Raw genomic sequence first — 115,343 nt, 5'->3', positions numbered from 1 at the left:
ACCACCGCATTGGCGGCCGGCCTGATGGCATTGCTCATCAGCATTGCGGACCTGCTCGTCAGAGCGTCCGAGCTCACCGACGTACTCGGTGGGGACTGGGGCCGGCTCTGGATCGTTCACACGGCCGCGTTGGTGGTGCTGTGCGTCCTGGTAGTGATTCTGCGCGGGCCGGGTCGTCGGCGATGGCAGCTCGAGATCGCCGTCGTGGCGCTGCTCGCCCTGCTCATGTGGGTCGAGGCTCTCGGCAGTCATGCGGCGGCGCTGCCTTCGGGCCGGCCTGCCGCTCTTGCCGCCGGCGCGGTTCATGCCTTCACGGGGTTGCTCTGGCTCGGCGCCGTGCCCGCACTGCTGGTTGTTCTCTGGCCACGAGGCCGTTCCCGATCAGACCTCGCCCTGCTCGTCAGGAGCTGTCGTGGACCGTTCTCAGTTCTTGCCGGGGGCAGCGTTCTGCTCCTGCTGGTGACGGGTCTCTATAGTGCCGGCCTCCAGGTCGCCACCACGAGCAGCCTGATCGCCTCGTCGTACGGGCGGCTGCTGTTGCTCAAGACAGGTCTGCTGGCGGCGATGGGTGTCCTGGGACTGATCAACGCCCGACGGCTGCGGCAGCGGCCGCGACCGGCTCGCACGATCGCGGTGGAGACCGGTGTAGGTCTGGTACTGCTGGTCGCCGTCGCCGCGCTTGTCAACCAGCCGCCGCCGCTGGGCGCCGCAGCAAGCGTCTCCGATGCTTCGCCGGGCTTCTCCAGCGCCGACGGGCCGGCTGACCGCACCGCCCTGACCCGGAGTGGATCCGTCGCCGACCTCGTGGTGACGGTCTCGGCGACGCCGAACCAGCCGGGGGCGAACTGGTTCACGGTCCTCGCGGAGAGCAGCCGGCGGCCTTCACCGGCGCCTATCGATCAGATCGACCTGCAGTTCGGCGTGGCACCAGGTGATCAGACGGTGGCCCTCGAACGGCTGACCAGCACTCGTTACTTCGCCACCTATCAGGCCGAGGCCGCCGGCGCGCTGCGACTCATCGCAGTCGTGCATCGCGCCGGCCAGGAGTACGCAGTACCGCTCGACTGGAGGGTGTCTCCTGTGGAGGCGCCGGTTGCGTCGGGCCGCCCACTGGCGCCGTACGTCGATGTCGCCGCCCTGCTGTTGCTCGAAGGGGCGCTGGTGGCCTTCACCTGGTGGTTCCTTCGCAGGTCCAGAGGAGGTTCAGGATGATGGTGCGCTGCCGGCCGCTGGTGATCGCGATGGTCACCGCTCTCGGCCTCTCGGGAACCGCTTGGGCCGCTCCCCAGCCTGACCCCTTCGTCGACGTCATCGTGGTGATGAAGTCCCAGGTCGTGCCTGGCCCGGTGGTCTCGCCGGATCGCCGCGAGCGACTCCGGTCGCTGGAGAAGACGTTGCGGGACCACGCGACCAGGACTCAGCCCGGCGTGCGGGACCTGCTCGCCGTACGCCGGGGTCAGGGGCGGGTGACCTCCGTCGTACCGCTGTGGATCACCAACGCGATCGGGGCCCGGGTCCGCGCGAGCGTGGCGGCGGAACTTGCCCGCCGGCCGGAGGTCGGTGCGGTCCGTCCGGACTCGACGATCCAGGCGCCGACGGTCACCACCGCCTCGGCCGCCGAGCCGAACGTCGCCCAGGTGAACGCGCCGGCGCTGTGGGACCTGGGCTACCGCGGCCACGGGATGGTGGTCGCCTCGATGGACACCGGTGTCGATCTCAGCCATCCGGAGTTGGCCGTTCGCTGGCGTGGTGGTGCCAACAGTTGGTACGACCCGAACGGGCAGCACCCGTCAACGCCGACCGACGTGTTCGGTCACGGAACCCAGACGATGGGCGTGATGGTCGGCGGCGACGGCGGCGGCACGTCGGTCGGCGTCGCGCCGGACGCCCGGTGGATCGCGGTCAAGATCTTCAACGACCGCGGCCAGGCGACCTCGACGGGGATCCATCTCGGGTACCAGTGGCTGCTGGATCCCGACGGCAACCCGGCCACCGCCGACGCCCCGAACGTGGTGAACAACTCCTGGACCATGGCGGCGGGAACCTGCAGCCTCGACTTCCAGCCCGATCTGCGCAACCTCCGGGCGGCCGGCATCGTGCCGGTCTTTGCCGCGGGCAACTATGGTCCGACCGCCGGTACGTCGGCCAGTCCCGCCAACAACCCGGAGGCGCTCGCGGTCGGCTCGGTCGACGACACCGACACGATCGCCCCGTTCAGCAGCCGTGGACCGTCCGCCTGCGGTCAGGCGGGCTACCCGCAACTGGTGGCCCCTGGCACCGATATCCGCACTACGGACCTGTACGGCGGCTACCTCGACGCGTCGGGAACCTCGTTGGCCGCACCGCACGTCGCGGGTGCGCTTGCCCTGCTGCTGCAGACAATGCCCGGGTTGACCGCCGACCGGCAGGTCTCTGCGCTGCAGCAGGGTGCGGTCGACCTCGGACCCGCCGGCGCCGACGACAGTTACGGTTCCGGACGACTCGACGTACTGGCGTCGTACAACTGGCTGCGGAGCACGCCGGACTTCGCCGTGGCAGTAGCACCCGCGTCTGCGACCACGCAGCCCGGCGGCAGCGCGCAGTACACAGTGACAGTCAGTGGAAGCGGCGGATTCTCGGATGATGTCGGGCTCTCGCTGACCGGGCTGCCGGCTGGTGGAACCGCGACCTTCGATCCGCCGGTCGTCACCGGCGGCAGCGGCACCTCCCGCCTGACTGTGGTGGCCCCGGCCACGACAGGTTCCAGTGCGCTGACCATCACCGGAACCAGCGGCACCACCACTCGCTCGGTCCCGGCCTCACTCACCGTTGTGCCACCACCGGACTACACCGTGGCGGCCACGCCGTCCAGCCAGACCGTCTCCGCCGGTGCCGTGGCGACGTACGGCATCGGCGTGTCTGCTCTCAATGGGTTCACCGGTGACGTCACCTTGACGGCCGACGGCCTGCCGGCGGCCGTGGGCACTGCGACCTTCAGTCCTGCGGTCGTTCATGGTGAGGGGACGGCGCAGCTCAGCATCACGACGCAGGCTGCGGCCGCGAGCGGCAGCTATCTGGTCACCGTGAACGCGAGCAGCGGAGCGCTCAGTCATGCGGTCACTGTGACTCTGGTCGTGAATCCGCGCGACTTCGCGGTCACGATGAGCCCGGCCTCGATCAGCGTCACGCGGACGCAAACTGCGACGTACACAGTCGCGGTGTCGTCGATCGGGGGCTTCAACGGCTCGGTCTCGTTGAAGATCACGGGCCTGCCGGTCAACTCGTCGGCGACCTGGACCGGCAATCCCGTCGTCGCTCCAGGATCGGCGACGTTGAAGGTCAAGACGACCTGGGCCACGGCACGCGGCACCTTCACCCTCAAAGTGACCGGTAACAACACATCGCTGAGCCACCAGGTGACGGCGACCCTGGTGGTCCGTTAGAGCGTTCGAGGGGCTTGATAATAGTTAACGAGTAGTGCAACTATTGCGGGCATGGTGAACGACCAGGTTGACCGGTTCTTCGAGGTGCTGGCGGATCCGACTCGTAGGCGGGTGGTGCAGTTGCTGGGCGAGGGGCCGCGGCGGGCCGGGCACCTCGCGGAGGCGACCGGTTCGTCGTCGCCGGCCATGAGCCGCCACCTGCGGATCCTGTTGGCCGCCGGCCTGATCACCGACGAGCGAGTGCCGGACGACGCCAGGGTTCGGATCTTCCGCTTGCGCCCTGAGCCCGTTGTCGCCGTCCAGGCCTGGCTCGACCAGGTCCAGGCGCACTGGCAGGAACAGTTGGGCGCGTTCAAGAAGCACGTCGAGCAGAGGGAGTCATCGTGACCGAGCAGTCCGCGTCGGCGTCCGTCGAGGTCGCCGCAGATCCCGCGACCGCGTTCCGGATCTTCACCGACGAGATCGACCTGTGGTGGGTCCGGGGACCGATCAACTTCTTCGACGCCGCTCGGGCGGTGGGGATGCAGATCGAGCCAGGAGTGGGCGGCCGGATCCTGGAGGTCTACCGGCCGGCGAGCGAAACGTCCGACGAGGATGTGCTCGAGCTGGGTCGGATCACCGCCTGGGAGCCTGGATCACGGCTGGCCTACCGCAGTTCGGTGGACGACTCTACGACAGAGGTCCGCTTCGACCCCATCGACAGTGGAACACGGGTCAGCGTGGAGCAGGCCCTGGTCCCGGGCGGCGAGAAGGCCTTCTACTTCTGGCCGAACGTGATCCCGTGGCTCGCTGCCTGGGCTACCCAGCGAGACGCGGCGCCCACACAACCGCGGGAGCTCGATCGGTTGAATATCGCCTTGTACTACGAGGATCCGGCCGCGGCGGCCCGTTGGCTGCACACGGTGTTCGGCCTGGAGTCGCGGGATCGGATTCCGGCAGACGGCGAGCGGCCCACCTGGCTCGAGCTTCATGTCGGCGCTTCGGCGATCCTGCTCTTCGAGCTGAAGGAGCGAGCCTCCGGTGCGAAGCCGGTCGACCACGCCGTCTGGGTGTACGTCGACGATCTCGACGCGCACTTCGCCCGCAGTTCGGAGAACGGCGCCAAGATCGTCTCCGAGATCCGTCAGCACGGGTATCGCCTTTATGAGGCCGAGGATCTCGAAGGCCACCGCTGGACCTTCGCCCAGGCCCGGCCGACGATGACCTGAACGCACCTGGACCGGCCAGTGGTCTAGAGCCGGCCGGCCTTCTTCAGGGCCAGGTAGGTGTCGGCGAGGGCTGGGGCGATCTGGTCTGGGGCTTCGTCAACTACCGTCACGCCGGCTCGCGTGAGTACCGCTGTCACTCGCTCCCGGTCCAGCCGGGTTCGCGCGGCTGAGGCGGCGCCGTACACCTCGATCAGGTCCGAGCGCTCCAGTTCCATCTCCGCGAGTCTTGGGTCGGCCACTGACGCCAGTACGACGACGTGGCGGCGCAGGAGCGGGCCGATCACCGGCAGCAGGGACTCCTCGATCACTGCAGGGTCCAACCCGGTCAGCAGTACTACGAGCGACCGCTGGCCGAGGCGTTCGAGCACCTGCGACACCACGACCCGGAAGTCTGTCTGGACCAGCTCGGCATCAACGTTCGCCAGCGCGTTCACGAACGACGGCAGCACATCCTCGGGCGCCGGTCGCCGGACATCAGCGCGGACCTCGGAATCGCAAGCCAGCAAGGAAACCCGGTCCCCGGCACGAGTGGCCAGCGCGGCGAGCAGCAAGGCGGCGTCCATCGCGTGGTCCAGCCGTGGCGCGTCGCCGACCCGGCCCGCGGACATCCGGCCCGAGTCGATGACGATGGCGACCTGCCGGTCCCGCTCGGGTCGCCAGGTCCGCAGTACTACGTTGCCGCGGCGGGCGGTGGCTCGCCAGTCGATGCTGCGGACGTCGTCGCCCGGCACGTAGTCCCGCAGCGAGTCGAACTCGGTGCCCTGACCCCTTACCAGCAAGGCGGTCCGGCCATCGAGCTCGCGGAGCCGCGCCAGCCGCGAGGGCAGGTGCTTGCGGCTGTTGAAGGGCGGCAGCGCTCGCACGGTCCACGGCACCTGGTGCGATCCCTGCCGGCCTGCGAAGCCGAGGGGTCCGATCGACCGGATGGTGACCCGATAGGCGTGCCGATCTCCACGGCGAGTGGGGATCAGGTGAGTCACGAATCGTCGCCGGTCGCCGTTGGGCAAGTCGACCTTGTGCGGCGGGTCCTGTACCCCAGCAGAAGGCGGCCAGGCGTCCCGGAGCAGCCCCTTGACCCTCCGGCCCGGGTTGGCCACGAGCATCGTCACCACAGCCCGTTCACCAAGCCGTACGGCGGTGTCGCCCTCCCGGCTGAGCTGCAACCGTCGCGGCGAGCCCGCCAGCAACAGGTCCACCACACAGACCAGCAGCACGGCGGCGACGACCAGGCCGACGCCACCCCAGCTCGGCATCAGCACCGCGACGAAGACGACGCCGAGCGCGGCAAGGAGGCCCGCCCGGCCGGTGACGACCATCAGCGTGGTACCGGCACCGTGGCCAGCACGCTCTCCAGTACTGCGTCCGCGGTGACGCCTTCCAGCTCGGCCTCCGGGCGGATCTGGATCCGGTGCCGAAGGCAAGGACGTGCCATCGCCTTCACGTCGTCGGGGATCACGTAGTCCCGCCCGGACAACCAGGCCCACGCACGTGCCACCGCGAGCAACGCGGTCGCGCCACGCGGCGACACCCCGAGCTGCAGCGACGGGGACTGCCGAGTCGCCCTGCACAGGTCCACCACATACGCCAGAACGTCTTCCCGTACTGCGACCCGGCGTACCGCGGCTTGTCCGGCCAGCAGGTCCTCCGGGCCGGCCACCGGGCGCAGGCCGGCCGCCTCCAGGTCGCGCGGGTCGAACCCCTGCGCATGCCTGGCGAGCACGGCGATCTCTGCGTCGCGCGGCGGCATGTCCAGGGTGACCTTGAGCAGGAACCGATCCAGCTGGGCCTCGGGCAACGGGTAGGTGCCCTCGTACTCGATCGGGTTCTGCGTGGCGGCGACCACGAACGGCACCGGCAGCTTGCGGGGCTTGCCGTCGACGGTGACCTGGCGTTCCTCCATCGCCTCGAGCAGCGCGGCCTGGGTCTTCGGCGGCGTCCGGTTGATCTCGTCCGCGAGCAGGATGTTGGTGAACACCGGACCCGGGCGGAACTCGAACTCGCTGGTCTTCGCGTCGTACACCAGCGACCCGGTGACGTCGCCCGGCATCAGGTCCGGGGTGAACTGGACCCGCTTGGTCTCCAGCCGCATCGCCATCGACAGCGCCCGCACCATCAGCGTCTTCGCCGTACCGGGGACGCCCTCCAGCAGCACGTGGCCGCGGCAGAGCAGAGCGAGGACCAGCGCGGTGACAGCGGTCTCCTGGCCGACCACCGCCTTGCCGATCTCGTTCCGCAGCTCGACCAGGGCCTGCCGGGCGCGCTCGGGAGTGACCTCGATAGCGGTCGTCACGGGTGTCGTACCTCCAGCGTCAGTACGTCTAGCTCATGGGACAGGAACATCAGGGCTGCGTCGTCGACCGGTGGTTGACCGTAGAGCAGTTCGTACAGCATGGCCGGGTCCCGGCCGGTACGGGCCGCCACCGTCGACACCACGGCGGCCGGCTCGGCCCGGCGGGGGATCCCGTGGGCCTTGTGGAGCTTGCCGAGCGCGGACTCCCGCAGTGCGGCCGCGGCCCGGTCCCGGGCGCGGGAGCGACGGTAGAGCCGTGCACGGCCTTCCGTGGTCTCGGCCGCGTGCACGATGACCGGCAGCGGCTCGGGGACCACCGGGCCGAGGCGGCGGCCACGCCACAGCGCCACGACGAACGCGGCGAAGGCCAGCGCCCAGGCGATGTACCGGACCTCTGGGGGAACCAGTGGCGGGCCGTCGTTCTCCTCGTCGTCGTAGCCGGACGTCTCGTACTGCGGCAGATACCAGACCAGCTCGGAGTGCGTGCCGAGCAGGTTCAGCGCGAGCGCCGCGTTGCCGTCCAGGGCGAGTTCGGCGTTGGTGAAGGAGCGGCTGGTCCCGACCACGTCGACTATCCGGCCGTCCACCTCGGTCCGGACGAGCGTGTTGTTGATGCCGTCGCCGTAACAGGTGTGCGCCGCGTCGGGTGCGGAGTACGACGTGCCGCCGACAGTCGCAGTACCGGCCTTCACAGCGGCGGGCAGCTCGCAGCCGGGGTCACGGCTGTCCTCGGGCAGGGACTCGGTGGCGTCCAGTACGCCGGGTGCCAGCGTCTCCAGCGCCCGGAGGCTCGGCCGGATCAGTACTACGTGGCTCCACTGGGCTTCCGAGATCCGCTGCCAGTCGCTCCTACTCAGCGAGCCGGTGGGCGCGACCAGCAGAGTCTTGCCGGCTCCTGACTCGGTGGCCTCACCCAGGAAGTCCGTGCCGGTGACATCGACGCCGTGGTCCTCCAGCAGCCGCGCGAGCGCCATCGCCCCGGTCGGCTTGGCGGAGTCCGGGCTGAACGGTCCAGACGTCCGGGCGGCGCCGGCGATGAGGATGACGATGGCGCCCAGGACGACGAGACCCGTGACCAGCAAGGGAGTCCGCAGCGCGCGCCAGCTCTCGGCGCCGGTCCGCCCGACCGCAGTAGTCGTGCTCATCCCAGCACCAGCGCCCGGGTCGACACGTGGCGAGCCGCCTGGTCGGCAGCCACCACGACGTTGTAGCGCTCCGCGGTACCGGGACGGTTGCCGTAGACAACCTCAGTGAAGACGAGAGCCGCAGGCTGCAACGGATCCCGCAGAGCCGGTACTACGCGTCCCGCGTCCGCCACCGCCTCGTACGCCGTTCGCCCGGCGCGTTCGTCCAGCACGGTGCGTTCGGTGAGCTCGGCGACGCAGGCGCGGAAGCGGCTCCGCACAGCAGCCGCGTAGTCGCCACTGGAGGCCTCGGCCTCCGCCTGCTCGCGGTACTCGGCCGCAGTGCGGGGTCTGGCGCTGTCGAAGACCGCGGCGGACTTGGTGCCGCGGGTGGTCCGCAGTACGCCGGCTCGCCAGAGCACCACGATCACGACCAGGGCGAGCAGGCCGACCAGCATGATCAGCCCGAGGTGGCCGTCGGGGGACTGGCCGGTCAGGTCGCCCAGCAGTTCGCCGATCCAGTCCACCACCTTGTTGATCGCCCGGGTCACCAGCGAGTCCCCGGCCTGGCCGTAGACCGGCTTCGACAACTCCTTGGCGGCTTCCTTCGCGGCGTCGTCACGGCTGATGTCGACGGGCGGTTCCAGTTGCATGATGGGCCTCACCAGGCCGGTCCTGTCGGGTACTGAGGTTGCTGGGGCTGCTGCGGCTGATGAGGTTGCTGCGCTTGCTGGAGTGGCGGCTGTTGCGCGAGGTGCGGCGGTTGCGCGACGGCCGGCCGGAGCACCGGACGCAACCAGAGATCGAGTCCCTCGCGCCGGACCCGGAGATCGAGGTAGAGCAGGGCCTGGACGGCGGACATGAACGCCAGACTGGCGATCAGCGTCAGCACTGTGGCGATCCCGGCCGAGACACCCACGGCGATCGCGACCACGGTCGCTCCGCTGCTGTCGCTGTCACTGGCCCACGCGCCGAGGGTGATCACCAGCGTGCTGATCCCGAACTGGAGTACATAGCTGACGATGTTCACCACGACCCCGGCGAACAGCAGGATCCCGAACACCCGCCAGAACTTGCCCCGGACCAGCTGCCAGGAGCGCTTCAGCGAGCCCCAGATCCCCACCCGGGCGGGGATGTACAGCCCGATGTCGGGCGCGTGCTTCCCCTCCATCAGGACGACGGTCCCGGCCAGGACGAGGCGGATCCCGAAGATCAGCACGAGCACGCCGCCGCCCAGGATCATCACCAGGGCGACCGCGCCGGCCGCCTCCGGGGAGATCGCCGCGTCCGAACCGGCCCCGGCGCCGAACACGGCCAGCGCCCACCCGACGATCACCAGCACGAAGGACAGCGACTGGACGATACCGACCGCCGCCAGCGCGGGCAGGGACGGGCGGACCAGCCGGAGCAGCTCCCGCGGCCCCACCCGGTGAGCGAGCTGGCTCCGCACCGCGGCCAGCGCGATGATCCCGGCGAGCAGGCTCGACACCACCGTGAAGAGGATCAGCTGTACGCCGTACATCAAGAGGACCGCGGCGCCCGCCTGCTCGAACGGGTCGTCCGCGCCGAAGAAGCCGCCGATCCCGCCGGGCACGGTCAGCTGGGTCAACCCGGCCTCGACGGCGGCCAGCGCGATCCCGGCGAGCACCGGCAGGCCCAGCATGATCGTCTTGTTCTCGGAGATGGTCCGGGCGGCGTTGTCCAGCAGGTCGGCGGGCAGCCAGGGGCGTAGCGGCTCGGAGTACGCCGCGCTCTCCCGAACGCCGATGTCGTCCCGCATCCCCGTGCCTCCCCTCTGTGACCACCCCACCGGGCTTGTCTCCGGCCCGGGCCGTGCACCATGATCACAGCCCGGACGGTCCATACCGTCATCACCAGACCCTCGCACGGCGATCCGGCGTGTGCGCTACCTGGGGAATGGGACACTATCCGTAGTGCGTACGACCAGCGGCCGCTGGGCGCGCTGAGACCGGACCGGCGAGGAGTAGGCGTGGCAGAAGGTAACCGGACGATGCGGGGTCGAGTCCTCATCGTCGATGACGACACTGCGTTGTCCGAGATGCTCAGCATTGTGCTGCGCAACGAGGGCTACGACACCTATCTCGTCGCGACCGGCGACAAGGCGGTGCCGGCCTTCCGCGAGTTCAAACCCGACCTGCTGCTGCTCGACCTGATGCTGCCCGGGATGGACGGCATCGACGTCTGCCGGGCGATCCGGGCCGAGTCCGGCGTGCCGATCGTGATGCTGACCGCGAAGAGCGACACCGTGGACGTGGTGCTGGGCCTGGAGTCCGGCGCCGACGACTACGTGGTGAAGCCGTTCAAGCCCAAGGAGCTGGTGGCCCGGATCAGGGCCCGGCTGCGCCGGATGGACGAGCCCGGACCGGAGTCGCTGACCATCGGCGACCTGACCATCGACGTGGCCGGTCACTCGGTGAAGCGCAGCGGCGAGACGATCCAGCTCACCCCGCTGGAGTTCGACCTGCTCGTCTGCCTGGCCTCCAAGCCCTGGCAGGTGTTCACCCGTGAGGTGCTGCTGGAGCAGGTCTGGGGCTACCGGCACGCGGCCGACACCCGGCTGGTCAACGTGCACGTGCAGCGGCTGCGGTCCAAGATAGAGAAGGATCCCGAGCACCCCGAGATCGTCGTGACGGTCCGCGGTGTCGGCTACAAGGCTGGTGCGGACTGATCGAGTACGGACGCGACCGCGAGTCGCAGGCGGACAAACCGGACACCGAACCGGAACCCCGCGGTGCCGAGATCGAGCTCACCGCCGCCGGGGTGGACTGGCACGCCATGCCGGAGCCCCTGTGGCGGACCCACCCGCGGTACTGGCCCGACTTCTGGCGTCGCTCGATCCAGGCCCGGATCGTCACCGGCACGCTGCTGATGTCGACCGTCGTGCTGATCCTGGTCGGCTGGGTGATGATGAGCCAGGTCACCGACGGGGTGCTGGAGTCGCGCCGGACCAGCGCGCAGCAGGAGGCGGTCGCGCAGCTGAAGTCGCTGTCGAGCTCGATCAACGCGGCCGACCCGACGATGCTGAACCAGAACCTGTCCCAGCTGGTGCTGGGCTCGAACCGGTCCGGCCTGTATGAGACGGTGCTGATCCCCACCGACGACGCGGAGTCGACCCTGATCCGGACCACCGGGCTGGTCGAGAGCGACTCGGTGCCGCGCGAGCTGAAGTCCTCGGTCTCCACCGACGACACGAAGCTGTGGGACACCTACACCAAGATCAACTACACCGGCGGCAAGAGTGAGCCGGGCCTGGCGATCGGCTCACAGGTCCGGGTGAACTCCACCGGCCGGCGCTACGAGGTCTACTTCCTCTTCCCGCTGACCGCGCAGAGGGAGACCCTGGACGTCGTCCAGCGCGCTCTGGTGACGGCCGGTCTGCTGCTCGTCGTCCTGCTTGGGGCCGTCGCCTGGCTGGTCACCCGTCAGGTGGTCACCCCGGTGCGGATGGCCCGGCGGATCGCCGAGCGGCTCGCGGCCGGCCGGCTGGAGGAGCGGATGCAGGTCCGCGGTACCGACGACCTGGCCAGGCTCGCGGTCTCCTTCAACAAGATGGCCAGCAACCTGCAGCAGCAGATCCGCCGGCTGGAGGAGCTGTCCCGGTTGCAGCGCCGCTTCGTCTCCGACGTCTCGCACGAGCTGCGCACGCCGCTCACCACGGTCCGGATGGCGGCCGACCTGCTGCACGAGACGCGCGACGAGTTCGACCCGATCACCCGGCGCTCGGTCGAGCTGCTGCAGAACGAGCTCAACCGGTTCGAGGAACTGCTCGCCGACCTGCTGGAGATCAGTCGGTTCGACGCGGGCGCCGCCGCGCTCGACCTGGAGGACGTCGACCTGCGCGACATCGTCGCCCGGGTGCTGGAGAACCACGAGACCCTGCTGCTGCGCAAGGGCTGCGACGTCCAGCTGGACATGCCGGAGCCCTGCCGCGCGCAGGTGGACTCGCGCCGGATCGAGCGGATCCTGCGCAACCTCATCGGCAACGCGATCGAGCACAGCGAGGGCCAGCCGATCCGGATCAGCACCGCGTACGACGAGGACGCCGCGGCGGTGGCCGTCCGTGACCACGGCGTGGGTTTCCGCGCGGAAGAGGCGGAAATGGTGTTCAGCCGCTTCTGGCGGGCGGATCCGGCCCGGGCCAGGACCACCGGTGGTACCGGGCTGGGACTGTCGATCGCGCTGGAGGACGCCCGGCTGCACGGCGGCCGCCTGGACGCCTGGGGATCGCCGGGCGAGGGCGCGTACTTCCGCCTGACCCTGCCGCGCCGCCCGGACGTGGCGCTCACCGGATCACCGCTTCCCGCCCGGCCCACGGACGCCTCCCGCGTGGTGAGCGAGTCACTGGTCGACGTCGGCGCGCCGTACCAGAAGCTGACCGGTGGTGAGTCGTGAGGACCAAGCTGCTCGCGGCCGCGCTGGCCTCTGCCGTGCTGCTGACCGGCTGTGCGACGGTGCCCACCAAGGGACCGATCAGGAGTGGTAGCCAGGAGGGTCTGACGCCCGTCCGGGGCGGCCTCGGGATCGAGGCCCAGCACCCGCGGGACAACGCCAAGCCGCTGCCACTGGTCAACGGATTCCTCGAGGCGATGTCGGACTCGCGGGCCTTCGACGTCGCCCGCGAGTACATGACGCCCGACGCGGCGGCCGCCTGGAAGCCCGAGTCGAAGATCTCGGTGTACGACCAGTCCTCGTCCCAGGCGGTGTCGCAGCGCACCGACGGCAAGGTCCAGCTGAGCGCGCCGCTGATCGGCACCATCGACGAGCGGGGCTCCTGGACGCCGGCCAAGCCTGGCCAGCAGGTGAACTTCACCTTCGTGCTGGCCGAGACCTCCGGCCAGTTCCGGGTCGCGAACGTCCCCGCGGGCGTCTTCCTCGGCAGCAACCAGCTGGAGCCTCGGCTCGCACCCCGCGCCCTGTACTTCTTCAACCCGGCCAAGACGATGCTCGTGCCGGACCCGATCTACGTGCCGAACACCCTGCCGGCCGGTCAGTCGGCCACCCAGCTCATCCAGGAACTGCTGAAGGGCCCGACCAGCCGGCTCGGGAACGGCGCGATCTCCATCGCGCCGGAGGGGACGAGCCTGGCCGTCTCGGTGCCGGTGGACTCGGGCGTGGCGACAGTCGCCCTCAGCGACGAGGCCGCCGCCCTCAGCGAGTCGGACCGGCGGTTGCTCGCGGCACAGATCGCCTGGACCCTGCGGCTGATCACGAACCGGGTCCGGATCACCGTGTCCGGCGCATCGCTGCTGCCCGACTCGGACGTGTTGTCGTTCTCCGACTTCGGCGCGTACGACCCGTCCGGCCAGGACGGCCGGCTGAAGGACCTGTACGGCGTCCAGAAGGGCAAGATCCAGCGGATCCGGGGGCAGGACGGCGCGGAGGACATCGGGACCACCCCGCTGGACAACAGCGTGCTGTACAGCTCCTCTGCGCAGTCGTTCGCGGTGAACCTGCGGGGTGACACCGGCGCGATCGTGACCACCACCAAGGACGGCCTGCCAGCGGTCTTGTCCGGCGCCCTGGACTCGGACAAGAAGGCAGCCGACGTGAAGACCACCCGGACCGATGGCAAGGTGCTCCGGCCCAGCTACGACAACGAGAACAACCTCTGGTACGTCGATCGCGCGGACAGCGCCGCGCCCCGGCTGCGGATGCGCACCCCGGACGGCAAGGTGACCGAAATCCGGGCGAACTTCGGTGGTGCCCACCCGCTCGCGCTGCGGATGGCGCCGGACGGTGTGCGGGCGCTGCTGGTGATGCGGAGCAAGACCGGCGCGACCTCCGTGCAGACGGCGACGGTCGGGACGAACGACGCGAAGCAGTTGGTACTGAGTCAGTTCCGGCCGCTCGAGTTGCCGCTCACCGACATCACCGACGCGTCCTGGAACCAGCTGGGCATTCTGGTGGCCGGCAAGTCCGCCAAGGGTCAGCCCGGGCGGCCCTGGCAGGTCAATGTCGACGGTTCCCAGCCCCGGCTGATCCCCGGCGTCAGCACCCAGTTCGACGCGGTCAAGCTCGCCTCCAATCTGAGCGTCGACACCCTCCCGGTGGTCCAGGACAGCACGGGCGAACTGCACTGGCAGCGCAAGGACCTCGGCTGGGTCAACATGAACGACGGCGACAAGGGCACCCCGATCGACCCCGTCTACCCAGGCTGATCTCCCCGAGGTTTTCCACAGGCGGCGCGGACCTGGTTGCCCCGGCCGGCCGGTATCGCGCATCGTGGTTCCGGTGTCGCTCCGGGGCGCGTTCGTGGATCTCGTGCTCGGCGGCACCTGTGCGGGGTGCGAGCATCCCGGCCTGTCCCTGTGCGCCACCTGCCGGGCTCTGCTGACAACCGCGACGCCGTACCGCGCGTGGCCCGACCCGGTCCCGGCCGGACTCCCGCCACCGATGGCGACAGCGGAGTACGGCGGGGCGGTGCGCGGGCTGATCCTGGCTCACAAGGAGCACGCCCGGTACTCCTTGGCCGGGCCGTTGGGGGAGGCGCTGGCACTGGCCGTGCGGGCGACTCTCGGCACTCGCCGGGCCGCGTGGCTCTGCCCGGTGCCGTCCTCGCCGTCCACCGTCCGGGAGCGCGGCCATGACCCGCTGCGCCGGGTCACCTCGGCCGCGGCGAAGCACCTGCGACGGCAGGGATTCGACGTCCGCCCGGCCGACGCGCTGGCCGTCGTACGGCGGCCCGAGGACCAGTCCGGACTGTCCGCTCAGCGGCGTGCGGCCAACCTGGCAGGGGCTTTCGCGGCGCGTTCGCGCTGGGCTGAAAGGCTGACGAATCAGCCGGTCATCCTCGTCGACGACGTGCTGACGACCGGTTCCACGCTCACCGAGGCGGGCCGCGCGCTGTCCGCCCGCGGAATTCCGGTACTGGGGTGTGCGGTGGTCGCCGCGACCCGGCTCCGGGCGTCATCCGGTTCATGAGAACTTCCCTACCGGTTTTCGCCGAAGCCGACTAGCGTTGGCCTATGACACCCGCTTGGGCTTGTCGGACAGGGATGTGGGGGAGGACCGGATCAGCCGGAATCCTCACCACGGAGTCCGACGGGCCGGACAGCGGGTGTTGTCGTTTCGGGCATCCGGCCGAGTGGTACGGGGGTCCGAAGACGTAACAGAGTCGCCGATCGATGGAGGTTTCCGTGGACGTCGTTGTCAAGGGTCATCACTGCGAGGTCAGTGACCGCTTCCGGCAGTACGTCGAGGAAAAACTCGAGCGGATCGAGAAGGTCGATCACCGGGTACTGCGATGCGAGGTAGAAGTCAGCCAGGAGAAGAACCCGCGACAGCACGATCGGGCGATGCGCGTCGAACTCACCATGTACACCAAGGGTCCGGTGGTCCGGGCCGAAGCCTGTGGTGAGACCAAGCAGGCCGCGTTCGACGTGAGTCTCGACCGGTTGCGGGCCCAGGTCCGCAAGGCCGCCGACCGGCGCCGGGTTCACAAGGGTGGCGAGGCACTGGAAGGCCTGCGGCATGTCGCCGCCAAGCAGTCGACCAACGGCAACGTACCAGTAGTGGAGGAGACAGTCGCCGAGGACGAGGTGGCGACGCGGACGTTCGGCTCGGTGACGGTGACCGGTGACGGTCCGCTGGTGATGCGCGAGAAGACCCACACCGCCAAGCCGATGTCACTGGACCAGGCGCTCTACGAGCTGGAACTGGTCGGGCACGACTTCTACCTGTTCGTCGACGCCGACGAGAACCAGCCGAGCGTGGTCTACCGCCGGCGTGGCTACGACTACGGCGTGATCCGGCTGGCCGTCTAAGCACGGCAGAACCGAGTTTCGGGAGGAGCAGAGGAAGGGGCCCGGGCGATCAGCCCGGCCCCCTTCCCCTGTCGCTGCCAGCCGATCTGTGCTTGGAGTTCCGAGGCGTAGGTGGCGACCACGTCCTGTAGCGCACCTCTCACTTGTGGTAACACCGGAGTTCTGACCGCCCGGCCAGGTCCCCTGTCCCGGCCAGGCGGCCGGCATCAGAGGCCCATCGTCCTGCCGTCGAGGATCTGGCTCTTGGCGGGCGCCTTCGGGGCAGGCACCTTGCCGTAGTCGCTGAAGCGGAACTGGTTCTTGCCGTCGGTCATCCGGACCAGCCGGGCGGTGGTGGCGTCGATCCACATCGACGCGCCGTCCTCGGTCAGGCCGACGCAGCGGACGCCGTCGACCATCCGCGCGGCGGCCTTGCGGGGTGCGGCGGCGGTGTCGGTGTCGTCCTCACCGAAGACCGTCTTGAAGAACCGGCCGGGAGTGACCAGATCCACCATCTCCTGGATGTCCTTGTCGACCTTGGACACCTTGATCCACTTGTTCTTCAGCAGCCTGAGCATCTGCGCGGTCTCGGCCGCGCTGCTCTTCTCGGTTTTCGCCTGGGCCCGGATCGCGGCCTCGGAAAGCTGGAAGTACACGGTCCTGCCGATCGCGCGGACGGAGTACGACGCTCCGGCGACGGTGAAGTCGCCCTGGCCGCCGCCCTTGGCCAAGGTGATGTCGAAGGTCATCGGGCCGCCGGGGTCGTCGATGGTGCCGCGCATCCGCACACTGCTCGCGGCCAGCGACGCCAGCCGGGTCTTCTTCATGATGGTCCGGACCGGCTGGCTCTCGAGGCCGGCGGGTTTCACGGGAGTGCTGGCGGGGGCCTTCGTGGAGGTGGTGGGTGCTGTGTTCTCGACCGCGGTGTCGGCGCTGCTGTCGCAGCCGGTCGCGATGAGTGCCACCAGGGCGGCGGCCGCGGCGGTACGGATCCAGGGGAAGGACATTGCTCGGACTCACTTTCGGTACGCCGGCGCTCTGGCCGGCGACGACTCGAACCTGACCCACCGACCCTGAAGCCCCGCACTGCCACCCCGCTGCGGTCCCACTGCCGCCTCACTGCGCCCTGCTCGGCGGATAGACTGCCGCCTCACTGCCGTCGGCCGTGGGGAAGCTCGAATGGTGCGGATCGGGAGGGTGCTGACCAGTGCAGGGGGCGGTTGACGACTCTGTCCGGTTCGACCTGCTCGGACCGCTGCGGGCCTTTCGCGGGCAGCGCGAGCTGGACCTCGGCCCGGCCAAGCAGCGTGCGGTCCTGGCGATCCTGCTGCTGGCCGCCAACCGGCCGGTCCCGACGAGCCGGATCATCGAAGCGGTCTGGGGCGACGAACCGCCTGAGAACGGCACCAACGTCGTCCAGAAGTACGTCGCTGGGCTGCGCCGGGTGCTGGAGCCGGAGCGAGCGCCCAGAGCCGCCGGCCTCCTGCTGACCCTGACCGAAGCCGGGTACCGGCTCTCCGTTGCCCCCGGCAACACCGACCTGGACCTGTTCACCAGCCACGTCCGCGAGGCACGCCAACTGCGCGGTGCGGGTCGACGGGCGGAGGCAGCTGCCGAGCTCCAGACGGCCCTGTCGCTCTGGCGTGCCGAGCCGCTGGCCGGCCTGACCGGCTCGTACTTCGACGCCACCCGCGCCCGCCTCGCCGATGACCGCGCCGCGGCCGTGGAGGACTGGGCAGAGCTGGAACTCGAGCAAGGCCACCAGCAGAACCTGCTGCCCGAGTTGTCGCGCCTGGTCGCGGAGTTCCCGCTGCGCGAACGGCTGCGCGGCGTACAGATGCTCGCCCTGTACCGCGCCGGCCGCCAAGCCGAAGCCCTGGCCACGTACCGCGAGGCCCGCACGCTCCTAGTGACCGCCCATGGCGTTGAACCCGGCAATGCCCTCCAACACCTCCACCAGCAGATCCTTCAGAACGACCCCACCCTCACCACCCCACAAAGCAGCCCAGCCCCCACCTCTGCCGCAGGGGCCGCACCTGCCGTCTTCGGGTGGGCCGCGCCGCCGCCACCCCAGCCGGTGCCGCAGTACTCGCCGCCGGAGGCCCTGGTACAGGCTGGTGAGCCGGAGTCGTTGCGATGGCAGGACTGGGTGGTGAAGTTCGCCGCGGCCGCGGTCCCGATCATCTCCGTCGGGATGCTGTCGGGTCCGCTGGTGGGCGTCCTCGCGATCCGGCGGCGCAGTGTCCGGCTGGGTGCGGCGGCGGTGGGCTACCTGGCCGTCACGTTCGGCGGTGCGCTCCTGATGGATACCTCCAGCGACGAGATCACGAGTGACTCCGACGAGCTCGGGGTGGCCCTGGTGATCGCCTCGGCGCTGGTCTGTGCGATCCACGTGGCAGTGATCGTGCCCCGGCGGAGGCGGACTCCCGGGCTCGACCCGCGTCGGCAGTACGCGCGTCAGCTCGCCGCGGAGCACCCGCAGATCGCCCGGCAGCTCGGCATCGGCCGCCCCGACCTGCCGAACCAGTTCGAGGACGGCGGGCTGATCGACATCAACGACGCCCCCGAGGCTGTACTGCGGACGCTGCCGGGCGTCTCCGCCGAACAGGCCGCGCTGATCGTCGCCGACCGGACCCACCGGGGCCCGTTCCGCTCCCTGGAGGATCTCTCCGGGCGCGGCCTGTTCCCGTCGCCGATTCCGCCCCAGGTGGCTGAGGTGCTGCTGATCATCCGGGTCCAGGACACCGTCGACGACGACCGCCGCTGAGCGAAGCGAATCGAGGCCGCGATTTTCTGTCGGTGGCCGGCGGCAGAATCGGCTTCGTGGATTCTCAAGTGTTGTCGGTGGCCCAGGCCCGGCGGATCGGACTGGCCGCGCAGGGGTTCAGCGATCCGCGGCCGAAGGGTGTGCCGGACATGCGGGCGCTCAGCCGGGTGCTCAGCCGGATCGGGCTGATCCAGATCGACTCGGTGAACGTGCTGAGCCGTACGCAGTATCTGCCGCTCTACTCACGCCTCGGGCCTTATCCGCGCGATCTGCTGGATCGCGCCGCCGGGAAGGCGCCGCGCCGCCTGGTGGAGTACTGGGCGCACGAGGCCTCGCTCATCCCGGTGGAGACGCATCCGCTGATGCGATGGCGGATGGCCCGGGCGGCCAGCGAGGCGTGGGGCGGCCCGCGGTCGATCGCGACCCAGCGCCCCGACCTGGTCAAGCAGGTGCTCGGCGACGTTCGCGACCACGGTCCGCTGACCGCCCGGCAGATCGACGACGACGTCGAACGCGAGCGGAACAACTGGGGCTGGAACTGGTCCGACGTGAAGCAGGCGCTGGAGTTCCTGTTCTTCGCCGGCGAGATCACCGTCGCCCGGCGCAACCAGCAGTTCGAGCGCTTGTACGACATCCCGGAGCGAGTGCTGCCCAGCGCAGTACTGGCGACGCCGACGCCGACCCTCGAGGAGGCACACCGCGGCCTCGTCTCGATCGCGGCCAGGGCGCACGGGGTCGCCACCGCGCAGTGCCTGAAGGACTACTTCCGTACCGCGCCCGCTCCGACGGCGCAGGCGATCCGCGAACTGGTCGAGGAGGGGGAGCTCCTCCCGGTCACGATCAATGGCTGGAAGCGGACGGCCTACCTGCACCGGGACGCCAGGCTGCCGCGCCGGGTGAACGCCCGCGCCCTGGTCAGCCCGTTCGACTCGCTGGTGTTCGAGCGGACCCGGACCGAGGTGCTGTTCGACTTCCACTACCGGATCGAGATCTACGTCCCCGCCGAGAAGCGCATCCACGGGTACTACGTGCTGCCGTTCCTGCTGGGGGACCGCCTGGTGGGACGAGTGGACCTCAAGGCGGACCGGACGGCGGGTGTCCTGCTGGTCCAGGCTGCGCACTCCGAGCCTGGTGCGCCGCCGGAGACCGTGGAAGAGTTGGCGGCCGAGCTGGTCCAACTGGCCGGCTGGCTGGGCCTGGATCAGGTCCGGGTGGCCGGTGGCGGTGACCTTTCGCCTGCTTTGAGTGACGCCCTGCGCGGATTCTGAGGAACTTTCCGGGCCGCTCACTCGTGGTGCGGGCAAGGGTGCGACTTTACTCCGGGCGGTGGGTTGACGCGCTCGGCCCAGTACCATGGGTGGCGCCCGCCAGGCGGGCAGGCCGTGCTGCGTCCGTCACCGGGTACGCACGGTCAGGCACCCGCCGCATTGAAGGCTGCACAGTCAAGGAGTGGACCCCCCACGATGAAGGCGTTCGACAAATTACTGCGGATCGGCGAGGGCAAGATCGTCCGCCGGCTCGAAGGCATCGCGAAGCTGGTCAACTCGATCGAGGACGACTTCGTGACGATGACCGACGAGGAGCTGCGCGGCCAGACGGCCGAGTTCAAGCAGCGGGTCGAGAACGGGGAATCCCTGGACGCGCTGCTGCCGGAGGCCTTCGCGGTGGTCCGGGAGGCCGCCAAGCGCACCCTGCACCAGCGTCACTACGACGTGCAGATCATGGGTGGCGCGGCGCTGCACCTGGGCAACATCGCCGAGATGAAGACCGGTGAGGGCAAGACCCTGGTCGGCACCCTGCCGACCTACCTGAACGCGCTGTCCGGCAAGGGCGTGCACGTGGTCACCGTGAACGACTACCTGGCCAGGTTCCAGGCCGAGTGGATGGGCCGGGTGTATCACTTCCTCGGCCTCGACTACGGCGTGATCCTGCCGGAGATGACCCCGGCCGAGCGCCGGGTGGCCTACTCCAAGGACATCACCTACGGCACCAACAACGAGTTCGGCTTCGACTACCTGCGCGACAACATGGCCAACTCGATCGAGGACCTGGTCCAGCGCGAGCACAACTACGCGATCGTGGACGAGGTGGACTCGATCCTGGTCGACGAGGCCCGGACCCCGCTGATCATCTCCGGCCCGGCCGAGGACTCCCAGCGCTGGTACGTCGAGATGGCGAACCTGGCGGCCCAGCTGAAGCCGCGGATGGCCGACGACAAGATCGCCGAGGACCAGCGCCCGATCGCCGACTACGAGGTGGACGAGAAGAAGCGCACCGTCGCCATCCTCGAGCGCGGGATCGAGAAGGTCGAGGACCGGCTCGGGATCGACAACCTGTACGAGTCGGCGAACACCCCGCTGATCAGCTACCTGAACAACGCGCTGAAGGCGAAGGACCTGTTCCGCCGCGACAAGGACTACGTGGTCGTCGAGGGCGAGGTGCTGATCGTCGACGAGCACACCGGCCGGACGCTGCACGGCCGCCGCTACAACGAGGGCCTGCACCAGGCGATCGAGGCCAAGGAGAAGGTCGAGATCAAGGAGGAGTACCAGACCCTCGCGACGATCACCCTGCAGAACTACTTCCGGCTCTACGACAAGCTGGCCGGCATGACCGGTACGGCGATGACGGAGGCGGCCGAGTTCTCCAAGATCTACGGCCTCGGCGTCGTCCCGATCCCGACCAACAAGCCGATGGTGCGCGCGGACCAGCGCGACCTGATCTACCGCACCGAGGAAGCCAAGTTCGACGCCGTGGTGGAAGACATCGCCACCCGGCACGAGACCGGGCAGCCGATCCTGGTCGGCACCACCAGCGTGGAGAAGTCCGAGCGGCTGTCCGCCCAGCTCCGCAAGCGCAACATCGCGCACGAGGTGCTGAACGCGAAGCAGCACGCGCGGGAGGCCGCGATCGTCGCCGAGGCCGGCCGCAAGGGCGCGGTCACGGTGGCCACCAACATGGCCGGCCGTGGTACCGACATCATCCTGGGCGGCAACCCCGAGCACCTGGCCGACAAGGACCTGCGGGCCCGCGGTATCGACCCGGTGGAGTCCGCCGAGCAGTACGAGGCGGAGTACCCGAAGGTGCTCGAGCAGTTCGAGCAGCAGGTGAAGGACGAGCAGCACGAGGTCACCGAGGCGGGTGGGCTGTACGTGCTCGGCACCGAGCGGCACGAGTCCCGCCGGATCGACAACCAGCTGCGCGGTCGTTCCGGCCGTCAGGGTGACCCGGGGGAGTCCCGCTTCTACCTGTCCCTCGAGGACGACCTGATGCGGCTGTTCAAGCGCGAGATGGTCGACTGGGCGATGTCGCGCAACGACGACGACACCGTGCCGCTGGAGAACAAGGTCGTCACCAAGGCGATCGCGTCGGCACAGTCCCAGGTCGAGGCGCAGAACTTCGAGACCCGGAAGAACATCCTCAAGTACGACGACGTGATGAACCGCCAGCGGCACGTCGTGTACGACGAGCGCCGCCGGGTGCTCGCGGGCGCGGACCTGCACGACCAGGTGCAGGACATGCTCGACGAGACCATCACCGGGTACGTCCAGGGCGCGACCGCCGACGGGTTCGCCGAGGACTGGGACCTGGACCAGCTGTTCACCGCGCTGCGGACGCTGTACCAGACCGAGCTGACCGAGGACGAGCTGATCGAGGAGGCCGGCGGCGACCGCTCCGGGCTCACCCAGGACTTCCTGGTCGAGCGGCTGGTCACCGACGCCCGCGAGGCGTACGCGCGCCGCGAGGAACTGCTCGGCAGCGACGCGATGCGCGAGCTGGAGCGGCGGGTGCTGCTCAGCGTGCTGGACCGCAAGTGGCGCGAGCACCTGTACGAGATGGACTACCTGCGCGAGGGCATCGGCCTGCGCGCGATGGCGCAGCGCGACCCGCTGGTCGAGTACCAGCGCGAGGGCTACGACATGTTCGCCACCATGATGGAGTCCATCAAGGAGGAGTCGGTCGCCTTCATCTTCAACGTCGAGGTCGACATCGAGGCGATGCAGGCCGACCTGGCCGCGCAGGCCGAGCTCGCCGAGCTGGAGGAGACCGAGGCCGAGGACATCCTGGTGCCGGGCGCCCCGGTGGCGGAGTTCCCGGGCCGGCATGTGGTCGAGGACGAGCGTCCGCAGGACACCCCACGGCCGCAGGACAGCCCGAAGCTGCGGGCGAAGGGCCTGAGCACCGAGAGCCGTCCGCAGCGGCTGTCGTACTCGGCGCCGACGATCGACGGTGACGAGGAGATCGCGGTCCACAGCGAGGGTGCCGAGGCCGGCGCCCTGGAGTACGCCGGCACCCCGCGCAACGCGGCCTGCCCGTGCGGCTCCGGCAAGAAGTACAAGCGCTGCCACGGCGACCCCCAGTCGGACGTCTACAAGCACTGAGTACTGCGAACAGAGGCCGCCCCGGGTGAACCCCGGGGCGGCCTTCGCTGTGTCCGGGGCTACAGCTCACACCGGAGGGCAGGATCCAGGTAGTTGCTGTGGGGCCGTCGCCGTCGTCCAGGACCTCTGCAAACGAATGCGCACAAATCCCGGCTGGGCCGCGTTACTGCGCAGTTCGCGGTGAGGTCTTGACTCGGAGCGTTTAGACCGGTTTAGTGACCATCTAAACCGGTTTAAACACTCAGATCAAGGATGGCGATGAGCAAAGCGCGGCCGACGATCGCCGATGTGGCCACCCGGGCCGGGGTGTCGAAGGGTGCTGTCTCGCTCGCGCTGAACGGTCGTCCCGGCCTGGCGCAGGCGACCGTCGAGCGGATCATCGCGGCCGCGGACGAGCTCCGCTGGCGGCCCAGCAACCGGGCCCGCTCGCTGTCGGTGTCCAAGGCGTTCGCGCTCGGGCTCGTGATCACCCGGGATCCGGGTGTGCTGTCATCGGACCCGTTCTTCCCGGCGTTCATCGCCGGGGTCGAGAGCGTGCTCGGACCGAACGGGCAGGCGCTCGTTCTGCAGGTCGTCACGGCCGGCGAGGACGAGGAGGCCGGGTACCAGCGGCTCGCCCAGGCCGGCCGGGTGGACGGGGTCTTCCTCTCCGACCTGCGGCACGACGATCCCCGGATCGAGCTGCTCGCCTCACTCGGCATGCCGGCCGTCACCCTGAACCGGCCGGAGGGTTCCTCGCCGTTCCCAGCGGTACTGCTCGACGACCGCCCCGGCACGGTCGAGGTGGTACAGCACCTGCTCGACCTCGGCCACCGGCGGATCGCCCACGTGGCCGGACCACCCGCCTTCGTCCACGCGACCGCGCGGTCGGAGGCGTTCACCTCGGCGCTCGCCGCCGCCGGCCTGGAGCCGGTCGGGATCGAGGGCAGCGACTTCACCGCGGCCGGCGGGATCGAGGCGACCAGACGCCTGCTCGCGCTGCCGGAGCCGCCGACCGCGATCGTCTACGCCAACGACCGGATGGCGATCGCCGGTATCGGGGCCGTCCAGCGGGCCGGGCTCACGGTGCCCGATGACCTGAGCATCGCCGGCTTCGACGACAGCGAACTCGCCGAGTTCGTCCATCCCGGCCTGACCACCGTCCGCGCGGACCCCTTCGGCTTCGGCGAGGCCGCCGCGCGCACCCTCAACCAGCTGATCGACGGCGACGGCGAGGTCGCCGACGTCGAACTGCCCCCCGCTCGCCTTGTCATCCGGCGGTCCACCGCCGCCCCTGCTTCGCACGGAATGTTGGAGGAGTCATGAAGTTTCGCTCGAGAAACCTGATCGCGGCACTGCTGGCCGTCGGCCTGGCCGGTACCGCGGCCGCCTGTGGCGGCAGCGACAGCGGCGGTGACGCGGACGCTGCCACGCAAGCCAGGGGTGAGATCACCGTCTGGCTCTCGAACAACAAGGAAGAAGTCGCCTGGGGCAAGCAGATGGTCGCGGCCTGGAACAGCGCGCACGCCGACCAGAAGGTGACCGCCCAGGAGATCCCGACCGGCAAGAGCTCCGAGGAGGTCATCGGTGCGGCGATCACCGCGGGCAACGCGCCCTGCCTGATCTTCAACACCTCCCCGGCGTCGGTCCCGCAGTTCCAGAAGCAGGGTGGCCTGGTGGCGCTCGACAGCTTCAGCGACGGCAAGCAGTACATCGAGGACCGCAGCGGCAAGGTCGCCGAGCAGTACAAGTCGACTGACGGCAAGTACTACCAGCTGCCGTGGAAGGCCAACCCGGTGATGATCTTCTACAACAAGAAGGCCTTCGCCAAGGCGGGGATCGACACCGCCAAGCCACCGCTGGCGACGTACGACGAGTTCCTCGCCACCTCGCGCAAGCTGGTCGCCGCCAAGGCCGCGAACTTCGCCATCTGGCCGGCGCCGAGCAACGAGTTCTACCAGTCCTGGTTCGACTTCTACCCGTTGTTCGCGGCCGAGACCGGCGGCAAGCAGCTCGTCGAGGGCGGCAAGGCGCAGTTCGCGTCCGACGAGGGCAAGAAGGTCGCCAACTTCTGGCGAACGGTGTACGCCGAGAAGCTCGCCTCGCAGGAGAAGTACACCGCCGACGCGTTCGCCGACGGCAAGGCGGCGATGGCGATCGTCGGCCCGTGGGCCATCGCGGTCTACAAGGGCAAGGTTGAGTGGGGCGCCGTGCCGGTGCCGACCTCGGCCGCCAAGCCCGCGTCCGACATCCACACCTTCAGCGATGCGAAGAACGTCGCGATGTACTCGGCCTGCAAGAACCGCGGGACCGCGTGGGACGTGCTGAAGTTCGCCACCAGCAAGGAGCAGGACGGCAAGCTGCTCGAGGTCTCCGGTCAGATGCCGATACGCAACGACGTGGCCGGCGCCTACCCGGAGTACTTCACGAAGAACCCGGACTACAAGTCGTTCGCCGACCAGGCCGCCCGGACCGTCGAGGTGCCGAATGTGGCGAACTCGATCGAGATCTGGCAGACCTTCCGCGACGCGTACTCCAAGTCCGTGATCTTCGGTCAGCAGGATCCGGGCGCGGCCCTCGACGGCGCTGCCCAGAAGGTCGACCAGCTCGCTGCGCAGTCATGAGCAGTCGGCTCGCCACAGCCCCCTCGCCGACCGGCAGCGCCCGGCCGGCGGGGCGGCGTGGGCTGCTGAACACCGTGCTGGGCAAGCAACCGATCGGTTCCGCGTTCGTCACGCCCTACCTGGTGTTCCTGGCCGCGATCTTCGCCTACCCGCTGGGGTTCGCGGTCTACATGTCCTTCCACGACTACTTCTTCACCGCACCCGGTACGGTCGTGGACCGGCCGTTCGTGGGGTTCGACAACTACGTGACGGTGCTGACGGACCCCGCGGTGCGCCGGTCGTTCGTGAACGTCGGCATCTTCCTGCTGATCAACGTCCCTTTGACCGTGGTGCTGTCGCTCGGACTGGCGAACGCGCTGAACGCCGCCATCCGGTGGCGGACGTTCTTCCGGGTCAGCTACTACGTGCCGTACGTCGCGGCGAGCGTCGCCGTGGTCGGGGTCTGGCTGTTCCTGTTCAACGAGAACGGGCTGGTCAACACGATCCTCGGGCCGCTCGCGCCGAGCCCGTCCTGGCTGGTGAACTCGAGCCTGGCGATGCCGACAATCGCGATCTACGTGACCTGGAAGCAGCTCGGCTTCTTCATCCTGCTCTACCTGGCCGCGTTGCAGAACGTGTCCAAGGATCTCTACGAAGCCGCGTCGATGGACGGCGCCGGCCGGCTCAAGTCCTTCTGGAACGTGACCGTGCCCGGCGTGCGGCCGGCCACCACGCTCGTCGTACTGGTGGCCACGGTGACCGGGGCCAACCTGTTCACCGAGCCCTACCTGCTCACCGGTGGCGGTGGCCCAAACGGGGCTTCGGCCTCGCCCGTGCTGGTGATGTACCAGAAGGGCATCGAGCAGGGCAACCCTGACATCGGGTCGGCGATCGGAGTCCTGCTCGTGATCGGTGTGCTGCTGATCGCCCTGATCGAACGTCGCTTCGTCTCGAGGGAGGACTGATGAGGATTCCTTGGCGCTTCCTGACTCTGCTGGTCGGGGCGTTCGTCTTCCTGTTCCCCTTCTACTACATGCTGATCGGCAGCCTGCAGACCGAGCCGGACCCGACAGTCAGGGGAGCCTTCCCCGAGCCGGGGAACCTGACCGGCCAGAACTACGTGGAGATCAACAACGCGATCAGCCTCGGGCAGTCGTTGCTGAACTCCGGGATCTTCACCGGCGGCGTCATCCTCGGCACGATGGTCTTCGGGGTGCTGGCCGGCTACGCGCTGGCCCGGTTGCAGTTCCGCGGCCGGGGTGCGGTGTTCGGCCTGATGTTGCTGGTCCAGGTGGTGCCGTTCCAGTTGCTCACCATCCCGCTGTACGTGATGGTCGTCCGCAGCTACGGGCTGGCCGACTCCTATCTCGGCATGATCGCGCCGTTCGCGATCAACTCGGTGGCGGTGTTCATCTTCCGGCAGTACTTCCTGCAACTGCCGCAGGAGTTGTTCGACGCCGCCCGGATCGACGGCGCGAGCGAGCTGAGCACCCTCTGGCGGGTGGCCCTCCCGTTGGTGCGGCCCGCGCTGCTGACTGGCTTACTGGTGACCTTCATCGGGCCGTGGAACGAGTTCCTGTGGCCGTTCCTGATCACCAAGCAGCAGGATCTGCAGCCGTTGGCTGTGTCCCTGTCGAACTACCTCACCACCGTCTCGGCGCGAGCGGCGAACCCGTTCGGTGCGGTACTGGCCGGCGCCTGTGTGCTGGCCGCTCCCGCGGTGGCTCTGTTCATCGTCTTCCAGCGCCAATTCATCTCCTCGAGCCTCGAGTCAGGGGTCAAGGGCTGATTCCGCCTCGAACCCCTTCGTTTTCTGTTGTGAAAGGTCTTTCGCTGTGACTGTTCCCTATAGCCTGACGCGCCTCGGTGTCGTGATGACGCCGGAGCCGGGCAACGACCTCGAGTCCGAGGGCGTGCTGAACCCGGCCTCCGGCCACACCCCCGACGGCACTCTGTACCTGCTGCCGCGACTGGTTGCTCCTGGCAACGTATCCCGCGTCGGCCTGGCCGCCGTCGAGCTCACCGACGGCGTACCGACCGGCGTGACCCGCGAGGGCATCGTGCTCGCCCCCGACGAGGGGTGGGAGCGTGGCCTGAACAACGCCGGTGTCGAGGATCCCCGGGTGACCTGGATCCCGTCGCTGGGCAAGCATGTGATGACGTACGTCGCCTACGGGCCGCTCGGGCCGAAGCCCGCGCTCGCCGTGTCGGACGACCTGCGGAACTGGACCCGGCTGGGCCCGCTGCACTTCGAGTACCAGCCGGACCTGGACACCGATCTGAACCTGTTCCCGAACAAGGACACCGTGTTCTTCCCCGAGCCGGTCCCCGGGCCGGACGGCGAACCGGCGTACGCGATGCTGCACCGGCCGATGTGGGATCTGGGCTGGTTCCGCGAGGGCGAGGGCGTGCACCTGCCGGCCGGGATCAAGGACGACCGCCCGGGGATCTGGGTGTCGTTCGTGCCGGTCTCCGAGGTCGAGCGAGGCATCGAGAACCTGGTGCACCTGCGCCACCACCGGCTGGTGGCGATGTCGGAGCACCCGTTCGAGGAACTCAAGATCGGGGCCGGTCCGGCGCCGCTGCGGGTTCCCGAGGGGTGGCTGGTGATCCACCACGGTGTGACGGGTGACCAGCCCAAGGGCTTCGACCCGACGACCCAGAAGGTCAGCTACGCGGCCGGTGCGCTGCTGCTCGACTTCAACGATGTGACGAAGGTGCTGGATCGGACCGCTGAGCCGATTCTCGTGCCGGAGACCGAAGAGGAACGAATCGGGACCGTCGGGAACGTCGTGTTCCCGACAGCTATCGAGGAGGTCGACGGCGTGCACTACGTCTTCTACGGAATGGCCGACGCCAAGATCGGCGTCGCTCGCCTGGACCGGCTGCAATGATCGCCTCTCGCAGGACCGTCCTCGGTGGCGCGCTGGCTGTCGCCGCCTCGACTGGTGTCACACTGCCTGCTTCAGCTTCTGCTTCGGCTTTGGCTTCTGCGGGTGCTGCTTCGGCTTTGACGAATCTGGCGCACATCGACTTTCTGGGTGCCGAGGTCTCGCCGCCTGCCCAGGCAGGGCACGCGACGTACGGGTCGGGTCCGATCGGTGTGTTGTGGACGTACGCCGACCGCCGGGCTGACGGGTCCTACGCCCGGGTCGGTGGTGGTGCGTACGACCCGGCCACGAACACCTGGGGTCAGGGTGCCTTCAACGCGGACGACATCTCCCGGGCTGCTGTGGTCTACCTGCGGCACTACAAGCTCCGCGGCGACCGGCACAGCCGGGACACGGCTTACGGGTTGCTGCGTGGGTTGACGTATCTGCAGACGGCCACAGGTCAGTTCGCCGGCAACGTGGTGCTCTGGATGCAGCCGGACGGCACGTTGAACCCCAGCGCCGAGCCGGTCGAGCTACCGGACCCGTCGGACTCCGGACCGGCGTACTGGCTGGCTCGGACGGTCTGGGCGCTCGGCGAGGGCTATGCGGTCTTCCGGACGGTTGACCCGGGGTTTGCCGCCTTCCTGCGTGCTCGGCTCGAGTTGGCCATTGCTGCGCTGGAGCGGCAGGTCCTGGTTCGCTACGGCGACTGGAACGTGGTCGACGGTCGCCGCGTGCCGGCTTGGCTCATCGTGAACGGTGCAGACGCCACCTCCGAGGCTGTGCTGGGTCTGGCGGCCTACGTGCGAGCAGGTGGGTCTGCCCGCGCTCGACGGGCCTTGACGCAGTTCGCCGAAGGGGTGGCTGCCATGGGCGCGGGAGACAGCGATACGTGGCCGTTCCGTGCGCTGCTTCCTTGGGGCGAGTCGATCTCGGTCTGGCACGCCTGGGGCGCCCAGATGCCCTCCGCCCTCGCCGCCGCATCCTCCGTACTGCGCTCGTCGCGGCTGCTGGAGCCTGCCATCGGGGACACCGCCGGCTTCACCCCACTGCTCATGACTGCGGGTGGTCCCGACAACGGCTGGCTCCCGGCACCGATCGACCGCACCCAGATCGCGTACGGCGTGGACGCCCGGTTGCAGGGTCTCCTGGCCGTCGCAGGTGCAGGGGAACGTCCCGGTCTGCGGCAGGTGGCTGCCTTCGTCGCAGCCTGGTACTTCGGCGCCAACCGAGCAGGGGAGGCCACCTACGATCCGGCGACTGGTCGTACCTTCGACGGCATCTCCGGCGACGGCACGATCAACCGCAACTCCGGCGCCGAGTCCACCATCCACGGGCTTCTCTCGATGCTGGCCCTCGACCGCTCGCCGGAGTTGGCCGGACTGGCTCAGACGCTTGGTGCTGGCTCTCGGGCAACTTCCGGTCTCCAGGTGGTCGAAGCCGAGTCCGCCACCCTCTCCGGTGGTGCTGCGGTGGTCACGCCGCCGTCCGCCTGGACTGGCGAATCTCAATGGAGCAACGGGTCCTACGTCTCGCTGCCGGCCGGCGGACGCCTCTCGCTGACGGTTGCGGCTTCCGACCAGGCTCGGTTGGTCGCTCCAATTGTCGATCTGGTCGCTGATCGTGAGGCCGGCCGCACGCAGTGGTCCTCGGCCCGGTCCTTGGGCTCGATCGACCACGGTGCCGGTGGTCCGCAGGGCATCTCGGCCGCTCCGGGTGCTCTGCTGCCCGTCACGCTGTCGGGGTCACTCCCCAGCGGTGCCACGCAACTCAACGCTGTGTCGAGCAGTGGGCCTAACCGTGTCGATGCAGTGCTTCTGCTTCCGCTGATCTCCACGCTGCGTCTGGCCACGGCAACTCTGCTGGCCAGCGTCGATTCCCATCCTCGAACGCACCAGGTCGAGGTGGGCACCACCAACCGCCACGTCGTTTCCAGCTACGACCGCAGCGGCAAGCTCCGCTTCCGCACCACGACGCACGCTTCAACCGTCATGGCTCCTGTCCTACCCGGCGGCTTCACGGTCATCATCTAGCGCTTGTCACGCTGACGGCGACCGGACACTCACCCGGTCGCCGTCGGCCTTCTCACTGGGCTCAGCTCGAGGTACTGAGGGCTTCGGCGGTCCAGGTGGCGAGGAAGGAGAGTGCCTGGCCGCGTTGGTGGAAGAGGTACTGGGAGTCGGCTTGTTGGTGGTAGGCGTTATGGCTGGGTTCTGAGGCTCGGCCGAGGAGTCCGGGGAGGAGCCACGCGTACTTGACTCCGGATGCCATCACGGCCAGGCGAGCCACATCGGGATCGCCTCGCCAGCCACCTTCGCGGAGACCTTCGAGGTAGTTGTCTGTGCAGGTCTCGGCCAGTTCAGCGATCCGCTCGGCCGGCCAGAAGAGGTCGAAGACGGCGTCCGGGATGTGGTTGCCGATGTCCTCGCCGAGGGCGCCGTCGCCGGTGAACGCCCAGTCCAGCAAGGCGATCTCACCAGTGGACCTGCGGATCGCGTTGCAGACCCACAGATCGAGGTGACACCGCGCCCGCGGCAGGCCCTCGACCAGCGTGAGCAATTCATTGCGATGGGCAACCAGCTCGACCCAGCCGGATCTGAGCCCGGCAGGCCAGTTCTCGGCGATCAACGGCTGCTTCCAGGCCGCGTCGTCATCGAGCAAGGTCCACGGCACGTCCCGAGTCGTGGAGTAGTCGCGGAGAAATCCGACCGAGGTCCACGCCACCTCATCCGCGGGCCTCGCCTGCCACCGCCCACACGCTCGCGACAGTGCCGAGTGATCGTCCAGAGCGAACTCCGTGCCAGGCAGACCTTCGATGTCCTCCAGGTAGAGAACCGCGCCGCCGGGGTGTTCTTCGACTTCGACGTCGGGCAGTACGAGACCCGTGCCGGCGAGCTGCTCGCGCAGTCGGTCGTCCCGGTAGACCTCCAACTCGCGCCGCCAGTAGTTCCAGTGCCGCGGATCCACGGATGTCTTCCAGGGACCTTCCGTGCCGGTCGGTTCCTGCAGTTCCTTGCGGATCAGCGTGTGTCCCTCCGCGTCCGTGATCCGTTCGACCGTCGCGGTGACCGCGTTCAACGGGTTGTGCCGCAGGGCCGTGGCGGTCGTGGCTCCGGCTGCGCGTTGGGAGAAGCTCATGCCTGATTGTCAGGCGAGGAGGGTTCTCGGTGGGACTCCGGCCAACGCCTTGACGTCGCGGGTGAAGTGAGCCTGGTCCGCGTACCCGGTGCGGGCGGCAACCTCGGCGAGCGAGAGCCCTGTGCGCGCCCGGTCGAGTGCCAGGTTCATCCGGAGGACCCGGTCGAGCATCTTCGGCCCGTAGCCGAAGGCGTCCAGGCACCGGCGATGCAACTGCCGCTCACTAAGCCCGACATCCCCCGCCAGAGCAGGTACTGCAACGCCGCGGCGGATGCCACGCAGTACATGGCTCACCAGGCGGTCCGGTTCGTTGAAGAGGTCGGCGACGGCATCCTCGAGTGTCGTCGTGGGATCGGGTGACCTTCCGATCCGATCCGCCAACCGACGGCTGAGCCCCGGCGACCAAAGGTCCGACAAAGCAACTCGCCGGTCGAGGATCTCCTTGGCGGGCACTCCAAGGAAGCCCGGTGCGGTCCCCGGCGCGAACCGGATGGCGGCGTAGCGGGTGCCCGGCTCGGCGGTCCCGAGGTAGGCCCGCGTATCGGGCCCGGCGACCACCAGCTTTCCCTCGACCCAGAGCAAGTCCATGCACCCGTCCGGCAGGATCCGGTACGGCCCGCCGTCCGTCGTACGCGTCCACACCACGGCCCCCGGCATCCGGGCGACCCGCTCGCGATACGGCTGCACCACTTGACTCACTCCACCAGTCTGAGTGCGCCCACCGACAATTTCGTCGCTGGGGAGGTCAGCCGAGTTCGAGGGCGGTGCAGATCCAGCGGCCGCGGTGTACCTCGAGGCGGAGGGCCATCGCACGGGAGCGGTCGCCGTACCGGACGTGGGCGGCGACTTCGGCGATCTCGGTGGCCGGCGTGAACACGTGGACCGAGCGGACTGCGCTGCGCTCCTTGGCGCCGCGGGCGGTGGCGGTGGTGGTCAGGCCGAGCACGCGGACCCGGCGGCTCACGTCGGCGAACACCACCGTGTCGGTGAACCGCACCAACTGACCGATCGGCCGGTCACCCGCGAGCACCTCGGCCAGCGCCTGAACCAGCCGAGGAGCCCACGCCTGGGCGTCGGGCAACGACGGCCCACTAGGTACCAGCCGCAGCACAGGCCGAGCCGGCGCGACCTGCACCTCCGGAACATCCTGATACCGCAGAGCCAGCGCCCCATCCGTCACCGGCCCACGCTGAGCCTCGCCCTTCGCCCCCCTAACAGGAAGCCGAGTCGGCGCCGCCGGCTGACTCGGGTTGGCGTCGGACCTAGGCAGTGTGGCGACGGGCTGGTCTGGGGTGTCGGGAAGTCGGACCTCCGTCTGCGCTTCGGCCTCAGGCGGCTGGGGTGCTGTGACGGGGGTGGAGGTCAGGGGGACGGCGACGAGGTGGGGGGACTGACTCATGTCACTTCTCCTGATGGGTAGGCGGCACGGGCTGGACGGGCGTGGGTGCCGGCGTGCGGAGCACCTGGCCGGGGTGGATGAGGTCGGGGTCGGGGCCGATCAGTTGGCGGTTCACCGCGTACCACTGCGGCCAGCGGGTCGCGATCGCCTCGTCCGTCGCCGCCGGGCCGAGCTCTGCGGCAGCGATGGACCACAGCGACTCTCCGGGCTGGACCACGTGCGAAGCCGGCTGGACCTGCTGCCCCGTCTTGAGGTCGGTGTACCGCGTGGCGGCTCCCGAGGTAGGCCGATCCGGCACAGCCACCTGATCCGGCCCCGACGTCCGCGCCGAGCCGCGATCGGCCGGTACTGCGGGCAGCGTGGCGCTGCGGCCTGTCGGGTTCGCCGAGTCGCCGGTGAGGCTCAGCCCTGATGGCACCTCGGGTACTGAGGTGCGGCCGGTCAGGCCTTCGCCGGGGGCTGCGGAGTGCGGGTGTGCTGAAGGGGACTGCTGGGCGGGGCGGATGGTGGTCAGGCGGAGGGTGGATGGGGGTTCGGTGGCTCGCCAGTCGGTGGGGGCGCCGGTGAGTTGGATGGTGGAGCCGGGTTCGACTGAGGTCCAGGGGCGTTGGTGGTTGCCGTCGCCGGGAGTGGCATGAGCGACGCCGATCGTCAGCGGGGTGACGGCGGCGACGCCCAGGGCTGAGCGGAGCAGCGCTCGGGAGCTCTGCGAGGTGATCCGGGTGGCGACGATCGAGGCGGAGCGGCCAACGACGCCCGGCACCTGCTCCAGCACCGTGGCCAGTACGGCGATCAGCAGCCAGCCACAGGCGACCCACGCGACCGATCCGACGGCCAGGGATGCCATCGAGGTCAGGTCCTGCGTGGTGGCGGCGCCGATGGAGTCGGCGGTGACCCACCGCAGCAGCAGGCCGATCCCGCCCAGTGCGCCGAGCGCGAGAAGCCCTTTCAGACCCCGGATCATTGCGTTCACCTCGTTTCGCCCTCGATCTATGTGTTTGCGTGAGTTTGCCTGGGCTTGATCAATATAGACCGGCCTAGCCCGCCTTTGGCAAGTCGAAATCAGACGAAAGTGTCACGGATGGTGAGTCCGCCGCACGGAAAGTGGCGATGACCGCTCGACCGAGTAGGTTCGCGGCATGCGTCTGGAAGCCCTGTTCGAGGATCTGGAGTCCCAGTTCGAGGCGATGCAGGACGGCGATCTGTACGGCGAGGTGGCCGACCGGATCCGCGCCGAGGTCGGCAAGATCACCGTGCTCGACCGGCTGCGCGGCGCGGTCGGCACCGTCGTACGGGTCGAGCTCACCCTCGCCGATCCGGTCCAGGGCAAGCTCAGCCGGGTCGGCAAGGACTGCCTGTTGCTCGAGGCCGAGCGCTACGAGGAGTGGTTGATCCCGGACACCGCTCTCACGGCGGTCCACCAGTTGGGTCCGTGGGCGGAGCCTGCCGAGGGTGCCGTCGCCGCGAAGCTAGGTCTGGCGCACCTGCTGCGGGGGATCGCCCGGGACCGTTCTCCCGTGACGTTGTTCTGTGGTGGAACCCCGGTCACCGGCACGATCGACCGGGTCGGCGCCGACTTCCTGGAGCTCGCGGAGCACCCGCTGGACGCACCGCGCCGGCGTACCGAGGTCTACAACACCCGACTCGTCCCCACCCGCGCCCTGGACGCAGTACGCCGTCGTTAGCTGCGGACGTCCTCGGAGCCGGAGACCTCGGCCTCTTCGCCGAAGGGGTGGGTGTCGATGAACTGCTTGGTCTCGGTGTAGAGCCGTTCGATGTACTTCTCCAGCTCGGACGACTCCACCCGCCACTGGCCCCGGCCGCCGATCTTGACCGCCGGGATGTCGCCGCGACGGACCAGCGCATACACCTGGTTGGCCGAGATGTTCAGCACCTCGGCGACGTCGGACAGCTGGAGGAAGCGCGGAGCCGGCATGCGTGCTGTTCCCCTTCGAGTCGGTGACGGGCTGATTGCTTCAGTTTGCCACGGTTGGCATCCGGATCAGCCAGTTTGTCCCCAGGCGCCCTCTTCCTGTGGATGGCGGTCAACGGCCGGACCGCGGACACGGCAGAATGTCGTCGCCAAGAGCGATCAGGCGGTAACCGAGAATTTCTGGGGAGTTCGAGTGGCCGACAGTCCAGTGGTGCGGAGCGGGTTCGCTGCGCCGTCCACACCGACCCTGCGCAACCGGCGGGCCCGATGGAAGGACGGTCGCCTGCTGCTCGGTGTGCTGCTCGTCGCCATCACCGCGCTCGGTGGCGCCAAACTGCTGTCGGCCGCGGACGACACCACCGCCATCTGGGCCGCGGAGCGGGATCTGCCGGCCGGCACCAAGCTGACCAGCCGGGACCTCACCACGGTCCGCGTCCGCTTCACCAGCGACGCGGCCGCCGGCCAGTACGTCGCCGCTGACGCTGATCTCAAGGGCCTGGTCGTCACCCGGGCGGTCAGCAAGGGCGAGTTCGTCCCGAGGCAGGCCGCGGTCACCCAGGCGGACAGCGTGCGCACCGAACTACCACTGTCGATCGCGACCGGCCGTCTCCCCGCGGACACAGCGGCCGGGGACCACGTCGACATCTGGGTGGTGCCGAAGGCAGCCGACCAGCCGGCCAAGCAACTCTGGGCCGAGGTCCGCGTGATCCAGGTGGACACCGCGAAGGGCGTGGCCGGCGGATCCTCCCGACGGCAGGTCCTGGTCGGCCTCGAGCCGAGAGAGCTGACGAGACTCCCCGCAGCGCTGGCCATGATGAGTACTGGTGAGCCAGTGCTGATCCGGCGGGGCCGCTGATGTCGGTACCAGTCCTCCTCGCGGTGACTGGCGCGCCGTGGGAGGCCGACGTCGTACGCCGGGCCGAAAGAGCGCAGGGGATCCGTGTAGTCCGTAGGTGCGTGGACATCGCCGACGTGATGGCCGCGGCGGCTAGTGGACAGGCCAGGGCGGTCCTGCTCGCAGAAGACCTTCCCAGGTTGACGTCTGACGCAGTAGCCGCTCTGCACGCGAGACACATCGCCGTGCTCGCACTGGTCGATCCGTCTGACAACGGTGAGCCCACCGGCGCCGAGGACAGGCTGAGCCGGATGGGGATCGAGCGGATCCTCCCGGCGGACGTCAGCGCCGAGGACCTCGGCCGGGCGATCACCGACGCGGTGGAGTCCGGACCGCCGGCCACCGTGTCGCACTTCGCCGGCGGGTTCGTTCCCCTCTCGAGCGAGACCGTGGCCAATCCCGAACGAAACGGCTACGAGCCGTACGGTCAGGGAGCCGGCCGAGTCATCGCCGTCTGGGGTCCCACCGGCGCACCGGGCCGCAGTACGGTCGCGGTCGGATTGGCCACCGAGTTGGCAGCGCGCGGGGTCTCCACGCTGCTTGCCGACGCCGACGTGTACGGCGGGACGGTGGCTCAGCTGCTGGGCATGCTCGACGAGACCTCCGGGCTCGCCGCGGCGGCGCGGTCGGCCAGCGGCGGTTCGCTCGACGTGGCGGTGCTCGCCCGGCAGGCGAGGCAGGTCGGGCCGCACCTGCTCGTGCTGACAGGCTTGAGCCGCGCCGACCGGTGGACCGAGCTCCGCCCGACGGCGATCGAGTCGGTCTGGTCCACGGCCAGGAATCTCGCGCCCTGCACGGTGGTCGACGCGGGCTTCTGCATCGAGAGCGACGAGGAGATCTCGTTCGACACTCTCGCGCCCCGGCGCAACGGGGCGACCCTGGCCACCCTGGAGGAGGCCGACGAGGTGATCGTGGTCGGGACCGCCGACCCGGTCGGTCTCACCCGGCTGATCCGTGCGCTGCACGAGCTCCGAGCGGTGGTCCCGTCGGCGAACACCCGGGTCGTGGTGAACAGGGTTCGCTCAGGGTCGCTGGGGAGTTCCCCTGCCGATGCCGTGGCGGAGGCGCTCAGCCGGTACGCCGGAGTACAGGCGGCGGCGTTGCTGCCGTTCGACCAGGCGGCGTGTGACGCTGCGCTGTCGCACGGGCGAAGCCTGATCGACGCGGCGAAGTCGAGCAAGCTCCGCAAGGGGATGCAGCAGCTGGCGGCGGGGGTTCTCAGGGATCTCCTCAGTTGATTTAGGGGGGAAAACCCCACCGACAACGGACAGGGGATATGCCAGGGTTGACGAAGCGGTCACCGGCCGTGGGAGCAGCAGAGCGGTAGAGCAGCAGCGCCAGGGGAGAGTCATGTCCGAGGTCCAGGGCCGTCCGGCCAGCACGATGAGTACCGAGCGCAGATACGGCATCGCGATCTCGGTCGCCCTGATCCTCGGCGGTCTCTACTGGGCCCTCACCGGCCTGACCGAGGGCACCAAGAACAGCCAGGACACCTACCCCGTGCAGGGCACTTCCCTGTCGATCGAGACCAGCTCGACCGATCTCGAGGTGCGGTCCGGCGATGTCAGTGAGATCACCGTGGACCGGCGGTTCGAGCGCAACGTGTTCGGCTCGGACCCGAAGGACAAGTACAAGGACGGCAAGCTGGAGATCCGTGACACCGGCTGCGGATTCCTGTCCTTCGGCTGCGACACGGAGTACGTGGTGACCGTGCCGAAGGATCTGAAGGTGAGCGTCGACAGCAGCAGCGGCGACCTGAAGGTGACCGGGCTGGCGGGCGGCGCCGACCTGAAGTCGAACTCGGGCAACATCGAGGCGCAACAGATCGGCGGGATGCTGACGCTGGAGTCCTCCTCGGGAGATCTCGAGGCCTACGACCTGACCGCGTCGTCGGTGAAGAGCGACAGCAGTTCGGGCGATGTCGACCTGGCCTTCACCGAGGCGCCGTCGTCGGTGGATGCGAAGACCAGTTCCGGCGACGTGACGGTCCTCCTGCCCAGCGGTGACGAGGCGTACAAGGTCGACACCGACACGTCGTCGGGTGACGAGTCCGCCAACGTGAAGATCGACCCCTCCGCGCTCCGGACGATCAAGGCGGAGACGTCCTCTGGTGACGTCACGGTGGAGTACTACCGCTGAGTGACCGCCGGGGACCGCCCGTATGTCCCCGGGGGACCGGCCGTATGTCCTGAGTAGTCTTGCGCGCATGCCTGACGACAAGCCCGACCTGCGCGGCCTGCTGGTGGACTGGGGCGGCGTGCTCACCGACGGTCTCGACGTGGCGCTGGGCCGGTGGGCTGAGCTGGACGACCTCGACTTCGACGCCTACTACCAGGCGATCGTCGACTGGCTGGCCACGACGCCGGCCGAGGCCGAGCTGAACCCGATCCACGCGCTCGAGCGCGGTCAGATCGCGGTCCCCGACTTCGAGCGCAAACTCGCCGCCGTGCTGATCCGGCGCGACGGCACCCCGGTCCCGGCCGAGGGCCTGATCGAGCGGATGTTCGCGCACTTCGAGCACCAGCCGCAGATGTCCGCGCTGATCCGGCGGGCCAAGTCGCACGGCATCAGGACCGCGCTGCTGTCCAACTCGTGGGGCAACACCTACCCGCGCGACACCTGGGACGGCATGTTCGACGACATCGTCATCTCCGGCGAGGTCGGACTGCGCAAACCGGAGCCGGAGATCTTCCAGCTCGCGGCCGAGCGGATCGGCCTGCGCCCCGCGCAGTGCGTCTTCATCGACGACCTCGAGCTCAACGTCGACGGCGCCCGCACGCTCGGCATGACCGCCATCCACCACACCTCGTACGACGAGACGCGGCGCGAGCTGGAGTCCTTGTTCGGAGTCGACCTGACGTGACCATGACCTCCAGCTCGCGAACCACCGACCGGCGCTGGATCGTCGCCGCCATCCTGGGCTGCGCGATCTTCGTCACTCTCGGCGCCTGGGCCTATGGGCTCTTCGACGGCATGATCGACCTGCAGGTCTACCGGATGGGCGGCTCGGTCCTGCTCGACCGCGAGTCCCTGTACGACGCGGAACTGCCGGGCTCGGGTCTTCCGTTCACCTATCCACCGTTCGCGGCGATCGCGATGGTGCCGCTGGCGGCGGTTCCCTGGGGTGTCGCCCTGGTGGTCTGGACGACGATCTCGGTGCTGTCCATCGGGCTGATCTGGCGCGCCAGCCTCCCGGCGACGGCCTGGTCCCTGCTGCCCGGGCAGTGGCGCGAGCGGCGGATCGTAGTGCTGGCGGCGTTGACGGGTTTGTCGTTGCTGCTCGAGCCGGTCTGGCAGACGATCCAGTTCGGCCAGATCAACCTGTTGCTCACCGCAATGATCCTGCTGGACCTGGTCCGGCCGGCGAACGCGAAGTGGCGTGGGTTCTGGGTCGGGGTCACGATCGGGGTGAAGCTGACGCCGCTGCCATTCCTGGCGTTCCTGCTGATCACCAAGCAGTGGCGGGCCTTCCGGAACGCGGTGCTCGGACTGCTCGCGACGATGGCGATCGGCTTCGCGGTGGTGCCGAACCAGTCCTGGGAGTACTGGACGGTCGTCATCCGCAACGCCAACCGCGTCGGCGGTCTGGCCTACACGGCGAACCAGTCGTTCATGGGATTCCTCAGCCGGCTCGGCGACGAGGCGTCCTGGGTCGAGCCGACCTGGTTCCTGCTGTCGGCGCTCTTCGGCCTGGCCGTGCTCTGGCTGGCGCGTCGTTTCTGGCTTGCCGACGAACGGGTCACCGCGATCTCGGTGATGGCCCTGGCCGTGCTGTACGCGTCACCGGTCTCGTGGAGCCACCACTGGGTCTGGATCATCCCGCTCGGCGTCAGCCTGATCCGCGCGGTCAACCGCCAGTGGGGCTACCGACCGGCCGTCGTCACGGGCATCCTTTGGTACGGCCTGTTCGTGCTCAGGTCGATCTGGTGGGTCCCGTACCGCGACGACCGCGAGCTGAGCTGGTCGTTCTGGCAGTCGATCCCCGGCAACTCCCATCTGATCCTCGGCATGATCGCCTTCCTCGTCCTGGCCTACACCAGCCGTTCGCTGCCTAAACCAGCGCCCGCAAAGGCAAAGTCAACCGTCTAGCCAGGTCCTGGTCGACGTAGGCGATCTCGGTCAGCAGTACTGCGACCGCGGCGCGGAAGGCGCGGGTGAGCTCGTCCTGGTCGAGTGAGCGGACCAAGGTTGCCGTGATGGGGCCGGTGGTAGCCGCAGGCAACAGGTGGAGACCGCGCCCCTGCGATGAGGTGACGCCGTGCCGAAGGCAGGCCAGCGCTAGCACCTGGTCGCGAACACCACTGATCATGTACTCCGCCTGCCACACCTTGCCGCGAGCGATACTCGACCGAGCGTGCAGGGCATACAGCCACCCCATCGAGGCCAGGTCGACCGCCGCCGGCTCCTGCGCCTGCTCCTGCGCGACCGCCTCCCCGAACAACAGCCGGAAGGTCGGCGCGTAGGCGCCGAACTCCTCCGCGGGCGCGAAGGCGATGTCCACCTGCAAGGTGTTCTCCAGCAGGAACACCCGATAGTTCGTCCCCCGCCGACCCATGTCCATGTGGTGCACACACCCGTACTCCCGATACATGCGGGCAGTCCAGTCGGCGATCACCTCCCCCTGATCCGCCCCTTCGACCAGTCCGAAGGCCAGGTCGATGTCAGACCACTCGTCCTCAGCGCCAACAGCCCCGGACCCGGTCAGAGCGGCGCCACTGATCCTGCTGTCCGCCTTGGCCGCCGCAACGAGTTCGTCCCGCAGCTGCTCGCGATCCCGCACACTGAACATCCCGCCAACCTAACCCCGAGCCCGACGGCCGACGTATTTGGCCGGGCGGGGTTGGGCAGGCCTTGGTGGACGGACAGCTGTCGAAGGCTCGGGTCACTCATCGTGGGCGGGGTGCGGCACGCACGGCCACTCGGCCGGATGTCCCGCGCCCAGGCGGCGCGGGACGTAGTACTAGGCGGAGAACAGGAGAAGCAATCCGCCGACTGTGTAGCCGACCATGACGATCAGCAGGGGGATTTGGCCGGCTAGGGCTTTGTTGCGGGGGAAGAGGGCTACTGCTCGGTCGTGGGCTGAGACGACGCCCATCAGGTGGCCGCCTACTACTGCTAGGACCTGGATGACGGCGATCGTGGTGCTGTGGTTGGTGATACCGGTGTTGAGGCCGAGCAGGCCGGTGCCGAAGATGTTGGCGCCGTTGCTCAGCGGATCGCTGAGGTAGATCAGCGTCCGTTGGCCTTCCAAGATCAGCAGGGTCAGGTAGTGCGCGACGACGTACCCGAAGGCGATCGGTATGACGGAGTGGGCGAACAGCCTCGGCAGCGTTCGACGAGAGCTGTCGGACAGCCGACCGGCAAGCAGGGTCGCACTCGTGAACGTCACCAACACGAACAGGATGAACGCGAGCAGTGCCAAGGTGCCCAGCGTGGTCATCGAGTAGTCGGTGTTCTGTGCCCAACCGATCCACGCGGTCGAGTTCGAGAACCCGTCGTACGCCGTTGAGCCGAGCAGGGCGGCCACCATGCCGACGAGGCCGGGTTGTGGCTTCAGGCCGTCGAGATTCTCCAGTGGGCGGCGGATCACCAGGGCACCGTCCGTGCGGCGGCCCCAGGGGGACAGCCGGGACATCAGCGTGGCGTAGACCTCGAACGGGTCGGCCGTGGAGAACCAGCGGTCGCCGAAGAGGATCGCGCCGAACAGCATGATCACGACGTACAGGGCGAGCCAGGCCTGGAGTACTGGCAGGGTGGCCCGGTCGGGGGCGACCAGTTCCAGCCAGGTGAAGACGAAGATGCCGACTGCCGCCGGCCAGAGTCCGAGCCCCGCGGGCAGCTCGAACAGACCCTTGGAAGGTGATTGCCGCAGCAGTTTGCTGATCAGCAGGTGGATCGTCCGGAGCGGGTTCAGGGTCCGCCAGACCGGGCCGAGCAGGATCGAGATCGGGACCAGGCCGACCCAGACCAGGATGTAGACGAAGCCGAAGATCGGGTTCGTCAGCCGGTCCACGCCGAACAGCAGCGCGACCATCGCGTAGAGGAAGATCGCCAGCCCGACCAGGCGGACGAACCAGCGGAAGCCGGACGAGTCGACCGTCCGGGTGATTGCGGCAGGCAACGGCTTGCCGGAGGCGTTGCCGCGGTACCTCGGGTTCCGCCAGGCCACGGCGAGGATCGCGAACGACAGCGCGATCGCGACCGCGGCGCCACCGACTGCCAGGCCGAACGGCATCGGCAGGTCCTGCCGGCCGCCGATCCCGTGCAGCGGGAGCAGCAGCGGCGTCACCAGTTGCGCGGGGAGAAGCAGCAGGGCGGTCACGAGACGACGAGCTTGGCGACCAGCTTGCCGCTCTCGTGGGTCTCGACCTCGAAGGTGCCCTTCATGTCCGCGGTGAACTTCACCGAGGCGGGCTTGCCCGGGGCCAGTTCGAGCTCCTTGTCGTAGCCGTGGATGTGCAGCTCGTCCGCGGTGTCGCTGACGGCGGTGACCAGCACGGTCTGGCCGGCCTTCACCTTGATGCTCGCACCGCTCGGGTTGACCTTGCCGTTGGCAACGGTGACGTTGACCGTGACATCGGCCTGCTCGCCGGACGGGTCCGCGGTGTTCGACGGCGTGTTCGACTTCGGTCCGCTCGGCGTGCTCGGGGTGCCACTCGGCGACTCGGTCGGGGACGCGGTGGGCGCGACCGACGGGCTGGGGCTCGAGCCGGCTCCCGAGTCGTCGCCTCCGCCGCAGCCGGCCAGAACCAGCATGCCGAGGGCGGGCAGGAGCGCGAGCGCGGTACCGCGGGAGAGCGTCGAACGCATGAGACGAGGGGCCTTTCAGCGGGTCGGTTCCAGTACGCGGGCGCGTGACGCACCCTCTTGCCTGACGAACGCGCCCGGTCCAGTGTTCCCGGTATGCACCATCGGTCGTGTCACGATCGCTGTGGGCCACGTCCGCCTCGCCCAGCCAGTGTCGCAGGCCACTGTCCGTGGACACCGTTAGGGTGACTGCACACGAACCTGAGGAGTAAGGAGGGCTGGATGCCGGACCGGTTGACGTCGCTGGACCTGACCTTCCTGAAGGCCGAGAGTCCGGCCACGCCGATGCACGTCGGCACCGTGGACATCTTCGAGCCGCCGGTGCACGGCGACGACGGGTTCGACTACGAGCGCCTGGTCGCGCTGATCCGTGACCGGATCGCCTTCGTGCCGCGGTACCGGCAGCGCGTCCAGAACGTGCCGGGCCGTTTCGCCGGGCCCGTCTGGGTCGACGACGAAGACTTCGACATCACCTTCCACGTACGGCGCTCCGCCCTGCCCCGGCCGGGGACGCACGCCCAGCTGCTCGAGCTGGTCGCCCGGATCATGTCGCGGCGGCTCGACCGGGCCAGGCCGCTGTGGGAGATGTACCTGGTCGAGGGGCTGCAGGGGGACCGGTTCGCGATCATCTCCAAGTCCCACCAGGCGCTTGTCGACGGCACCAGCACGGTCGACATCGGCCAGGTGGTGCTCGACTCGACCGCCCACCCGCGGGACACGCCGACCGACACCTGGCAGCCCGCGCACCCGCCGTCCGCGCTGGAGTTGCTCGCCGGGGTGTTCGCCGACGCCACCCGGCACCCGACCGCGGTGCTGGAGCTGGCGCGGGCCGAGATGGCCAGCCTGACCGGGTCCACCTCGGTCCGTGAGGTGCTCGGTGACGTGGTCGGCTCGGTGGTCGCGCAGCGGCACGTCCAGGAGAGCTCGCTGCACGTGAAGACGTCCGGTCAGCGCCGGTTCACCACCGTCCAGACGGATCTCGAGGACTACCGGACGGTCCGCGCGATGCACGGAGGCACGGTGAACGACGTGGTCCTGGCGGTCGTCGCGGGCGCGTTGCGCGCCTGGATGATGACCCGGGGTGAGAGCGTCAGCCCGACCCGTGGCGTCCGCGCGGTCGTGCCGGTCAGCATCCGCGACGACGATGACGAGGAGCCGACGTCGCTCGGCTCCCAGGTGATCTCGTCGACGGTGAACCTGCCGGTCGGGGAGAACTCGCCGGTGATGCGGCTGCACCAGATCTCGTACCAGACGAAGGTGCACAAGGACACCGGCCGGGCCGTGAGCGCCCGCTCGCTGGTCGGCATCGCAGGCTTCGCGCCGACCACCCTGCACGCGCTCGCCGCCCGGGTGGCCACCGCGACCGTGCGGCCGATCGACGACGTGGTGATCACGAACGTGCCCGGCCCGCAGTTCCCGCTGTACGCACAGGGCGCGCCCATGCTCGCGTCGTACCCGGTGGTCCCGCTGATGCCCGGGCAGGGCCTGTCGGTGGGCGTCACGTCGTACGACGGGAAGGTGTCCTTCGGGCTGAACGCGGACCGGACGGCGATGCCGGATCTGGCCGTGTTCGCCCAGTGCGTCACCGACGCGCTCGACGAGTTGCTCGACACCACCAAGGGGAGCCGGAACCGTGCCTCGCGCGGCCGGAAGAATCCTCGCAGCACGAAGAAGGCGGACTCATGATGAGGATCTACGTCCCATCGACCATTCCCCTGCTCGACGCCGCCTGTCATGCCGGGGAGATCGGCCCGGCGCCGCTGACGGCGTACGCCGTGACGCCTGCGCTGCGCGAGTGGTACTCCGGCGGCGACGACGAGGAGCTCGAGTACGCCGCGATGGCGCAGGCAGCGCGAGCCTCGGTCGGGCTGCTCGCGGCCGACCCGAGCGCGGTGCGTCGACGAGTGGTCATCGCCTGCGAGGTCGGCGCGGTCCCGCCGGCCGACGGCACGGTGGAGCTGGGTGACGCCCGGTTGGAGATGCACGTGGTGATCCCGTGGACGAAGGTGGCCGCAGTACACGTGGACGCGGTGGCAGCCGCCGGGGTCGTCGGCAAGGCAGCTGACACTTGGGACGCCGCTCAGAATGGTGATGAGGACGCGGTTTTCGCCCTCGACTCGTGCGAGGGTGAAGATCTGTTGTGGTACGCGACCCAGGAGATCCCGGATCTCCTCGCCGCGGAAGGCCCGCGCGGCGGGCTCCGAGCCTGACCGGTTGAGCTGACAGGGAGCTGATGGCGATGCAGGCGATCTGGAAGGGTGCCATCTCGTTCGGGATGGTGACGATCCCGATCAAGGTGTTCTCGGCGACGGAGGAGAAGGACATCTCCTTCCGGCAGGTCCACGTCGCGGACGGCGGCCGGATCCGGTACAAGCGCGTCTGCCAGGAGTGCGGCGAGGAAGTCCCGTACTCCGACATCGGCAAGGGCTACGAGATGGCCGACGGCCGGATGGTGGTGCTCGAGCCGGAGGACTTCGCCGACCTGCCGTTGTCCAGCAAGAAGGTCATCGACGTGCTGGAGTTCGTGCCGTCCGACCAGGTCGATCCGCTCTACCTGGGCAAGTCGTACTACCTGGCGGCCGACGGCGGTCCCGGCGCGAAGCCGTACGTGCTGCTCCGGGACGCGCTGGAGGGCTCCGAGCTGTACGCGCTGGTGAAGGTGGCGTTGCGCTCGCGGGAGAGCCTCGGGTTGCTGCGCACCCACGACAACGTGCTCGTCCTGCAGGTGATGCTCTGGCCGGACGAGGTCCGCGACTCCTCCTTCGCGGCGCCGTCCGAGGACGTGGAGATCCGCAAGCAGGAGAAGGCGATGGCCGAGTCGTACATCGACACCCTGCGCGGGGAGTTCGACCCGGACCAGTACCACGACGAGTACCGGCAGGCGCTCGAGCAGGTCGTCGACGCGAAGGCCGCCGGCGTACCGATCCCGGAGGCCGAGGAAGAGGAGACCGAGGGAGCCGAGGTCGTCGACCTGGTGGCCGCGCTCCGTGCCTCGGTGGAGGCAGCCAAGGCACGTCGCGCGGGTGGCGGCTCGGGCGGTGGCGGCAAGGGCGACGCGGAGGAGAAGCCTGCCGCCAAGAAGTCCGCCCCCGCAGCGAGGAAGGCTCCGGCCAAGAAGGCCGCCGCCAAGAAGGCCCCGGCCAAGAAGACCGCGGCCAAGAAGGCAGCGAAGAAGTCCGCCTGACGACTCCGGGTGGCCGGAGGATCTCAGCCGGTGAATTTCCGGGAGATCCTCCGGAAACACCTGCCCGATCACACGGTGCTGTGGGATCTTTGGCGGACTGTTCCTGAGGCGAGAGGCCCGTCATGAGCGAGAACCCGATCGAGAACCCGACGGCGGCGGTCGAGGCGGGTGTCTACCTGCTCGAACTCGTGCCGGTCCCCGTCACCGACATCGACCGGGCCAAGGCGTTCTACTCCGAGAAGGCCGGCTTCAAGGTCGACGTCGACGTCACCCCGGCGGACGGGGTACGGATCGTCCAGTTGACGCCGCCTGGTTCGTACTGCTCGATCACCCTGAGCTCGGGTCTCCCCACCCTCGACATGCCGGCCGGCTCGATCCGGGGCCTTCACCTGGTGGTCGCGGATATCGAAGCGTCCCGCGCTGAACTGATCGGCCGCGGCGTCGACGTCGCGCCGGTGGAGGACATGGGCGGCGTGTTCTACGCGTCGTTCGCCGATCCGGATGGCAATACCTGGACCCTCCAGCACATGCCCTGGCGTCCCTGAGAGGACACGCCTGATCCAGCTCTCGTCAGGGCATCGTGGTGCCCTGCGTGATCTTGCTCGCACGCAGCTGTGGTGCCGTCTCAGCATCCTTGCTGTGCCGGGTGTTCGGCTGAAACGCATGCTACAAATGGTGCCGCGGGGTGTGACGGGTTCAGGAGCGGACCAGTCGGGTTCGTGGTAAGGCGTCGGACGTGGCAGCATGAAGACGCGAACCTGTCGCGGCAGGCCCCGATCGGGCCCCGCGAGGGAGCCGCAGTCGACAGACCCAGCCGGGCCGAGAACCAGCCGAGCCGATCTAGGAGCACCGCACACCATGGATGCCGTCACCGCCGTCCCCACGCCTGTCAACGAGACCGTCCGCGGGTATGCGCCCGGCTCGCCCGAGCGCGGCAGCCTGGAGGCGAAGCTCAAGGAGTTCAACGCGGCCGGCGCGATCGACCTGACCTGCACGATCGGCGGCGAGCAGAGGCTCGGCGGCGGCGCGCAGGTCCAGGTGGTCCAGCCGCACAAGCACGCGCACGTGCTCGGCACGCTCGGCAACGCGACCGAGGCGGACGGCAAGGCGGCCGTGGACGCCGCGCTCGCGGCCGCTCCGGCCTGGCGCTCGCTGTCCTTCGACGACCGCGCGGCGGTGTTCCTCAAGGCGGCCGACCTGCTGGCGGGGCCGTGGCGCGACACCCTGAACGCGGCGACCATGCTCGGCCAGTCCAAGACGATCCAGCAGGCCGAGATCGACGCCGCCTGCGAGTTGATCGACTTCCTCCGCTTCAACGTCGCCTTCGCGCGCAACATCATCAACGACCAGCCGATCTCCTCGCCGGGGATCTGGAACCGGGTCGACTACCGCCCGCTCGAGGGCTTCGTCTACGCGATCACCCCGTTCAACTTCACCGCGATCGCCGGCAACCTGCCGACCGCGCCCGCGCTGATGGGCAACACCGTGGTCTGGAAGCCGTCGCCGACGCAGCAGTTCGCGGCGCACTGGACGATGCGGCTGTTCGAGGCCGCCGGGCTCCCGGCCGGCGTGATCAACCTGGTCACCGGTGACGGCATCGACGTCAGCAAGGCCGCGCTGACCCACCCGGACCTGGCCGGCATCCACTTCACCGGTTCGACCAAGACCTTCCAGAGCCTGTGGGGGACGGTCGGGCAGAACATCGCCGGCTACAAGACCTACCCGCGGCTGGTCGGCGAGACCGGCGGCAAGGACTTCATCCTGGCGCACCCGTCGGCCGACCCCGCTGTACTGAAGACCGCGATGGTCCGCGGCGCCTTCGAGTACCAGGGCCAGAAGTGCTCCGCCGCCAGCCGCTCGTACGTCGCCCGCTCGGTCTGGAACAAGATCCGCGACGACATCGCCGCCGAGGCCGACTCCCTCACGATGGGTGACGTCAGCGACCTGTCGAACTTCATCGGCGCCGTGATCGACGACCGTGCCTTCGCCAAGCACAAGGCGGCGCTGGACCGGGCCCGGCAGTCCGACGCGATCGAGGTCCTTGCCGGTGGCACCTATGACGACTCCGACGGGTACTTCGTCCGCCCGACGCTGCTGGTCTCCGACGACCCGACCGACGAGATCTTCACCACCGAGTACTTCGGCCCGATCCTCGGCGTGCACGTGTACGAGGACGGCGACTACGCCAAGGTGATGCAGCAGATGGAGAGCGCGGCACCGTACGGCCTGACCGGTGCGGTGATCGCCCAGGACCGGGCCGCCGTCGCCGAGGCGAGCGAGTACCTGCGCTTCGCGGCCGGCAACTTCTACGTGAACGACAAGCCGACCGGCGCGGTCGTCGGCCAGCAGCCGTTCGGTGGAGCCCGCGCGAGCGGCACGAACGACAAGGCCGGCTCGATGTGGAACCTGATCCGCTGGGCCAGCCCGCGCTCGATGAAGGAGACCTTCGCCCCGCCGACCGACTACCGCTACCCGCACCAGGGCTGAGCTCAACCAGGCAGCTTAGAGACGACCGGCCGGCGCACCTGCTTCGGCCGGTCGTTTCTTGTTCGGGCTGTCCGGCATCGCGCCGCAGGACGGGCAGCCGACCTGCTGCAGACGGCGGTGATCTTGCAGGACGTTCGCCGCGCCGGGCGAGACCCGGTTCAGCAGGCGCAGGATCCGCCCGTGGGCGATCGGCTGCGTCCCGGCGTGCCACCACGGCACCTGCCCACTTGCCCGGGTCGCTCGACGATGAAGGAAATGAGTGCGGAGCAAGAGAAATTGGCGGCGGAAGCGGTGCCGCTCGAACAGCACCAGACCGGCCAGCACTGCGACGATGAACACGCGGGTGAGAGTCGGGGACGGGCCGTCGGGGACCTCATACCCGCCCTCGGTCAGCCCAGCTGCTCGCTCGAAGTGGTTGTAGGCCCCCGGCGCGATCAACTCGTCGGCGCTGTACGCGACCGGGAAAGCGAGCGGCCCGCCAAGGAGAGTGCCCGCCGCCCACTGGGTGGTGTGCCGCGTCTCATGCCGCTTGATCGACCGCAGTTCGCGGTACGAGTAGTCATCGTGGGCATAGGTCAGGAACACGTGGCCGTACATCGTGCCCCCGCGGGCGAATCCCGACTCCATCCGCGCGACGAGATTGCCGTTCGGCGCGAACCTGCAGACGTTCGCGCCCCGCGTCTTCGCGTAGGTCAGTGCCAGCCCGGTCTGGCCGGCCGTCATCACCTGGCGGGCGAACACTGCCGGACTGGCGCCGCTGCGGGTGTAGCTCGCCGCCTGGTTCACGGTCAGTTTCGCCGGAGCCTGGCAGGTGGGTGCGCCCAGACCGAAGGCCGCCAGTCCCAGCAGGCCGACGATCTGCAGGCTGACGAGCACCGCGAGCAGGCGCAACAGGCGACGGTGTCGCTTCCGGCATCCGCCGCACTTCTCCTGCCGGTCCTCCCGCCGTCGGCATGCGGCCGGCCGCATGTGCCAGAGTCCCAGTCCACCGGTCCCGAAAGTCCGCAGCACGCCCTCGCCCCAGGTCGACCGAACGCCCCGGACCAACCTCGCAAGCACGGATCATCGCCTCCCACCCCTAAGGATGAGGCCGGGCCCGCCGCCGCGGTATCAGTCAGATGACCGCGATCGGAATGCCTACCGGGACAGGCCGCGGCGGACGGTGGTGTAGAAGGGGGTGCGGCATTGGTTCTGGCGGTGCGGTGGTGGTTCAGGCGGTGCGGTGCAGCGGCTGTGCGGCCGGTCCGATCAACAGCGCGAAACCGCACATCACGCAGCTCCACTCGGCCGCTGGGTCGTCCTCGGGGTGATCCCCGGTCTCTACCCGTTCGAAGAGCACCACGGCGTCGCAGAGGACGCAGTACTGCGTGTCGTCGGTTGCCGGCCTGCGGCGTTGGGTACGCATGAAAACCCACCTCCGAGTGTCCTTTTCAGACTGCCACCGGAGGTGGGTTCACCAGGTCAGCGACACGGTTCAGCAGGCGTGCCGTTGGGCCGAGAGTTAGTTGGTGCCGTTGTGCCAGTCGCGGCCGAGGTCGTGCTCCTTCTGCAGGCCGGAGCGGATCGCGTCGACGACGAACGGCTCCATCTTCCTGCCGATCAGCGGGACGGCGACCTTGACGTCGAGGTCGATCGACTGGACGGTCTCACTGCCGTTCGAGGCGATCCGCGCGGTGCCCTTGAGCGTGACCGGGGTGTTGGCGATCTCGCCCCTGACATCGGCGTCGCGCGAGCCGTCGGCGTTGGCCGGATGCCAGGTCTCGGTCTGCACGACGGTCAGCGTCTGGCCGACGAACTTCCGGGCGATGTCCGGCACGTCGTCGGACGGCATCTCGCGCTGCACCCGGACGATCGTGTCGCCGCCGGACTGGCTCACCTTGACGTCGTACGACAGCGCCTTCGTCTTCTCGCAGGCCTGCTCGCGGAAGGTGGCGTCGCTGACGATCGCGAAGACTTCCTCAGGGGTGGCGTCGTACGACGCCGACATCTTCAGCTCCATGCCGCACATCATGGCACTACTGATCGGTCACCGAGGTCGTGATGCGGCCGTGCCGCGACTGTGACGGAGTGTTACGGGAAAGTGATCGCCGTGCGTACCGGGCCTCTCGTTCGCCGATTTGATTGACGTGTCATCATTGTCATATCAATCGGATGTGGGACGACAGAGCGAGGCAGGCGGGATCGTGGGGAACGGCAGGACGGCCGCGGTGGACCGGCGGCGGATGACGGTGGAGGAGCTGACGGTCTGGCGGTCGCTGGTCGACACGACCGCCGAGCTCCGGCGGCTGCTGAGCGTTCAACTGGCCGAGGAGTCGGGGCTGTCCCCGGCGGACTACCAGGTGCTGCTCGCGTTGAGCGAGGCCGAAGGCAAGCGGAGCAGGTCGTCGCGGTTGGCCGCGGAGATGGAGTGGGAGCGCAGCCGGCTCTCCCACCACCTGGGGCGGATGGAGAAGCGCGGGCTGATCCGGCGGGAGGACTGTGCGACCGACAACCGCGGTGCCGAGGTCGTGCTGACCGACGAGGGAGCCGCCGCGTTCCGGCGAGCGACCGCACCGCACGCGAAGGCGATCAAGAAGTACTTCGCGGATGCGCTGACGCCCGAGCAGTTCGACGCGATTGCCGACGTGATGCAGACCCTGCAGAAGCACCTGGCGGCGCGATGACCCGGATCGCAGTACTGGGTGCCGGGCATGTCGGGCCGGTGATCGCGCGCGTCGCGATCGAGGCCGGGTACGACGTGTCGATCTCAGCCTCGGGTGATCCGGCGGAGATCGAGTTGATCACCCAGGTGCTCGTGCCGGGCGCCGAAGCGCGATGGGCCTCCGATGCCGTCGCAGACGCCGACCTGGTGGTGCTGTCGATCCCGCTGCACAAGTTCGCGACCTTCGACCCGGACCTGGTGGCGGGCAAGCTCGTCGTGGACACGATGAACTACTGGCCACCGGTCGACGGCGTCCAGGAACTCTTCGACGACGACCGCTTCGGCAGCAGCGAGATCGTCCAGCGACGGCTCGCCCGGTCGACCGTGGTCAAGACCCTCAACCACCTCGGCTACCACGAACTCGCCGACGACCGCCGGCTCGTTGGTTCTCCGGAACGACGGGCACTCGGCGTCGCCGGAGGCCGTACTGCGGTCGACCTGGTTGCGGGTGTCATCGAAGACATCGGCTACGACACGGTCCGGCTGGACAGTCTGCGTGCGGGCCGCCTGCTCGAACCGGGCGGTCCCGTCTTCGGAGTGGCGCTGAGCCGCGCGGAGTTCGAGTCGACCGTCAGCGCCGAAGCCGCCTGAATCCCCCTCTGTTCCAACGACTTTCACAACTTCAGAGAGAGAACGAATCATGACCACAGCAGTACCAGAGGCCGGCGGGGGATTCCCGCTGGTCCTCGGCCTCGACACCTTCGGCGACCTCACCTCCGACGAGCAGGGCCGCCCGCTCTCGCATGCCCAGACGATCAGGGACCTGGTGGAACAAGGGGTTCTGGCCGATCAGGTCGGGCTGGACTTCTTCGGGATCGGCGAGCACCACACCGACGACTTCCCGCTCTCGGCCGCGGACGTCGTGCTCGGCGCGATCGCGGCCCGGACCGAGCGCATCCACGTCGGCTCGGCCGTCACCGTGCTCAGCTCGGACGACCCGGTCCGGGTATTCCAGCGGTACTCGACCTTGAACGCCATCTCTGGTGGCCGTGCCGAGGTCATCCTCGGGCGCGGCTCCAGCATCGACTCGTTCCCGCTGTTCGGGTACGACCTGGCCGACTACGAGGACCTCTTCGAGGAGAAGACGAACCTCTTCGCCGAACTCCTCAAGGGCAGCCCGGTCAACTGGGAGGGCAAGACCCGCGCGTCCCTGCACGACCAGGACGTCGTACCGCATCTCGAGAACGGCACGTTGCCGACGTGGATCGGTGTCGGCGGTAGTCCGCAGTCGGTGATCCGGGCCGCGCACTACGGGTTCTCGTTGATGCTCGCGATCATCGGCGGCAGCCCGTCGCGCTTCGCGCCCTTCTCCCAGCTCTTCCACAAGGCGCTGGACAGCTTCGGCCGCGACCCGCTGCCGGTCGGGGTGCACTCGCCCGGCCACGTGGCGGCGACCGATGAGCAGGCCCGCGAGGAGTTCTGGCCGCGGTACCTGGAGGTCATCACTCATGTGAGCAAGACCCGCGGCTTCGCGATCCCGACCAAGCAGTCCTTCCTGGCCGAGGTCGGTCCGCACGGCGCCCTCTTCGTCGGCTCGCCGGAAACGGTCGCCCAGAAGATCGCGGCGAACCTCAAGACCCTCGGCGCGAACCGCTTCGACCTGAAGTACGGCATGGGCGGCCTGTCCCACGCGGCCCTGATGACCAACATCGAACTCTTCGGCACCCAGGTCGCCCCCCGAGTCCGCGAACTGATGGCTAGCTGAGCAGGGACTCCGAGAGCTCCCAGAGGCGGGCGGCGTTGGCGGGGTCGATGGCGTAGGCCGCGACCCCGTCGAAGCCGCCCGGTACTGCGAGGGCGGCCGGCTGGCAGTCTTCGAAGTAGGTGCCGGTGATGCCTTGTACCAAAGGCGAGGCGGCCAGGAGGACTGAGGTGGCGGCGCCCTGTTCAGTGGTCTTCCAGCTGATGGACGGGTCCACGGCGCCGAAAGAGGTCGGGGCGTTGGCAGTGGTCTCGTCGCCGATGTGGCGCATCAGGTTGGTGCGGATGCGGCCCGGGGCCAAGGCGTTCACGGTGATCCCGGCGGTGGCCCAGCGGCGCGCGGCCTCGACCGCGAAGAGCACGTTGGCCGTCTTCGACTGGCTGTACGCCGCCCAGCGGTCGTACGGGTGGTGCTCGAAGTTCACGTCGTCGAACAGTACTTCGCCCTGCAGGTGACCCCGCGAGCTCACCACCACGACCCGCGCGTCACCCGCGGCGGTGAATGCGTCGTACAGGCCGGTGGTGACTGCGAAATGACCGAGGTGGTTGGTGGCGAACTGCAGCTCCCAGCCTTCGGCGGTACGGGTCTCGGGGGTCGCCATCACGCCGGCGTTGTCGACGAGGATGTGCAGCGGGCCCGCCCAGTTCGCGACGAAGGCGGCGATCGACTTGCGGTCCGAGAGGTCCAGAGCGGCGACGAGGACGGCCTTGTTGCCGGTGTCGGCGATCAGGTCATCGGCGACCTGCCGGCCGACCTCGACGTTGCGGATGGCGAGCGTCACCTCGGCGCCTGCCGAGGCCAGGGCTCGGGCGGTCTCCAGGCCGATGCCCGAGTTGCCGCCGGTGACGATCGCGCGGCGGCCGGTCAGGTCGACGCCGGCGATCACCTCCGCCGCGGTGGAGGACGGCCCGAAGGGTTTGGTGGTGGTCATGTGAGTGCTCCTATAGACTGATAAGCGGAGCCGAATCCGGTTAATCATCACTGTAACCGGACGCGGCTCCACTTATCAAGGGAGAGACTCATGCGAGCCGACGCGCAGCAGAACCACGACAAGCTGCTGGACGCCGCCGCCCGGGCGTTCGCCACGCAGGGCACCGAGGCGTCGCTCAAGGACATCGCCAAGGACGCGGGCGTCGGGATCGGCACGCTGTACCGGCGGTTCCCGAACCGTGAGGTGCTGGTCGAGGCGGTCTACCGGAACGAGACCGCCCGGCTCGGGGCCGCCGCGACCGAGTTGCTCGAGAAGTTGCCGCCGCTGGAGGCAGTGCGGGTCTGGATGGATCGGTTCGTCGATTACATCGACACCAAGCACGGCATGGGCGACGCGCTCCCCGTGGTGCTCAGCAGTTCGGGTGAGCTGCGGATGGGGTCACGCCAGTTGTTGGCCGACGCCCTCGCAGTACTGCTCGAGGCGGGCGCCGCCGACGGCGCCATCCGCGCCGACGCGGCCCCCGCGGATGTCCTGATGGCCCTTGGCGGGATCACGTTGATCGCCGCCAAGGAACCACCAGGACTGGCCGACCGCCTCCTCGACCTCTTGGTCGACGGTCTCCGCTTCAGTGCCTGACGTTCAGGGCCTGAGCACTACTCCAGACCGAAGGCCCGGACCACCGTCTGCGTGACGCTGTTGCCCTTGGTGTCCTTGGCTGTTGCACGCACGGTCGCGAACTTGCTCGTCGAAGGTGCGTCCAGCTTGGTCAGCCACTCGTTGCCCGAGCGTCGGAGCTCGGCTGTCCGCCAGGTCGCGCCGTCGTCGTACGAGATCTCCAAGGTGACCGCGCTGATCTTGCCTGCCTCGGCAGCGCCCGGCAGCTGCGACGGCGTCACCGCCAGGTCGGTACGCCGGTGGGCGCGTCCGGCCAGGTCGGTGGACACGCCGTAGTCGAGCTGGATCAGCGGCAAGGGCTCCAGCGCCGTGTAGTCGGCCTGGTCAGAGACGAAACCCCACTCCGTGTGAGTGCGAGGCGAGTACGGCCGCTCGGGAAGGTCGCGGGTGGCGTCCACGACGAGCCGGTACGGGAGCTCGTCCGGGGTCACCTCGGCGGACAGCATGTCGCTGCCCTGGGCAAGCAGGTTGTCGCCCTGATAGAGCGAGCTCTCCAGCGTGAAGCCGCCCCAGATGATGCCCTGGTGGCGACCCGAGTCGCCCCAGCTGGGCATCCCGAACACGCTGATGATGTCACCGACCCGCGAGGGAGCTGTGGAGACCGCGCTGTCGCTCAGCAGTCGTGGTCGCTGGATTCCGGCGAACCAGGTCTCCTTGGTGGTGCTGCGCGCCTGGTAAGAAAGGGACGAGCCCAACTGGGTGAGGTCCGGCACAGCAGCCTGGCTGAGCCACTTGTACTGCGAGCCGGCGGTGACCCAGGCGGTATAGTTGCCCTGGGCAGCGACCGGCGTCCCTGCCGCACTCACTGCCCAGGTGAAGTCGGTGGACAGGTCGTAGCGGATGTCGAGAGCCTCGCCCTGCTTGGTGTCGCGGAACGACTCGTCGATCTTCGCCAGCTCGTTCGCTCCCGGCCGGTAGGCGGGATCGCGCGGGATGGCGCCGTCATGGTGCTGGACCAGGTCGTACAGGTACTGCGGGTACGGGTGGGAGGTGAGCTTCAGCGACTCGGTGCCGTGCTGGATCCGGTCGATGAGTTGCTTGCCGTGGTCGGTGCTCAGCGAGGCCGCCGGCAGGGGAGATGCCTCCTCCTGTGGGAGATCGGCCCACGCGTCCAGCGGTCCGAAGCCGTCGTTCACGAGCAGCAGTAGCTTGGCGCCGGCCTTCTGGGCGGCGGCTGCCTGGGCAGTGGGGATGGTCGCGTCGTTCCGGCGGACCAGCGCGATCTTGCCGCGGACGTTGATCTTCGCGAACTCCGCGGCCGATCCGCTGCCGACGTCGACGACGGAGTACGAGCCCGTGCCTTGCGGGAGCTTCGGGGAGAAGCTCTGGATGATGCTGTCGTAGGACTGGTTGCCAGCGGCAACAGTCAGCGGAGATTGCACCTGACGCCAGCGCGTGGCGAAGGTGTACGAGCCCTGCGTCACCTTGCGGGTGGGGGTGGCCCAGAGGCTGTCGTAGATCCAGGGCTCGAGCTGATAGGTGTCGACGAACCGGTGCAGGTCGCCGTAGCTCCGGTACTGGTCGACTCGCACGTAGCTGTTGGTGGTCGGCTGCGGCGTGGTCGCGCTGACCTTGCGCAGGGTGGAGGCGTCGAAGGTCAGCGTCCGGTCCTTGGCGACCACCACCTCCGGCTCACTGAGTACTGCGCGCCCGAGCGAGTGCGGGCCGTCGAGCCCGGTGACATCGGCGTACAGCCAAGCCGCATAGGTGCTCGGCTGGATGCTCAGGTCGAGGCTGCCGCTCTCGTCGACCAGGTAGACCTTCGGCACGGTGTCCCGCGCGATGTCCTTCATGACGAGCATGCCGGGCAGTGCGGAGCCGCGTCGGTCCTTGGCCGAGACCGACAGCTTGACCCGCTGGCTCTGCTTGTTGAGGCCGACGGGCGTGTGGGTACGCAGTACTCCGTCCTGGCTGGTCGCCGTGAGAACTGCGCTGTAGCCGGCGTCCTCGACAGCCGCCTCCAGATGACCCACCACTCCGGCTGTGGCGGTGCCGTGTGCGGGCACGACCACCTGCGAGGTCGTCAGCGTGAACAGGCCGGCGGGAATCCCCTGAACCTTGAGAGCCAGGTCCAGCGTGATCGGCTCAGAGCCGGTGTTCGTGTAGGTGACGTCCTTCTGCACGGTCTGGCTCGGCGGGTACGGTCACTTGGCTGACAAGGACGCAGACCCGGTGGCGAACAGCGTGCTCTTCACCGCGGCGGCGACGTCGAGACGACCGCTGCCGGCCGAGAACGGGCTGTACTGGACGGTGGTCTTGGTGGTGCTGACCAAGGCGTCCTTGAGTTGCTGGCCATTCCAGTCGGGGTGCGTCTTGGCGAGGAGGGCTGCGGCACCCGCAACGTGCGGCGTCGCCATCGAAGTACCGCTCATGGTCAGGTACGAGCCCTCACCTTCGGGCGCGTACTGCGAGCGCGCGGCGAGGACGCCGACACCGGGAGCGGTGAGATCGGGCTTGAGGGCGCTGTCGCCCACGCGAGGACCGCGGCTGGAGAACGAGGCCAGGCGATCGGCGCCGTCCACCGCACCCACGGTCAGCGCCGCGTCGGCTGCGCCGGGCGCGCTCACGCTGTAGGGGTCCGGGCCGGAGTTGCCGGCGGCGATGACGAACAGCGCGCCGGTCTCGGCGCTGAGTTCGTTGACGGCCTGGCTCATCGGGTCCGTGCCGTCGGTGGGGCCGGAGCCGAGGCTCATGCTGATGACCTTGGCGTGCTGGTCGCGCGCCGCCCACTCCATGCCCGCGAGGATCCACGAGTCCTGGCCGTTGCCGTCGTCGTCGAGGACCTTGCCGATGTGCAGGTCGGCACCCGGGGCGACGCCCTTCTCCTTGCCGTCGGAGGCCGCGCCGGTACCGGCGATCGTCGAGGCGACGTGGGTGCCGTGGCCGTGCCGGTCGGTGACGTCCTGGCCCGGGACGAAGCTGGCCGTCGCGGCGATCCGGCCGCCGAAGTCCGGGTGCGCGGCATCGATACCGGTGTCCAGTACGGCGACGTCCACGTCCTGGCCGGTGTCGCCGCCCTGCCAGACCTCGGGGGCGCCGATCTGCGCGGTGGTGTCGGACAAGGTTGCCTTCGCCTTGCCGTCGAGCCAGATCTTGGCGATCCCGCCTCGCAGTACGGCCTGCGTGGTCGGAGCGGCCGAGCGGTTGGCTGTCGGGGTGCCGGTGATGGAGGTCCAGAAGTCGGCGGCGCGGGAGCGGTCGGCGGACAGCGCGGCGCCCTGGATGCTGCTCAGCGTCAGGGTCTGCCGGGCGCCCTCGGGGACGACCCGCTTGCGGGCGCGGGTGGCGGCGTCGGTGTACGAGACAATCAGCGGCAGGTGGTCGCTGTGCGCGTCGTCGTACTCGTCCGCGAGCAACTCCGAGACGTTGAACAAGTGCTCGTCGAGGACGCCGGAGGCGAGATAGGGCAAGGCCGAGTCCGGGTAGACGTAGGTGTCGTTGCCGGTGGTCATGATGTGGGCGCCGGCCGGGCGGCCGTTGGGGGCTTGCACGGTCGCGGTGGTGTGCCCGTCAGTCGTGACGGTCGCCGTCACCTTGTCGCCGGTGATGAGCGTGACGGTGCGCGGAGGACCGGAAGGCGCGAGGTTGCGGGCGGCTGCGAGTGCCGGAGTGGTCGCCGGGCCGGTCTGCGCCATCGAGGGCGGCGCCGCGGTCAGAGCTACCAGGGTGGCACCAAGCGCGATCAACCCGCGTCTGGAGGACGATGACAAGGGGACTCCAAGGGTCGGCGTTGGCGAAGCCCCTGATTAAAGGCACGCCCGACGCCGCCGTGCCACGAAGAACCGTGGCGCAAACCTGACACGACCGATCCGGCCAACGCCGCCTGCCAGTGCGGCCCGTCGGCGAAACTCAGAGCCAGCCGCGTTCGCGGGCCTGCCAGCCGAGTTGGAGGCGGGAACGGGAGTTGGTCTGTTCCATCAGTTGCTGGACCCGGCGGGCGACCGTCCGGCGGCTGATTCCGAGCCGGGCTCCGGCTGCGTCGTCGGTGAGCCCGGCGACCAGGAGCGAGAGCAGGTAGCGGTCCTCGGCGGACATCGAGGCTTCCTCCGACAGCCCGCCCGACTCGGTCACCGAGAGCGGACTGGCGCGCGCCCACACGGTCTCGAAGAGCGCGACGAGTGCGTCGAGCAGGTTGCTCGGATGGACGAGCAGCGCCGCGTCGTGGGCCGGGGTGGTCCAGTCGAGTGGCAGCAGTGCGAGCTCCCGGTCGGCGATCGCGAGCTTGGTCGGCAGCGCGTCCGCGATGCGGGCCTGCTCGCCGGACCGGACATGGCTCACCGCGCTGGCGGCGAGCACCGAGTCCGCGAGAGCTGAGCTGTCGTAGACCACTCGATAGGCGACTCCGGCGGCCTGGCGGTCGAGCTGGGTCCGGTTCACCTCCGTGGAAGCCGCGTACGGCGGCGCCACCAGTTCTCGCATCTCCTTCTGGGCCGTGCGCTGCACCCGGTCGAACGCCCACCCGACAGCGGCCTGGCCGGAGACGATCTCGATCAGCTCCTCGGTCCGCCGGTTGATCGGCCGGCTGTAGGCCTCTGCAGCCAGCCGCTGCGCCGCAGCACGAGTCCGTTCCAGCTCGAGCTCCTGGCTCTTGATGAACTGCTCGACCGCCAGCTCGGGCGGTACTGGTACAACGAGCTCTTGTGGTGGCGGCGTCCGGTGCACGAACCCCTCGCGCTGCAGGGCGGCCACGGCCCGACGTACCTGGACGACCGTCAGCCCAACTCGCTCGGCCACTTGCGTGACAGAGGCACTGCCCTGCCGGACCAACGCGAGGTACGTCGCTTCCTTCGTCTCACTGAGGCCGGCAGCTTTCAGCACGGATCGCCTCCCGGCGCTCACAACCCCGATCCAATGACGGCGCAGCTCACCCGGCAACACTGACGGCCAAGCCCAAGAACTCGATTTCCCCAGTCGAGCGGGCCCATCGTACGTCGACCACCGACCCAGCCACTCCGGCGAGCTTGTTCGTGGGTTAGTCGGAGTTGAGCCAGGACCACGTCTCGGTGGTGGTGGGGGCGCCGGCCGCTTCGAACCAGGTGCCTACGCGGAGGTGGTTCTCGCGGAGGGGGAGGTTGTCGCCGAGGTCGCCTCGGGTGATCAGGGCGGTGAAGCAGTCGATCAAGCGCGTCTGGGGCGAGCCGGTGCCGGTGCGGCCGAGTCGTTGGTCGAAGTACGCGATCAGTGCAGGCAGGCAGTCGTACGGCGCCTGCACCGTGTACGCGTACTCGCGGCCGGGGTCGTCGGCCAGCGGGAGATAGTCGTAGGACTCGGTGAAGCGGATCCCCTCCGCGCCGCGCTCCGGGTCGAATGTCATCCGGAGCGCGAAGATGCAGTCGTTCCGTTGCCGGTGCACCTTGAGCAAGGTCGTCTTCCACTCGGATCCGTAGCTCTGGAACGTGACCCCGGCCGCGGCCAACCACCCGGCGGCCCGATCCCGTACCGCGCCCGGCTCGCCGAGCTCGAGCTCCCCGCGAGCAGCCACCGCCCGGAACGCGGCGAACAACCGATCATCCCGGCTCAACCCCTTACCCAGCCTCCCCTCGGCAGGCACCTCCTCGGGCGGCGTCGGGTCGGGCGATCGGCCTTCCAGTACGTCGATCAGTGCGCCGAGGGTCGTGTGGCCGAGGTGGAGTTGGTAGAGGCCTGATCTGTCGGCGACGGGTCCGTGGCACTCCTGGAAGATGATCTGCCGGTTGTAGGAGTTGATCGTCAGCTCGACGGACGCCTCGCCCCGCGCGAGCAACACCTCGTGCCGGTCGAGTCCACCCCGGCGTGGCGCCAGCCCGGCCTCTTCGCACCAGGCGAACACCTGATCGCGGAGCGCGGAACCACCACCCGCGGGGCTCAGCTCGCCGCGGGTGATCAGCTCCTCGAGGCAGTGGACCAGCTGCTCCGCAGGATCGCCGAGCACCTCCAGCCCGAACCGCCCCACCAGGAACGCCCCGAGCACCGGCACCTCGGAGTACGGGAGCGTCAGGTCGTAGCTGTGGCGGCGCAGTTCCTCGGGACCGCGGTACTGCTCCTCGAAGGTGAAGGCCCCCTCGCCGGACGACGAGAAGTCGGTACTGACGATCAGGTCGCTCGACGGGTCGACGTACAGGATGTCCTTGCGCCTCACAGGCCCCAGGTTAGAACGGGCGGAAAACGCTTCAGGGAGTGGCGTTCATCAGGTCGAGGGCGCTGTGCTGGCGAGCGGCGTCGAGCTTGTCGATCGGGCCGTACCAGCGGAGGCCGTACTGGTCCATCGGGGTGCGGTCGGGCAGAGTCTGGGTGTCGATCATGACGGACACGGCGCTCCTCGGTTCGGGCTGTCCTTTACCGATCAACTAACGAGTGACTGTCATCGCGGTCACACCATCGCCGGCCTGCTGACCTGGTGTTGGTCTGTGGAACGCCCGTGACTGGATGTAGTGGCGGTTATCCTCGGCGCGTGAGCAGCGCGAGCGAGACAGATGGGGTTCAGCCCAGCGGTGATGCGGTAACCGGCCGCTGGGACGGGGTCGACGTGCACTTCGGTGAGGAAGGCGGTCGGCTTACGTACGGCAGCTACCTGCGGCTGGGGGAGTTGCTCGACCAGCAGCGGCTGGAGTCCGACCCGCCGGCGCACGACGAACTGCTGTTCATCACCATCCACCAGGTGTACGAACTGTGGTTCCAGCAGGTCCTGCACGAGATGACCGCCTCCCGGGACGCGATGCTGAGCGGCGAGGTCTGGCTGGCGCAGCATCTGCTCCGCCGGGTGCACACGATCGAGCGGACGCTGACCCAGCAGGTCGACATCCTGGAGACGATGACGCCGCAGGACTTCGGCGAGTTCCGGCACCGGTTGTCACCGGCCAGCGGGTTCCAGTCGGTGCAGTTCCGGGAGATCGAGTTCCTCTCCGGTGCCAAGGACCCGTCGTTCGTGAAGCGGTTCCGTGGGCTGACCGAGGCGGAGAAGGCCCGGCTCGAGCGCCGCCTGTCCGAGCCGACCCTGTGGGACGCGTTCCTCGCCGTGGTCGAGAAGGCCGGCTTTTCCACGGCCTCCGAGGACGATCTCCGCAAGGCTTTGCAGACCGTCGCGGGGGATCGCGGCCAGCACGCCGCGATCTGGGAACTGGCCGAGGCCCTGCTCCAGCACGACGAACTGGCCGCCTCCTGGCGCGCGCGTCACGTCGTCATGGTCGAGCGCATGATCGGCACCAAGCCAGGCACCGGCGGCTCCTCCGGCGCCGGCTACCTCCGCAGCCGCCTGGACCTCCGCTACTACCCCCTCCTCTGGGACCTCCGCACCACCCTCTGACCCGCTGCCCACCCCCAATCCCCGACGCCGGACTGGGGTAGCTGGGTCCGCTGAGTGGGGACCTTGAACACCAACTGGGGACCTCGGACAGGCAATGACCTGTTCAAGGTCCCCGCGAGGTGACCGCAGTCCCGATAGCCCGACAGCGTGGTTGGTCAGCTGCCGACGCGCCCTCATGCGATATCAATGCAGGCATGCCCACCGTCTTCCTCGTTCGCCACGGCGAACCCGGCTTCCCCCAGATCGACGCAGAAGGCTGGCGTGGTCCCGCCCGCGACTGGGCACCACTCACAGCCAAGGGCATCGAGCAGGCCAAGGCCGCCGGCCGAGACCTTCGACAGGTGGGGGCCCACCGCATCGTGGCCTCTCCAATGACTCGGGCACTGCAAACAGCGAGTCTCATCGCCGCAGAGACCCACCTCCCGCTCTCGGCCGTCGAGATCGACCTCCGCGAGTGGCTGCCGGACTCCACGCTGTCCTGGCGGTCACTCAGCGACGTCCAGGCCCTCAGCAGCGACTTCGAACAGTGCGAGGGCGAGTGGCCGTCCGGCGAGACCCGCCGCTGGGAACCTCTCTCCTCCGTACGCGGCCGAGCACGCGCGGCACTACGGAGACAAGCCACCGGCCACTCTGAGCCCTTCATCGCCGTCTGCCACGCCACGGTGATCCGAGCTCTGACCGGCCACTTCCACACCGAATTCTGCGGCATCCGAGTGCTCGAAGACGTGTCCTGACAGAACAGACGCGTCACGAGCCCAGCACCCGGTCTCGAAGTGCAGAGAAGGCCACGCGGTGGCGTCCGGCTGGGCAGGTGCCGGGGTACTTCAGCTGTCGGTGGGGCGGTCGAGCGTGTCGAGGAGGCGGGTCAGGACGGCGTCTGGGGTGCGGGTCCAGTCGGTGGTCAGGACGTGGTGGACTCGCCAGCCGCCGGTGGTGAGTGCTCGCGGGTGGGTGCTCAGCCGCTCCAGCAGGGAGTCGGCGGCCACCCGCTCCGGTGTGTCCACCAGTACTGCGAGCCGATGGCCGACGTCGCCTGGACGACGCAACGCGAGGTCACATCGGAACACCGATTCCCCGACGGACGTCTCCACCTCCACGCCACGCTGCCGCAACGCCTCCGCCAACTGCTCCACTACCGCGGCACCACCCGCGTCTGCCGCTGGACCACCCGCTGGCGCGGCCGGGCCGCCCCGAGCCGCCGCCCGCGTGCTGGACTGGCCGGTTGTGGTCTTGGTCGGGGAGCGGCGGGTCGTGGTGTAGGGGTTGAGGGCGGCACGCGTCGCCTCCGGGTTGCCTTGGGAGACGGCGTCGGCGTAGGTGAGGAAGCGGCGCAGGGTGTTGGCGCCGTCGTTGTAGGTGTTGGTGATCGCGTCGGGCTCGATGCTGGAGACGATCACCATGTGCTGGCGGGCGCGGCTGAAGATGACGTTCAGCCGCTTCTCGCCGCCGGCGGTGTTGATCGGGCCGAAGTTCATCAGCATCCGGCCGTCGGGTCCGGCGGCGTAACACACGCTCATGATGACGATGTCGCGCTCGTCGCCCTGGACGTTCTCGAGGTTCTTCACGAACAGCCCGGCGTCCTGCTCGTCGCGGGTCCGCACCTGCTCGGCCTCGTACCGCGCGCCGAAGTCCGGGTCCGCCTCCGCCAGGGCGTCCAGCGCACGCTCGATCTCACCCTGCTGGGCCTCGGAGAACGCGACGATCCCGAGGCTCTTGCCGGTGTCGCGGTAGAGCAGTTCTCGCACCAGCCCGGCGATCCAGCTCGCCTCCGCCGGGTTCGTCCGCCGTACATAGATCCCGTCCACCACTCGCACCGACGTGATGCTGCCGGCCAGCACTCCGTCCACCACACCGCCGTACCCAGCTGACCCCGGATCCAGCGCCGGTACCTCGTCCTGCGGCACCGAGCGGACTGCCCACGGTTGTGCACTGGCAGCCGGCAGGCGATCGGGGATGGTGGCGAGCCGACCTTGGTAGAAGGCCGCGTTGCTGAAGGAAATCAGCGCCTCGGAGCGGCTGCGGTAGTGCCAGGTGAGCATGGTCGACGCAAGCCGAAGGGCACTGATTGCGAGGAAGCTGTCGTCGGTCAGGGCGATGCCGACCTGCTCGGCCTCGTCGTCGTCCGGGTCCACCGTCGGCGTGCTGACCCGGAAGTACTGCGTCGGCGGCAACTGCATCTGGTCGCCGACGACGATCACCTGCGGAGCGCGATGCAACGCGGGGATCGCTTCCTCGATGGGGATCTGGCTCGCCTCGTCGTAGATCACCACGTCGAAGGCGGTGTCGAGCGGCAACGTGTCCGACACCGACGACGGGCTCATCAGCCAGACCGGCCGCAGCAACGACACCACCTCGCCGGGCGCACCCGAGGCGAGATCGCGGATCGACTTGTAGCGCATCACCTTGCCGAACTCGTGTTCCAGCTCGCGTCGGCCGGTGCTGAAGTTCTTCTTGCGGGCCCGGTCCTCCGGCGACATCCCGGTGACACTCAGCTCGGAGTGCGCGAGCTCGGTCAGGAACCGCCGCCGCACTCCGGCGACCACGACCTCCGCGTTCACCGTGGTCAGTTCGTCGTACACGAGGCTCAGTTCGCCGACGATCGAGTCGAGCCGCGCGGAGGTGAGCTCGGTCAGCAACGGCGCCGCCGCCCGCGCCCGCTCCCAGTGCAACGCGCAGACCGCGTACTCGAGCTGCTCCGGCGTCGCTTCCAACCCGCGGACAGCGGCCTGCACCGACGCCGGCGTCTCGGCCAACGCACGCATCGCCGGGATCACCTGCTGAATCGCCGACACCAATCCCGCCGACGCCAAGGCCCCGGCAGCAGCCTGTACTCCGGCCAGCGTCAGGCGGGCGTAGTCGTCACTGAGGAACCCGCGAGTGGCGGCGTCGGCGGAATCCAGCACGGCGGCAACCCGAACCAGCGCAGCAGCCACCTTCGGATCCTCGGCCAGCCGCGAACGCCAGTCAGCGAGCGAAGGATCTTGCTCCAGCGCGCGAATCCGGTGGGCCAGGTCGACCGGATCCGGCGAACCCCAATCTCGCTTGGCCTTCTCGGCGTTCTGCTGGACCGCGGCGGACGCGTCCTGCGCGGCGACCAAGGTGGTCAGGATCTCTGTCACCGAAGGGCGAATGTCCCAGCCCGAGGCGTCGAAGCGTGATCGCACCAGCGTCTTTACCCGCCGCCAGTCACCGCTCAGGAACGACAGCAACCCGCCTTCTTTGCCCTGGGCAACGGTCAGCGCGGCCCGCGCATCCCTGGGCGCGAGCGGCTCGGACCAGCCATCGGCGTCGGCCCAGGCGGAGCTCGCTGCCGCGACCAAAGCTTCGTGGTCGCCCGCCGCGGCCTGCAACCGCTGCGCGGCAGCCGACCCAGGTTGGAGAGCAGCACCCATCCCTCTCTCGGACAGCGGCTGCATCACCACCCCGAGCTCACCCAGCCGCCGAACCTCGTCCAGCCCCAGCGCTCCCCAGGTCTCAGCGTAGGTTGACGGATCGGCTTCAGCCAAGGCATTCGCGACCGCTGTCCAGCCATCGCGAGCGCGACTAGCGGCAACCGGGATCTCGGTGTCCGCTCCTGGCGCCACCCACACCTCAGAGGAGACGAGACCAAGAGGACTCCGCGCCAACAACCCATTGCTCGACGGATCCGCCTCAGCCAGCACCTTGGCCAACCCGGTCACAGTCTCGCGCGCGGTCCACCAGTCGCCAGGCGATGGAATGAGCCGACGCTCGAGAGGCGCCAGCTCAGAACCCCACTGGTGATCCCGCAGCTCGGCCAGTTGGTTCACCACCGCACGGAGGCTCGGCGAATCACCGGCCAGTTGCGTCTCGAACTGCCCGACCGTCGCGAGCAGGCGATCCACCCGCGCCACGAGCGTGTCCCGGCGTACGGTCAGTTCGTCGAGGTCGTCCTCCGCGGCCAGCCACGCCTCGTACGTCTCGCGCAGCCCGTGGACGAAAGACTTCTTGTCCGCCTGCGAGTCGTGGATCAGCGTGCACAGCCCATCGAGCCGGCGGCTCGCCAGCCGCGCGTGCACGACGTCGAGCGCCGCTCGCTTCTGGCAGACGAACAGCACCCGCTGCCCGCGGGCGACGAAGTCCGCGATCATGTTGGTGATCGTCTGAGACTTACCCGTCCCCGGCGGACCCTGGATCACGAAGCTCTCGCCTCGCTGCGCCCGCGCGACCGCCGCGACCTGCGAGCCGTCCGCCGGTACGACGAGGTGTCTCTCCGCGGTCGGCAGCTCAGGCGGTTCGCTGCTGATCGGTCGCGGCTGGTCCGAGAACAACTGGTCGAAGGACTGACACGACCGGCCGGTGTCGAGCAGTTCGTCGTAGTCCCGGACGAGGCCGAGCGTGCGGTAGTTGAAGTTGGCCAGGGCCACGGCACACAGGTCGACATCCCACGAGTACGGGCTGCCGTCATCGCCCGTCTTCAGCGTGTAGGTGTCCGTCTCGATCGCCCCGGGCCGCCGCGGCTCGCCCAGCACGATGCTCAGCGGCAGGTCCTGTACGGCGAGCTGGTTGCGGAAGATCTGCACCCCGAGCGGCTGGTAGTCGGGCCGCTGGTAGGAGTACGCGTAGTGCCGCCCGCCGAACTCGTTCGCCGTGTTCCCGTGCTGCCGCCGCCGGTAGTTCCGCAGCTTCACCATCGCCCGCTGCCGGACCAGGTCGATCCGCGGCTTCTCCCGCAGGTGCAACTGCAGCCCGGGCTCCGACGCCTGCAACTCGGCGCGCAACCGCTCATGCAGTACGCCGAGCGCGTCCGGCTCGGCCAGATCCACCTTGTCCGGCAGGTTGATCCCGTACAGCTGGTGGAGGTGATGCCGCAGCGTCGGGTTCACCTCGGCGACCGGGGCGGTGATCCGCAGGGTGTAGGAGTCGCGGACGCCGCGCTTCTTGGCGAGCTCGACCTTCACCAGCACCAGGGGAGACGACAGTCGGGTGGCCGGGTCGTTCTTCAGGTCGTGCCAGCGCAGGAACGCCGGAACCAGCCGCAACTGATCCTGCCCGTACTCCGCGCGGTCCCGCCGGGCCGTCGAGATCAGCTTGTCCAGCGAGGACGCGGCGTACGGCGCTTCGTCGTACCGGATCCACTTCCCGAGGGTTTGCGCCTTGCCGTCGACCAGTCGCGCTGCGAGCTCCGCGTTCCAGGTGAACAGCTGCTCGGGGCGGATGTTGCGCACGTCGAGCATCAGCGGGACCGACACCTCGGTGAGGTTGAGCGTCTGCGCGGTGTGCCGGAAGTTGACCAGCCGGTTGCGCCGGGAGAGGTCGAACAGCCTGTCCCGCAGGGCTTTCAGCACGGCCGCGCGCCGGTCCGCCGTACCGCGGGTGATCGCGGCGACGTCGAAGTCGAGCGGCTGGTCGCGGTAGTCGTCGAGCTGCTCGATCAGCGAGCGGAGGTCCTGCGCCCGGTGGTGCCGGTCCGGCTCGGCCATCTGCGCCGCGACCGAGACGATCACCGGGTGCAGCGTGCTGGTCAGGGTGTAAAGGTTGCCTCGGGCCCCGATCAGCCGGGCGACGTCCTCCGGGCGGGACAGGTCCAGGCCGCAGCCGAGCGCGATCAGGAGCTGGCCGAGGCTGAAGATGTCGGTCAGCGGGTCGTGATGGCCGACGACATGCTCCCAGCTCTGCCAGCCGGGCACGAGCACGGGCGCGGTGATTGCCTCGGGCACCGGTTCGGTGACCTGGAGCCGGCGCCGGCCGCCGCTCTCGCCGAGATCGGTCTCGACCTGGCGGTGCGCGACCACCTCGACCGCGGAGGCCCGATGCCCTTCCCTGGTTGAGATCTGGTCGGGCGCCAGCACCGGCCTGGACGCGTCTTCCGGCGCGAACCCGAGCCGCGTCTGCTCGTCGACCGTGATGTGGTCCAGCCCACGCAGCGGAGCGACCAGGCCGCGCTCGTGCACCTCCGCGGTCGCGTGGAACAGCGGCAGCACGGCCGCCAGCAACGCGTCGTTGCCGAGACCACCTTGGGAAACCGCGAGGGCGACGAGATCCTTCACTGGATCACCCCGTCCGCGGCCGCGGCCAGCTCCGCGCGGCGCTTGTCGCTCCACCCGAGCTCGTCGTCCGCCAGATCGTCGTACGGCGTGAGTCCGGCGCGGCGGGCGAGTCGCAGGGACGCGATCAGCCCTTCGTCTCCGGCATCGGGATCGGCCGTCGCGAGATCCAGCAGGAGATAGCAGAGGTACTGCTTCGTGGCGGCGGTCAACGCCCGCGGCCGGGGGATCGGTGCGCCGTCCACCGGCCGGATCGCCAGCGGCTCGTCGAACCGCGGCACCGCACCACCCGGTACGCCGAGAGGCCCGGGCGGATCGGCGAACCCGGCCGCATACGTGGCGACGGTGTCCGAGCGCAGGCCTTCTGTCTGGGCGACGTGCGCGGCGAAATCCATGCTCAGCTCGCGCAGAAGCACCGCGTCCAGCAGATCGGGTGCATCCACGTCGAGCGGACCGGTCAGGAGCACCTCGACGTCCTCGCCGGCGATCCAGTTCTGCAGGGCCCAGGCGCGGGCGACACCTTCGGGGTGAGTGGTGCCGCGGCTGCCCGTGCTGAGGTCGAGCTCGCCGGCCTGCCGCAGATAGGCCTCGGGGTCCACGCCGGACAACCCGGTCTGCACCTTGAGGAGCGCGCGGACCGTAGTACTGAGGTCTCCACAGGAGTTGAGCGCGCCGCGATCGGCGAACAACTCCGACGCCATCACCCACCGGCGATGGGTCTCCAGGTACTGCGCGGGTGTCCGCGCGTCACCCGCCGCGGCGTCGAGCAACCGGTCGACGGCGAGATAGGCGCCGTCGTCGATGGTCCAGAGCAGGCGATGCGCCAACTCGTGGCCGCAGACTGCCGCAAGCTCGTCGGGCGTCAACCTGTCGAGCAGCGGACCCTCGAACAGGATCACCGCCTTCTCGCTCTGGTGCAGCAGTGACGCGTTGGGCTGTCCAGCTCCCTGCGCCTGGAAGAACTCGACCTCCACCTCGAGCCCCAACGCCTCGGCCGCCCGACGACCCGCCTCGTGCAACGCCGGATGACCACCCGCCTCGAGCCGGTAGGTGTTCCTCAGCAAGGTCTCGTTCAGCCCAGGATCGTCGACTGCCGCCGGCCGCAACGCCTCCCACGCACGCTCGTCCACCCGGCGCACGTGCGACAGCACAGCCCGGTGATACCCCAGCGGCAACAAGAACGGAATCTCAACCACCCCGCCACCCTAACGACGCCCTCCGACAGACCCAGCCTGATCCCGAGACGGGCCCGGCGGCCCAGCCAGTGGCTGGCTACAGGTTCACGCGGTTTCCCTGTAGGTAAAGGGCTTGGGGGGTGCGGAGGCGGGTTATGTCGGTGGTGGGGTTGCCTTGGATGAGCAGGAGGTCGGCGTCGAAACCGGCGAGGACCCGGCCCTTGTTGGTGAGGCCGCAGGTGGTGGCGGCTGTGGAGGTGGCTGTGGTGAGGGCGGCCTCGGGGGAGACGCCGCCCTGGACCAGGCCGATTACTGCTTCGGGGAGGATGCCGTGGGCTTTGCCGGGGTTGATACCGCCGTCGGAGCCGGAGACCAGGCGCACCCCGGATTCGTGAAGACCCGCGAAGAGGTTGGTGCGGGCTTCGTAGGTCGTGCCCGTACGGCGGAGCATCTCCAGTACCGCGGGAGGTGGGTTCGCGCCCGGGACGATTCCCAGGGTCGGGCAGACCGTCGTACGGGAGGTGATCAGATCGTCGACCACCGACTCGTCCAGGTCGACGCCGTCAGCGGTGATGAAGGAGCAGTGTTCGATGCTGTCCACGCCGGCGCTGAGGGAGTTCTTGATGGACTCCAGGGAGTGGGCGTGGGCCGTGACGGGGAGGCCGCGGGCGTGGGATTCGTCAACGACCACAAGGATTTCCTCGGCGCTGAACTGGACCACGGCCGGGTCGGTCCCAGGGGTGTTGGCGCCGCCGCTGGCCATGATCTTCACAAGGTCCGCGCCGCGCTCGGCACGTTCGGCGACCGCTCGGCGGAGCTCGCCGGTACCGCGGACGGCGCCGCCCATGTTCCAGCAGTGTCCCTGCGGAATCGTGATCGGCGGCCCACTCGCGACCACAGTCGGGAACGAACTGTCGCCAGACCGCCAGTCCACGACGGCAAAGGAACGGTCGCCCAGATCGCGCACCGCGGTGACCCCGCTGGCCAGTTGCGCTTTCAGGGAGTTCTCGATGACGGTGACGAGCTCGGCGTCGCTGAAGTTGGGGATCCGGTCGAGTGCGCCGGGTCCGCTGTCACAACACAGGTGTACGTGCGTGTCGATCAGTCCCGGCAACAGCGTGGCGCCCTCAAAGCGCGTCACCTCGCACGACAGCGCAGTACCGCGGGGCTCGACGCCTGCGATGCGTCCGTCGTCGACGATCACGACGGCACCCTCGCCGGAGCAACGCTCACCGTCGAAGACGGCATCTACCTCGATCGCGAACACGCATCACGGTAACCCCTCGGCACCGCGTCGGTCAGTAGTGTCGCCTTTGCCCCGCGGGGCACTAGAGGGGTAGTCGACGAAAGGATTGCTGGTGACGCTCTACTCGAGTGTGGGTGTGCAGCGGGTGGGGCAGATGTTCGGGGATCTGATGCTGGTCGCCTGGATCGCGTTCTGTACTGCGCTGGGTCTGACCGTCTTCAAGATCACCAACGCGCTGGGATATCCGGGGCGCAAGGCGGCCGAGGCCGGAGACGGTCTGGCGGGGGATCTGCGGAAGCTGTCCGAGCCGGTCGGGAAGGTGCCGGCCGTCGGTGACGAGTTGCGGGGGCCGATCGACGGTGCGGCCGGCGCGGCGGCACGGCTGGCACAGGCCGGGCGGGACCAGGCGCACGCGGTCGAGCAGTTGGCGTATCTCCTGGCCGCCGTGACGATCGGGCTGCCCGTACTGTTCGCGCTGCTGATCTGGCTGCCACGCCGGATCCGGTTCTCCCGGCGGGCGACCGCCGCGCAGAAGTTCATCGACAACGCGGCCGACCTCGACCTGTTCGCGCTCCGGGCGATGGCGAACCAGCCGATGCACCGGCTTGCCAAGATCTCCGACGACCCGGTCGGGGCCTGGCGTCAGGGCGACACCACCGTCATCGCCCAACTCGCCGACCTGGAGTTGCGCAGTACCGGCCTGAAGGCGCCCAAACCGGCGCCTGCCTGAATCAGGGGCGGTCTGGGGAGGACCGTCTACGCTCAGAGGCATGGTGCGGGTGCTCCTGGTTGAGGATGATGACGCGATCCGGACGTCGCTGAGCAAGTCGCTCACGGCCGCCGGCCACGTCGTCACGCCACTGGCCAGTGGAGCCGAAGGGGTTGCGGCGGTGGCTCGCGAGAAGCCCGACGTGATGCTGCTCGATCTCGGCCTGCCCGACCTCGACGGTCGCGACGTGCTCGCCATGGTCCGCGCCGTCAGCGATATCCCGGTCATCGTGGCGACGGCCCGCGACGACGACGCCAGTGTGGTGAAACTGCTCGACGCCGGCGCCGACGACTACGTGATCAAGCCGTTCAGCTCAGCGCAGATCGACGCCAGGATCCGGGCCGTACTCCGTCGTCGTGGTCCCGACCAGCAGGGCGAGTCCGTGCTCAGCCTGGGCGCGCTGGAGATCGACCCGCGCAGCCGCGAGGTCACCGTCGACGGCGATCCGGTCGACCTGACCCGCAAGGAGTTCGACCTGCTGCTCGCGTTGTCGCGGCGCGCGGGAGCCGTCGTCACCAAGCGCGAACTGCTCGCCGAGGTGTGGGGTCTGCCGTGGGGAGGCGGCGACCGGACCGTCGACGTGCACCTGTCCTGGTTGCGCCGCAAGCTCGGCGAGACCGCCGCTGAGCCGCGGTTCCTGCACAGCGTGCGCGGGGTCGGCGTGAAGCTCGCCCCGCCGGAACCAGGCGCCTGACCATGCGCCGCCGGATCCTGCTGCTCTCCGTGGGCATGACGACGCTGGTGGTGCTGGCGTTCGCCGTACCGCTCACCATCCTGCTGCGGAACGCGGCCGAGGACGACTCGCTCGAGGCCGCGAGCTACACCGCCAAGAACGTGGCGTACTACGTCGGCGACAGGAACCACACGGCCGCCGACGTCACGGCGTACATCGAGGGCGTCAAGAGCGACGTCGCGGGCCGGATCTCGGTCCTGATGGCCGACGGTACGACGCTGGGCGACCCGCCTCCCGGTGGCGTCGCGGCGCCGAAGCCGGTTCCGGGTGATCACGGCGACGATGACGGCGACGACCGGAAGGGGCCGCCGAAGATCTCGGACCCGTCGACGCGCACGGTGGCCGGCGGGGTCGCGACGGAGATCGACGTCGACACCCACAACGGGCCGGCGTCGGTCTGCCTGTTCCTCACCTCCGAGCAGTTGTACGACGGACTCCTGCCGCGCATCCTCCTCCTGCTCGCTGGCAGCCTGCTGGTCCTGCTCCTCAGCATCCTCGGCGCCGAACTTGTCTCCCGCCGCCTGGCTCGCCCACTGGAAGAAACCGCCCGTACTGCGGAACGCCTGGCGAAGGGTGACGTCGACGCGAGAGCCCCGACGAGTGGTCCCGCGGAGGTCGCGAAAGTAGGTGCCGCGCTCAACGGTCTGGCGGATCGCATCGACGAGGTGATCGCAGTCGAACGCGAGGCGGTCGCGGATCTCAGCCACCGGCTCCGTACTCCGCTGACGGCACTCCGCCTCCAGGTCGAGGCGCTACCTGACCGGGAACGGGCCGAGGAGCTCAACACCCAGGTGAACAGCCTCGAGCGGACACTGACCGCGGTCATCAGCGCGGCGAGACGGCCTCAGCGCGAGGGCCGGGTGCCGCACTGCGACGCGGTCGACGTGACCCGGCAGCGGGCCGCGTTCTGGGAGCCGCTGTTCGAGGACCAGGGCCGCGAACTCGTCCTGGATCTGCCGACCCCGCCGGCGATGGTGAGGTCGTCGGCGGAGGATCTCGGCGCAGCGCTGGACGCCCTGGTGGAGAACGTGGTCGCCCACACCCCCGACGGGACGTCCGCGCGGATCATCCTGACCAGGCAACCCGTCGGCGGCAGCGACGGCGTACTGATCGCGGTCGCCGACGAAGGGCCCGGCATCCCGCTGGGGGCCGGTGAGCGCGGCCGGAGCGACCGCGGCTCCACCGGACTCGGGCTGGACATCGCCCGCCGCTGCGCCGAAGCGGCCGGCGGCAGGCTCACCATCCACCCCAACCTGCCCACCGGCTCGTCGGTCCACCTGACTCTGGCCGCGCCCTAGATCCAGCTCGTCAGACCGCGATCTCCGACTTGTGCTCGGCCAGCCACTCGGAGAAGGGAAGGCGGTCAGATGGGAAGCGATGGGTCGTCGTGACTCAGCCGGTGGAGGCCATCTCGGGGACGCGTTCCTGCGGAGCGGCCTTGCGCAGGGACCTGCTGACAATCAAGGCACCGACCAGCGAGACACCGAACACCACGCTGAACGCGATCGCTCCGGTGAGCAGCCCGGCCATCAGTCCGCTGGTCGTGACGATCGCACCGAGCGCCGGAGCGCCGATGCCCTGGGAGATGTAGCCGATGAGGTAGCCGCCTGACACCATGCTCGCGCGGTGGTGCGGGGCGGCGTACCTGTTCAGGATGGTCAGCCCGCCGGCGAAGTCGAAGGAGTAGCCGATACCGGCGCAGGCCGAGGCGAGGAAGAAGACCACGATGGAGTGCGTCGTCCCGGTGACGACGAACAACCACACCGCGCCGGCCGAGAACACGGCACCGAGCATCACGGCCGTCCAGCTGTCCAGCCGCTTGGCGAGCAACGCGGTGACCGCGATCGAGATCGCGAACACCGACAGTAGCGCGCCGGTGACCAGGGCGTTGTCCGAGCCCGCGAGCTGGTGAGCGATCTTGGCGCCGAGCGGGAGGACCAGCGAGCCGAGCACGAAAGACGAGGCGAACGCGATCGAGCCGGCCGCGAAGATCCCCCGGCTGCCGCGCGGAATGACGATCGCGCGGACCCGCCAGCTTGATCTGGTCTCGTTCGGCGTGTGCCGCGGCAGTCCCAGGGCGAAGAAGGCGACGACCAGGATCACCAGCGCGAGGACGACGAAGGTCAGCCGGAGCGGGTACGGCGCGTACTGCGACAGTCCACCGCCGACCAGCATCGCGAGTCCGATACCGAACGCGGAGACGGCGGTGCCGATCGCGCCGGCCCGCTTCTCGGCCCCCGGGGCGCTGAACTCGACCATCGCCACACTCGCCGGACTGAGTGACAGGCCGACCCCGAGCCCCATGAAGGCACGGCCTACCAGAAGCCAGGTGACGTCCCGGGCCAGGACGAACAGCAGTACGCCGACGACTTCAGCGGCCAGGCCCAGCAGCATCGCCGCCCGTCGGCCGATGTGGTCGGAAAGGTCACCGAAGACGACGAGAACCGGGATCAGCGCGATCGGGTAGGCGGCGAAGATCCAGGCCACGGTCGTCGAGGTGACGTCCCAGTCGGTCTGGTAGAGCGGATAGATCATCGTCGGGCACGCACTGGTCCACAGCGCCAGCGCGACCACCGCGCCGGCTGTCCAGAAACTGGCGCGCTCACTGAGCGATCGCAAGGGTCCTCCAAGAAGAGGTGCGGCCGGCGCCGCACCAGCTGAGTAGAGTTTTTAAACCTAGCACCAGTTGGATAGAGTTAATCAACTCAGCTCGAAGGACGGACGGCATGCCCAAATCGCTCGGCAAGGACTCGACTTGCTCGATCGCCCGCAGCCTGGAAGTGCTCGGCGACCGCTGGACGCTGCTGATCCTGCGGGAGGCGCTGATCGAGGGATCGACGCGGTTCCAGGAGTTCCGGGAGGCCCTTGGAGTGGCCCCGAACCTCCTCGCCCAGCGGCTGACGTTCCTGATCGAGGAGGGGCTGCTGACGCGTCGTACCTATCAGACGGCGGGAACACGGGCGCGGGACGAGTACGTGCTGACCGAGGCCGGCCGCAGCCTGAATCTCGTGATCGCCGCGCTCAGCGACTGGGGCAGGACGTGCCGGCCGCGTTCCGACGGGACGTCGCCGTCGTTCGCCGTCGAGGACTCCGGAACGCTGGTGCGGCTGGCGTTCGTCACCGAGGACGGCGACCAGGTGGACGCCGAGCAGCTGGTCGCTCGCCGCGCCTCCGACCGCGAACTCGTCGGCCGCTGAGGTAGCCCGGCCCAGCTCCCAGCGCGGTACCGGACTTTGAGCCATGGCTGCACGGCCAAGACAGGACGAGCTGGTGTTCTGGAGCGGCCTGCACTGGGTCGACGCCGGCCGAAGGGAGGCGCAGCGGTTCGAGGTGGCATGAGACCGCCCCCTGGCGTGAACGCATCATGGAGAGGATTCTTGGACTCATCGTCCGCTCGTTTCGTCACCACCCGGCGAAGGATCCGAGGCCAGGCCCACTGATGGCCCGCCGTGCGCGGTCGAGGGGCCGTGGATGACCTCGCGTTCTGGCCGCACCTTCAGGAGACACGATGCCGGACCGGACGGATCTGCTGGTCGTCGGCGCGGGGCCTTATGCGTACTCTGCGGCCGCCTTTGCCCGTGACAACGGCATCGAGACCAGGACCGTCGGCCACCCGATGGATTTCTGGCGGAGACAGATGCCGGGTGACATGTTCCTGCGTTCAGGCTCCGACTGGCATCTCGACGGAAGCGGCGAGCACACGTTCGAGGCATTCTTCGAGGATCGGGGAATGCGACCCGAAGACTTAGACCCGATCCCGATCTCGGTCTTCCTCGACTACACGGAGTGGTTCCGCGAGTGCAAGCGGCTCGACCTCGACGAGCGCCTCGTGACCGGCCTGACCACGTCGACCGCAGGCTTCGTGGCAACGATGGACGACGGTGCGAAGATCACCGCGGACAAGGTACTCGCCGCACCCGGCGTCGGCTATTTCCTCAACCTGCCGGAGTGGTACGCCGATGTCCCCCCGGCTCACCGCTCGCATACGTGTGAACTGGTCTCGTTCGATTCGTTCGCCGGTGCCCGGGTCGTGATCATCGGCGGCCGGCAAAGCGCCTACGAATGGGCGGCGTTGCTTTGTGACCACGACGCCGAGCATGTGGACGTGGTGCATCGCCACAGCACGCCGAGGTTCGCCAAGGTGAGCTGGGGCTTCGTCGACCAGTACGTGGACCAGACGCTGACACACCGGGGATGGTGGCGAGGACTCTCGGTCGAGCGGCAGCGAGCAATCGCCGCCGAGTTCTGGCAGGTCGGGCGTCTCACCTTGGAACCCTGGCTTGTGCCGCGGATCCCTGACGCCGTTGTGACCAGTCATCCTGGGTGTGCGGTGGTCGACACGGCCGTCAGCGAACACGACCTGACGCTGAGTCTCTCCGATGGCTCGGCGCTGACAGCCGATCATGTGGTCTTCGCCTCCGGTTACCGGGCTGATCTTGCTCGCGTGCCTTACTTGGGCGGTGTTGTGCATCGGGTCTCGATAACCGAAGGGTTCCCCGCCCTGACCGAGGGCCTCGAAACGTCCCTGGCCGGGCTCTACCTGACAGGGTTCGCGTCGACCCGCGACTTCGGCCCCTTCTACGGGTTCACCAAGGGGTGCCCGTCGGCCGCACGCATCGCCATCGCCGACATGATGCGATGACCGAGCCCGGATTGTCGATGGCCTCTCGGCACCTCCTCGTGGAACGCACTCATCTGCCGCCGAAGGAGATCGCACCGGGCCATGAGCTGCATGGCCTCGCCCCGAGCGCCGTGGCGAAGTGCGAAGGATGTGACGACGTGGTGTTCCGGGCGTCGGACGACACGTTCGCGATAGTCCATCTGGCCTGGACACTGAAGCCTGAAACTCCACTATGGCCTCGTACGACACGGCTTGGCGGCTTTATCGTCGTCGAGGCCGCGATGGACCAGCAAGCGCATTGATCGCTCATAGCCGCGATCCGCGCGGTGATGCCGATGAGCGTGCACACCGCCTTCAGGTTTCCGCACGGTCCTCCAGCAACTTGCCGCGACGTCGATCACATACACTCACTCGCTCGCCCAGGAATGGCCGCGATGATCCTGAAGCCGCCGAGTGCTTCTCGTCCCAAGGACACCGATGTCACATGCCTTCAGGGCGTGGCCGTTTCGTACTGCGGGCGGCCGGTGGTGCGGTAGGTCTGGATCGTTAGTCCCTTCGGGGTGGACTGCAGGTCGACGAGCTCGAGTCCTGTGTCCGGTCCGGTGGCGGGGAACAGCCGCGTGCCCTGACCGACGATCACGGGATAGGTGAGCAGGACGATCTCGTCGACCAGCCGGTGGTCGAGCAGCCAGCGGATCAGGGTGCCGCTGCCCCACACCTGCACCTCACCGCCCGGCACAGCTCTCAGCTCGCCGACAGCGGCCGCGACGTCACCGGAGAGGACGGTCGTGCCCGCCCATTGCGGGTCGGTGAGCGTGGTCGACACGACGTACTTGGGCCGCGTGTTCAACGCCTCTCCGACGGGGTTCCCCGGATCCATGCCTGCTCCCCACGAGCCGGCGAAGATCTCATAGGTCCGCCGGCCGAACAGGAACGCGTCGGCGCGCTGGAAAGCCTGGCCGATGAACCTCGAGGCCTCGTCGTCGAGCAGCGGCGGGCCCCATCCGAAGCGCTCGAATCCGACGCTGCCGTCCTCGTCCGGCGCGCCGGGTCCGCTCCGGGTCCCTGCATCAATCCGTCGATGTCCCTGCGTCACTCCGTCGAGGGAGACGTTCGTGATGGTCGTCAATTTCATGATCGCGGTTCCCTCTCGTTGATGGCGCCCCGCTAGGACGGCCCCTCACCGGTGCTACGAACACCTCAGCCCCGATCCGACGCCGCCTCCCGGACTTCTTTCAAGAACCTTCTCGTACGCCGGTTGTGAGCGATCCGGCACCGCGACCGTTCCGGGGCGACTGCGCCCCATTTCCTCATGCGCGCCCAGCGGGGACGAACTCTGCGACCAGACCGATCGCCAAGCCCCTGACTCGTCGTCCGCACATCCCGCCGAGAGTGAAGTGCGAACATGGCCGATGTGAGGACGCTGGGAAGGGCTTGACGACCGTTAGTGTGGCGGCTGCCTGGGGCGGGTTGGGCTGCCTTATGACCTCTAGGCACACGCCTCTGCCGCGAACTGCGAGTACGGCTGCACCCTGTCCTCGTCCCGCTTATCGGCTTCAACGTACGTTTGGGTGAGGACCTGCCCGGGCTTCAGTTTGGACAGACGCTCGAGCGTGAACTCAACGTGCCCCGTGAACCAGGTGTTGTCGCGGGTCCAGCCGTATGCGACGTAGCGAGTACCGGGCTGCAATGCCTCTACCGGGCCAACCCGGAGCCACGACGCAGACGGCTCGGCAGTGTTCAAGCTGGCATGCATCGCGATGGCAGGCGTAACCGGCGAAACCGCGTCCCAGTCCGCAACTGAAACCGAGGAGTCGCCGCCCTTTGGGTCGGCCGCTATTCGATCACGGAAGATCGTTGCCCCATCGATGTGGTCGTTGCAGAGCGCGAATACGACAACCGGGCGACCCTGCCCATCGACGCTGATACCAGTTGCCCCCGCGCCCGCGACAGTCTCACACCCGGTAAGCGTGGCCACCGAGCCCAAGGCGAGGAGCCCGCACGCAAGGCTCACCCGCCAGAAAGGCCGACATGGCCGTTCCGCGCCAGAAGTGATCACGTGGCAAAACCTCGCATACGCGGACTGGCTCCGGTCACGCCGTGGCCGAAACGCAACATCCGCACATGCCGCTGTTGGGACGGAGGCGTCCGACGAGGCCGGGAGTACTGCGGCGAACGTCGTCCAGGTGTGTTAGGCAGATACCAGTTCGGGGCCGACCAGAGGAATGACGACTGCACACCTTGCCGTCGAGAACGACGACCTGCCGAGGCTGCGGGAGCTGCGCCCGGCCAGCACACTAGGCCTGTAGATATGAAGAGTCTCTGTCGTACTAATCTGCGGATCATGGCCTTGCAACCGGATGAGTTCTATGACCACGCGGTCGCCGCTGCGGATAGCGCGCGCCGGCTCCCGCTGGCACGTATGACGGGGTGGGAGATCAGTCCGTTCGAGCCGGACGGGCTGCGCGTCGCGCCGCTGCGCCCGCCGGTTCTGCCCGAGCCAGCGCGGCACGGCGAGGACCCATCGGACTGCAACGACTGTCGTAGCCGGGACGAAGGAATCTGGTTCGACGACCACTGGCGGCTGGCCCAGATCACGGGAGTCGGCGTGCCGCTGGTGCTCATGCTATTTCCGCGCGATCACTACGACATGGCGGACCTGCCCGATGAGCTGGCCGCCGAGCTGGGACTGTTAAACACACACCTCGTCCGCCACATGCAGGCACTGCCGCACGTCTCGCGGGCCCACGTGTACCGCATCGGGGACGGTGCTGCACACCTGCACATCTGGTTCTTCGCCCGGCCCGAGGGACAGGCCCAGCTGTACGGGTCGTGGCTGGTCGTCTGGGACGACCTCTTGCCGGAGTACCCGGCGGACGTGGCGGAGGCAGACGCTGCGATCGTCGCGGACGCGTTGGTCGCCTCCTACGGAGGCCGCCGGTCGGCCACCAGCGAACCGCCAGCCGATCCTGGGCGACTGGATCAAACGGCGATGACCCACGAGCCGAGGTGATCGCGGCCGACAACGTCGGTGTCCTGCACCCAGCGCCGCCGGGTGTCGTGGGCCCGCTCCCCTGCGTGGGACCTGCGGTGGGGCACGTTCGCGTACCCGTGGCAGCAGTCGCTGACCGTCTGGGGCGACGAGCTGGTGCGCACCCTCGGGGCGGAACTGTTGACCTGGCTACGGCGCCACGCTCAGAGCCCGTAAACGCACGCATCTGCCGCATTCCGCGCGCTCATGCCGAGAAGAAGTGCGTTGAACACGTTCGGTCCTGCCCCCTCCGCCGACAACATCGCCGCCGTCACCTTTCGGGCCAGGTGGCCATTAGGTCGCACCGCCGGTACGAGCCGTAGTGCCGAAACGTCGATGGTCATGTCGAAAGATGAACCCCAGTACGGCAGCCGCCGTTTTGAGATGCCACTTGCCCATCCGTCAGACGGACAGGACGCCGGGAATACACTGCCCTCTCATGTCATCTGAGCAGATCACCGTCGGCCCGGTCGAACTCAGCTACACCCTCACCGAGGACGACTGGCTCGACGGCTTCGTCGCCCACCGGCGCCGCGTCCGGCGTCCCTGGCTGGTCCCGCTACTGATCGTCGCCGCGCTCCTCGGGCTCCTCCTCGGGCTCGTCTTTTCTGACGGCTCCCGGGCCATGTCGGCGAGTGACGTCGCAGCCCTCGCCGCGGTGGCGCTCGTCGCCATCGGGCTCAGCCGGCTGCTGTTCCCGCTCCTCGTCGCCGCCCGCTGGATGTATCGCTGGCAGGTACGCCTGCTCATGCGCGGGAATCCCTGGCTGTCCGAGCCCATCCGAGCCACCGTGGATGACACGGGGTTACGTCTCACCAGCGCAAGCCGGAGCGAAACAGCCGCGTGGTCTCTATACCTGCGGTATGTCGAGACGGACCGGTCGTTCATTCTGCGCGCGTCTGAGCGGCTCGGTGCGGCGGTACTCGTGCTGCCCAAGCGCGGGCTGGTTACGGGCGACCCCGCGCCGCTGCGGGCATTGCTCGAAACCCACTGCCACCGGCGCGCTTGATTAACGACCCAGAACGTCGACTTCCGTCGCCTCGGCTTTCTAGCCTGGCTCAAACAGTAGGTTGATGATCAGGTCATCGCAGGTCGGGCCACCTGGGCCAGCGCTGGCATGGAGGGTGACCGCGGTATCGCCCAACCGCCATCAGCGCTGATACCGACCCCCTGTTCAAGGTCACGTGTCGGTCGCATCCACAGCTTCAGAACACCAGCAGGCAGCGGAGTCATCAGATGAGACATGTGCACGAGCCGGCCGTCGAGTTCGATCGGCTCATCCTGCGCCTCGATGAATCGACTGCCCAGATCACTCACGACCGTAAGCATCCCGCGGTGACGCGCTGACCCGGATCGGCGACGTCCACTCAGTAGGCGCTGTCCGCGCGGTCATGCCGGTGTCCGGCACCGTCAGGCCCGGAAGGTCTGGCCGTTCGGGAGGCCATGCTGGATCTGTCCGAGCGACCAAGCGTCGTCGGTGTAGTCGTCGAATGCGTATCCGCCCTCGGTCAGGAGACGCTCAACAAGGTCCCGCATCTCACCTTGGTAGTCCTCGGGACCGGATACACGAACCTCGACCCAGACACCCGCGAGTTCATCCCGCACCTGCCACAGGGCGTGCACCTGGCACGCGGACAACGAGCCCTCGTCCTTCAACGCGTGGACTAGGTCTTGCACAGATTCGTAGCGGGTCAATCGACCTCAAGCCGTCGATCGGCAATCCCGAACCATTCCGACCCCGCACGTTCACCCACGTTATCGAGCAGGGACGTCAGCCGATGCACGTCCATGCCCGGTAACACCTGCACCGACCTCATGGCCGATAGTGTCTCAGCCGATCAGGCATCCGCAGCCGCGATGGGCGCCGCCGATTGTCGTTATCGTGGCGCCCACTGCGGCAGTTGGGGGCTGCACTGTTGGACCATCGTGTCGCTCGATGATCAGAGGTTGCGAGTCGATCTGCCGCCGGGAGTCAGTGGTGGTTGATCTGGGCGGTGATCGTGGTGTCTTTGATCGCGGTGTCGTTCGCGAGCAGGAACGCCTTGCTGAGCACCAGGCTGAGAACGGGGTCGTCGTCGAAGGGGAGGAACAGCTTGTTGGCCTGGCTGTCGCGGGCGGTAACAATGCAGAGGTACTGGTCGTTCGGTGACATGAGGATGTTGCCGCTTCCTAGATGGATGCGGTACGTGCGGAGGTTGCCGCGCACCCTGAGGTATCGGTCCTCGAGTTCACACCGGTCGGCGATGGCCAGACGCGGTACGAGTTGTTCGAGGACGTCGCGGCGGATCTCGCCTGCAGCGGACAGTTCGCCGAAGCTGTAGGTATGCCAGTACGTCTCGAAGCGGCGCTCTGCACCGCGGTCGAGCCACTCCGGATCGGCACCGATTGATGTCACCCCGACGAACAAGTCGACGTCACGCATCGCTTCGGTGAGGACGAGTGGTGGCACATCGGCGAGTTCGATCGAGTCATCGCCTTGGATATCGACGAACCGCACCTGATCGCTCGTGCAGTACGGGTAGAGATCGCTAGTGGTCGGTTGGTGATCGAGGATCGGATCGAAGAAGAACTCGGCACGGATCCCGACCGTGTCGTAGGTTCGCCGTGCGACGCCGTGGTCGATGCCGTCGTCCCACCACGCGACTGCAACCGGCGTCCACCCACGCCCTTTCATCAAGGCGCGAGCCTGGACCTGCCCGAAGATGTGACCGGCGAAGCGGTTCGAGTACACACGGCTCCGCTCCTCGGCAGGCGTCAGCACGTAAAGCTCGCGGAATGCCTGCTTGAGTGGCTGAACGATCTGCTGCTCGAGCAGATAGCGTCGCCAGGCGCGAACCTCGTCAGCGGTCGCGTGGATCGGGTGCCAAAGCCGCACCTCCGCATCGGCCGGAATCGCGACCTGCTGACCCGAACTCGTGACCGCGGTCGCGGTATCGCGCGGGATTCCGACGACGCTCTGTCCTTGCTGTGTGCTGAAGGCCCATACCAGGGTGCGTGTCAGGCAGCCGGTGATCGGATGGTCCAGGTACCAAGTACGCCAGTCGTCGAGCGGCCAGCGGCGGTCGAGGGCCATCAGGCTATCCAGTCGCAGGCGCTCGCCGGCGATCGTCTTGCGGATCGCCTTGAGGTCACCGCGGATCGCAGCAAGCGTTTCGACATCAGCCTGCTTCACGTCCGCCGGGACCGACTTCCGTGGCGTCTGGTTCTCATCAACGTAGACAAGTGATGCCGTTCGTCCGTCCACGACGATCAAGGCGGATCCCCGCGACAGCGATACGCGGCGTTCGCCGTCGTTGTCGAGGTCATGTGTTTCGACGGCGCGTTCCAGGAGTTGCTCGCGTGTCATCCCTTGCGCGGAAGCCAGCGCGTCGATGGCCTTACGGACTTGTTTCAGCAGCGTCCCGTGCCGAACGGAACGCTCGAGCGCGAGCAACTCGGTGATCGACGACGGGGCGCCGATCTCGGCCATCGCCTGCGCTGATGCGTTGGCGAGTCGAAGGCTTCGTGGACTGCCGAACTGACCTCCGATCACGGTCACACTCTTGACGGCAAGTCGCTGTAGCTGCGGCAAGAGCGCCGGGTCACCCAGATGCCCTGCGATCGTGACAACTCCACACAGGAAGGACTCGTTGCCTGCGGTGGCGTATCGCGTCGCGGTGTAGACCCGATTGCTGTAGGTGTGCTCCGTGTTGGTCTCGGCCGCGTCGAGGGCAGCATCGAGGAGCGCACTGACCAGAGCCGCGGGCCAGGACAACAGTCCGCGTATGCGCGCAACCTCGGCGAGCCATTTCTTCGAAGGCCGGCCGCTGGTGGGAAACGCCGCAAGGAGATCGAGCGCCGTCGCGCGCGCGCCGATCGATTCGTCAGCCGTCTCGAACGCGGCTCGCAGCCGAGGGCCGATGTCATCACCCTCGTCGATCAAGTCGACGCGGATCCCATCGCTAGGGCCTACGAGCTTCCGCAGCCTGGTCGCGGTGGCTGCGCCTTCAACCTCCTCGGCTGCACGCCCGAGCAGTGGTTTCAGCCGTTCCTTCTCCGCGCCGGGCAGCGCAGCGTATGCGTGTTCGATTTGGCGGCTCATCAAGCGGAGGCACTCGCTACTCCACAACGACTCCGGCATCTCGAGCTGCACAAGCCGCGGGGTCAGCAGCCGCTCGATGTGCTCCGCCGACAGCTCCACGCGCTTCCGCGCGATCACCGACAGCAGCTGGACGCTGCTATAACTATCTACTCGGTCAGAGACGCTCAGAATGCACTCCCGCCTAAGCGCTTCCGAGCCTTGCAGGATCGCTTGAACCTGCGGCAGCGCCCGAGCGTCCGGCTTGGTCGTCCAAGACCGACCGTGAAGGGCCTGCAGCGCAGCCGCCACCATCGTGGCGGCCCCACCATCGCTCCGGTCAGACACACCATCGCTTGCCCGCGCCACGCTCAGCCACCGACCAGCTGAACAAGGCGGACGAATCGGATGTCAGAGTCCGCAGTCAACTCGAGTTCCTCGTCAAGCTCGGTCACCTGCCGGTCGTCGACAAGCACGAAGAACCCGTTGCGCTCGAATGCCTCGATCGCCCGATCAGCCTGCCGCTCCCAATCGAGCCGCCGCTGCTTCGGCAACCGGAACCCCTCTTCAGTCGCCAATCCTCCCTCGGGCATCACCAAACCCGTGAACACCGGCTGCGGAGCAGCGTTGAAGCGCGCCACCTCCTCCCGAACACGTGTCCGCACAAGATCTCGAAGCGTGATCCTGCTCGAAACACCCTCCAGCATCGTCGTCGCACCGACCCGGCCAGCGCCCGACACATCGATGATCTTCACAGTGATCGACACCGACGCAGCATAAACAGCCATCCGGTCATTCAGACCCCGGCGCGGCGACCACAACGACGGTACGGCGACCAATCGATCCTCGGCCACCGCGACATCAGGAGCCTGCTTGCTGTCGACCCAGGCAGCTCCACTTCCCCATGTGTCGCACACGTACTGATCAACACCCTCAACACGACAGTGCGCGACGCGCCTAGAGACCCCGACGAAAGGCGAAGCATCGCGCCACCGTCGAGGTCATCGTGGGCGGCGTCATTGGCCCCATCGACCGGCCCGAAGTGGTGATCGCTGGCCGCTTTCTCGGCGACGACATGGTGATCGTCGGCCGCACCGTATCGCTCAAGCCGACCTAGTCAGCCGAGCTCGGCGCGACGCTGCGGCGCGGCCGGCCTGATCACCCATGCCCGACGAGATCACGTCGCAGCACTGGGGCGGGAAGGACTCGAAGAGGCCGCTGACCAAGGTCGAGCCGCTGGTTGTCGTCGAGGTGGCCGCCGACGCTGCGGTGCAGGCAGGCCACTGGCGGCACGGGATGCGCTATATCCGGCCGCCTTGGATCTTGAGCCGGACGACATTCCTGAGGTCAGCGGTTGATCACTCCAGTTGGCGTCGAAGGGCTACGCCGCTCAGTTGGGGCGAAAGGCCCCATGATTGCGGCCGGAAGGCCGTCGTCGTGTTGGTCGGCCGAAGGTAGTTTCTAGGCAAGGACGGTGAACGATGGCCAACGGTGGGAAGCAACCCCAACCACGGTGTCCGATCCGGCTCGGAGAACCCTGCTCACTCTGTGTGCCAGGTGCGACCGGGCCACAGGACTGCTCACTCGTCTACCTGGTGATGTCCGATCCCGCCTTGCGTGACGAACTGCGCCTGCTGCGCGCCGCTCGGTCGTCGAGCAGACTTCCGTAATGTCCGGATCGCCGCTGACACGGTCCGCGCGAAGAGCAAGTAACGACCGGCCTGCGTTCGCGATCAGATCTGCTGGATGCTGAACGTCGCCCAGCTCCATCTCAGCTTCGCCGACGTGATCGTCGTCGTGCCGAGGGGCGATGGTTGGACGTGTGTGGTCGTGGGGGTCATGCTGACTGCGTGGATCTGGCCGAGTTCTACGCCCGCGTCGACCGCTTGATCGCCGCATTGCACGCTGCGGGGCATGATGCTGCGGCGGTAGACGTCGAAACAGCCTTGAGGGGCGGTGCAACCTCGGGCGAGATTCTCGGGCGGCTCAGCCTGGCGTTACCGGTCGCGACAGAGTCGGCGCCGGACCTCGCGCATGAGATCGAAGAGCTCACAGTGTGGGCCAAGCACGCGATCCGCTGAGTCGCCGGGTTGGCGTCGCTCACTGCCCAGCCTCGGCGTGGTTGTCGCAGTACCAGACACCGTCGTGCTGGTTCCAGCCGTTGTGGCGAGCCACGCAGCCACCGGTTGGGGAGGGGAGAAGGTTCGGCGACGGCCAGGTCGTCACCGAGCATCACGGTGGTGTCGAACAACCCACACATGACGATCCGTCCCGGTGCGGCTGGCAACGTTCGCAGTGCCGCCACTCGATGATTCGCCCGGGATCGTCGGGGTCGGGGGTCAGCCAGATCGTGGCGAGACCGTCAAGGTGCCGCTCGAGCTCGCTAGAGTCGGTCGGCCGGTCGTGGCAGGTCGGACATGCCGGTCCGCGCCCCGGCCGGTACGGGCTGACTCGCCGGCCGACCCGGCTGCGGTGCCGCGATGATCGCGGCAGCGGCAGAGAGTGAGAAATGTTGAGCGTCGGTGACATGCTCGGCTAGGGATAAGCCCAGGCCATGAGCGTTCTTGCGCGCTGATCGCAGGGAATGAAGGGTCTGGGCTCAGAAAGCGGTGGTTCGGGGTTCGAGTCCCTCACCGGCTCTCTGACCTGGGCAGATGCCCTGCGGGGCATGCTCCTCAGGGTCAACTGACCGCTCGGCATCCTGATCACTCGACCGCGGGGCCCTCCGTCGGCCGCCGATCCTGGTCATGAATGCCCTCCAGCGCCTCGTCCACGAAGCTTGCTGCCTCCGGGTTTGAGCCCGCCGAGCGACGTACTCGTCGACCCTCGTCGAGATCCTGGAGAGCCCCGGTTGATCCGCAATCTTCCACGGCGTCTGCCCAGAGTCGTTGAGAATCGTCGCCTACGTCCTCCGGAGGACGTAGGCGGTGACCCATGCCAGATCGTCCGCCGGGACCGCATGCCGGCCAGCTCGGTCAGTTCGCAGGCGGGACGCCTTCCGGCCGGACTAGGTTCCAGCAGGGACGCTCGGTCGCGCTCGTTCAACCTGTGTACGTCGGCCAGCCTCAGCTCGAACGCTTTCGGGACCTGATTGCTCCGACCGGGCCGGAGCCGATGGCCGGGCGCGCGTAGGTCGCTCAATGCATGTAGAGGCCGCCGTCGACGTTGAGGGTGTGGCCGGAGATGTAGCCGGATTGTTCGGATAGTAGGAACGCGATTGCGGACGCGACGTCGTGCGGCTGCCCGACGCGATTGACCAGGAGGTCGTCGACCAGGGCCGCCCGGCGTTCGGGAGTCAGCGGTCCGCCCATGATGTCGGTGTCGATCGGACCGGGGGCCACCGCGTTGACCGTGATCCCGTGCGGACCGAGTTCTCGTGCGAGAGCACGGGTCAGTCCGATCACGCCCGCTTTCGCAACGGAATAAGGGGTTTTGCTGTAGGTGCCGCCGCCCAGCTGAGCCGAGGTCGAGGAGACACTGACGATCCGGCCGTAGCCGTACCGCACCATGCTTTCGGCGACCCGCCGGGTGACGTAGTGCACGCCGTTCAGGTTGATGTTGATCACCCGGTGCCACTCGTCTGCAGTCAGCTCGAGGTAGGGGATCGGTGAGCTGACCCCGGCGATGTTGGCCAGCGCTGCCAGCGGCGGCAGCGCGGCCTCGAGCTCGTCGATCGCCGTACGAACCTGATCTTCCTTCGACACATCGGCCACGGCGACGGAGGTCTTGACGTTGTACTTCTCGGTGATCTCTGCGGCGAGCGCGTGGCCGCCGTGCTCGTCGATGTCGAGGATGCCGATGCTCCACCCCCGCTCGGCGAGGAGCATCGCCGTCGCCCGTCCGATGCCGCGCGGCGATGCCGCACCTGTCACGACCGCACTGCGTTCCACCTGATGATCTACCACCTCAACGCCCCCTCAGTCCGTATTCGCGACAATTCGCAGTGATCATTTCGCGCCCGCGTAGTCCTGTCCCGGCTTCCAGTCGCTGAAGACGTAGTCGTCCTCCGAAACCTTGGCTCCGGACGCTTTCGCCTTCTGGAGCGCCTGCGCCCGATCAGCAGCCGTGGCGTCGCTCAACTTCTTCAGCTCGGCCTTGAGGTCCTTGATCGATCCACTCAGGTAGCCCTGGACGATGTTGCCGACGTGTGGCGTGACCGGCTTGCGGAGCGCATCCACGCTTGCCTGTGCGGGGTTCTTCACGATCGCCTGCGGCATCAGGAACACGTTCGCCTTGCAGAAGTCGACTGCCTTCTTGTACGCGTCGATCGCTTTCGACGACGCGACCAGATCAAGATTGAGCGGCGGTTGATCCATCGCCTCGATCATCCCGTTCTGGTAGTCGTCGGACATGAAGGACGCGATCAGCTTCCCGGCCGCATCAGGATTCTTGCTGTCGGCGGAGACGAAGTACGCCGCACTCGGCCGCCCGCGGTAACACCAGGCATTCGTACCGGCCGTCGGCACCAGAACCTGCCCGGAGGCGATCTTGTCGACGATCGGCGGCGCCAGCGCCTTTGATCCGCCGGCACACCAGATGCCGTCGATGAATGCCGCAACCGCACCGGACGCGTACCGGGTCCGGGCGTCGACGACGCCGAAGTTGTTCGAGCCGGGCATGATCAACTTGTCGTCGTTCAGCTCCTTGAGATATTCGATCACCGTGACGTAGGCGTCGTGGTGATAGGCGTACTCGCCGGTGGTGAACTGCAGACCCTGATAGCCGGGGAAGCCGGCAGTCTGTGCCATGTCGTCGACCTGATCCCGAATTCGCCCGCCGTCGGCACCGATCGCCAGGGTCAGCGGCTGGAGCCCCGCCGACTTCAGCTTGTTCAGGGCGTCCTTGAAGGCCGCGTAGTCCGAGGGCACGTTGTCCGGATCGAGCCCGGCCTTCTTGAAATGATCTTTGTTCACCCACACCAGCGTCGAGCTCTGCTGGAGGCTGAACATCGGGAAGCCGTAGAGCTTGCCGTCCAGCTGGGTGATGCCCTCGGTGAACGCGTCCTTGGGGAGCTTGGACTTGACGTCCGCGGGCAGCGTCACTTCGTGCACCCATTTGCCACTGACCAGGGCCGGCAACGGCAACCCGACCACGTTGGAGTAGACGTCAGGCATCTTGTTGGCCTGATGCGCCAACTGTAGCGCCTGGGTTGCTTTGGACGCGTCGTAGTAGGTGTGGGCGACGTTGGTCTTCATCGCGGACGACTGGGTCTTTGCCCAGTCGTTGTTGAGATGTTTGAACGAACTGAAGTGGTCCCACCAGTCCAGCGACTCCGTGGCACCACCGCCACCCGCGCTGCCGACGTTGTCGCTCGAGCTGCTGCAGCCGGTCGCGACGCCGGCGACAGCAAGTACCGATGCACCGAGGAAACCGCGACGTGTCAATCCGGTCATGATCGTTTCCATTCCTTCGGGTGTTGATCAATTCGTAGCTCTGGGGGTCCTTCGACAAGCTCAGGACCTTCTGAGGTCAGGCCTTGACTGCTCCTGAGATTCCCTCGACGAAGGAGCGCTGCAGGAAGATGAAGAGCACCACCACCGGGACGATCGAGATCACGCCGGCGGCGGCCATTCCAGACCAGTCGGTAGCGGTTTCTCCGACGAACGCCTGCATGCCGACGCTCACCGTCCGCAGATCGGGCCGGCTGAAGGTGAACACCAAAGGCAGGAAGAAGGCGTTCCACGTGGTGATGAAGGTGAGGACGGCGACGGTCGCCGTGACCGGCATCGCCAGCGGCAGCATGACCGAGAAGAACGTCCGGAAGAAGCCGGCGCCGTCGACGACCGCGGCTTCTTCCAACTCCCGGGGTATCTGCCGGAAATAGCCGTAGTAGATCAGGATCGCCGACACGTACGCCCCACCGCTGAGCGCCAGGATCATTCCGCCCAGTGAGTCGATCAGGTGCAGCTGCATCGAGATCTTGACCACCGGGATGATCGTGTAGCCGGTGGGTACGAAGAGCGTCGCGACCAGCACCCCGAGGAAGATCTTCGATCCGTGGAATCGGTAGCGGGCAAGGACATAGCCGGCGGTCGCGCAGCGGATGGTGACGATCACGACGGTGAAGACAGTGACTACGACGGTGTTGATCAGATACCGGCCGAAATGCGCATCGTTCCACGCCCGCGCGTAGTTGTCCCAGACGAACTTGTCCGGCCACAGCTTCAGTCCGCCGCTGAACATCTCCATGTTGTCCTTCAGCGACGCGGACAACATCCACAGGAACGGGAAGATCCAGATCACCGCGATACCCACCAGGAAGGTCGCGGCGAGCCACCAGGGCAGTCGACGCAGCACACGCCGTTGCCTGCTTGTGCGGTCGGTCCGGGGCACAGCCTGCTGTGCGGTCATCGCTGTTGTCCTCTCAGCCGACGGCCGGCGTACACGCCCCACAACTGGACGGCGCCGACGACCGCTACCAGCAGCCCGAAGATCACTGCGGCCGCGGACGCATGCCCGAGCTGCGGGATCGAGGCGCCGAACGCCCACCGGTAGATGTAGATCTCGACGATCTCGGTGTGGAAGTACGGCCCACCCGCGGTCAGCGTGTACATCAGATCGAAGTTGTGGAACGTCTCCTCGATCGTCAGCACGGTGATGATGATCAAGAACGGCTTGAGCATCGGCAGCGTGATGTGCCGGAAGAGCTGCCAGGTGCCGGCCCCGTCGATCCGGGCCGCCTCGTACAACTCGTACGGGATCGTCTGCAACGCCGCGAGCCAGTAGATCATCGTGACGCCGAAGAACTTCCAGATGTACAGCACGGCTGCCGTCGGCAGCGCCAGGTGTTGACCACCCAGGAAGTCCACGCCGCTGCCGCCGAGCTTGATCAGCAAGGAGTTGATCGGCCCGGTGGCCGGATCCAGGATGAAGCGCATCACCACGCCGATGATCGCCGTTGTGGTCACCACCGGGATGAAGAACGCCGACCGCAGGACGCCGATCAGTGGCAGCTTCGGAGAGTTGAGGACCATCGCCATCAGCAGCGTGAGCAGCACCCGCGCCGGCACCACCAGCACCATGAAGAGCAACGTGACCTTGAACGAGTTCCAGAACAGCGGATCGGCGAAGACTTCGCGGTAGTTGCTCAGTCCGACGAACCGTTGGCTGGCGTCGAAACCGTTCCACTCGACCAGCGAGTACCAATAGCTCGCGATGATCGGATAGATGGTGTAAATGCCGTAGAGCACCACGGTCGGCAGCAAGAAGATCCAGATCCAGGTGGTCTTCTGCCAGCCGTGACGCGGTAGTTGGGGGTTGTCGACGGCTGTGCCGGCCCGCGACCGGCGGCTCTGCCGCCTGGTGAGTTGCACAGATCTGATCGTCATTGGTCGCATCCGTTCGTGATCATCCGGCTACCTGATCTGGCTGATCGCGAACGTGCGGGGATCGCTGCCGAGCCGGTTGCCGTTCTCCATCGCCGTGATCGAGGCGATCTCGTCGTCGGTCAGCTCGAAGCCGCCAAGATCGAAGTTGGCGCGAATCCGCTCGGGATCGACCGACTTCGGGATGACGATGTTCCCGCGCTGCAGATGCCAACGCAGCACCACCTGTGCCGGTGTCACGTGGTGATCGCCCGCGATCGACGCCAGTACAGGATGATCGAGATCGCCACCCTGGCCGAGCGGCGAGTACGCCTCGACCGCGATCGACCGCTCGCGGCACAGCTCGGTCAGTTCGCGCTGTTGATACGTGGGGTGCAGCTCGATCTGGTTGACCGCCGGCACGACCTCGGCCTCCTTGGCCAATCGGTCCAGGTGTTCAGAAAGGAAGTTGGACACCCCGATCGCCCGCACCCGCCCGTCGGTGTGGATCCGCTCCAGCGCACGCCAGCTGTCGACATACAGGTCGGCAGCCGGATTGGGCCAGTGCACGAGATACAGGTCGGCGTAATCCAGCCCGAGGCGCTGCAGCGTTTCGTCGTACGCCCTCAGCGCCGACTCGTAGCCGTGATCGCCGTTGCGCAGCTTGGTGGTGACGAACAGTTCCTCGCGGGGAAGCCCGCACGCCCGCACGGCCGCGCCCACACCGGCCTCGTTGTTGTACGCCGCCGCGGTGTCGACGTGCCGATAGCCGAGCTCGATTGCCTGCTCGACCGCGGGTTGGGTGTCGCTCGGCGGGACCTGGAAGACGCCGAAGCCACGCTGGGGAATCCGTACGCCGTTGTTCAGCGTGATCGCGTTCTGGTCCATCGTCTCCCTCTCGTCCTCAGGATCGTCCGGGTCAGCTGCTCGGCACCAAGACCAACAACGATGCCGACGGCAAGGGCAGTGAGACCTCCAGCGAAACCTCGCCGTCCACCGTGAGGATGCGTTCGGCCTCGAACTCCTCGAGACCCTGACGGCCGGTGATCGTGGCCAGCTGTTCGGCGGTCGGGTCCTGGGGTGAGCCGAGCTGTTGCCAGACGGTGAAGGAATTGCTGTGGTCGGCGTCGATCCGCAGATGCCGCAACCGGTAGGACCCGGCCGGCAGGTTGCGGACGGTCACGGTCACCGGCGTCCGGTCCTCGCTGGTCTGGTACTGATCATCGATGTGCCGCCAGACCAGCACGGCGACGCTCCCGTCCTCCGAACGCGAGGCGAGGGCGTCGACTTCCTCGGGCATGCTGCTGCCGTCGGTGTGGTCGAGTTCGCCGACCTGCCAGGCCGCGTTCGAGGTCGTGCGCAGCCGATCCGGACCGAGCAGGGACAGCATTCGATAGGCGTTGAGGAACGGCTTTTCGACGCCACCTGCGGTGAGGAAGGACCGGGTGCCTTCGAAGTAGCGTTCGGCCTCGAAGTAGAAGCTCCAGGAGGTGGCGTAGGCGACCTGGGCCGGCTCGGTGGCGTTCAGGTCCAAGATCTTCTTCATCAGCTTCGCCTGGAAGACCGGGTAGTACTCGGTGTTCTGGAAGCTGTAGTTGCGGTTGTCGTAGCGTCCGAAGTGCGCCGGCACCGCTGCGTCGCACTCGTCGACGATCACCGGCAGCTCGGCGTAGGCCTGATACGAACCGATCAGCCGGTTGAACTCGCGCAGGTCGTACAACATTTTCGTCGACGACGGGCTCAGTAACTCGGCCGCCGGTTCGGCGAACGGCCGGTAGTCGCGGGTCGGGAAGTGGCAGCCTTTGGTGTGATAGGAGATGAAGTCCAGTGGCTCGTCACGGCGCGACGTGTAATCCAGGAAGCCTCGCAGGAAGTTCAGTCCGCCGCTGGTGACAGCCGGTCCGCCGACCTTGGCCTCGGGCAGCACGGCTCGGATCGCTTGGACCGTCGCGGTGTAGAGCTCGTTGTACTGATCGAGAGTGCCGCGCCAGTAGGAGATGTCCGGCTCGTTCCACAGCTCCCAGAGCCAGGTCTTCACCTCCGCCTCGCCGTAGCGATCGATGCAGTGCCGAACCGTGGCGCTGATCAAGCCCGCCCACCTGGCGTTGTCCTTGGGCGGGTATCCCCAGGCACCTGCCTCGTAACTGGTGTACGCAGTGGGGCTGGGCACGACGGTCAACTCGGCGGCCTCGGGTGGCAGGAGATCCCGCGGGGTGAAGCCGAGTTCCACCAGCAGGTGATGCCCGGCGCCGACAATCGCGTCGTACGCCTGGTCCAGCAGCGTGAAGTCGTAATAGGGATTGCCGTCGGCGTCTTCGTGGTAGACGTTGCCGGAGCTCCAGTGCGGGATGCCGAAGCCGCTGCCGGAGCAGTACATGTAGTGCGGCCGGACGAAGTAGCCGCCGCCGGAGAAGTCGGCGAAAGTCTGCAGCAGCCGCTTGCCGGTGGGCGTGTACGTCCAGTTGAACTCGTCGTAGCCGAAGCTCTCCCAGACGCGCGTCAGTGGACCCTGGCTGTCCGCGGCGTCGACATCGATCGTCGCCGCGGTGACGTGCGGCGCATCGGGATTCCGGGGAGCGGCCGGCGGGAACGGGCCGAGTGCCGTGCGTCCGGTGTGAACCGCTGTGTCGGTGGTCATCGTTGTCGTGACCTCTCTCTGCCCTGGTGATCGGGCTGCCTCACGGTCGGCCGACGTTGGCGCCGGCGCTGTGCCGCTCTGCCTGAGTGGAGGTTCCGAGTCTGCTCTGGCAGTTGATTTACTGTCAATGACTTACTGTTTACAATCAACAGTGGAGCCTGAACAGGGGCTAGAGTCGTCCTGTTTTCGGATACTGGCGGTAACTGCCTTGAGGAGGTGGTCGGCATGATCCCCGACGACGTCGTGCCCGCGCTGCCATCGCAGCGCGCTCTTGGCGATCTGGTGACTGACGTGCTCCGGGAGATGATCACCGGTGCCAAGTTCCAGCCGGGCCAGCATCTCAAGGAGACCGAGCTGGCCGAGGCACTCAAGGTCAGCCGTGGGCCGATTCGGCAGGCGCTGGCCCGACTCGAGGAAGAGGGCCACGTCGAGCTCCGGCGGCACCGCGGAGCGTTTGTCAGCACCTTGACGAAGACCGACGTCGACGAGGTGCACACCCTCCGCGGCGCCATCGAGAAATTGGCCGCCGGCCGGGCGTGTACGCGGATGCAGGGACAGGGATTCGCTGAAATGGATGCAGTCCTGGAGCAGATGAAGAGCGTCGACACCAAGATCGATCCGGAGGACGCCGTACGGCTGGACCTCCAGTTCCACGACATCATCTACGCCTATTGCGGCCATGCCCGGGTGCAGCGGGTCTGGGAGTCCATCCGTGGGCAGGTGACGGTCTTCCTGCGGGCCCGCAACGCGAGCTTTCCGGACTTCCTCGATGTCGGTTACAGCGAGCACAAGGAGCTACGAGACGCGTTGGCCTTGGGCGATCCACAGGCTGCCCAGGACGCAATCGACAAACATATCCTCGGCGCGTACGAACGCCTGAAGCGACTCAACCTCCCAGACCGCTGACGGCCAGCCGTCACGAGTCAGTCTCGACGTCCTTCTGCTATCCGCCGGAATCGACGCCGCGACCTCGGTGTATCGCGTTGGCTCCTGCTCCGTCCCTGCTCCGTGGGACGTTGCCAAACATCGGCTAGTGATGCGAGGCGGTCGGCTGCCTTTGGGTGGCGGCTCGGGTTGCCTGGCCGAGCCGCCGCTTCAAGGCCTGAAGAACGTCAGTTGGTTGCCGATTTGAGCTCGTTCTTGTGCTCGGCCAGCCAGTCGTCGAAGGACTTCAGCTCCGGGTTCAGCTCGCGGGCCAGTTCGAGGTCGCGGTCGCCGGTGAACCGGTCGGAATCCTCGGCGTAGAACTGGAACATGTTCGCCATCTCGACGCCGCTCGGGATCCCGAGGGCGCGGAACTCGTCCCAGGTCAGTGGCCGGTAGACGACCTCCTCGCCGAGCGCCTCGGTCAGCTTGGCGGCGTACTGGTCGACGGTCAGGTGCTCGCCGGCGACGCTCACCGTCCGGCCGACGAACTCCTCGCCGCGCTTGAAGATGCCGAGCGCGGTCTTGCCGATGTCCTCGGACGCGATGCCGGACAGCGGCTGGTCGGCCATCGGCAGGCTGATGACGAGCTTGCCGTCCTCGCCGCGGACCGGGCCGACGCCCGGGATCGCCATCGAGTCGAAGTAGAACGTCGTCTGCAGGAACGTCGTCGGCACGCCGTACGTCGTGAACAGTTCGTTGCCCTCGCCCTTGGCGTCGAAGTGCGGCACCTTGTACCGGCGTCGTCCAGGCTCGGCACCCGCTCGTCGTCGCCGAAGTGGTCGCGGGTGTCCTCCAGGGTCGACCAGATCACGTGCTGCACGTCGGCGTCCTTGGCTGCGCGGGCGGCGATCTCCGCCTGCTCCAGTTCCATCTCGGCCCGGGTCCGCGCGGCCTCTTCCTCAGGGGTCCGCTCCACCCAGTAGTTCGTCACCACGAACGCCCCGTGCGCGCCGTCGAACGCCTTCCGCACGCTGGCCTCGTCGTCGAGGTCGGCCTGGACCACCTCGGCGCCCGCGGCCGCGAGCTCCTGCGCCTTGGCCGACTGCGGGTTCCGGGTCAGCGCCCGTACTGCGAACTGCCGGTCGGGGTCGGCCAGGATCGCCCGGACCAGGCCGCCGCCCTGCGAACCGGTGGCACCCACTACGGCGATCAGCTTCTGCTCGGTCATCGGAATATCTCCCTCGAAATTTGCTGGGTTGATGTGTCAACTCGGTCGATGGTAGCGCGCCAGGTTGATGTGTCAACCGACCGCGCTAGGATGGGTATCGTGGCGAACGAACCGTGGCTCGACGACGACGAGCAGAAGGCCTGGCGGAGCTATCTGCTGATGCGCAAGACGCTGGAGACGCACCTGTCCCGGCACCTGCAGCGCGAGTTCGGCCTGTCCGAGTCCGACTTCGAGATCCTGGTCAACCTGTCCGAGTCCGAGACCGGCCGGATGCGGGCCTTCGAGCTCGGCGAGGCGACCCAGTGGGAGAAGAGCCGGATGTCGCACCACCTCTCCCGGATGGAGAAACGCGGGCTGATCCGCAAGGAGGCCTGCGACGCCCGCTACCCGGAGATCGTGCTGACCGACGAGGGACGGGCCGCGATCGAGGCCTGTGCTCCCGCGCACGCCGGCCGGGTCCGGGAATTCTTCGTCGACGTACTCGGCAAGGACCGGATGTCAGAGCTGGGCAAGGCCGCCGACGACGTGATCGCCGCCGTCGAGGAGCACGAGCAGACCACCTGCCCCCCAGATGTCCGCGGCTTCTGCTGAGCAACACCTTCCTGCTCCCGCCCCCCGCACCGCGGCTCCCGGCGGCGGTTTCTGAAGGTGGGCTCTCAGGAGAGTCTCAGCGGAACTTGACCTCGGCTTGATGGTCTCTTGGCGTGCGCCTAGGGCCCGCGCCGCGACGCTGTCGGCATGGTCACCACTGAAGCGTTCGATCCGCACCCCGACCGCACCCGCTGGCTCCGCCGGTCCGCGGCGGCCGCCGTCGCGACCGCCGTGCTCGGCGTCACCGGCACCGGCCTCGCCGTTGCCGTCCTGACCGCGCGCCAGCCCGACAACTCCGGTGGCACCCAGGCCACCACCGGCACCGACGACGGCACCTCTGGCGGCTCCGGCTCCAGCGACTCAGGCAGCAGCTCCAGCGACAACGGCAGCAGCTCCAGCGACAACGGCAGCAGCGACAGCGGGAGCAGCGGTCTGGGCTCGGCCCAGCAGGACTCCCCGACCCAGGGCGGGAGCCACGGCTCATGACCGCCTCGCGGAGCTGGAAGGCGTGGAGCTGCACAGTTCGCCTGACCGTCGATGACCCCACTGTCCTAGGTGCGGCCTCCGGAGCGCTCAAGGCGTTGATGGATCGGGTGGACAAGGCGGCAAGCCGATTCCGCCCCGACTCCGAGCTGTCCGCGATCAACACCCGGGCCGGCTCGATGGTCCCGGTCTCGCGGCTCCTGGTCGACCTCGTCGACGTGAGCCTGGTAGCCGCCTCCATGAGCGGTGGCGCGGTGGATCCGACCGTGGGCGGCGCCGTGGTGGCCGCCGGCTACGACGACGACATCGAGGCCGTACGCCGTCGCCTCCCGCAGGCGAGCGGTTCCACCGGTCCGGTCCCCGGCTGGCAGCAGGTCCAGCTGAACCGCCGACTCGCCCTGATCGGTATCCCGAAGGACACGACGCTGGACCTCGGCGCGACCGCCAAAGCATGGACCGCAGACCGGGCAGCACTCGTACTCAGCAAGCGCCACGGCTGCGCAGTACTCGTCGAGATCGGCGGAGACCTACGCGCAGCCGGTACTCCGGCCGAGCCCTGGGTGATCGAAGTCGCCGAACGCGAAGGTGACCCCGGCGTCGCGGTGACCCTGGCCCACGGCGGCCTCACCACCTCCACCCGTACTGCGCGGCGCTGGTCCACCCCGGGCGGCTTCGCGCACCACGTCATCGACCCCCGCACGGGACGACCCGCGGACGGCCCTTGGCGAACCGCCTCGGTCTGGGCGCCGTCCGCAGTACGGGCCAACACCTTCAGTACTGCGCTGGTGGCCACGGGCGATGCGGCCCTCGGGCGGTTGACGCTGGCGGGGCATCCGGCACGGCTGGTGGACGAGGACGGCGAAGTCACCGAGCTGGCCGGCTGGCCCGCGGCTAGCAGGGCCGCCTGATGACGCTGTGGTACCTGGCCCGGGCGGCTGGAGTGATGGCTCTGGTCTTCTTCACCATCGCGGCGTCGCTCGGAGCCCTCGGCGCGGGCAGTCGTAAGCCGGAGCAGCGGTTCTGGCTGCAGTACGTGCACCGCTCGGCCGCAGTCACCGGCCTGCTGCTCCTGGTCGCACACGTGATCGCGGTGATCTCCGACAGCTACGTGGACGTCGGTGCGTCGGTAGTGGTCTGGCCGTTCGGCTCCGGCTATCGCCCGTTCGCTGTGACCGTCGGAGCGCTCGCCGCCTACAGCCTGGTGTTCGCCGCAGTGGTCGGCGCCGCCAGAGGACGGCTGGCCCGTTCTGAGGCCTTCACGAAGCGCTGGCGGTCGATCCACCTCGCAGCCTCCCTCGGCTGGCTGTTGTCGATCGGCCACAGCCTGCTGGCCGGTACCGATCGTGGTACGCCCTGGATGCTCGCCATCACCATCGGCTGCCTGGCCGCAGTCGGTACTTCCGTGGCCGTGCGCCTCCGCCGCCGCGAAGACCAACGCAGTACGCCGCTCAGTCTGGCCCGCGCGGGGAGATTCCAATGACGATCCTGCAGGAGAACCCACTACAGCTCCGGGCGATCGGACAGCCGCGGCTGCTCGCCGGGCTCAAGGAAGGCCGGGCGGAGCTGCACCGGCACCTTTGGACCCACGGGCCGATGCCGCAGCTGTCCAGGGAGACCTACGCCGAGTTGGCGACGGCAGTCGGGCTGCGAGGCCGGGGCGGAGCTGCCTTCCCGGTCGCGCTCAAGCTGGCGGACCTACCTTCGAGTGGCATCGAGGCTGTGGTCGTCAACGGCTCCGAGAGCGAGCCACTGAGTCGCAAGGACCGACTACTGCTCACGCTGGCCCCTCACCTGGTCCTGGACGGAGCCACTGGATTGGCGCAGGCACTGGGCGCCCCACAGGTCCTGGTAGCGGTCCACGACGCGGCCGCGGCTTCGTCGATTCGGGCCGCGCTGCTGGAGCGCCAGGACGCGGTCAAGGTCCAGGTTGCCGATACGCCCGGCCGCTTCGTCGCCGGCGAGGCCCGAGCTGTGCTGAGCGTGCTCGACGGAGGGTCTGCGGTACCGCCCGGGCGCAGGGTGCTGCCGACGCGGAAGGGGTACCACCGGCGCCCGACCTTCCTGTCGAACGTCGAGACCTTCGCCCAGCTCGCAGTGCTTGCCAGGCTCGGCTCCAGGGAGTTCAGCAGCACCGGCCTGAGCAGCGAACCCGGCACTCACCTGCTCACGGTCGCCGGGGCGGTCGACCGGCCGGGCGTGATCGAGACACCGACGGGCATCCCGCTGGAGACGGTGCTCCAGTTCGCCGGAGCACCGCAGACCGGCGCGATCCTGATCGGCGGGTACCACGGTCGGTGGCTGCCGCAGGCGACAGGTGTCCAGCTCAGCCGGCCGGACGCGCCGCTGGGTGCTGGGATCGTCCTGGCGCTCGGTACGGACACCTGTCCGCTGGGCGAGGTTCACCGGGTCGCCGAGTGGCTGGCGAGCCAGTCGGCAGGGCAATGCGGGCCGTGCGTGTTCGGCCTGGCCGCGCTGGTCGACGACTTCGGGCGGCTGCTGAACGGCGACCCCGCCGGCTGGCACGACGCGCAGCGCCACCTTGGCCTCGTCCCGGGGCGAGGAGCCTGCGCTCACCCCGACGGTTCGGCCCGTTTCCTGGCGTCTGCACTCGAGGTGTTCGGTGAGGACGTCCGGAGCCACCTGGGCGCTGGCGGCTGCGGTCGCGCAGTACGAGGTGTCCTACCGGTGCCTGGAGGTGCGTGGTGAATAGGCTGGAGATCGACTGGACCCGGTGCGACGGACACGGCCTGTGCGCGACGCTGCTGCCGGACGACGTAGTGCTCGACGAGTGGGGCTTCCCGGTGCTCCGGGGACGCGAGATCACTCGCGGTGAGGTGACGAACGCACGCCGCGCGGTACTGGCTTGTCCTGCCCTCGCGCTGCGGCTGTCCAGAGGTGCTGAAGGTGATCTGTAAGGCATCGGAAAGGACCGTCCCGACACCACACCAGTGACTGAAGTGGACTAATCTCTGAGGGAGGCGCACAAAGGCGTGCGGCCCGGCGCAGAGCGTCACGTCACGCGTGGAGACGGTGGGGAATGCAGAGCAAGCTGGACGTCCAGAAGGCGGATGTTCTCGCAAAGGCGGTAGAGGCCGGAACGCACGGCCACGACAAGTCGGTCGACCCCGGGAAGCTGAAGACCTTCCTGGAGCGGTACTACCGCTACGTGGCCGCCGAGGACGTCGCCGAGCGGCAACCGACCGACTGTCTCGGCGCTGCCAGGCACCACTACAAGTCCGCGCTGTCGCGGCCGCAGGGTACCGCCAAGGTGCAGGTGTTCACGCCGACGCTCGAGGAGCACGGCTGGACCGCGAACGGCCGGACCGTGGTGGAGATCGTGGTCGACGACATGCCGTTCCTGGTCGACTCGGCCGCGATGGTGATCACCGATCGGAACCTGGAGCTGCAGCTGCTGGTGCACCCGCAGTTTGTGGTCCGCCGGGACATCGCCGGCACCCTGCAGGAGGTCCTCGACGACGCGGCCCCGGCCGACGAGCACGACCTCGTCCGGGAGAGCTGGATGCACCTCGAGGTCGAGCGCATCTCGGACGCCGCCGAGCACCGTGAGCTGGAGAAGGCGCTGCTGAAGGTCCTCAACGACGTCCGCGAGGCGGTCGAGGACTGGCCGAAGATGCACGAGAAGGCGATCAACATCGCCCTCGGGCTGGACGCCGGCAAGGTGCCGGTCAGCGCCGGTGAGGTGGAGGAGGCCCGGGAGCTGCTCGAGTGGCTCGCCGACGAGCACTTCACCTTCCTCGGCTTCCGCGAGTACAGCTTCACCATGCGCGGAGAGCAGGGCGTACTGCGCGGCGTGCCCGGCACCGGCCTCGGCATCCTGCGCCAGGACCCGAAGCTGGACGAGAACACCGGGCTGCTGCCGCCGGAGGTGAGTGCCAAGGCCCGGGAGAAGAAGCTGCTGATCCTGACCAAGGCGAACTCCCGCTCGACCGTGCACCGCTCGTCGTACCTGGACTACGTCGGGATCAAGCAGTTCGACGAGGACGGCGAGCCGGTGTCCGAGCTGCGGTTCATCGGCCTGCTCTCGTCCACCGCGTACACCGAGAGCGTCATGCAGGTGCCGGTACTGCGCCGCAAGGCGCTCGAGCTGTTCCGGCTGACCGGCTTCGACCCGAACAGCCACAGCGGCAAGGGCCTGCTGGACGTGCTGGAGACCTACCCGCGCGACGAGTTGCTGCAGGCGCCGGTGGAGGACCTGCTGCCGATCGTGCAGTCCGTGCTGCACCTGCAGGAGCGCCGCGCCGTCAAGCTGTTCGTCCGCCGCGACGTCTACAACCGGTACCTGTCCTGCCTCGTCTACCTGCCGCGTGACCGCTACACCACCGCGGTCCGGCTGAAGATGCAGCAGATCCTCAAGGACGCGATCGGCGCGGAGTCGGTGGACTACGCCGCCTATGTGACCGAGTCCGTGCTGGCCCGGGTGCACTTCGTCGTCCGGATGAAGCAGGGCGAGACCGTCGGCGAGTTCGACGCGGACCTGCTCGAGCAGAAGGTGGTCGAGGCCACCCGCGCCTGGCAGGACGACTTCAACGTCGCGCTGCACGCCCTCGGCGGCGACGGTGCCGTCACACGGCTGAGCAGCCAGTACGCGACCGCCTTCCCGGAGGCGTACAAGGAGGACTTCGACGCCCGGGTCGCGGTCAAGGACGTGATGATCCTGGACGGCCTGCCCGCCGAGGACGGCCTGGCCATGTCCCTCTACACCCCGATCGACGAGGCCTGGGAGGGCGAGCGCCGCTTCAAGGTCTACCGGACCGGTACGGCGTTGTCGCTGTCCCAGGTGCTTCCGCAGCTGACGCACATGGGCGTCGAGGTGATCGACGAGCGGCCGTACGAGATCCGCCGGCCCTCGGACACGGCGTACATCTACGACTTCGGGCTGCGGACGCCGGGTCGCTACCAGGAGCGGGAGGAGCTGCGCAGGCTCTTCTCCGAGACCTTCCAGGCTGTCTGGGAGGGCAAGGCCGAGAGCGACAACCTGAACGCCCTGGTACTGCGCGGCAACCTCAGCTGGCGGCAGGTCTCCATCCTGCGCGCGTACCAGCGCTACATCCGCCAGGGCGGTACGCCGTTCAGCCAGGCCTACATCGAGCGGACCTTCCTCAACCACGTCGACGTGGCGAACCTGCTGGTCCGGCTGTTCGAGACGAGCTTCGACCCCGCTCGCGGTGCCGCCGACGACCCGGACCGGGCGAACGCGGTGGACCAGCTGGAGAAGGAGATCGTCGCCGCTCTGGACACCGTGCAGAGCCTGGACGAGGACCGGATCCTGCGCGGCTACCTGACGGTGATGAAGGCGACCCTGCGGACGAATTACTACCAGCCGGGACCGGACGGGCAACCGCGCGACTACATCTCGATCAAGCTGGAACCGAAGGCGATCCCGGACCTGCCGCAGCCGCGTCCGGCGTACGAGATCTTCGTCTACTCACCACGGGTCGAGGGTGTGCATCTGCGCTTCGGCGCAGTCGCGCGCGGTGGTCTGCGCTGGTCGGATCGGCGCGAGGACTTCCGTACCGAGGTGCTCGGCCTGGTCAAGGCGCAGATGGTGAAGAACTCGGTGATCGTGCCGGTCGGCGCGAAGGGTGGCTTCTACGCCAAGCAGTTGCCGGACCCGGCGGCGGACCGGGACGCCTGGCTGGCCGAGGGGATCGCGTCGTACAAGACGTTCATCTCCGGGCTGCTCGACATCACCGACAACATCGTTGCCGGCGAGATCGTCCCGCCGCGCGAGGTGATCCGGTACGACGGGGACGACGCCTATCTGGTGGTCGCCGCCGACAAGGGCACGGCGACCTTCTCCGACCTCGCGAACGGCGTGGCCAAGCAGTACGGCTTCTGGCTCGGTGACGCGTTCGCCTCGGGTGGTTCGGTCGGCTACGACCACAAGGCGATGGGCATCACCGCGCGCGGTGCGTGGGAGTCGGTCAAGCGGCACTTCCGCGAGATGGGCCACGACTGCCAGAACACCGACTTCACCGTCGTCGGCGTCGGCGACATGTCCGGGGACGTGTTCGGCAACGGGATGCTGCTGTCGGAGCACATCCGGCTGGTCGCGGCCTTCGACCACCGGCACATCTTCCTCGACCCCAACCCGGACGCGGCGGCTTCCTATGTCGAGCGGCGGCGGCTGTTCGACCTGCCGCGCTCGTCGTGGGCCGACTACGACGCCGCGCTGATCTCGGCCGGCGGTGGGGTCTACCCGCGGACCGAGAAGGCGATCCCGATCTCCGCGGAGGTCCGGGCGGCGCTCGGGCTGGAGGGCAACCCGTCGACGCTGACGCCGGCCGAGCTGATGCAGGCGATCGTGAAGGCGCCGGTCGACCTGTTCTGGAACGGCGGTATCGGCACCTACGTGAAGGCGAGCGCCGAGTCGCACGCGGACGTCGGCGACAAGGCCAACGACACGATCCGGATCAACGGCAAGGACCTGCAGGCCAAGGCGGTCGGCGAGGGCGGCAACCTGGGCTTCACCCAGCTCGGCCGGATCGAGTACGCCGCCAAGGGCGGCCGGATCAACACCGACTTCATCGACAACGTGGCCGGCGTGGACACCTCCGACCACGAGGTGAACATCAAGATCCTGCTGGACAAGGTGGTCGCCGACGGGGACCTGACCGAGAAGCAGCGCAACGACGTGATCGCGTCGATGACCGACGAAGTGGCCGCCCTGGTGCTGAAGAGCAACTACCGGCAGAACATCGGCCTGGCCAACGCGACCGCGCAGGCGCCCGCGTTGATGCACGTCCACCAGGACTGGGTCCGCCGGCTCGAGCGCGAGGGGCTGCTCAACCGGGAGCTGGAGTTCCTGCCGAGCATCGCGGAGTTCAAGCGCCGCAAGGCCGAGGGCAAGGGACTGACCTCGCCCGAGCTGTCCGTGCTGATCGCCTACACCAAGATCGTGCTCGAGGCGGAGCTGCTGAAGAGCACGCTGCCCGACGACGAGTACCTGGAATCCAAGCTGATCAGCTACTTCCCGCGGGCGATCCAGGACCGCTTCGCCGAGCGGGTCGAGTCGCACCAGCTGCGCCGGGAGATCATCACCACCCAGGTGGTGAACGAGTTCATCAACTCCTCCGGCATCACCGCCTACCACCGGCTCTCGCTGGAGACCGGTGGCTCGGTGGAGGACGTGGTCCGGGCGAACCTCGCCGCGTCGCGGATCTTCGCCCAGCCCGAGCTGCTCGCCCGCAACTCCGAGCTCGACAACGTGGTCGACGCCCAGACCCAGACCGCGATGCGGCTGGAGACGCGGACCCTGGTCGAGCGCGCGACCCGCTGGCTGGTCAGCAACCGCCGCCCGCCGGTCGACATCGCCGAGCTGATCGACGTCTTCTCGCCCGGCATCGCCAAACTCACCACCGCGCTTCCGGAGGTACTGCGGGGCCGGGAGCTGGCGTTGTTCGAGCAGCGCCGGCAAGCCCTGGTGCTGAAGGGGGTCCCGGCGGACTTCGCCACCCGGATCGCGGTCCTCCCGCCGGCGTACGCGGCGCTGGGGATCGTGGAGACCGCCGACCGCAAGGACCTCGACGTGCTGGAGGTCGCCAAGGTCCACTTCGCGCTCGGGGAGCGGCTCCAGCTCGGGCTCTTCCTGGAGCGGATCATCGGCCTGCCGCGGATGGACCGCTGGCAGACGATGGCCCGTGCGGCCCTGCGCGACGACCTGCACGCGGTGCACGCCCGCCTCACCGCGCAGGTGCTCGAGATGACGGACGACGCGGCCGAGCCGGAGGACCGCGTGATCGCCTGGCAGGACATGAACGAGGCGGCCCTGTCCCGAGCGGCCACGATGATGGACGAGATCGTCGACACCGAGGGACCGGAACTGGCTCACCTCTCCGTCGGCCTCCGCCTGGTCCGAACCCTGCTCAGCAACCAGGCCTGACCCGCGCGCAGTCACTTACGTCCGAAGAACCTGAGGCGTTGGCCCTCGGGTTCTTCGGACGTACTGCGTTCGCGGGGTCAGCGTTCGCTGACGATGACGTCGACGGAGTACTGGTCGGCCCGGTAGCAGTGGTCGCCGAACTCGACCGGGGAGCCGTCGGCGTCGTACGCGCTGCGGGTCATGGTGACGAGTGGCTCGGCCTTGGACATGTGCAGGGTGCGGCGTTCCTCGGCGGTGGCGTTGCGGGCGCCGATCCGCTGGCGGGCCACCGTCGGGCGAACCCCGCGAGCCCGGAGTACGGCGTACAGGCCGCCGGCCACGAGCTGCTCGACGGTCAGGTCGTCCATTGCCGGGGGCAACCAGTTGCGCAGGATCGCCAGCGGCAGGTCGTCGGCGTACCGGAGCCGGACGATCGAGACCAGCGGGGTGCCCGGGGGGAGCCCGAGGGCCTCGGCGGCGCGATCGTCCTGGGCGGAGCGGACCAGGGACAGGACGTCGGTCCGCGGGGTTCTGCCCTCGCGCTCGAGGTCGTCGTACAGGCTGGTGAGCTCCGCGCGGCGGTGCACCATCTGGTTGGCGACGGTGGTGCCGATGCCGCGGCGGCGGACCAGCAGGCCCTTGTTCACCAGTTCGGAGATCGCGCGGCGCACGGTCGGCCGGGACAGGCTGAGGCGGTCGGACATGGCCAGCTCGTTCTCGAACGGGTCGCCGGGGCGCAGGGTGCCGTCGCTGATGGCAGCAATGAGCTGCTCGGCGAGCTGGTGGTAGAGCGGCACCGGGCTCGTCCGATCGATCTGGATCGGCAGGGCGGCCATGGCAGGAGGTTACATGAAGGACGTTTGTATGTCCCGATGTGAAAATGTGCTAACAAAGTATTGACACTCTTGCCCGACCGGGTGAGGCTAACCGGAACGAACCAGTGCCGCGACTGGCGCGACCTCCCGCGGCCCTGGATCACTCACCCACGAGCCTTTCGAGAGGGCACAGGATGCGAATCGGGTTGGTCGGAGTCGGGCGGATCGGCGCGTTCCACGCGGCGACCTTGAAGAGCCTGCCGGCGGTGGACCAGGTGGTGGTGGCCGATGCCGACGCGAGCCGGGCGGAGTTGGTCGCCAAGGATCTCGGCCTCGAGTTCGCCGCGGACGTGGACCGGTTGCTGGGCAGCGACCTGGACGGCTTCGTCATCGCGGCGGCCACTTCGGCGCACGCGGACCTGATCGCCAAGGGCGTCGCGGCCGGGCTGCCGACCTTCTGCGAGAAGCCGGTCGCCCAGGACCTCGCCGACACCCAGCGGGTCGTCTCACTGGTGGAGGCGTCGGACGTGCCGGTGCACATCGGCTTCCAGCGCCGCTTCGACCTCGGCTACCAGGCCGCGCGGCAGCAGGTCCAGGCCGGTGACCTCGGCTTCATCCACCACATCCGCGCGAACACCAACGACGCGTTCCCGCCGCCGCAGGAGTACATCCCGACCAGCGGCGGGTTCTTCCGCGACTGCACGGTGCACGACTTCGACATCATCCGCTTCGTCACCGGCCGCGAGGTGGTCAGCGTCTTCGCCACCGGCGCGAACCGTGGCGAGGCCTTCTTCGGCCAGTACGGCGACGTCGACGCGGCCGCCGCACTCCTCACGCTCGACGACAGCACCTTCGTCTCGGTCAGCGGCACCCGGTACAACGCGGCCGGCCACGACGTGCGGATGGAGGTGCTCGGCAGCCTGGGCTCGGTCGCCGTCGGCCTCGACGAGCACACCGCGCTGAAGTCCGCCGAAGCCGGCGTGACCTTCCCCGGCGGCCCGGCGCACGCCACCTTCATGGACCGGTTCCGGCCGGCCTACGTCGCCGAGCTGACCGCCTTCACCGAGGTTGTCACCGGCACCCGCGAGGTGCCGTGCACGGTCCGCGACGCCCTGCAGGCGTTCCGGATCGCCGACGCTTGCGAACTGTCCCGTCATGAGAACCGCGTTGTGAGCCTGGAGGAGATCGGCCGATGACTGACGTTGCTGCCAGGATCGCCGGAGCCCCGATCTCCTGGGGTGTCTCTGAGGTCCCGGGCTGGGGTTGGCAGTACGACCCGGAGACCGTGCTCGCGCAGATGCGCGACGTGGGGATCGCCGCGACGGAGTTCGGCCCGGACGGCTTCCTGCCGGACGACCCGGCGCTGAAGGCGAAGACGCTCGCCGATCTGGGACTCCGCGCGGTCGGCGGATTCGTGCCCGTAGTACTGCATGATCCTTCGCACGATCCGGCCGCCGAGGTGCTGCGGTCGCTCAAGGGATTCGTCGCGGCCGGGGCCGGCACGCTCGTGCTCGCCGCCGCGACCGGCCAGGACGGGTACGACGACCGCCCGGTGCTTGACTCCCTCGGGTGGGACACGTTGCTCGCCAACCTCGACAAGCTGGCCGCGATCGCCGCCGAGCACGGGGTCACCGCGACGTTGCACCCGCACGTCGGCACGATGGTGGAGAACGCGGCGGACGTGGACCGGGTGCTGCAAGGCTCCACGATCGGGCTGACGCTCGACACCGGTCACCTGTTGATCGGCGGGGTCGACCCGGTGGCGCTCGCGCTGAAGCACACGGACCGGATCGTGCACACGCACCTCAAGGACGTGGACGCCGCGTGGGCCGCGAAGGTCCAGGCCGGTGAGGTCGGGTACACCGATGCTGTGCGGCAGGGGATGTACCGCCCGCTCGGTGGTGGTGACATCGACATCGCAGCGATCGTCGGTGCACTGGAGAAGGCCGGGTACGGCGGTTGGTACGTGCTCGAGCAGGACACGATCCTGCAGGACCGCCCGAACGGCGAGGGACCACTGGTCGACGTACGGGCGAGCATCGAGCACCTTCGCCGTCTGGCGGAGGCGGTCTGATGGCCGACGACGTACTGACCATCGGGCGGATCGGCGTCGACCTGTATCCGCTGCAGACCGGCACGCACCTCGAGGACGTCGAGAGCTTCGGCAAGTTCCTCGGCGGCAGTGCCACCAACGTCGCGGTCGCGGCGGCCAAGCACGGGCGGAAGTCGGCGGTGATCAGCCGGACCGGTCATGACCCGTTCGGCACCTTCATCCACCGGACGCTGCTCGAGCTCGGCGTGGACGACCGGTTCGTCACGCCGGTGGACGGGCTGCCGACGCCGATCACGTTCTGCGAGATCTTCCCGCCGGACAACTTCCCGCTCTACTTCTACCGCTTCCCGAAGGCTCCGGACCTCGTCATCAATCCGGAAGAGCTGGATCTGCAGGCGATCAAGGACGCCAGGATCTACTGGTCCACGGTGACGGGGTTGTCGGCCGAGCCCAGCCGGTCGGCGCACTTCGCCGCCTGGGAGGCCCGCGAGCGCAAGCCGATCACCGTGCTCGACCTGGACTACCGGCCGATGTTCTGGGCGGATCCGAGCGAGGCGCACACCCAGGTCAGCCGGGCGCTCGAGCACTGCACCGTTGCTGTTGGCAACAAGGAGGAGTGCGAGGTGGCGGTCGGCGAGACTGATCCGGACAAGGCGGCGCAGGCGCTGCTGGACCGCGGGCTCGACCTGGCCGTGGTGAAGCAGGGACCGAAGGGCACGCTCGCTCGGACCCGGGACGAGCGAGTCGAGGTACCGCCGTTCCCGGTCGAGGTGGTGAACGGGCTGGGCGCCGGCGACGGCTTCGGCGGCGCACTGTGCCACGGGCTGCTGGCCGGCTGGCCCCTGGAGAAGGTGATCCGCTTCGCCAACATCGCGGGCGCCATCGTCGCCTCCCGCCTCGAGTGCTCCACCGCCATGCCCACCGAGTCGGAGGTTCTGACCTTGATGGGTGAGCCCGTATGAACCATCCCACCAACCACACCGCCGGCACGGCCGGGCGCACAAGCCTGAACCCCACTCAGCACGGGCTCAGCACGAGCGAGCTGAGCAACATCAACCTCACCGAGATCAGGGTCCGGCATCCTGAGCGGATTGCCGAGGCATGGCAGCAGAGGCGGCGACGGGAGGTCGTCGGCGAGGATGGACGGCTGCTGATCGTCGCGGCGGATCACCCGGCGCGCGGCGCACTCGGCGTCCGCGACGACCGGATGGCGATGGCGAGCCGGCCTGCGCTGATCGACCGGCTCAGCACCGCGCTGAAGCGGCCGGGCGTCGACGGCGTGCTCGCAACCCCCGACGTCCTGGAGGACCTGCTCCTGCTTGGCGCTCTGGAGGGCAAGCTCGTCATCGGTTCGATGAACCGCGGCGGCCTGCAGGGTGCCTCGTTCGAGCTGGACGACCGGTTCACGGCGTACGGCACGGCGGACGACATCGCCGCGCGCCGGCTGGACGGCGGCAAGATGCTGACCAGGATCTGCCTCGAGGACGCCGGCACGGTGGCGACGCTGGAGAGCAGCGCGAAGGCTGTTACCGAGCTTGCCGAGCGCAAGCTGATGGCGATGGTCGAGCCGTTCTGGTCGGTCCACAAGGAAGGCCGGGTGACGAACCTGCTCGATCCGGACTCGGTGATCAAGTCGGTGCACATCGCCTCCGGTCTCGGCGCGACGAGCGCGTACACCTGGCTCAAGCTCCCGGTCGTCGACGACCTCGCCCGGGTGATGGAAGCCACCACGCTGCCGACCTTGTTGCTGGGCGGCGACCCGACGGTTGCCCCCGAGGAGACCTACGCGTCGTGGGGCAAGGCGCTGAGCCTTCCGTCGGTCCGCGGCCTCGTAGTGGGCCGAGCACTCCTCTTCCCCCCGGACGGCGACGTAGCTTCAGCCGTAGACCAAGCCGCCGCCCTAGTCCACGGAGGTGCCGCATGACCGCGCCGCATGTTCCTCAAGCTGCCGTAGCCACCCGAGGGGGTGCCGCATGACCGCCTGGTTCAGGCCCGCCGGCTCCACGGCGCGGGACGGCTTCGAGCTCGCGGTCAGCCCGGGCGAGCAGGACTGGCACCACACCGGCCTCTACGTCGCGACGTTGCAGCCCGGGCAGTCGGTCGAGTTCGACACGGGTGACTCCGAGTTCCTGGTACTCCCGCTGAGCGGCTCGGCTGAGGTGATGGTGGACGGGGAGACCCTGCCGCTGGGCGGCCGCGCGGACGTCTTCGCGGGCCCGACCGACTTCGCCTACGTGCCGCGGGGTACCACCGTCGCCGTGGTGAGCGCGGGTGGCGCCCGGATCGCCTTCCCGCACGCGAAGGCCGCTTCGGACTACCCGTTCCGGCGGATCGGCGTCGAGCAGGTCGAGACCGAGCTGCGCGGTGCGGGTGTCGCCTCCCGGCAGGTGCGGAACTTCGGCACACCCGCGGTGCTCGAGGCGGACTCGATCATCGCGTGCGAGGTTCTCACCCCGGCCGGGAACTGGTCGTCGTACCCGCCGCACAAGCACGACGAGCACAAGCCGGGCAAGGAGAGCGAGCTCGAGGAGATCTACTACTTCGAGCTGCAGCTGTCCGACGATGCCCCTGAGAGTGTCAAGGGCAACGACCCGATCGGCTACCAGCGGGTCTACGGCACCGAGGACCGCCCCATCGACGTCCTGGCCGAGGTGCGCAGCGGGGATCTGGTGCTGGTGCCCCACGGTTGGCATGGTCCTGCGATGGCGCCTCCTGGTTATGACATGTACTACCTGAACGTGATGGCCGGTCCCGGCACCGAACGCGAGTGGCTGATCCGCGACGACCCGCAGCACGGCTGGGTCCGGGAGCTGTGGAATACCCAGCCGATCGACCCGCGCCTGCCGTTCGGCGAGGACCGATGACCATGTCCCCTACAACAAGTCCGCGGCGATCTTTCGGAGGAGAGCGATGACGGTCCGTCTCACGGTCGCGCAGGCGCTGGTGCGATTCCTGAGCGTTCAGTACTCGGAGCGCGACGGGCAGCGGCAGACGTTGTTCGCCGGCTGCTTCGGCATCTTCGGGCACGGGAACGTGGCAGGCCTCGGTCAGGCGCTGCTGCAGGCCGAGCTCGAGGACCCCGAGGCGCTGCCGTACATCCTGGCCCGCAACGAGCAGGCGATGGTGCACACCGCGTCCGCGTTCGCCCGCACCCGTGACCGCCTGCAGACCTATGCCTGCACGGCGAGTATCGGGCCCGGCTCGACCAACATGATCACCGGCGCGGCCCTGGCCACGGTCAACCGGCTGCCGGTGCTGCTGCTTCCCTCGGACGTCTTCGCGACCCGGGTCGCGACACCCGTGCTGCAGGAGCTGGAGAGCACGACCGGCGGGGACGTCTCCGTGAACGACGCGTTCCGCCCGGTCTCGAAGTACTTCGACCGGGTCTGGCGGCCGGAGCAGTTGCCATCGGCCCTGCTGAACGCCATGCGGGTGCTGACCGACCCGGTGGAGACCGGTGCCGTCACGATCGCGCTGCCGCAGGACGTCCAGGCCGAGGCCTTCGACTGGCCGGGGGAGCTCTTCGCCGAGCGCACCTGGTACATCGCCCGGCCGTTGCCCGAGGCATCCACTGTCGACAAAGCGGCAGAGCTGCTCAGAGCTTCGGAACGGCCGCTGATCGTGGCCGGCGGTGGCGTGGCCTACTCGCGGGCGCAGGACGCGTTGCGCGAGTTCGCCGAGGCGACCGGTATCCCGGTGGCGGAAAGCCAGGCGGGCAAGGGATCGCTGCGCTACGATCATCCACAATCGGTGGGCGCGGTCGGCTCGACCGGTACGACGGCGGCCAACGCGCTGGCGCGGGACGCCGACCTGGTGATCGGCGTCGGGACCCGCTTCGCCGACTTCACGACGGCGTCGCGGACTGCCTTCCAGAACCCGGACGTGCGGTTCGTGAACATCAATGTGGCGCGGTTCGACGGTGGTAAGCATGCCGGTCTCCCTCTCGTCGCGGATGCCAGGGAAGCCCTTGTTTCCTTGCGATCCGCGGTCGGCGATTGGTCTGTACAGGAAAAGTACAAGGATCTGACCGCCGAGCTGGCACGAGTTTGGGACCAGACCGTCGAGCAGGCGTACAACCCGCCTGCGGAGGTTGTGGACAACCTCGCGGACGGCCTGCTGACCCAGGGCGAGGTGCTCGGCGCCGTGAACGAACTGTCGGAGCCGCGTGATGTGGTGGTTTGTGCGGCCGGCTCGATGCCGGGCGACCTGCACAAGCTCTGGCGGACCCGCGACCCGAAGGGATACCACGTCGAATATGGCTACTCCTGCATGGGTTACGAGATCGCCGGCGGGCTCGGCGTCCGCCTCGGCGCGCCCGACCGGGACGTCTTCGTCATGGTCGGCGACGGGTCGTACCTGATGATGTCGAGCGAGCTCGTCACCGCGGTCCAGGAGAACGTCAAGATCATCGTCGTCCTGGTCCAGAACCATGGCTTCGCCTCCATCGGCGCCCTGTCGGAATCCCTCGGCTCCCAGCGGTTCGGTACGTCGTACCGGCGGCGCAGCGGCGACGGGCGGCTCGACGGGGACTACCTTCCGGTGGATCTCGCGGCGAACGTGCGCAGCCTCGGGGTCGAGGTGATCGAGGTGAACAGCCGCGCCGAGCTGGAGAAGGCGATCGGTATGGCGAAGGCCGCCACCGGGCCGATCGCGATCCACGTGAAGACGGATCCGCTGATCGGAGCGCCGGACAGCGACTCCTGGTGGGATGTCCCGGTCAGCCAGGTGTCCGACCTGGAGTCGACGCAGACCGCCTCCGCGGCGTACGTGGAGTCCAAGAAGGCACAACGGCCGTACCTGGCGCCGATCGAGGGAGACAACCATGGGTGAGGTCAAGGTCGGCAGCGCGCCGGACTCGTGGGGCGTCTGGTTCGCGAACGACGACCGGCAGACGCCTTGGGAGCGGTTCCTCGACGAGGTCGCGGCCGCCGGCTACACGCGGATCGAGCTCGGCCCGTACGGCTACCTGCCCACGGATCCTTCGCGGTTGAAGGAGGAGCTGGACAAGCGTGGCCTCGAGGTCACCGCCGGCACGATCTTCGAGCACCTGCACCGGCCGGACTCGTGGGAGTCGACCTGGCGTGACGTCTCGGCCGCGGCCGAGCTCGCCGCGGCGATGGGAGCCAGGCACCTGGTGGTGATCCCGTCGATGTGGCGAGGCTCGAACGGGGAGGTGGTCGAGCCGCGCCTGGATCATGGGGGTCAGGCGCGGCACGGTCACCAGGTGACCGAGCTCGGCCGGCGGATCGCCGCGGAGTACGGGTTGAAGACACAGTTCCACCCGCACGCCGACGGGCACGTGGACAGCCAGGAGACGGTCGAGCGGTTCCTCGCCGAGACCGACGGGGAACACGTGAACCTCTGCCTGGACACGGGTCACATCAGCTACTGCGGCGGTGACAACCTGCAGCTGATCCAGCAGTATCCGGAGCGGATCGGGTATGTGCACCTGAAGCAGGTCGACCCCGTCGTACTGGCCGCCGTGCAGGAAGAAGGACTGGGATTCGACGAGGCGGTCAAGCGCGGGGTGATGTGCGAGCCGCCGCTCGGGATTCCCGAGCTGCCGCCCGTGCTCGACGCGCTGACCGGCCTCGATGCGGACCTGTTCGCGATCGTGGAGCAGGACATGTACCCCTGCCCGCCCGACGTCCCGCTCCCGATCGCGGAGCGGACTTTGTCCTACCTCAGGAGCCACGGGGGTGGTGTATCCGCTTGACGGCCGGCAGATGACTCTGCATGGTCACACCCACACGCCGCGGCGTTACCGCGGAACGTCTGAAAGGCTGGTTGTAGTCATGGTTCGGTGGCAGAAGAAGGCGGTGGCGACGGGGGCGGCGCTCGTGCTGGTCGCGGCGCTGGGTGCGTGCAGTTCGTCCGGCGGCAAGCAGGAGGAAGAGAGCTCCGGTGGGGCCGCGGGCAACGTCGCGAACACCCCGCGGATGAAGGTCGCGTTCATCACGCACGCGGCGCCTGGTGACACGTTCTGGGACCTGGTCCGCAAGGGCGCCGAGGCGGCCGCGGCGAAGGACAACGTCGAACTGCAGTACTCCGGTGCGCCGGAAGGCGCCGACCAGGCCAACCTGGTGCAGACCGCGATCGACCAGAAGGTCGACGGCATCGCGGTCACCCTGGCGAAGCCGGACGCGATGCAGGCGAACGTGAGGAAGGCAGCCGACGGCGGTATCCCGGTGGTCGCGCTGAACGGTGGCATCGAGGCCTGGAAGCAGGCGGGTGCGCTCGGCTACTTCGGTCAGGACGAGCGGATCGCCGGCCAGGCCGCGGGCCTGAAGCTGGCCGAGCTCGGCGCCAAGAAGGCCGTCTGTGTCATCCAGGAACAAGGCCACGTCGGCCTGGAGGCCCGCTGCCAGGGCGTGAAGGACAAGTTCCCGAACGTCGAGAAGCTGTACATCACCGGCACCGACATGCCGGGCAGCCAGACCACGATGACGTCGAAGCTCCAGCAGGACAAGAGCATCGACTACGTCGTCACGCTGGGCGCGCCGTTCGCGCTGGCCGCGGTGAAGTCGGTCAAGGACGCGGGCTCGAGCGCCAAGGTCGGCACCTTCGACACCAACAAGGACCTGATCGGCGCGATCAAGTCCGGTGACGTGCAATGGGCCGTGGACCAGCAGCCGTACCTGCAGGGGTACCTCGCGGTCGACAGCCTGTGGCTCTACAAGACCAATGGCAACACCATCGGCGGTGGCCAGGCCACGCTGACCGGTCCTGCCTTCATCGACAAGGGCAACGTCGCAGCGGTGGAGAAGTTCGCCGCCGGCGGGACGCGCTGAGGATCGTCATGGCTTCCACACTGACGGCGCCGCCGACGGTCGACGACCGGGTATCGTCCCGGTCTCTGGGTGCGCGACTGCTGAGCCGGCCCGAGGTCGGGTCGCTGGTCGGCGCCGTGGTGGTGCTGGTGTTCTTCCTGATCGTCGCGCCGCCGTTCCGCGAGCTCGCCACCACGGGCACGATCCTCTACCAGTCCGCGCTGATCGGCGTGATGGCCGTGCCGGTGGCACTGCTGATGATCGGCGGTGAGTTCGACCTGTCGGCCGGTGTCGCGGTGACGACGGCGGGTCTGACCGGAGGATTGTTCGCCTACCAGTTCAGCACCAACGTGTGGGTCGGCGTCGGAGTGTCGCTGGTCGTCATGATCAGTATCGGTGCGTTCAACGGCTGGCTTCTGATGCGCACGGGGCTGCCGAGCTTCCTGGTCACGCTCGGCACCTTCTTCATCCTGCAGGGCCTCAACCTGGGTGTCACCCGGGTGCTGTCCGGCACGGTCTCGTCGAACTCGATCAGCGACATGGACGGGTTCTCCTCAGCCCAGGCGGTGTTCGCCTCGGAGTTCAAGCTGGGCCCGCTCAACGTGAAGATCCTGGTCGTCTGGTGGATCGTGTTCGTCGCGATCGGGACCTGGGTGCTGCTGAAGACGAAGGTCGGCAACTGGATCTTCGCCGTCGGCGGTGACGCGGCGGCCGCCCGGGCGGTCGGCGTACCGGTGAAGCGGGTCAAGATCGGCCTGTTCATCACGGTCGGGTTCTTCGCCTGGTTCTCCGGCATGCACCTGCTCTTCAACCAGGCTGTCGTGCAGTCCGGTGAGGGTGTCGGCAAGGAGTTCATCTACATCATCGCGGCGGTGGTCGGCGGCTGCCTGCTGACCGGTGGCTACGGCTCGGTGGTGGGTTCGGCGATCGGCGCGCTGATCTTCGGGATGACCCAGCTCGGCGTCGTCTACGCCGGCTGGAACGCCGACTGGTTCAAGGCGTTCCTGGGCGTCATGTTGCTGCTGGCAACCATCGTCAACCTCGCCGTGAAGAAGAGGGCGGATCTGAGATGAGCACCACCACAGGGTTCGCGGAAGAGGCCACCACCAGCCCGACCTCACCGATCGTCTATCTGGACGATGTGGGCAAGAGCTACGGCAACGTGCACGCGTTGCGTGGTGTCACCCTGGCCGTCCGGCAGGGTGAGATCACCTGCGTGCTCGGCGACAACGGCGCGGGCAAGTCGACGTTGATCAAGATCATCGCCGGCTTGCACGAGCACACCGACGGGGTCTTGTCGGTGAACGGCGAGGAGCGCCGGTTCAGCTCGCCGCGCGAGTCGCTCGACAGTGGGATCGCCACGGTCTACCAGGACCTGGCGCTGGCCCCGCTGATGTCGGTCTGGCGGAACTTCTTCCTCGGCAACGAGATCACCAAGGCGTTCGGCACGATGGACGCCACCAGGATGAAGCGGATCGCCAACGAGGAGCTGACCAAGATGGGGATCTCGATCCCCAACCTGGAGCAGCC

105 protein-coding genes and 1 pseudogene (2 of these 106 only partly in view) are annotated in these 115,343 nt (G+C 68.3%); 64 read left to right on the top strand and 42 right to left on the bottom strand.

The features are described 5' to 3' along the window. The 4 genes in view from EV644_RS02775 to EV644_RS02760 are tightly spaced (at most 51 nt apart) and all read left to right on the top strand, a layout consistent with a single transcriptional unit that may run on beyond the window. Positions 1–1,212, top strand: partial view of a copper resistance CopC/CopD family protein gene (locus EV644_RS02775; RefSeq protein WP_158292722.1) — the 3' portion only. 537 nt of this gene lie to the left of the window's left edge; only the last 1,212 of its 1,749 coding nucleotides appear in the window; its start codon lies off the left edge, out of view; it ends in the stop codon at positions 1,210–1,212. Further along, positions 1,209–3,422 carry a S8 family serine peptidase gene (locus EV644_RS02770; RefSeq protein WP_132187106.1) on the top strand — a complete coding sequence of 738 codons (2,214 nt, stop codon included), beginning with the start codon at positions 1,209–1,211 and terminating at the stop codon, positions 3,420–3,422. The genes EV644_RS02775 and EV644_RS02770 overlap by 4 nt, the downstream gene beginning before the upstream one ends. 51 nt (positions 3,423–3,473) lie before the next feature. Continuing rightward, complete coding sequence (locus tag EV644_RS02765; protein WP_132187107.1) at positions 3,474–3,809, top strand: ArsR/SmtB family transcription factor; 336 nt, start codon at positions 3,474–3,476, stop codon at positions 3,807–3,809. Next, entirely contained in the window at positions 3,806–4,630 is an 825-nt protein-coding gene (locus EV644_RS02760; protein ID WP_132187108.1) for a VOC family protein, read from the top strand. Before EV644_RS02765 ends, EV644_RS02760 begins: the two co-directional genes overlap by 4 nt. 23 nt (positions 4,631–4,653) lie before the next feature. Here EV644_RS02760 and EV644_RS02755 read toward each other — a convergent pair whose 3' ends face one another. The 5 genes from EV644_RS02755 to EV644_RS02735 are packed head-to-tail and all read right to left on the bottom strand — an operon-like array spanning position 4,654 to position 9,824. Beyond that, entirely contained in the window at positions 4,654–5,946 is a 1,293-nt protein-coding gene (locus EV644_RS02755) for a DUF58 domain-containing protein (RefSeq protein WP_132187109.1), read from the bottom strand. Then, positions 5,946–6,920: an AAA family ATPase gene (locus EV644_RS02750; RefSeq protein WP_132187110.1), complete on the bottom strand. Its 975-nt coding sequence runs from the start codon at positions 6,918–6,920 to the stop codon at positions 5,946–5,948. Before EV644_RS02750 ends, EV644_RS02755 begins: the two co-directional genes overlap by 1 nt. Then, complete coding sequence (locus EV644_RS02745; RefSeq protein WP_132187111.1) at positions 6,917–8,065, bottom strand: DUF4350 domain-containing protein; 1,149 nt, start codon at positions 8,063–8,065, stop codon at positions 6,917–6,919. The genes EV644_RS02750 and EV644_RS02745 overlap by 4 nt, the downstream gene beginning before the upstream one ends. Beyond that, a complete protein-coding gene (locus tag EV644_RS02740; protein WP_241997798.1) occupies positions 8,062–8,697 on the bottom strand; it encodes a DUF4129 domain-containing protein in 636 nt (211 codons plus the stop codon). The genes EV644_RS02745 and EV644_RS02740 overlap by 4 nt, the downstream gene beginning before the upstream one ends. An 8-nt stretch (positions 8,698–8,705) precedes the next feature. Further along, positions 8,706–9,824, bottom strand: a complete 1,119-nt coding sequence (locus tag EV644_RS02735; protein WP_132187112.1) for a hypothetical protein — start codon at positions 9,822–9,824, stop codon at positions 8,706–8,708. A gap of 231 nt (positions 9,825–10,055) precedes the next feature. Between EV644_RS02735 and mtrA the strand changes: the two genes are divergently transcribed. The 5 genes from mtrA (at position 10,056) to hpf (ending at position 15,828) form a co-directional block, all read left to right on the top strand. Next, positions 10,056–10,733, top strand: coding sequence for an MtrAB system response regulator MtrA (mtrA, locus tag EV644_RS02730; protein WP_026163715.1), 678 nt, complete (start codon positions 10,056–10,058; stop codon positions 10,731–10,733). Positions 10,734–10,840: 107 nt separating this feature from the next. Next, entirely contained in the window at positions 10,841–12,457 is a 1,617-nt protein-coding gene (gene mtrB / locus EV644_RS02725) for an MtrAB system histidine kinase MtrB (RefSeq protein WP_242000997.1), read from the top strand. Continuing rightward, positions 12,454–14,223: an LpqB family beta-propeller domain-containing protein gene (locus tag EV644_RS02720; protein WP_132187114.1), complete on the top strand. Its 1,770-nt coding sequence runs from the start codon at positions 12,454–12,456 to the stop codon at positions 14,221–14,223. The genes mtrB and EV644_RS02720 overlap by 4 nt, the downstream gene beginning before the upstream one ends. 73 nt (positions 14,224–14,296) lie before the next feature. Continuing rightward, a complete protein-coding gene (locus EV644_RS02715) occupies positions 14,297–14,986 on the top strand; it encodes a ComF family protein (protein WP_241997802.1) in 690 nt (229 codons plus the stop codon). Between the two features lie 215 nt (positions 14,987–15,201). Next, complete coding sequence (hpf, locus tag EV644_RS02710) at positions 15,202–15,828, top strand: ribosome hibernation-promoting factor, HPF/YfiA family (RefSeq protein ID WP_199239607.1); 627 nt, start codon at positions 15,202–15,204, stop codon at positions 15,826–15,828. 206 nt (positions 15,829–16,034) lie between these two features. Here hpf and EV644_RS02705 read toward each other — a convergent pair whose 3' ends face one another. Next, positions 16,035–16,814: a hypothetical protein gene (locus EV644_RS02705; RefSeq protein ID WP_132187116.1), complete on the bottom strand. Its 780-nt coding sequence runs from the start codon at positions 16,812–16,814 to the stop codon at positions 16,035–16,037. A gap of 200 nt (positions 16,815–17,014) precedes the next feature. On the opposite strand from EV644_RS02705, the gene EV644_RS02700 reads away from it, so the two are divergent. From EV644_RS02700 to EV644_RS02660, 9 genes are all read left to right on the top strand, one after another. Next, a complete protein-coding gene (locus EV644_RS02700) occupies positions 17,015–18,574 on the top strand; it encodes an AfsR/SARP family transcriptional regulator (RefSeq protein WP_132187117.1) in 1,560 nt (519 codons plus the stop codon). Between the two features lie 56 nt (positions 18,575–18,630). After that, a complete protein-coding gene (locus tag EV644_RS02695; protein WP_132187118.1) occupies positions 18,631–19,842 on the top strand; it encodes a winged helix-turn-helix domain-containing protein in 1,212 nt (403 codons plus the stop codon). A gap of 195 nt (positions 19,843–20,037) precedes the next feature. Next, positions 20,038–22,956, top strand: coding sequence for a preprotein translocase subunit SecA (gene secA / locus EV644_RS02690; RefSeq protein WP_132187119.1), 2,919 nt, complete (start codon positions 20,038–20,040; stop codon positions 22,954–22,956). Between the two features lie 258 nt (positions 22,957–23,214). Beyond that, positions 23,215–24,261 (top strand): LacI family DNA-binding transcriptional regulator, encoded by a 1,047-nt coding sequence (locus EV644_RS02685; protein ID WP_132187120.1) that lies wholly within the window; start codon positions 23,215–23,217, stop codon positions 24,259–24,261. Then, positions 24,258–25,559: an extracellular solute-binding protein gene (locus EV644_RS02680; RefSeq protein WP_132187121.1), complete on the top strand. Its 1,302-nt coding sequence runs from the start codon at positions 24,258–24,260 to the stop codon at positions 25,557–25,559. Before EV644_RS02685 ends, EV644_RS02680 begins: the two co-directional genes overlap by 4 nt. After that, positions 25,556–26,503 (top strand): carbohydrate ABC transporter permease, encoded by a 948-nt coding sequence (locus tag EV644_RS02675; RefSeq protein ID WP_132187122.1) that lies wholly within the window; start codon positions 25,556–25,558, stop codon positions 26,501–26,503. The genes EV644_RS02680 and EV644_RS02675 overlap by 4 nt, the downstream gene beginning before the upstream one ends. Further along, on the top strand, positions 26,503–27,327 hold the full coding sequence (locus tag EV644_RS02670) for a carbohydrate ABC transporter permease (protein WP_132187123.1): 825 nt from the start codon (positions 26,503–26,505) through the stop codon (positions 27,325–27,327). Before EV644_RS02675 ends, EV644_RS02670 begins: the two co-directional genes overlap by 1 nt. A 46-nt stretch (positions 27,328–27,373) precedes the next feature. Next, a complete protein-coding gene (locus tag EV644_RS02665; RefSeq protein ID WP_241997804.1) occupies positions 27,374–28,432 on the top strand; it encodes a glycoside hydrolase family 130 protein in 1,059 nt (352 codons plus the stop codon). A 116-nt stretch (positions 28,433–28,548) separates the two neighbouring features. After that, positions 28,549–30,444 carry a hypothetical protein gene (locus EV644_RS02660; RefSeq protein WP_241997806.1) on the top strand — a complete coding sequence of 632 codons (1,896 nt, stop codon included), beginning with the start codon at positions 28,549–28,551 and terminating at the stop codon, positions 30,442–30,444. Positions 30,445–30,505: 61 nt separating this feature from the next. Here the strand turns inward: EV644_RS02660 and EV644_RS02655 are convergent, their stop codons facing one another. The 4 genes from EV644_RS02655 to EV644_RS45125 all read right to left on the bottom strand — a co-directional run bounded on the left by EV644_RS02655 (position 30,506) and on the right by EV644_RS45125 (position 33,912). Further along, entirely contained in the window at positions 30,506–31,549 is a 1,044-nt protein-coding gene (locus EV644_RS02655; RefSeq protein ID WP_132187125.1) for an aminoglycoside phosphotransferase family protein, read from the bottom strand. 9 nt (positions 31,550–31,558) lie between these two features. Continuing rightward, positions 31,559–32,248 (bottom strand): helix-turn-helix transcriptional regulator, encoded by a 690-nt coding sequence (locus tag EV644_RS02650; protein WP_241997808.1) that lies wholly within the window; start codon positions 32,246–32,248, stop codon positions 31,559–31,561. A 46-nt stretch (positions 32,249–32,294) separates the two neighbouring features. Continuing rightward, on the bottom strand, positions 32,295–32,729 hold the full coding sequence (locus tag EV644_RS02645) for an Rv3235 family protein (protein ID WP_132187126.1): 435 nt from the start codon (positions 32,727–32,729) through the stop codon (positions 32,295–32,297). 220 nt (positions 32,730–32,949) lie between these two features. Further along, positions 32,950–33,912 carry a LysM peptidoglycan-binding domain-containing protein gene (locus tag EV644_RS45125; RefSeq protein ID WP_199239606.1) on the bottom strand — a complete coding sequence of 321 codons (963 nt, stop codon included), beginning with the start codon at positions 33,910–33,912 and terminating at the stop codon, positions 32,950–32,952. Between the two features lie 175 nt (positions 33,913–34,087). Between EV644_RS45125 and EV644_RS02635 the strand changes: the two genes are divergently transcribed. Next, positions 34,088–34,633, top strand: a complete 546-nt coding sequence (locus EV644_RS02635; RefSeq protein WP_132187127.1) for a hypothetical protein — start codon at positions 34,088–34,090, stop codon at positions 34,631–34,633. Here the strand turns inward: EV644_RS02635 and EV644_RS02630 are convergent. Beyond that, positions 34,630–34,884: a helix-turn-helix domain-containing protein gene (locus EV644_RS02630; protein WP_132187128.1), complete on the bottom strand. Its 255-nt coding sequence runs from the start codon at positions 34,882–34,884 to the stop codon at positions 34,630–34,632. The two genes, EV644_RS02635 and EV644_RS02630, sit on opposite strands and share 4 nt — an antisense overlap. 190 nt (positions 34,885–35,074) lie before the next feature. Between EV644_RS02630 and EV644_RS02625 the strand changes: the two genes are divergently transcribed. The 5 genes from EV644_RS02625 to EV644_RS02605 all read left to right on the top strand — a co-directional run bounded on the left by EV644_RS02625 (position 35,075) and on the right by EV644_RS02605 (position 39,865). Further along, positions 35,075–35,737: a CpaB family protein gene (locus tag EV644_RS02625; protein WP_132187129.1), complete on the top strand. Its 663-nt coding sequence runs from the start codon at positions 35,075–35,077 to the stop codon at positions 35,735–35,737. Continuing rightward, positions 35,737–37,014, top strand: a complete 1,278-nt coding sequence (locus tag EV644_RS02620; protein ID WP_132187130.1) for a CpaE/TadZ family protein — start codon at positions 35,737–35,739, stop codon at positions 37,012–37,014. Before EV644_RS02625 ends, EV644_RS02620 begins: the two co-directional genes overlap by 1 nt. A 112-nt stretch (positions 37,015–37,126) precedes the next feature. After that, the gene (locus EV644_RS02615) at positions 37,127–37,915 is read left to right on the top strand and encodes a DUF4097 family beta strand repeat-containing protein (protein ID WP_132187131.1); all 789 of its coding nucleotides are present in this window, start codon (positions 37,127–37,129) and stop codon (positions 37,913–37,915) included. A gap of 67 nt (positions 37,916–37,982) precedes the next feature. Further along, positions 37,983–38,639, top strand: coding sequence for an HAD family hydrolase (locus EV644_RS02610; protein ID WP_132187132.1), 657 nt, complete (start codon positions 37,983–37,985; stop codon positions 38,637–38,639). A 2-nt stretch (positions 38,640–38,641) separates the two neighbouring features. Beyond that, the gene (locus EV644_RS02605; RefSeq protein WP_132187635.1) at positions 38,642–39,865 is read left to right on the top strand and encodes a glycosyltransferase 87 family protein; all 1,224 of its coding nucleotides are present in this window, start codon (positions 38,642–38,644) and stop codon (positions 39,863–39,865) included. Here the strand turns inward: EV644_RS02605 and EV644_RS02600 are convergent. From EV644_RS02600 to EV644_RS02590, 3 genes are all read right to left on the bottom strand, one after another. Beyond that, positions 39,828–40,565, bottom strand: coding sequence for a nucleotidyltransferase domain-containing protein (locus EV644_RS02600; RefSeq protein WP_132187133.1), 738 nt, complete (start codon positions 40,563–40,565; stop codon positions 39,828–39,830). The genes EV644_RS02605 and EV644_RS02600 overlap by 38 nt on opposite strands. Before the next feature lie 171 nt (positions 40,566–40,736). Then, entirely contained in the window at positions 40,737–42,011 is a 1,275-nt protein-coding gene (locus tag EV644_RS02595) for a hypothetical protein (RefSeq protein ID WP_370451402.1), read from the bottom strand. Positions 42,012–42,094: 83 nt separating this feature from the next. Then, positions 42,095–42,586 (bottom strand): cupredoxin domain-containing protein, encoded by a 492-nt coding sequence (locus tag EV644_RS02590; protein ID WP_132187134.1) that lies wholly within the window; start codon positions 42,584–42,586, stop codon positions 42,095–42,097. 219 nt (positions 42,587–42,805) lie between these two features. Between EV644_RS02590 and EV644_RS02585 the strand changes: the two genes are divergently transcribed. The 5 genes from EV644_RS02585 to pruA all read left to right on the top strand — a co-directional run bounded on the left by EV644_RS02585 (position 42,806) and on the right by pruA (position 48,254). Next, entirely contained in the window at positions 42,806–44,269 is a 1,464-nt protein-coding gene (locus EV644_RS02585) for a WS/DGAT/MGAT family O-acyltransferase (protein ID WP_132187135.1), read from the top strand. Then, positions 44,266–44,793 carry a DUF6912 family protein gene (locus EV644_RS02580; RefSeq protein ID WP_241997810.1) on the top strand — a complete coding sequence of 176 codons (528 nt, stop codon included), beginning with the start codon at positions 44,266–44,268 and terminating at the stop codon, positions 44,791–44,793. Before EV644_RS02585 ends, EV644_RS02580 begins: the two co-directional genes overlap by 4 nt. Before the next feature lie 29 nt (positions 44,794–44,822). Continuing rightward, positions 44,823–45,767: a non-homologous end joining protein Ku gene (ku, locus tag EV644_RS02575; protein WP_132187136.1), complete on the top strand. Its 945-nt coding sequence runs from the start codon at positions 44,823–44,825 to the stop codon at positions 45,765–45,767. Between the two features lie 122 nt (positions 45,768–45,889). After that, a complete protein-coding gene (locus tag EV644_RS02570) occupies positions 45,890–46,312 on the top strand; it encodes a VOC family protein (RefSeq protein ID WP_132187137.1) in 423 nt (140 codons plus the stop codon). Between the two features lie 313 nt (positions 46,313–46,625). Beyond that, positions 46,626–48,254, top strand: coding sequence for an L-glutamate gamma-semialdehyde dehydrogenase (pruA, locus tag EV644_RS02565; RefSeq protein WP_132187138.1), 1,629 nt, complete (start codon positions 46,626–46,628; stop codon positions 48,252–48,254). Positions 48,255–48,269: 15 nt separating this feature from the next. Here pruA and EV644_RS02560 read toward each other — a convergent pair whose 3' ends face one another. From EV644_RS02560 to EV644_RS02550, 3 genes are all read right to left on the bottom strand, one after another. After that, positions 48,270–49,145 (bottom strand): hypothetical protein, encoded by an 876-nt coding sequence (locus tag EV644_RS02560; protein ID WP_132187139.1) that lies wholly within the window; start codon positions 49,143–49,145, stop codon positions 48,270–48,272. 319 nt (positions 49,146–49,464) lie between these two features. After that, positions 49,465–49,659, bottom strand: a complete 195-nt coding sequence (locus EV644_RS02555; protein WP_132187140.1) for a hypothetical protein — start codon at positions 49,657–49,659, stop codon at positions 49,465–49,467. Between the two features lie 96 nt (positions 49,660–49,755). Further along, positions 49,756–50,253, bottom strand: coding sequence for a DUF2505 domain-containing protein (locus EV644_RS02550; protein WP_132187141.1), 498 nt, complete (start codon positions 50,251–50,253; stop codon positions 49,756–49,758). 154 nt (positions 50,254–50,407) lie between these two features. On the opposite strand from EV644_RS02550, the gene EV644_RS02545 reads away from it, so the two are divergent. From EV644_RS02545 to EV644_RS02535, 3 genes are read left to right on the top strand one after another with little or no spacing between them, the layout of a single operon-like run. Next, positions 50,408–50,917, top strand: coding sequence for a MarR family winged helix-turn-helix transcriptional regulator (locus EV644_RS02545; protein ID WP_199239605.1), 510 nt, complete (start codon positions 50,408–50,410; stop codon positions 50,915–50,917). Next, complete coding sequence (locus EV644_RS02540) at positions 50,914–51,546, top strand: NADPH-dependent F420 reductase (protein WP_132187142.1); 633 nt, start codon at positions 50,914–50,916, stop codon at positions 51,544–51,546. Before EV644_RS02545 ends, EV644_RS02540 begins: the two co-directional genes overlap by 4 nt. A 49-nt stretch (positions 51,547–51,595) precedes the next feature. Continuing rightward, positions 51,596–52,660: an LLM class flavin-dependent oxidoreductase gene (locus EV644_RS02535; protein ID WP_132187143.1), complete on the top strand. Its 1,065-nt coding sequence runs from the start codon at positions 51,596–51,598 to the stop codon at positions 52,658–52,660. On the opposite strand, the gene EV644_RS02530 is transcribed toward EV644_RS02535, so the two are convergent. Further along, positions 52,653–53,588 (bottom strand): SDR family NAD(P)-dependent oxidoreductase, encoded by a 936-nt coding sequence (locus EV644_RS02530; RefSeq protein WP_132187144.1) that lies wholly within the window; start codon positions 53,586–53,588, stop codon positions 52,653–52,655. The genes EV644_RS02535 and EV644_RS02530 overlap by 8 nt on opposite strands. Positions 53,589–53,678: 90 nt before the next feature. Here EV644_RS02530 and EV644_RS02525 point away from each other — a divergent pair, with 90 nt between their 5' ends. After that, the gene (locus EV644_RS02525; RefSeq protein ID WP_132187145.1) at positions 53,679–54,224 is read left to right on the top strand and encodes a TetR/AcrR family transcriptional regulator; all 546 of its coding nucleotides are present in this window, start codon (positions 53,679–53,681) and stop codon (positions 54,222–54,224) included. 17 nt (positions 54,225–54,241) lie between these two features. Here EV644_RS02525 and EV644_RS45120 read toward each other — a convergent pair whose 3' ends face one another. From EV644_RS45120 to EV644_RS44360, 5 genes are all read right to left on the bottom strand, one after another. Further along, positions 54,242–56,386: a PA domain-containing protein gene (locus EV644_RS45120; protein WP_199239604.1), complete on the bottom strand. Its 2,145-nt coding sequence runs from the start codon at positions 56,384–56,386 to the stop codon at positions 54,242–54,244. A 21-nt stretch (positions 56,387–56,407) separates the two neighbouring features. Then, complete coding sequence (locus EV644_RS45115; protein ID WP_199239603.1) at positions 56,408–57,973, bottom strand: S8 family peptidase; 1,566 nt, start codon at positions 57,971–57,973, stop codon at positions 56,408–56,410. 139 nt (positions 57,974–58,112) lie between these two features. Continuing rightward, a complete protein-coding gene (locus tag EV644_RS02515; RefSeq protein ID WP_132187146.1) occupies positions 58,113–59,081 on the bottom strand; it encodes a helix-turn-helix domain-containing protein in 969 nt (322 codons plus the stop codon). 154 nt (positions 59,082–59,235) lie between these two features. Continuing rightward, positions 59,236–60,381: a hypothetical protein gene (locus EV644_RS02510; RefSeq protein ID WP_132187147.1), complete on the bottom strand. Its 1,146-nt coding sequence runs from the start codon at positions 60,379–60,381 to the stop codon at positions 59,236–59,238. 31 nt (positions 60,382–60,412) lie between these two features. Next, entirely contained in the window at positions 60,413–60,553 is a 141-nt protein-coding gene (locus EV644_RS44360; RefSeq protein WP_158292721.1) for a hypothetical protein, read from the bottom strand. Positions 60,554–60,693: 140 nt separating this feature from the next. Between EV644_RS44360 and EV644_RS02505 the strand changes: the two genes are divergently transcribed. Beyond that, positions 60,694–61,545 (top strand): tryptophan 2,3-dioxygenase, encoded by an 852-nt coding sequence (locus EV644_RS02505; RefSeq protein WP_132187148.1) that lies wholly within the window; start codon positions 60,694–60,696, stop codon positions 61,543–61,545. Between the two features lie 194 nt (positions 61,546–61,739). Then, positions 61,740–62,279, top strand: coding sequence for a histidine phosphatase family protein (locus EV644_RS02500; protein WP_132187149.1), 540 nt, complete (start codon positions 61,740–61,742; stop codon positions 62,277–62,279). A 90-nt stretch (positions 62,280–62,369) separates the two neighbouring features. On the opposite strand, the gene EV644_RS02495 is transcribed toward EV644_RS02500, so the two are convergent. The 3 genes from EV644_RS02495 to EV644_RS02485 form a co-directional block, all read right to left on the bottom strand. Then, positions 62,370–67,553 (bottom strand): AAA domain-containing protein, encoded by a 5,184-nt coding sequence (locus tag EV644_RS02495; RefSeq protein ID WP_132187150.1) that lies wholly within the window; start codon positions 67,551–67,553, stop codon positions 62,370–62,372. Next, positions 67,550–68,746, bottom strand: coding sequence for a M48 family metalloprotease (locus EV644_RS02490; protein ID WP_132187151.1), 1,197 nt, complete (start codon positions 68,744–68,746; stop codon positions 67,550–67,552). The genes EV644_RS02495 and EV644_RS02490 overlap by 4 nt, the downstream gene beginning before the upstream one ends. A gap of 76 nt (positions 68,747–68,822) precedes the next feature. Then, positions 68,823–69,992: an amidohydrolase family protein gene (locus EV644_RS02485; RefSeq protein ID WP_132187152.1), complete on the bottom strand. Its 1,170-nt coding sequence runs from the start codon at positions 69,990–69,992 to the stop codon at positions 68,823–68,825. Positions 69,993–70,083: 91 nt separating this feature from the next. Here EV644_RS02485 and EV644_RS02480 point away from each other — a divergent pair, with 91 nt between their 5' ends. The 3 genes from EV644_RS02480 to EV644_RS02470 are packed head-to-tail and all read left to right on the top strand — an operon-like array spanning position 70,084 to position 72,771. Further along, positions 70,084–70,701 (top strand): hypothetical protein, encoded by a 618-nt coding sequence (locus EV644_RS02480; protein ID WP_132187153.1) that lies wholly within the window; start codon positions 70,084–70,086, stop codon positions 70,699–70,701. Positions 70,702–70,741: 40 nt separating this feature from the next. Continuing rightward, the gene (locus EV644_RS02475; RefSeq protein ID WP_132187154.1) at positions 70,742–71,434 is read left to right on the top strand and encodes a response regulator transcription factor; all 693 of its coding nucleotides are present in this window, start codon (positions 70,742–70,744) and stop codon (positions 71,432–71,434) included. A 2-nt stretch (positions 71,435–71,436) separates the two neighbouring features. Further along, the gene (locus EV644_RS02470; protein WP_132187155.1) at positions 71,437–72,771 is read left to right on the top strand and encodes a HAMP domain-containing sensor histidine kinase; all 1,335 of its coding nucleotides are present in this window, start codon (positions 71,437–71,439) and stop codon (positions 72,769–72,771) included. A 94-nt stretch (positions 72,772–72,865) separates the two neighbouring features. On the opposite strand, the gene EV644_RS02465 is transcribed toward EV644_RS02470, so the two are convergent. Further along, a complete protein-coding gene (locus EV644_RS02465) occupies positions 72,866–74,092 on the bottom strand; it encodes an MFS transporter (protein ID WP_132187156.1) in 1,227 nt (408 codons plus the stop codon). 107 nt (positions 74,093–74,199) lie between these two features. Between EV644_RS02465 and EV644_RS02460 the strand changes: the two genes are divergently transcribed. The 3 genes from EV644_RS02460 to EV644_RS02450 all read left to right on the top strand — a co-directional run bounded on the left by EV644_RS02460 (position 74,200) and on the right by EV644_RS02450 (position 76,396). Beyond that, on the top strand, positions 74,200–74,670 hold the full coding sequence (locus EV644_RS02460; protein ID WP_132187157.1) for a winged helix-turn-helix transcriptional regulator: 471 nt from the start codon (positions 74,200–74,202) through the stop codon (positions 74,668–74,670). Between the two features lie 311 nt (positions 74,671–74,981). Next, positions 74,982–76,115 (top strand): FAD-dependent oxidoreductase, encoded by a 1,134-nt coding sequence (locus EV644_RS02455; RefSeq protein WP_132187158.1) that lies wholly within the window; start codon positions 74,982–74,984, stop codon positions 76,113–76,115. Next, positions 76,112–76,396: a hypothetical protein gene (locus tag EV644_RS02450; RefSeq protein ID WP_132187159.1), complete on the top strand. Its 285-nt coding sequence runs from the start codon at positions 76,112–76,114 to the stop codon at positions 76,394–76,396. Before EV644_RS02455 ends, EV644_RS02450 begins: the two co-directional genes overlap by 4 nt. A 188-nt stretch (positions 76,397–76,584) precedes the next feature. Here EV644_RS02450 and EV644_RS02445 read toward each other — a convergent pair whose 3' ends face one another. Together EV644_RS02445 and EV644_RS02440 are read right to left on the bottom strand one after the other, a co-directional pair. Further along, the gene (locus EV644_RS02445; RefSeq protein WP_132187160.1) at positions 76,585–77,229 is read right to left on the bottom strand and encodes a dihydrofolate reductase family protein; all 645 of its coding nucleotides are present in this window, start codon (positions 77,227–77,229) and stop codon (positions 76,585–76,587) included. A 354-nt stretch (positions 77,230–77,583) separates the two neighbouring features. Beyond that, entirely contained in the window at positions 77,584–78,072 is a 489-nt protein-coding gene (locus tag EV644_RS02440; protein WP_132187161.1) for a hypothetical protein, read from the bottom strand. A gap of 366 nt (positions 78,073–78,438) precedes the next feature. Here EV644_RS02440 and EV644_RS02435 point away from each other — a divergent pair, with 366 nt between their 5' ends. The 3 genes from EV644_RS02435 (at position 78,439) to EV644_RS02425 (ending at position 80,134) form a co-directional block, all read left to right on the top strand. Then, a complete protein-coding gene (locus EV644_RS02435) occupies positions 78,439–79,107 on the top strand; it encodes an HIT family protein (protein WP_132187162.1) in 669 nt (222 codons plus the stop codon). Between the two features lie 18 nt (positions 79,108–79,125). After that, positions 79,126–79,302, top strand: coding sequence for a DUF2716 domain-containing protein (locus EV644_RS48265; RefSeq protein ID WP_132187163.1), 177 nt, complete (start codon positions 79,126–79,128; stop codon positions 79,300–79,302). Between the two features lie 262 nt (positions 79,303–79,564). Beyond that, the gene (locus EV644_RS02425) at positions 79,565–80,134 is read left to right on the top strand and encodes a YcxB family protein (RefSeq protein ID WP_132187164.1); all 570 of its coding nucleotides are present in this window, start codon (positions 79,565–79,567) and stop codon (positions 80,132–80,134) included. Between the two features lie 68 nt (positions 80,135–80,202). Here the strand turns inward: EV644_RS02425 and EV644_RS02420 are convergent, their stop codons facing one another. The 4 genes from EV644_RS02420 to EV644_RS02405 all read right to left on the bottom strand — a co-directional run bounded on the left by EV644_RS02420 (position 80,203) and on the right by EV644_RS02405 (position 84,036). Beyond that, the gene (locus EV644_RS02420; protein WP_132187165.1) at positions 80,203–80,442 is read right to left on the bottom strand and encodes a hypothetical protein; all 240 of its coding nucleotides are present in this window, start codon (positions 80,440–80,442) and stop codon (positions 80,203–80,205) included. Between the two features lie 93 nt (positions 80,443–80,535). Further along, positions 80,536–80,802 carry a hypothetical protein gene (locus EV644_RS02415; protein WP_132187166.1) on the bottom strand — a complete coding sequence of 89 codons (267 nt, stop codon included), beginning with the start codon at positions 80,800–80,802 and terminating at the stop codon, positions 80,536–80,538. A 295-nt stretch (positions 80,803–81,097) separates the two neighbouring features. Next, positions 81,098–83,551, bottom strand: coding sequence for a DUF4132 domain-containing protein (locus EV644_RS02410; RefSeq protein ID WP_158292720.1), 2,454 nt, complete (start codon positions 83,549–83,551; stop codon positions 81,098–81,100). A 2-nt stretch (positions 83,552–83,553) separates the two neighbouring features. Continuing rightward, a complete protein-coding gene (locus EV644_RS02405; RefSeq protein ID WP_199239602.1) occupies positions 83,554–84,036 on the bottom strand; it encodes a hypothetical protein in 483 nt (160 codons plus the stop codon). A gap of 627 nt (positions 84,037–84,663) precedes the next feature. Here EV644_RS02405 and EV644_RS47635 point away from each other — a divergent pair. Both EV644_RS47635 and EV644_RS02400 read left to right on the top strand, forming a co-directional pair. After that, positions 84,664–84,852, top strand: a complete 189-nt coding sequence (locus tag EV644_RS47635; protein WP_369410481.1) for a DUF6767 domain-containing protein — start codon at positions 84,664–84,666, stop codon at positions 84,850–84,852. A gap of 180 nt (positions 84,853–85,032) precedes the next feature. Next, positions 85,033–85,263 (top strand): hypothetical protein, encoded by a 231-nt coding sequence (locus EV644_RS02400; protein ID WP_132187168.1) that lies wholly within the window; start codon positions 85,033–85,035, stop codon positions 85,261–85,263. A gap of 1,056 nt (positions 85,264–86,319) precedes the next feature. Here the strand turns inward: EV644_RS02400 and EV644_RS02395 are convergent. From EV644_RS02395 to EV644_RS02370, 6 genes are all read right to left on the bottom strand, one after another. Then, a complete protein-coding gene (locus tag EV644_RS02395) occupies positions 86,320–87,072 on the bottom strand; it encodes an SDR family NAD(P)-dependent oxidoreductase (protein ID WP_199239601.1) in 753 nt (250 codons plus the stop codon). Between the two features lie 57 nt (positions 87,073–87,129). Then, on the bottom strand, positions 87,130–88,575 hold the full coding sequence (locus EV644_RS02390) for an ABC transporter substrate-binding protein (RefSeq protein ID WP_158292719.1): 1,446 nt from the start codon (positions 88,573–88,575) through the stop codon (positions 87,130–87,132). A gap of 76 nt (positions 88,576–88,651) precedes the next feature. Then, entirely contained in the window at positions 88,652–89,533 is an 882-nt protein-coding gene (locus tag EV644_RS02385) for a carbohydrate ABC transporter permease (RefSeq protein ID WP_132187171.1), read from the bottom strand. Continuing rightward, a complete protein-coding gene (locus EV644_RS02380; RefSeq protein WP_132187172.1) occupies positions 89,530–90,510 on the bottom strand; it encodes a carbohydrate ABC transporter permease in 981 nt (326 codons plus the stop codon). The genes EV644_RS02385 and EV644_RS02380 overlap by 4 nt, the downstream gene beginning before the upstream one ends. Positions 90,511–90,537: 27 nt before the next feature. Further along, a complete protein-coding gene (locus tag EV644_RS02375; RefSeq protein ID WP_132187173.1) occupies positions 90,538–91,374 on the bottom strand; it encodes an aldo/keto reductase in 837 nt (278 codons plus the stop codon). Positions 91,375–91,405: 31 nt separating this feature from the next. Continuing rightward, positions 91,406–93,124 carry a GH39 family glycosyl hydrolase gene (locus EV644_RS02370; RefSeq protein ID WP_132187174.1) on the bottom strand — a complete coding sequence of 573 codons (1,719 nt, stop codon included), beginning with the start codon at positions 93,122–93,124 and terminating at the stop codon, positions 91,406–91,408. Between the two features lie 225 nt (positions 93,125–93,349). Between EV644_RS02370 and EV644_RS02365 the strand changes: the two genes are divergently transcribed. After that, complete coding sequence (locus EV644_RS02365) at positions 93,350–94,030, top strand: GntR family transcriptional regulator (RefSeq protein ID WP_132187175.1); 681 nt, start codon at positions 93,350–93,352, stop codon at positions 94,028–94,030. Between the two features lie 206 nt (positions 94,031–94,236). Here the strand turns inward: EV644_RS02365 and EV644_RS47060 are convergent, their stop codons facing one another. Next, the gene (locus EV644_RS47060) at positions 94,237–94,779 is read right to left on the bottom strand and encodes an NmrA family NAD(P)-binding protein (protein WP_255511269.1); all 543 of its coding nucleotides are present in this window, start codon (positions 94,777–94,779) and stop codon (positions 94,237–94,239) included. 98 nt (positions 94,780–94,877) lie between these two features. After that, positions 94,878–95,219: pseudogene (locus EV644_RS47055) on the bottom strand (NmrA family NAD(P)-binding protein); the annotation flags it as partial. A gap of 99 nt (positions 95,220–95,318) precedes the next feature. Here EV644_RS47055 and EV644_RS02355 point away from each other — a divergent pair. The 7 genes from EV644_RS02355 (at position 95,319) to EV644_RS02325 (ending at position 104,196) form a co-directional block, all read left to right on the top strand. Next, positions 95,319–95,810: a MarR family winged helix-turn-helix transcriptional regulator gene (locus EV644_RS02355; RefSeq protein ID WP_132187176.1), complete on the top strand. Its 492-nt coding sequence runs from the start codon at positions 95,319–95,321 to the stop codon at positions 95,808–95,810. Positions 95,811–95,957: 147 nt separating this feature from the next. Next, positions 95,958–96,296: a hypothetical protein gene (locus EV644_RS02350; protein ID WP_132187177.1), complete on the top strand. Its 339-nt coding sequence runs from the start codon at positions 95,958–95,960 to the stop codon at positions 96,294–96,296. Further along, positions 96,293–97,201, top strand: a complete 909-nt coding sequence (locus EV644_RS02345) for an FAD:protein FMN transferase (RefSeq protein WP_132187178.1) — start codon at positions 96,293–96,295, stop codon at positions 97,199–97,201. The genes EV644_RS02350 and EV644_RS02345 overlap by 4 nt, the downstream gene beginning before the upstream one ends. Next, positions 97,201–97,773: a ferric reductase-like transmembrane domain-containing protein gene (locus EV644_RS02340; RefSeq protein ID WP_132187179.1), complete on the top strand. Its 573-nt coding sequence runs from the start codon at positions 97,201–97,203 to the stop codon at positions 97,771–97,773. The genes EV644_RS02345 and EV644_RS02340 overlap by 1 nt, the downstream gene beginning before the upstream one ends. Next, positions 97,770–98,999, top strand: a complete 1,230-nt coding sequence (locus EV644_RS02335) for an NADH-ubiquinone oxidoreductase-F iron-sulfur binding region domain-containing protein (protein WP_132187180.1) — start codon at positions 97,770–97,772, stop codon at positions 98,997–98,999. Before EV644_RS02340 ends, EV644_RS02335 begins: the two co-directional genes overlap by 4 nt. Then, a complete protein-coding gene (locus tag EV644_RS02330; RefSeq protein WP_132187181.1) occupies positions 98,996–99,208 on the top strand; it encodes a ferredoxin in 213 nt (70 codons plus the stop codon). Before EV644_RS02335 ends, EV644_RS02330 begins: the two co-directional genes overlap by 4 nt. Positions 99,209–99,330: 122 nt before the next feature. Next, entirely contained in the window at positions 99,331–104,196 is a 4,866-nt protein-coding gene (locus tag EV644_RS02325) for an NAD-glutamate dehydrogenase (protein ID WP_132187182.1), read from the top strand. A 77-nt stretch (positions 104,197–104,273) separates the two neighbouring features. Here EV644_RS02325 and EV644_RS02320 read toward each other — a convergent pair whose 3' ends face one another. Next, positions 104,274–105,011, bottom strand: coding sequence for a GntR family transcriptional regulator (locus EV644_RS02320; RefSeq protein WP_132187183.1), 738 nt, complete (start codon positions 105,009–105,011; stop codon positions 104,274–104,276). A 173-nt stretch (positions 105,012–105,184) separates the two neighbouring features. Between EV644_RS02320 and EV644_RS02315 the strand changes: the two genes are divergently transcribed. The 10 genes from EV644_RS02315 to EV644_RS02270 all read left to right on the top strand — a co-directional run. Beyond that, positions 105,185–106,186, top strand: a complete 1,002-nt coding sequence (locus EV644_RS02315; protein ID WP_132187184.1) for a Gfo/Idh/MocA family protein — start codon at positions 105,185–105,187, stop codon at positions 106,184–106,186. Further along, on the top strand, positions 106,183–107,064 hold the full coding sequence (locus EV644_RS02310) for a sugar phosphate isomerase/epimerase family protein (protein WP_132187185.1): 882 nt from the start codon (positions 106,183–106,185) through the stop codon (positions 107,062–107,064). Before EV644_RS02315 ends, EV644_RS02310 begins: the two co-directional genes overlap by 4 nt. Next, a complete protein-coding gene (gene iolC, locus EV644_RS02305; RefSeq protein WP_132187186.1) occupies positions 107,064–108,005 on the top strand; it encodes a 5-dehydro-2-deoxygluconokinase in 942 nt (313 codons plus the stop codon). Before EV644_RS02310 ends, iolC begins: the two co-directional genes overlap by 1 nt. A gap of 89 nt (positions 108,006–108,094) precedes the next feature. Next, a complete protein-coding gene (locus EV644_RS02300) occupies positions 108,095–108,967 on the top strand; it encodes a Cgl0159 family (beta/alpha)8-fold protein (protein WP_132187640.1) in 873 nt (290 codons plus the stop codon). 49 nt (positions 108,968–109,016) lie between these two features. Next, positions 109,017–109,907 carry a 5-deoxy-glucuronate isomerase gene (gene iolB / locus EV644_RS02295; protein ID WP_132187187.1) on the top strand — a complete coding sequence of 297 codons (891 nt, stop codon included), beginning with the start codon at positions 109,017–109,019 and terminating at the stop codon, positions 109,905–109,907. A 46-nt stretch (positions 109,908–109,953) separates the two neighbouring features. Further along, the gene (gene iolD, locus EV644_RS02290; RefSeq protein ID WP_132187188.1) at positions 109,954–111,873 is read left to right on the top strand and encodes a 3D-(3,5/4)-trihydroxycyclohexane-1,2-dione acylhydrolase (decyclizing); all 1,920 of its coding nucleotides are present in this window, start codon (positions 109,954–109,956) and stop codon (positions 111,871–111,873) included. Further along, complete coding sequence (locus tag EV644_RS02285) at positions 111,866–112,759, top strand: TIM barrel protein (RefSeq protein ID WP_132187189.1); 894 nt, start codon at positions 111,866–111,868, stop codon at positions 112,757–112,759. Before iolD ends, EV644_RS02285 begins: the two co-directional genes overlap by 8 nt. A 79-nt stretch (positions 112,760–112,838) precedes the next feature. After that, positions 112,839–113,834: a sugar ABC transporter substrate-binding protein gene (locus EV644_RS02280; RefSeq protein ID WP_132187190.1), complete on the top strand. Its 996-nt coding sequence runs from the start codon at positions 112,839–112,841 to the stop codon at positions 113,832–113,834. 8 nt (positions 113,835–113,842) lie between these two features. Further along, a complete protein-coding gene (locus EV644_RS02275; protein WP_132187191.1) occupies positions 113,843–114,886 on the top strand; it encodes an ABC transporter permease in 1,044 nt (347 codons plus the stop codon). Then, on the top strand, positions 114,883–115,343 hold the 5' portion of the coding sequence (locus EV644_RS02270) for an ATP-binding cassette domain-containing protein (protein WP_132187192.1). 427 nt of this gene lie beyond the right edge of the window; only the first 461 of its 888 coding nucleotides appear in the window; its start codon is at positions 114,883–114,885; its stop codon lies beyond the right edge, outside the window. The genes EV644_RS02275 and EV644_RS02270 overlap by 4 nt, the downstream gene beginning before the upstream one ends.

It is taken from the genome of Kribbella orskensis, assembly GCF_004342085.1.
GTDB classification, from domain to species: Bacteria; Actinomycetota; Actinomycetes; order Propionibacteriales; family Kribbellaceae; genus Kribbella; species Kribbella orskensis.
This window is presented reverse-complemented; position numbering and strand designations above follow the sequence as displayed.

What these genes read in the sequence shown, in the direction of transcription:
- EV644_RS02340 (WP_132187179.1), top strand. Translation starts at nt 97,201, where the DNA reads ATGACGCTGTGGTACCTGGCCCGGGCGGCTGGAGTGATGGCTCTGGTC.
- EV644_RS02315 (WP_132187184.1), top strand. Translation starts at nt 105,185, where the DNA reads ATGCGAATCGGGTTGGTCGGAGTCGGGCGGATCGGCGCGTTCCACGCG.
- EV644_RS02470 (WP_132187155.1), top strand. Translation starts at nt 71,437, where the DNA reads ATGCGCCGCCGGATCCTGCTGCTCTCCGTGGGCATGACGACGCTGGTG.
- pruA (WP_132187138.1), top strand. Translation starts at nt 46,626, where the DNA reads ATGGATGCCGTCACCGCCGTCCCCACGCCTGTCAACGAGACCGTCCGC.
- EV644_RS02655 (WP_132187125.1), bottom strand. Translation starts at nt 31,549, where the DNA reads ATGAGCTTCTCCCAACGCGCAGCCGGAGCCACGACCGCCACGGCCCTG.
- EV644_RS02530 (WP_132187144.1), bottom strand. Translation starts at nt 53,588, where the DNA reads ATGACCACCACCAAACCCTTCGGGCCGTCCTCCACCGCGGCGGAGGTG.
- EV644_RS02500 (WP_132187149.1), top strand. Translation starts at nt 61,740, where the DNA reads ATGCCCACCGTCTTCCTCGTTCGCCACGGCGAACCCGGCTTCCCCCAG.
- EV644_RS02680 (WP_132187121.1), top strand. Translation starts at nt 24,258, where the DNA reads ATGAAGTTTCGCTCGAGAAACCTGATCGCGGCACTGCTGGCCGTCGGC.
- EV644_RS02370 (WP_132187174.1), bottom strand. Translation starts at nt 93,124, where the DNA reads ATGACCACCGACACAGCGGTTCACACCGGACGCACGGCACTCGGCCCG.
- EV644_RS02770 (WP_132187106.1), top strand. Translation starts at nt 1,209, where the DNA reads ATGATGGTGCGCTGCCGGCCGCTGGTGATCGCGATGGTCACCGCTCTC.
- EV644_RS02365 (WP_132187175.1), top strand. Translation starts at nt 93,350, where the DNA reads ATGATCCCCGACGACGTCGTGCCCGCGCTGCCATCGCAGCGCGCTCTT.
- EV644_RS02740 (WP_241997798.1), bottom strand. Translation starts at nt 8,697, where the DNA reads ATGCAACTGGAACCGCCCGTCGACATCAGCCGTGACGACGCCGCGAAG.
- EV644_RS02275 (WP_132187191.1), top strand. Translation starts at nt 113,843, where the DNA reads ATGGCTTCCACACTGACGGCGCCGCCGACGGTCGACGACCGGGTATCG.
- EV644_RS02635 (WP_132187127.1), top strand. Translation starts at nt 34,088, where the DNA reads ATGCGTCTGGAAGCCCTGTTCGAGGATCTGGAGTCCCAGTTCGAGGCG.
- EV644_RS02310 (WP_132187185.1), top strand. Translation starts at nt 106,183, where the DNA reads ATGACTGACGTTGCTGCCAGGATCGCCGGAGCCCCGATCTCCTGGGGT.
- iolC (WP_132187186.1), top strand. Translation starts at nt 107,064, where the DNA reads ATGGCCGACGACGTACTGACCATCGGGCGGATCGGCGTCGACCTGTAT.
- EV644_RS02455 (WP_132187158.1), top strand. Translation starts at nt 74,982, where the DNA reads ATGCCGGACCGGACGGATCTGCTGGTCGTCGGCGCGGGGCCTTATGCG.
- EV644_RS02630 (WP_132187128.1), bottom strand. Translation starts at nt 34,884, where the DNA reads ATGCCGGCTCCGCGCTTCCTCCAGCTGTCCGACGTCGCCGAGGTGCTG.
- EV644_RS02555 (WP_132187140.1), bottom strand. Translation starts at nt 49,659, where the DNA reads ATGCGTACCCAACGCCGCAGGCCGGCAACCGACGACACGCAGTACTGC.
- EV644_RS02765 (WP_132187107.1), top strand. Translation starts at nt 3,474, where the DNA reads ATGGTGAACGACCAGGTTGACCGGTTCTTCGAGGTGCTGGCGGATCCG.
- EV644_RS02280 (WP_132187190.1), top strand. Translation starts at nt 112,839, where the DNA reads ATGGTTCGGTGGCAGAAGAAGGCGGTGGCGACGGGGGCGGCGCTCGTG.
- EV644_RS02670 (WP_132187123.1), top strand. Translation starts at nt 26,503, where the DNA reads ATGAGGATTCCTTGGCGCTTCCTGACTCTGCTGGTCGGGGCGTTCGTC.
- EV644_RS02325 (WP_132187182.1), top strand. Translation starts at nt 99,331, where the DNA reads ATGCAGAGCAAGCTGGACGTCCAGAAGGCGGATGTTCTCGCAAAGGCG.
- mtrA (WP_026163715.1), top strand. Translation starts at nt 10,056, where the DNA reads ATGCGGGGTCGAGTCCTCATCGTCGATGACGACACTGCGTTGTCCGAG.
- EV644_RS02435 (WP_132187162.1), top strand. Translation starts at nt 78,439, where the DNA reads ATGGCCTTGCAACCGGATGAGTTCTATGACCACGCGGTCGCCGCTGCG.
- EV644_RS02570 (WP_132187137.1), top strand. Translation starts at nt 45,890, where the DNA reads ATGAGCGAGAACCCGATCGAGAACCCGACGGCGGCGGTCGAGGCGGGT.
- EV644_RS47635 (WP_369410481.1), top strand. Translation starts at nt 84,664, where the DNA reads ATGGCCAACGGTGGGAAGCAACCCCAACCACGGTGTCCGATCCGGCTC.
- EV644_RS02345 (WP_132187178.1), top strand. Translation starts at nt 96,293, where the DNA reads ATGACCGCCTCGCGGAGCTGGAAGGCGTGGAGCTGCACAGTTCGCCTG.
- EV644_RS02590 (WP_132187134.1), bottom strand. Translation starts at nt 42,586, where the DNA reads ATGCGTTCGACGCTCTCCCGCGGTACCGCGCTCGCGCTCCTGCCCGCC.
- EV644_RS02425 (WP_132187164.1), top strand. Translation starts at nt 79,565, where the DNA reads ATGTCATCTGAGCAGATCACCGTCGGCCCGGTCGAACTCAGCTACACC.
- EV644_RS02450 (WP_132187159.1), top strand. Translation starts at nt 76,112, where the DNA reads ATGACCGAGCCCGGATTGTCGATGGCCTCTCGGCACCTCCTCGTGGAA.
- EV644_RS02390 (WP_158292719.1), bottom strand. Translation starts at nt 88,575, where the DNA reads ATGACCGGATTGACACGTCGCGGTTTCCTCGGTGCATCGGTACTTGCT.
- EV644_RS02705 (WP_132187116.1), bottom strand. Translation starts at nt 16,814, where the DNA reads ATGTCCTTCCCCTGGATCCGTACCGCCGCGGCCGCCGCCCTGGTGGCA.
- EV644_RS02605 (WP_132187635.1), top strand. Translation starts at nt 38,642, where the DNA reads ATGACCTCCAGCTCGCGAACCACCGACCGGCGCTGGATCGTCGCCGCC.
- EV644_RS02620 (WP_132187130.1), top strand. Translation starts at nt 35,737, where the DNA reads ATGTCGGTACCAGTCCTCCTCGCGGTGACTGGCGCGCCGTGGGAGGCC.
- EV644_RS45125 (WP_199239606.1), bottom strand. Translation starts at nt 33,912, where the DNA reads ATGATCCGGGGTCTGAAAGGGCTTCTCGCGCTCGGCGCACTGGGCGGG.
- EV644_RS02285 (WP_132187189.1), top strand. Translation starts at nt 111,866, where the DNA reads ATGGGTGAGGTCAAGGTCGGCAGCGCGCCGGACTCGTGGGGCGTCTGG.
- EV644_RS02350 (WP_132187177.1), top strand. Translation starts at nt 95,958, where the DNA reads ATGGTCACCACTGAAGCGTTCGATCCGCACCCCGACCGCACCCGCTGG.
- EV644_RS02335 (WP_132187180.1), top strand. Translation starts at nt 97,770, where the DNA reads ATGACGATCCTGCAGGAGAACCCACTACAGCTCCGGGCGATCGGACAG.
- EV644_RS02600 (WP_132187133.1), bottom strand. Translation starts at nt 40,565, where the DNA reads ATGTTCAGTGTGCGGGATCGCGAGCAGCTGCGGGACGAACTCGTTGCG.
- EV644_RS02580 (WP_241997810.1), top strand. Translation starts at nt 44,266, where the DNA reads ATGATGAGGATCTACGTCCCATCGACCATTCCCCTGCTCGACGCCGCC.
- EV644_RS02595 (WP_370451402.1), bottom strand. Translation starts at nt 42,011, where the DNA reads ATGCCGTTCGGCCTGGCAGTCGGTGGCGCCGCGGTCGCGATCGCGCTG.
- EV644_RS02755 (WP_132187109.1), bottom strand. Translation starts at nt 5,946, where the DNA reads ATGGTCGTCACCGGCCGGGCGGGCCTCCTTGCCGCGCTCGGCGTCGTC.
- iolD (WP_132187188.1), top strand. Translation starts at nt 109,954, where the DNA reads ATGACGGTCCGTCTCACGGTCGCGCAGGCGCTGGTGCGATTCCTGAGC.
- EV644_RS02460 (WP_132187157.1), top strand. Translation starts at nt 74,200, where the DNA reads ATGCCCAAATCGCTCGGCAAGGACTCGACTTGCTCGATCGCCCGCAGC.
- EV644_RS02525 (WP_132187145.1), top strand. Translation starts at nt 53,679, where the DNA reads ATGCGAGCCGACGCGCAGCAGAACCACGACAAGCTGCTGGACGCCGCC.
- EV644_RS02615 (WP_132187131.1), top strand. Translation starts at nt 37,127, where the DNA reads ATGTCCGAGGTCCAGGGCCGTCCGGCCAGCACGATGAGTACCGAGCGC.
- EV644_RS02610 (WP_132187132.1), top strand. Translation starts at nt 37,983, where the DNA reads ATGCCTGACGACAAGCCCGACCTGCGCGGCCTGCTGGTGGACTGGGGC.
- EV644_RS02540 (WP_132187142.1), top strand. Translation starts at nt 50,914, where the DNA reads ATGACCCGGATCGCAGTACTGGGTGCCGGGCATGTCGGGCCGGTGATC.
- EV644_RS02445 (WP_132187160.1), bottom strand. Translation starts at nt 77,229, where the DNA reads ATGAAATTGACGACCATCACGAACGTCTCCCTCGACGGAGTGACGCAG.
- ku (WP_132187136.1), top strand. Translation starts at nt 44,823, where the DNA reads ATGCAGGCGATCTGGAAGGGTGCCATCTCGTTCGGGATGGTGACGATC.
- EV644_RS02320 (WP_132187183.1), bottom strand. Translation starts at nt 105,011, where the DNA reads ATGGCCGCCCTGCCGATCCAGATCGATCGGACGAGCCCGGTGCCGCTC.
- EV644_RS02675 (WP_132187122.1), top strand. Translation starts at nt 25,556, where the DNA reads ATGAGCAGTCGGCTCGCCACAGCCCCCTCGCCGACCGGCAGCGCCCGG.
- EV644_RS02375 (WP_132187173.1), bottom strand. Translation starts at nt 91,374, where the DNA reads ATGGACCAGAACGCGATCACGCTGAACAACGGCGTACGGATTCCCCAG.
- EV644_RS02735 (WP_132187112.1), bottom strand. Translation starts at nt 9,824, where the DNA reads ATGCGGGACGACATCGGCGTTCGGGAGAGCGCGGCGTACTCCGAGCCG.
- EV644_RS02685 (WP_132187120.1), top strand. Translation starts at nt 23,215, where the DNA reads ATGAGCAAAGCGCGGCCGACGATCGCCGATGTGGCCACCCGGGCCGGG.
- EV644_RS02380 (WP_132187172.1), bottom strand. Translation starts at nt 90,510, where the DNA reads ATGACGATCAGATCTGTGCAACTCACCAGGCGGCAGAGCCGCCGGTCG.
- EV644_RS02550 (WP_132187141.1), bottom strand. Translation starts at nt 50,253, where the DNA reads ATGGAGCTGAAGATGTCGGCGTCGTACGACGCCACCCCTGAGGAAGTC.
- mtrB (WP_242000997.1), top strand. Translation starts at nt 10,841, where the DNA reads ATGCCGGAGCCCCTGTGGCGGACCCACCCGCGGTACTGGCCCGACTTC.
- EV644_RS02385 (WP_132187171.1), bottom strand. Translation starts at nt 89,533, where the DNA reads ATGACCGCACAGCAGGCTGTGCCCCGGACCGACCGCACAAGCAGGCAA.
- EV644_RS02475 (WP_132187154.1), top strand. Translation starts at nt 70,742, where the DNA reads ATGGTGCGGGTGCTCCTGGTTGAGGATGATGACGCGATCCGGACGTCG.
- EV644_RS02585 (WP_132187135.1), top strand. Translation starts at nt 42,806, where the DNA reads ATGCCGGACCGGTTGACGTCGCTGGACCTGACCTTCCTGAAGGCCGAG.
- EV644_RS02745 (WP_132187111.1), bottom strand. Translation starts at nt 8,065, where the DNA reads ATGAGCACGACTACTGCGGTCGGGCGGACCGGCGCCGAGAGCTGGCGC.
- EV644_RS02535 (WP_132187143.1), top strand. Translation starts at nt 51,596, where the DNA reads ATGACCACAGCAGTACCAGAGGCCGGCGGGGGATTCCCGCTGGTCCTC.
- secA (WP_132187119.1), top strand. Translation starts at nt 20,038, where the DNA reads ATGAAGGCGTTCGACAAATTACTGCGGATCGGCGAGGGCAAGATCGTC.
- iolB (WP_132187187.1), top strand. Translation starts at nt 109,017, where the DNA reads ATGACCGCCTGGTTCAGGCCCGCCGGCTCCACGGCGCGGGACGGCTTC.